The sequence below is a fragment of the Halobacterium litoreum genome, from assembly GCF_021233415.1.
Classification (GTDB): Archaea; Halobacteriota; Halobacteria; order Halobacteriales; family Halobacteriaceae; genus Halobacterium; species Halobacterium litoreum.
This window is the reverse complement of sequence record NZ_CP089466.1, coordinates 272,660-381,932: the sequence shown is the minus strand read 5'-3', so window position 1 is coordinate 381,932 and position 109,273 is coordinate 272,660. Positions and strand designations below refer to the sequence as shown.

General features: G+C 68.7%; 117 protein-coding genes and 3 tRNA genes (1 of these 120 only partly in view). 63 read left to right on the top strand and 57 right to left on the bottom strand.

Annotated elements, in window-relative coordinates; translation table 11 throughout:
• The first annotated feature begins 64 nt into the window (after positions 1-64).
• A complete protein-coding gene (locus LT972_RS02110) occupies positions 65-1,318 on the top strand; it encodes a tRNA (N(6)-L-threonylcarbamoyladenosine(37)-C(2))-methylthiotransferase (RefSeq protein ID WP_232571544.1) in 1,254 nt (417 codons plus the stop codon).
• A 7-nt stretch (positions 1,319-1,325) separates the two neighbouring features.
• Here LT972_RS02110 and LT972_RS02105 read toward each other — a convergent pair whose 3' ends face one another.
• Positions 1,326-2,225, bottom strand: a complete 900-nt coding sequence (locus LT972_RS02105; RefSeq protein WP_232571543.1) for a cation diffusion facilitator family transporter — start codon at positions 2,223-2,225, stop codon at positions 1,326-1,328.
• 40 nt (positions 2,226-2,265) lie between these two features.
• Positions 2,266-2,808 (bottom strand): HIT family protein, encoded by a 543-nt coding sequence (locus tag LT972_RS02100; protein WP_232571542.1) that lies wholly within the window; start codon positions 2,806-2,808, stop codon positions 2,266-2,268.
• A gap of 199 nt (positions 2,809-3,007) precedes the next feature.
• Here LT972_RS02100 and LT972_RS14945 point away from each other — a divergent pair, with 199 nt between their 5' ends.
• Positions 3,008-3,208 carry a DUF7835 family putative zinc beta-ribbon protein gene (locus LT972_RS14945; protein WP_232572636.1) on the top strand — a complete coding sequence of 67 codons (201 nt, stop codon included), beginning with the start codon at positions 3,008-3,010 and terminating at the stop codon, positions 3,206-3,208.
• Between the two features lie 51 nt (positions 3,209-3,259).
• Here LT972_RS14945 and map read toward each other — a convergent pair whose 3' ends face one another.
• From map to LT972_RS02075, 4 genes are all read right to left on the bottom strand, one after another.
• Complete coding sequence (map, locus tag LT972_RS02090) at positions 3,260-4,150, bottom strand: type II methionyl aminopeptidase (protein ID WP_232571541.1); 891 nt, start codon at positions 4,148-4,150, stop codon at positions 3,260-3,262.
• A gap of 56 nt (positions 4,151-4,206) precedes the next feature.
• Positions 4,207-4,611 (bottom strand): hypothetical protein, encoded by a 405-nt coding sequence (locus LT972_RS02085; protein WP_232571540.1) that lies wholly within the window; start codon positions 4,609-4,611, stop codon positions 4,207-4,209.
• Positions 4,608-4,874: a hypothetical protein gene (locus LT972_RS02080; RefSeq protein ID WP_232571539.1), complete on the bottom strand. Its 267-nt coding sequence runs from the start codon at positions 4,872-4,874 to the stop codon at positions 4,608-4,610. The genes LT972_RS02085 and LT972_RS02080 overlap by 4 nt, the downstream gene beginning before the upstream one ends.
• A 242-nt stretch (positions 4,875-5,116) precedes the next feature.
• Positions 5,117-6,022 carry an isoaspartyl peptidase/L-asparaginase gene (locus LT972_RS02075; RefSeq protein WP_232571538.1) on the bottom strand — a complete coding sequence of 302 codons (906 nt, stop codon included), beginning with the start codon at positions 6,020-6,022 and terminating at the stop codon, positions 5,117-5,119.
• Positions 6,023-6,184: 162 nt separating this feature from the next.
• Here LT972_RS02075 and icd point away from each other — a divergent pair, with 162 nt between their 5' ends.
• Positions 6,185-7,444, top strand: coding sequence for an isocitrate dehydrogenase (NADP(+)) (gene icd / locus LT972_RS02070; protein WP_232571537.1), 1,260 nt, complete (start codon positions 6,185-6,187; stop codon positions 7,442-7,444).
• Positions 7,445-7,564: 120 nt separating this feature from the next.
• Complete coding sequence (gene yciH / locus LT972_RS02065) at positions 7,565-7,852, top strand: stress response translation initiation inhibitor YciH (RefSeq protein WP_232571536.1); 288 nt, start codon at positions 7,565-7,567, stop codon at positions 7,850-7,852.
• Between the two features lie 16 nt (positions 7,853-7,868).
• Here the strand turns inward: yciH and LT972_RS02060 are convergent, their stop codons facing one another.
• From LT972_RS02060 to LT972_RS02050, 3 genes are read right to left on the bottom strand one after another with little or no spacing between them, the layout of a single operon-like run.
• The gene (locus LT972_RS02060) at positions 7,869-8,108 is read right to left on the bottom strand and encodes a lipoyl domain-containing protein (protein WP_232571535.1); all 240 of its coding nucleotides are present in this window, start codon (positions 8,106-8,108) and stop codon (positions 7,869-7,871) included.
• The gene (locus tag LT972_RS02055; protein WP_232571534.1) at positions 8,105-9,124 is read right to left on the bottom strand and encodes an alpha-ketoacid dehydrogenase subunit beta; all 1,020 of its coding nucleotides are present in this window, start codon (positions 9,122-9,124) and stop codon (positions 8,105-8,107) included. Before LT972_RS02055 ends, LT972_RS02060 begins: the two co-directional genes overlap by 4 nt.
• Complete coding sequence (locus LT972_RS02050) at positions 9,124-10,152, bottom strand: thiamine pyrophosphate-dependent dehydrogenase E1 component subunit alpha (RefSeq protein ID WP_232571533.1); 1,029 nt, start codon at positions 10,150-10,152, stop codon at positions 9,124-9,126. Before LT972_RS02050 ends, LT972_RS02055 begins: the two co-directional genes overlap by 1 nt.
• 151 nt (positions 10,153-10,303) lie before the next feature.
• On the opposite strand from LT972_RS02050, the gene LT972_RS02045 reads away from it, so the two are divergent.
• The 3 genes from LT972_RS02045 to LT972_RS02035 are packed head-to-tail and all read left to right on the top strand — an operon-like array spanning position 10,304 to position 13,544.
• The gene (locus LT972_RS02045; RefSeq protein ID WP_232571532.1) at positions 10,304-11,512 is read left to right on the top strand and encodes a CBS domain-containing protein; all 1,209 of its coding nucleotides are present in this window, start codon (positions 10,304-10,306) and stop codon (positions 11,510-11,512) included.
• Entirely contained in the window at positions 11,509-12,984 is a 1,476-nt protein-coding gene (locus tag LT972_RS02040) for an RtcB family protein (RefSeq protein WP_269780540.1), read from the top strand. Before LT972_RS02045 ends, LT972_RS02040 begins: the two co-directional genes overlap by 4 nt.
• Before the next feature lie 38 nt (positions 12,985-13,022).
• Entirely contained in the window at positions 13,023-13,544 is a 522-nt protein-coding gene (locus LT972_RS02035) for a DUF5817 domain-containing protein (RefSeq protein WP_232571531.1), read from the top strand.
• 29 nt (positions 13,545-13,573) lie between these two features.
• On the opposite strand, the gene LT972_RS14840 is transcribed toward LT972_RS02035, so the two are convergent.
• From LT972_RS14840 to LT972_RS02020, 4 genes are all read right to left on the bottom strand, one after another.
• Complete coding sequence (locus tag LT972_RS14840; RefSeq protein WP_269780539.1) at positions 13,574-13,708, bottom strand: hypothetical protein; 135 nt, start codon at positions 13,706-13,708, stop codon at positions 13,574-13,576.
• 76 nt (positions 13,709-13,784) lie between these two features.
• The gene (locus LT972_RS02030; protein WP_232571530.1) at positions 13,785-14,126 is read right to left on the bottom strand and encodes a hypothetical protein; all 342 of its coding nucleotides are present in this window, start codon (positions 14,124-14,126) and stop codon (positions 13,785-13,787) included.
• 40 nt (positions 14,127-14,166) lie between these two features.
• The gene (hmgA, locus tag LT972_RS02025) at positions 14,167-15,381 is read right to left on the bottom strand and encodes a hydroxymethylglutaryl-CoA reductase (NADPH) (protein ID WP_232571529.1); all 1,215 of its coding nucleotides are present in this window, start codon (positions 15,379-15,381) and stop codon (positions 14,167-14,169) included.
• A gap of 39 nt (positions 15,382-15,420) precedes the next feature.
• The gene (locus tag LT972_RS02020) at positions 15,421-15,951 is read right to left on the bottom strand and encodes a GbsR/MarR family transcriptional regulator (RefSeq protein ID WP_232571528.1); all 531 of its coding nucleotides are present in this window, start codon (positions 15,949-15,951) and stop codon (positions 15,421-15,423) included.
• A gap of 55 nt (positions 15,952-16,006) precedes the next feature.
• Between LT972_RS02020 and LT972_RS02015 the strand changes: the two genes are divergently transcribed.
• The 10 genes from LT972_RS02015 (at position 16,007) to nadC (ending at position 25,456) form a co-directional block, all read left to right on the top strand.
• Complete coding sequence (locus LT972_RS02015; protein ID WP_232571527.1) at positions 16,007-16,690, top strand: ABC transporter ATP-binding protein; 684 nt, start codon at positions 16,007-16,009, stop codon at positions 16,688-16,690.
• Positions 16,677-17,411 carry a hypothetical protein gene (locus LT972_RS02010; protein WP_232571526.1) on the top strand — a complete coding sequence of 245 codons (735 nt, stop codon included), beginning with the start codon at positions 16,677-16,679 and terminating at the stop codon, positions 17,409-17,411. The genes LT972_RS02015 and LT972_RS02010 overlap by 14 nt, the downstream gene beginning before the upstream one ends.
• Entirely contained in the window at positions 17,408-18,136 is a 729-nt protein-coding gene (locus LT972_RS02005) for a hypothetical protein (RefSeq protein ID WP_232571525.1), read from the top strand. The genes LT972_RS02010 and LT972_RS02005 overlap by 4 nt, the downstream gene beginning before the upstream one ends.
• Positions 18,137-18,187: 51 nt before the next feature.
• Positions 18,188-18,505: a thiamine-binding protein gene (locus LT972_RS02000; RefSeq protein ID WP_232571524.1), complete on the top strand. Its 318-nt coding sequence runs from the start codon at positions 18,188-18,190 to the stop codon at positions 18,503-18,505.
• A complete protein-coding gene (locus tag LT972_RS01995; protein ID WP_232571523.1) occupies positions 18,502-19,632 on the top strand; it encodes a thiamine ABC transporter substrate-binding protein in 1,131 nt (376 codons plus the stop codon). Before LT972_RS02000 ends, LT972_RS01995 begins: the two co-directional genes overlap by 4 nt.
• A 393-nt stretch (positions 19,633-20,025) precedes the next feature.
• Positions 20,026-21,543 (top strand): amidohydrolase, encoded by a 1,518-nt coding sequence (locus tag LT972_RS01990; protein ID WP_232571522.1) that lies wholly within the window; start codon positions 20,026-20,028, stop codon positions 21,541-21,543.
• A 61-nt stretch (positions 21,544-21,604) separates the two neighbouring features.
• Entirely contained in the window at positions 21,605-21,769 is a 165-nt protein-coding gene (locus LT972_RS01985) for a hypothetical protein (RefSeq protein ID WP_232571521.1), read from the top strand.
• 246 nt (positions 21,770-22,015) lie between these two features.
• A complete protein-coding gene (nadA, locus tag LT972_RS01980) occupies positions 22,016-23,140 on the top strand; it encodes a quinolinate synthase NadA (protein ID WP_232571520.1) in 1,125 nt (374 codons plus the stop codon).
• A gap of 2 nt (positions 23,141-23,142) precedes the next feature.
• Entirely contained in the window at positions 23,143-24,654 is a 1,512-nt protein-coding gene (locus LT972_RS01975) for an L-aspartate oxidase (protein WP_232571519.1), read from the top strand.
• Entirely contained in the window at positions 24,641-25,456 is an 816-nt protein-coding gene (nadC, locus tag LT972_RS01970) for a carboxylating nicotinate-nucleotide diphosphorylase (protein ID WP_232571518.1), read from the top strand. The genes LT972_RS01975 and nadC overlap by 14 nt, the downstream gene beginning before the upstream one ends.
• On the opposite strand, the gene LT972_RS01965 is transcribed toward nadC, so the two are convergent.
• Positions 25,448-26,239: a TrmB family transcriptional regulator gene (locus tag LT972_RS01965; RefSeq protein WP_232571517.1), complete on the bottom strand. Its 792-nt coding sequence runs from the start codon at positions 26,237-26,239 to the stop codon at positions 25,448-25,450. The two genes, nadC and LT972_RS01965, sit on opposite strands and share 9 nt — an antisense overlap.
• Positions 26,240-26,341: 102 nt before the next feature.
• Between LT972_RS01965 and LT972_RS01960 the strand changes: the two genes are divergently transcribed.
• Positions 26,342-26,680: a DMT family transporter gene (locus tag LT972_RS01960; protein ID WP_232571516.1), complete on the top strand. Its 339-nt coding sequence runs from the start codon at positions 26,342-26,344 to the stop codon at positions 26,678-26,680.
• Positions 26,681-26,696: 16 nt separating this feature from the next.
• Here the strand turns inward: LT972_RS01960 and gpmI are convergent, their stop codons facing one another.
• Together gpmI and LT972_RS01950 are read right to left on the bottom strand one after the other, a co-directional pair.
• Entirely contained in the window at positions 26,697-28,232 is a 1,536-nt protein-coding gene (gene gpmI, locus LT972_RS01955; protein WP_232571515.1) for a 2,3-bisphosphoglycerate-independent phosphoglycerate mutase, read from the bottom strand.
• 449 nt (positions 28,233-28,681) lie between these two features.
• Positions 28,682-28,918, bottom strand: coding sequence for a hypothetical protein (locus LT972_RS01950; RefSeq protein ID WP_232571514.1), 237 nt, complete (start codon positions 28,916-28,918; stop codon positions 28,682-28,684).
• A gap of 110 nt (positions 28,919-29,028) precedes the next feature.
• Here LT972_RS01950 and LT972_RS01945 point away from each other — a divergent pair, with 110 nt between their 5' ends.
• The 4 genes from LT972_RS01945 to LT972_RS01930 all read left to right on the top strand — a co-directional run bounded on the left by LT972_RS01945 (position 29,029) and on the right by LT972_RS01930 (position 33,875).
• On the top strand, positions 29,029-30,279 hold the full coding sequence (locus LT972_RS01945) for a DNA double-strand break repair nuclease NurA (RefSeq protein ID WP_232571513.1): 1,251 nt from the start codon (positions 29,029-29,031) through the stop codon (positions 30,277-30,279).
• Positions 30,280-30,325: 46 nt separating this feature from the next.
• The gene (locus LT972_RS01940) at positions 30,326-31,075 is read left to right on the top strand and encodes an ABC transporter ATP-binding protein (protein ID WP_232571512.1); all 750 of its coding nucleotides are present in this window, start codon (positions 30,326-30,328) and stop codon (positions 31,073-31,075) included.
• Positions 31,076-32,686 (top strand): hypothetical protein, encoded by a 1,611-nt coding sequence (locus LT972_RS01935; protein ID WP_232571511.1) that lies wholly within the window; start codon positions 31,076-31,078, stop codon positions 32,684-32,686.
• A gap of 124 nt (positions 32,687-32,810) precedes the next feature.
• A complete protein-coding gene (locus LT972_RS01930) occupies positions 32,811-33,875 on the top strand; it encodes a complex I subunit 1/NuoH family protein (RefSeq protein WP_390226282.1) in 1,065 nt (354 codons plus the stop codon).
• A 31-nt stretch (positions 33,876-33,906) separates the two neighbouring features.
• Here LT972_RS01930 and LT972_RS01925 read toward each other — a convergent pair whose 3' ends face one another.
• Both LT972_RS01925 and LT972_RS01920 read right to left on the bottom strand, forming a co-directional pair.
• Positions 33,907-34,245 carry a DUF7113 family protein gene (locus LT972_RS01925; RefSeq protein WP_232571509.1) on the bottom strand — a complete coding sequence of 113 codons (339 nt, stop codon included), beginning with the start codon at positions 34,243-34,245 and terminating at the stop codon, positions 33,907-33,909.
• A gap of 54 nt (positions 34,246-34,299) precedes the next feature.
• Positions 34,300-35,055, bottom strand: coding sequence for an inositol monophosphatase family protein (locus tag LT972_RS01920; RefSeq protein WP_232571508.1), 756 nt, complete (start codon positions 35,053-35,055; stop codon positions 34,300-34,302).
• Between the two features lie 83 nt (positions 35,056-35,138).
• Between LT972_RS01920 and LT972_RS01915 the strand changes: the two genes are divergently transcribed.
• The gene (locus tag LT972_RS01915) at positions 35,139-36,926 is read left to right on the top strand and encodes an ATP-binding protein (protein ID WP_232571507.1); all 1,788 of its coding nucleotides are present in this window, start codon (positions 35,139-35,141) and stop codon (positions 36,924-36,926) included.
• Positions 36,927-36,988: 62 nt separating this feature from the next.
• On the top strand, positions 36,989-37,414 hold the full coding sequence (locus tag LT972_RS01910; protein ID WP_232571506.1) for a universal stress protein: 426 nt from the start codon (positions 36,989-36,991) through the stop codon (positions 37,412-37,414).
• Between the two features lie 419 nt (positions 37,415-37,833).
• Here LT972_RS01910 and LT972_RS01905 read toward each other — a convergent pair whose 3' ends face one another.
• On the bottom strand, positions 37,834-39,048 hold the full coding sequence (locus tag LT972_RS01905; RefSeq protein WP_232571505.1) for a KaiC domain-containing protein: 1,215 nt from the start codon (positions 39,046-39,048) through the stop codon (positions 37,834-37,836).
• 121 nt (positions 39,049-39,169) lie between these two features.
• Here LT972_RS01905 and LT972_RS01900 point away from each other — a divergent pair, with 121 nt between their 5' ends.
• The 3 genes from LT972_RS01900 (at position 39,170) to LT972_RS01890 (ending at position 41,847) form a co-directional block, all read left to right on the top strand.
• On the top strand, positions 39,170-39,994 hold the full coding sequence (locus LT972_RS01900; protein ID WP_232571504.1) for an NAD(+)/NADH kinase: 825 nt from the start codon (positions 39,170-39,172) through the stop codon (positions 39,992-39,994).
• Between the two features lie 74 nt (positions 39,995-40,068).
• Positions 40,069-41,004, top strand: a complete 936-nt coding sequence (gene mptA, locus LT972_RS01895; RefSeq protein WP_232571503.1) for a GTP cyclohydrolase MptA — start codon at positions 40,069-40,071, stop codon at positions 41,002-41,004.
• A gap of 123 nt (positions 41,005-41,127) precedes the next feature.
• Positions 41,128-41,847, top strand: a complete 720-nt coding sequence (locus tag LT972_RS01890) for a type I restriction-modification system subunit M N-terminal domain-containing protein (protein ID WP_232571502.1) — start codon at positions 41,128-41,130, stop codon at positions 41,845-41,847.
• An 88-nt stretch (positions 41,848-41,935) separates the two neighbouring features.
• Here the strand turns inward: LT972_RS01890 and LT972_RS01885 are convergent, their stop codons facing one another.
• Positions 41,936-42,736, bottom strand: coding sequence for a TrmB family transcriptional regulator (locus LT972_RS01885; protein ID WP_232571501.1), 801 nt, complete (start codon positions 42,734-42,736; stop codon positions 41,936-41,938).
• Between the two features lie 65 nt (positions 42,737-42,801).
• Positions 42,802-44,394, bottom strand: a complete 1,593-nt coding sequence (locus tag LT972_RS01880) for a DUF255 domain-containing protein (protein WP_232571500.1) — start codon at positions 44,392-44,394, stop codon at positions 42,802-42,804.
• A gap of 187 nt (positions 44,395-44,581) precedes the next feature.
• On the opposite strand from LT972_RS01880, the gene LT972_RS01875 reads away from it, so the two are divergent.
• The 5 genes from LT972_RS01875 (at position 44,582) to LT972_RS01855 (ending at position 46,468) form a co-directional block, all read left to right on the top strand.
• The gene (locus LT972_RS01875; protein ID WP_232571499.1) at positions 44,582-45,148 is read left to right on the top strand and encodes an FxsA family protein; all 567 of its coding nucleotides are present in this window, start codon (positions 44,582-44,584) and stop codon (positions 45,146-45,148) included.
• A gap of 69 nt (positions 45,149-45,217) precedes the next feature.
• Positions 45,218-45,291: transfer RNA gene (locus LT972_RS01870), tRNA-Ile, on the top strand.
• 111 nt (positions 45,292-45,402) lie between these two features.
• Positions 45,403-45,717, top strand: a complete 315-nt coding sequence (locus tag LT972_RS01865; RefSeq protein WP_232571498.1) for a hypothetical protein — start codon at positions 45,403-45,405, stop codon at positions 45,715-45,717.
• A 250-nt stretch (positions 45,718-45,967) separates the two neighbouring features.
• Positions 45,968-46,171: a hypothetical protein gene (locus LT972_RS01860; RefSeq protein WP_232571497.1), complete on the top strand. Its 204-nt coding sequence runs from the start codon at positions 45,968-45,970 to the stop codon at positions 46,169-46,171.
• 30 nt (positions 46,172-46,201) lie between these two features.
• A complete protein-coding gene (locus LT972_RS01855; protein ID WP_232571496.1) occupies positions 46,202-46,468 on the top strand; it encodes a hypothetical protein in 267 nt (88 codons plus the stop codon).
• Positions 46,469-46,570: 102 nt separating this feature from the next.
• Here the strand turns inward: LT972_RS01855 and ahbB are convergent, their stop codons facing one another.
• A complete protein-coding gene (gene ahbB, locus LT972_RS01850; RefSeq protein WP_232571495.1) occupies positions 46,571-47,602 on the bottom strand; it encodes a siroheme decarboxylase subunit beta in 1,032 nt (343 codons plus the stop codon).
• A gap of 89 nt (positions 47,603-47,691) precedes the next feature.
• Between ahbB and LT972_RS01845 the strand changes: the two genes are divergently transcribed.
• From LT972_RS01845 to LT972_RS01820, 6 genes are all read left to right on the top strand, one after another.
• On the top strand, positions 47,692-48,750 hold the full coding sequence (locus LT972_RS01845) for an anthranilate phosphoribosyltransferase (RefSeq protein WP_232571494.1): 1,059 nt from the start codon (positions 47,692-47,694) through the stop codon (positions 48,748-48,750).
• 95 nt (positions 48,751-48,845) lie between these two features.
• Complete coding sequence (locus LT972_RS01840; protein ID WP_232571493.1) at positions 48,846-49,388, top strand: peptidylprolyl isomerase; 543 nt, start codon at positions 48,846-48,848, stop codon at positions 49,386-49,388.
• Positions 49,389-49,456: 68 nt separating this feature from the next.
• A complete protein-coding gene (locus tag LT972_RS01835) occupies positions 49,457-49,798 on the top strand; it encodes a ferredoxin (RefSeq protein ID WP_232571492.1) in 342 nt (113 codons plus the stop codon).
• A 2-nt stretch (positions 49,799-49,800) separates the two neighbouring features.
• Positions 49,801-49,977: a hypothetical protein gene (locus LT972_RS01830; RefSeq protein WP_232571491.1), complete on the top strand. Its 177-nt coding sequence runs from the start codon at positions 49,801-49,803 to the stop codon at positions 49,975-49,977.
• Positions 49,978-50,009: 32 nt separating this feature from the next.
• Positions 50,010-50,092: transfer RNA gene (locus tag LT972_RS01825), tRNA-Leu, on the top strand.
• 440 nt (positions 50,093-50,532) lie between these two features.
• Entirely contained in the window at positions 50,533-50,868 is a 336-nt protein-coding gene (locus LT972_RS01820) for a nuclear transport factor 2 family protein (protein WP_232571490.1), read from the top strand.
• A gap of 1 nt (position 50,869) precedes the next feature.
• On the opposite strand, the gene LT972_RS01815 is transcribed toward LT972_RS01820, so the two are convergent.
• The 3 genes from LT972_RS01815 to LT972_RS01805 are packed head-to-tail and all read right to left on the bottom strand — an operon-like array spanning position 50,870 to position 52,404.
• Positions 50,870-51,628: a geranylgeranylglyceryl/heptaprenylglyceryl phosphate synthase gene (locus tag LT972_RS01815; RefSeq protein ID WP_269780538.1), complete on the bottom strand. Its 759-nt coding sequence runs from the start codon at positions 51,626-51,628 to the stop codon at positions 50,870-50,872.
• A gap of 48 nt (positions 51,629-51,676) precedes the next feature.
• Positions 51,677-52,024 (bottom strand): fluoride efflux transporter CrcB, encoded by a 348-nt coding sequence (gene crcB, locus LT972_RS01810; protein ID WP_232571488.1) that lies wholly within the window; start codon positions 52,022-52,024, stop codon positions 51,677-51,679.
• On the bottom strand, positions 52,024-52,404 hold the full coding sequence (locus LT972_RS01805; protein WP_232571487.1) for a fluoride efflux transporter FluC: 381 nt from the start codon (positions 52,402-52,404) through the stop codon (positions 52,024-52,026). The genes crcB and LT972_RS01805 overlap by 1 nt, the downstream gene beginning before the upstream one ends.
• A 96-nt stretch (positions 52,405-52,500) precedes the next feature.
• Between LT972_RS01805 and LT972_RS01800 the strand changes: the two genes are divergently transcribed.
• Positions 52,501-52,965 (top strand): DUF5813 family protein, encoded by a 465-nt coding sequence (locus LT972_RS01800; protein WP_232571486.1) that lies wholly within the window; start codon positions 52,501-52,503, stop codon positions 52,963-52,965.
• Here LT972_RS01800 and LT972_RS01795 read toward each other — a convergent pair.
• Positions 52,962-53,195: an Lrp/AsnC family transcriptional regulator gene (locus LT972_RS01795; protein WP_232571485.1), complete on the bottom strand. Its 234-nt coding sequence runs from the start codon at positions 53,193-53,195 to the stop codon at positions 52,962-52,964. The two genes, LT972_RS01800 and LT972_RS01795, sit on opposite strands and share 4 nt — an antisense overlap.
• Positions 53,196-53,873 (bottom strand): potassium channel family protein, encoded by a 678-nt coding sequence (locus tag LT972_RS01790; RefSeq protein WP_232571484.1) that lies wholly within the window; start codon positions 53,871-53,873, stop codon positions 53,196-53,198. It lies immediately after the preceding gene.
• 88 nt (positions 53,874-53,961) lie between these two features.
• On the opposite strand from LT972_RS01790, the gene LT972_RS01785 reads away from it, so the two are divergent.
• Positions 53,962-54,198: an Lrp/AsnC family transcriptional regulator gene (locus LT972_RS01785; RefSeq protein WP_232571483.1), complete on the top strand. Its 237-nt coding sequence runs from the start codon at positions 53,962-53,964 to the stop codon at positions 54,196-54,198.
• 1 nt (position 54,199) lies between these two features.
• Here LT972_RS01785 and LT972_RS01780 read toward each other — a convergent pair whose 3' ends face one another.
• Together LT972_RS01780 and pdhA are read right to left on the bottom strand one after the other, a co-directional pair.
• Positions 54,200-54,622: a hypothetical protein gene (locus LT972_RS01780; RefSeq protein ID WP_232571482.1), complete on the bottom strand. Its 423-nt coding sequence runs from the start codon at positions 54,620-54,622 to the stop codon at positions 54,200-54,202.
• Positions 54,623-54,674: 52 nt separating this feature from the next.
• On the bottom strand, positions 54,675-55,721 hold the full coding sequence (gene pdhA / locus LT972_RS01775; RefSeq protein ID WP_232571481.1) for a pyruvate dehydrogenase (acetyl-transferring) E1 component subunit alpha: 1,047 nt from the start codon (positions 55,719-55,721) through the stop codon (positions 54,675-54,677).
• Between the two features lie 66 nt (positions 55,722-55,787).
• On the opposite strand from pdhA, the gene LT972_RS01770 reads away from it, so the two are divergent.
• Positions 55,788-56,114 (top strand): hypothetical protein, encoded by a 327-nt coding sequence (locus tag LT972_RS01770; RefSeq protein WP_232571480.1) that lies wholly within the window; start codon positions 55,788-55,790, stop codon positions 56,112-56,114.
• Here the strand turns inward: LT972_RS01770 and LT972_RS01765 are convergent.
• Complete coding sequence (locus LT972_RS01765; RefSeq protein WP_232571479.1) at positions 56,091-56,456, bottom strand: hypothetical protein; 366 nt, start codon at positions 56,454-56,456, stop codon at positions 56,091-56,093. The genes LT972_RS01770 and LT972_RS01765 overlap by 24 nt on opposite strands.
• Positions 56,449-57,039, bottom strand: a complete 591-nt coding sequence (tmk, locus tag LT972_RS01760) for a dTMP kinase (RefSeq protein WP_232571478.1) — start codon at positions 57,037-57,039, stop codon at positions 56,449-56,451. The genes LT972_RS01765 and tmk overlap by 8 nt, the downstream gene beginning before the upstream one ends.
• Positions 57,040-57,187: 148 nt before the next feature.
• Between tmk and LT972_RS01755 the strand changes: the two genes are divergently transcribed.
• The 7 genes from LT972_RS01755 to cofG all read left to right on the top strand — a co-directional run bounded on the left by LT972_RS01755 (position 57,188) and on the right by cofG (position 63,425).
• Positions 57,188-58,144 (top strand): ABC transporter permease, encoded by a 957-nt coding sequence (locus LT972_RS01755; RefSeq protein WP_232571477.1) that lies wholly within the window; start codon positions 57,188-57,190, stop codon positions 58,142-58,144.
• Positions 58,145-58,194: 50 nt separating this feature from the next.
• Complete coding sequence (locus tag LT972_RS01750) at positions 58,195-59,082, top strand: complex I NDUFA9 subunit family protein (RefSeq protein WP_232571476.1); 888 nt, start codon at positions 58,195-58,197, stop codon at positions 59,080-59,082.
• Between the two features lie 213 nt (positions 59,083-59,295).
• The gene (locus tag LT972_RS01745; RefSeq protein ID WP_232571475.1) at positions 59,296-60,477 is read left to right on the top strand and encodes a tubulin/FtsZ family protein; all 1,182 of its coding nucleotides are present in this window, start codon (positions 59,296-59,298) and stop codon (positions 60,475-60,477) included.
• Positions 60,455-61,246: a hypothetical protein gene (locus LT972_RS01740; RefSeq protein WP_232571474.1), complete on the top strand. Its 792-nt coding sequence runs from the start codon at positions 60,455-60,457 to the stop codon at positions 61,244-61,246. The genes LT972_RS01745 and LT972_RS01740 overlap by 23 nt, the downstream gene beginning before the upstream one ends.
• Positions 61,246-61,857 carry a 2-phospho-L-lactate guanylyltransferase gene (cofC, locus tag LT972_RS01735; protein WP_232571473.1) on the top strand — a complete coding sequence of 204 codons (612 nt, stop codon included), beginning with the start codon at positions 61,246-61,248 and terminating at the stop codon, positions 61,855-61,857. Before LT972_RS01740 ends, cofC begins: the two co-directional genes overlap by 1 nt.
• 24 nt (positions 61,858-61,881) lie before the next feature.
• On the top strand, positions 61,882-62,334 hold the full coding sequence (locus LT972_RS01730; protein WP_232571472.1) for a hypothetical protein: 453 nt from the start codon (positions 61,882-61,884) through the stop codon (positions 62,332-62,334).
• Positions 62,331-63,425, top strand: a complete 1,095-nt coding sequence (cofG, locus tag LT972_RS01725; RefSeq protein WP_232571471.1) for a 7,8-didemethyl-8-hydroxy-5-deazariboflavin synthase subunit CofG — start codon at positions 62,331-62,333, stop codon at positions 63,423-63,425. The genes LT972_RS01730 and cofG overlap by 4 nt, the downstream gene beginning before the upstream one ends.
• A 4-nt stretch (positions 63,426-63,429) precedes the next feature.
• Here cofG and LT972_RS01720 read toward each other — a convergent pair whose 3' ends face one another.
• Both LT972_RS01720 and cofH read right to left on the bottom strand, forming a co-directional pair.
• Positions 63,430-63,987 carry a metal-dependent hydrolase gene (locus tag LT972_RS01720; protein ID WP_232571470.1) on the bottom strand — a complete coding sequence of 186 codons (558 nt, stop codon included), beginning with the start codon at positions 63,985-63,987 and terminating at the stop codon, positions 63,430-63,432.
• Positions 63,988-63,991: 4 nt separating this feature from the next.
• Positions 63,992-65,362: a 7,8-didemethyl-8-hydroxy-5-deazariboflavin synthase subunit CofH gene (cofH, locus tag LT972_RS01715; RefSeq protein WP_232571469.1), complete on the bottom strand. Its 1,371-nt coding sequence runs from the start codon at positions 65,360-65,362 to the stop codon at positions 63,992-63,994.
• A 150-nt stretch (positions 65,363-65,512) separates the two neighbouring features.
• Between cofH and LT972_RS01710 the strand changes: the two genes are divergently transcribed.
• On the top strand, positions 65,513-66,580 hold the full coding sequence (locus LT972_RS01710) for a phosphoribosylaminoimidazolesuccinocarboxamide synthase (RefSeq protein WP_232571468.1): 1,068 nt from the start codon (positions 65,513-65,515) through the stop codon (positions 66,578-66,580).
• On the opposite strand, the gene LT972_RS01705 is transcribed toward LT972_RS01710, so the two are convergent.
• Positions 66,581-67,327, bottom strand: coding sequence for a mechanosensitive ion channel family protein (locus LT972_RS01705; protein ID WP_232571467.1), 747 nt, complete (start codon positions 67,325-67,327; stop codon positions 66,581-66,583).
• A gap of 134 nt (positions 67,328-67,461) precedes the next feature.
• On the opposite strand from LT972_RS01705, the gene LT972_RS01700 reads away from it, so the two are divergent.
• From LT972_RS01700 to LT972_RS01685, 4 genes are all read left to right on the top strand, one after another.
• Complete coding sequence (locus tag LT972_RS01700) at positions 67,462-67,830, top strand: VanZ family protein (RefSeq protein ID WP_232571466.1); 369 nt, start codon at positions 67,462-67,464, stop codon at positions 67,828-67,830.
• Between the two features lie 212 nt (positions 67,831-68,042).
• Complete coding sequence (locus tag LT972_RS01695; protein WP_232571465.1) at positions 68,043-69,122, top strand: archaeosine biosynthesis radical SAM protein RaSEA; 1,080 nt, start codon at positions 68,043-68,045, stop codon at positions 69,120-69,122.
• Positions 69,123-69,332: 210 nt separating this feature from the next.
• Positions 69,333-70,628, top strand: coding sequence for an acyl-CoA thioesterase/bile acid-CoA:amino acid N-acyltransferase family protein (locus LT972_RS01690; protein WP_232571464.1), 1,296 nt, complete (start codon positions 69,333-69,335; stop codon positions 70,626-70,628).
• Complete coding sequence (locus tag LT972_RS01685; RefSeq protein WP_232571463.1) at positions 70,625-71,317, top strand: class I SAM-dependent methyltransferase; 693 nt, start codon at positions 70,625-70,627, stop codon at positions 71,315-71,317. Before LT972_RS01690 ends, LT972_RS01685 begins: the two co-directional genes overlap by 4 nt.
• Positions 71,318-71,320: 3 nt before the next feature.
• On the opposite strand, the gene LT972_RS01680 is transcribed toward LT972_RS01685, so the two are convergent.
• Positions 71,321-71,647 (bottom strand): hypothetical protein, encoded by a 327-nt coding sequence (locus tag LT972_RS01680; protein WP_232571462.1) that lies wholly within the window; start codon positions 71,645-71,647, stop codon positions 71,321-71,323.
• 96 nt (positions 71,648-71,743) lie between these two features.
• On the opposite strand from LT972_RS01680, the gene LT972_RS01675 reads away from it, so the two are divergent.
• A complete protein-coding gene (locus LT972_RS01675; RefSeq protein ID WP_232571461.1) occupies positions 71,744-72,064 on the top strand; it encodes a 2Fe-2S iron-sulfur cluster-binding protein in 321 nt (106 codons plus the stop codon).
• Here LT972_RS01675 and purQ read toward each other — a convergent pair whose 3' ends face one another.
• Positions 72,065-72,739, bottom strand: coding sequence for a phosphoribosylformylglycinamidine synthase I (purQ, locus tag LT972_RS01670; RefSeq protein ID WP_232571460.1), 675 nt, complete (start codon positions 72,737-72,739; stop codon positions 72,065-72,067). It lies immediately after the preceding gene.
• 79 nt (positions 72,740-72,818) lie between these two features.
• On the bottom strand, positions 72,819-73,073 hold the full coding sequence (gene purS, locus LT972_RS01665; RefSeq protein WP_232571459.1) for a phosphoribosylformylglycinamidine synthase subunit PurS: 255 nt from the start codon (positions 73,071-73,073) through the stop codon (positions 72,819-72,821).
• A 123-nt stretch (positions 73,074-73,196) separates the two neighbouring features.
• Between purS and LT972_RS01660 the strand changes: the two genes are divergently transcribed.
• The 3 genes from LT972_RS01660 (at position 73,197) to LT972_RS01650 (ending at position 76,350) form a co-directional block, all read left to right on the top strand.
• On the top strand, positions 73,197-74,114 hold the full coding sequence (locus LT972_RS01660; protein WP_232571458.1) for a formyltetrahydrofolate deformylase: 918 nt from the start codon (positions 73,197-73,199) through the stop codon (positions 74,112-74,114).
• A gap of 86 nt (positions 74,115-74,200) precedes the next feature.
• On the top strand, positions 74,201-75,109 hold the full coding sequence (locus LT972_RS01655; RefSeq protein WP_232571457.1) for an alkaline phosphatase family protein: 909 nt from the start codon (positions 74,201-74,203) through the stop codon (positions 75,107-75,109).
• On the top strand, positions 75,106-76,350 hold the full coding sequence (locus LT972_RS01650) for a sulfatase-like hydrolase/transferase (protein ID WP_232571456.1): 1,245 nt from the start codon (positions 75,106-75,108) through the stop codon (positions 76,348-76,350). Before LT972_RS01655 ends, LT972_RS01650 begins: the two co-directional genes overlap by 4 nt.
• Here the strand turns inward: LT972_RS01650 and LT972_RS01645 are convergent.
• From LT972_RS01645 to LT972_RS01590, 12 genes are all read right to left on the bottom strand, one after another.
• Positions 76,347-76,769: a CBS domain-containing protein gene (locus tag LT972_RS01645; protein WP_232571455.1), complete on the bottom strand. Its 423-nt coding sequence runs from the start codon at positions 76,767-76,769 to the stop codon at positions 76,347-76,349. The two genes, LT972_RS01650 and LT972_RS01645, sit on opposite strands and share 4 nt — an antisense overlap.
• Positions 76,770-76,849: 80 nt before the next feature.
• Complete coding sequence (locus tag LT972_RS01640) at positions 76,850-78,568, bottom strand: S8 family serine peptidase (protein ID WP_232571454.1); 1,719 nt, start codon at positions 78,566-78,568, stop codon at positions 76,850-76,852.
• A 145-nt stretch (positions 78,569-78,713) separates the two neighbouring features.
• On the bottom strand, positions 78,714-79,580 hold the full coding sequence (locus tag LT972_RS01635) for a carboxypeptidase-like regulatory domain-containing protein (RefSeq protein ID WP_232571453.1): 867 nt from the start codon (positions 79,578-79,580) through the stop codon (positions 78,714-78,716).
• A 40-nt stretch (positions 79,581-79,620) separates the two neighbouring features.
• Positions 79,621-86,646 carry a beta strand repeat-containing protein gene (locus LT972_RS01630; protein ID WP_269780537.1) on the bottom strand — a complete coding sequence of 2,342 codons (7,026 nt, stop codon included), beginning with the start codon at positions 86,644-86,646 and terminating at the stop codon, positions 79,621-79,623.
• Positions 86,647-86,846: 200 nt separating this feature from the next.
• Positions 86,847-87,140 (bottom strand): ArsR family transcriptional regulator, encoded by a 294-nt coding sequence (locus LT972_RS01625; protein WP_232571451.1) that lies wholly within the window; start codon positions 87,138-87,140, stop codon positions 86,847-86,849.
• Positions 87,141-87,239: 99 nt separating this feature from the next.
• A complete protein-coding gene (locus LT972_RS01620) occupies positions 87,240-87,515 on the bottom strand; it encodes a hypothetical protein (protein ID WP_232571450.1) in 276 nt (91 codons plus the stop codon).
• Positions 87,516-87,721: 206 nt separating this feature from the next.
• Positions 87,722-89,476, bottom strand: a complete 1,755-nt coding sequence (gene arcS, locus LT972_RS01615) for an archaeosine synthase subunit alpha (RefSeq protein ID WP_232571449.1) — start codon at positions 89,474-89,476, stop codon at positions 87,722-87,724.
• 39 nt (positions 89,477-89,515) lie between these two features.
• Positions 89,516-90,988 carry a tRNA guanosine(15) transglycosylase TgtA gene (gene tgtA, locus LT972_RS01610; RefSeq protein ID WP_232571448.1) on the bottom strand — a complete coding sequence of 491 codons (1,473 nt, stop codon included), beginning with the start codon at positions 90,986-90,988 and terminating at the stop codon, positions 89,516-89,518.
• A gap of 44 nt (positions 90,989-91,032) precedes the next feature.
• Positions 91,033-91,203, bottom strand: coding sequence for a hypothetical protein (locus LT972_RS01605; protein WP_232571447.1), 171 nt, complete (start codon positions 91,201-91,203; stop codon positions 91,033-91,035).
• 265 nt (positions 91,204-91,468) lie between these two features.
• Positions 91,469-92,014: an NUDIX hydrolase gene (locus tag LT972_RS01600; protein WP_232571446.1), complete on the bottom strand. Its 546-nt coding sequence runs from the start codon at positions 92,012-92,014 to the stop codon at positions 91,469-91,471.
• Positions 92,015-92,055: 41 nt separating this feature from the next.
• Positions 92,056-92,592 (bottom strand): AAA family ATPase, encoded by a 537-nt coding sequence (locus LT972_RS01595; protein WP_232571445.1) that lies wholly within the window; start codon positions 92,590-92,592, stop codon positions 92,056-92,058.
• Positions 92,593-92,669: 77 nt separating this feature from the next.
• Positions 92,670-93,392, bottom strand: coding sequence for a hypothetical protein (locus tag LT972_RS01590; RefSeq protein ID WP_232571444.1), 723 nt, complete (start codon positions 93,390-93,392; stop codon positions 92,670-92,672).
• A gap of 72 nt (positions 93,393-93,464) precedes the next feature.
• Here LT972_RS01590 and LT972_RS01585 point away from each other — a divergent pair, with 72 nt between their 5' ends.
• Positions 93,465-93,893, top strand: a complete 429-nt coding sequence (locus LT972_RS01585; RefSeq protein ID WP_232571443.1) for a type IV pilin — start codon at positions 93,465-93,467, stop codon at positions 93,891-93,893.
• Between the two features lie 198 nt (positions 93,894-94,091).
• Here LT972_RS01585 and LT972_RS01580 read toward each other — a convergent pair whose 3' ends face one another.
• Both LT972_RS01580 and LT972_RS01575 read right to left on the bottom strand, forming a co-directional pair.
• Positions 94,092-94,478, bottom strand: coding sequence for a type IV pilin (locus LT972_RS01580; RefSeq protein ID WP_232571442.1), 387 nt, complete (start codon positions 94,476-94,478; stop codon positions 94,092-94,094).
• A 288-nt stretch (positions 94,479-94,766) separates the two neighbouring features.
• Positions 94,767-94,839 (bottom strand) — tRNA-Pro (locus tag LT972_RS01575).
• A 232-nt stretch (positions 94,840-95,071) separates the two neighbouring features.
• On the opposite strand from LT972_RS01575, the gene katG reads away from it, so the two are divergent.
• Complete coding sequence (katG, locus tag LT972_RS01570) at positions 95,072-97,210, top strand: catalase/peroxidase HPI (protein WP_232571441.1); 2,139 nt, start codon at positions 95,072-95,074, stop codon at positions 97,208-97,210.
• 76 nt (positions 97,211-97,286) lie between these two features.
• Here katG and LT972_RS01565 read toward each other — a convergent pair whose 3' ends face one another.
• Positions 97,287-97,730: a TIGR00725 family protein gene (locus tag LT972_RS01565; RefSeq protein WP_232571440.1), complete on the bottom strand. Its 444-nt coding sequence runs from the start codon at positions 97,728-97,730 to the stop codon at positions 97,287-97,289.
• A complete protein-coding gene (gene trmY / locus LT972_RS01560; protein ID WP_232571439.1) occupies positions 97,730-98,320 on the bottom strand; it encodes a tRNA (pseudouridine(54)-N(1))-methyltransferase TrmY in 591 nt (196 codons plus the stop codon). The genes LT972_RS01565 and trmY overlap by 1 nt, the downstream gene beginning before the upstream one ends.
• Positions 98,321-98,628: 308 nt before the next feature.
• Between trmY and LT972_RS01555 the strand changes: the two genes are divergently transcribed.
• The 3 genes from LT972_RS01555 (at position 98,629) to rnhB (ending at position 100,938) form a co-directional block, all read left to right on the top strand.
• Entirely contained in the window at positions 98,629-98,958 is a 330-nt protein-coding gene (locus LT972_RS01555) for a hypothetical protein (RefSeq protein WP_232571438.1), read from the top strand.
• A 67-nt stretch (positions 98,959-99,025) separates the two neighbouring features.
• Complete coding sequence (locus LT972_RS01550; protein WP_232571437.1) at positions 99,026-100,306, top strand: tRNA pseudouridine(54/55) synthase Pus10; 1,281 nt, start codon at positions 99,026-99,028, stop codon at positions 100,304-100,306.
• A complete protein-coding gene (rnhB, locus tag LT972_RS01545) occupies positions 100,303-100,938 on the top strand; it encodes a ribonuclease HII (protein WP_232572632.1) in 636 nt (211 codons plus the stop codon). The genes LT972_RS01550 and rnhB overlap by 4 nt, the downstream gene beginning before the upstream one ends.
• 3 nt (positions 100,939-100,941) lie before the next feature.
• On the opposite strand, the gene LT972_RS01540 is transcribed toward rnhB, so the two are convergent.
• Positions 100,942-101,406, bottom strand: a complete 465-nt coding sequence (locus LT972_RS01540; protein ID WP_232571436.1) for a DUF3592 domain-containing protein — start codon at positions 101,404-101,406, stop codon at positions 100,942-100,944.
• Between the two features lie 112 nt (positions 101,407-101,518).
• Between LT972_RS01540 and nucS the strand changes: the two genes are divergently transcribed.
• The gene (nucS, locus tag LT972_RS01535; protein WP_232571435.1) at positions 101,519-102,271 is read left to right on the top strand and encodes an endonuclease NucS; all 753 of its coding nucleotides are present in this window, start codon (positions 101,519-101,521) and stop codon (positions 102,269-102,271) included.
• On the opposite strand, the gene LT972_RS01530 is transcribed toward nucS, so the two are convergent.
• The 3 genes from LT972_RS01530 to LT972_RS01520 all read right to left on the bottom strand — a co-directional run.
• Complete coding sequence (locus tag LT972_RS01530; protein ID WP_232571434.1) at positions 102,268-104,709, bottom strand: efflux RND transporter permease subunit; 2,442 nt, start codon at positions 104,707-104,709, stop codon at positions 102,268-102,270. The genes nucS and LT972_RS01530 overlap by 4 nt on opposite strands.
• Complete coding sequence (locus LT972_RS01525) at positions 104,706-107,963, bottom strand: COG1361 S-layer family protein (protein WP_232571433.1); 3,258 nt, start codon at positions 107,961-107,963, stop codon at positions 104,706-104,708. The genes LT972_RS01530 and LT972_RS01525 overlap by 4 nt, the downstream gene beginning before the upstream one ends.
• A gap of 289 nt (positions 107,964-108,252) precedes the next feature.
• Positions 108,253-109,273 carry the 3' portion of a preprotein translocase subunit SecD gene (locus LT972_RS01520; RefSeq protein WP_232571432.1) on the bottom strand. It continues 500 nt past the right edge of the window, so the window shows 1,021 of its 1,521 coding nt (coding positions 501-1,521); its start codon lies off the right edge, out of view; the stop codon is at positions 108,253-108,255.

Genomic DNA, 109,273 nt, shown 5'->3' with positions numbered 1-109,273 from the left:
CGCACGTCGTTCCGGGCGGTATCGCATCGTTTTTCCTCGCCGACGCCCAAGCGGTGAGCGACGCATGGCCCGGTACCACATCGAGACGTACGGGTGTACCTCGAACCGCGGCGAGAGCCGCGAAATCGAGCAGCGGCTCCGCGACGCCGGCCACCACAAAGTCGAGGGGGCCGACGACGCGGACGTCGCCATCCTGAACACCTGTACGGTCGTCGAGAAGACGGAGCGAAACATGCTCCGGCGGGCCGAGGAACTCGCCGACGAGACGGCCGACCTCATCGTGACGGGGTGTATGGCGCTCGCGCAGGGCGAGGAGTTCGCCAGCGCGGACGTGGACGCCCAGGTCCTGCACTGGGACGAGGTGCCCGAGGCCGTCACGAACGGCGAGTGCCCGACGACGACGCCCGACGCCGAACCCATCCTCGACGGCGTCATCGGCATCCTCCCCATCGCGCGGGGCTGTATGAGCAACTGCTCGTACTGCATCACGAAGCAGGCGACCGGGCGCGTGGACTCCCCGCCCGTCGAGGAGAACGTCGAGAAGGCCCGCGCGCTCGTCCACGCCGGCGCGAAGGAAATCCGGATTACGGGACAGGACACGGGCGTCTACGGTTGGGACACCGGCGACCGCAAACTCCCCGAGTTGCTCGAACGCATCGCCACCGAAATCGAGGGCGACTTCCGCGTCCGCGTGGGGATGGCCAACCCCGGCGGCGTCCACGGCATCCGCGAGGAACTGGCCGAGGTGTTCGCCGAGCACGACGAAATCTACAACTTCCTGCACGCGCCCGTGCAGTCCGGCAGCGACGACGTGCTCGAAGACATGCGCCGCCAGCACGAGGTCACACAGTACGTCGACATCGTGGAGACGTTCGACGACTACCTCGACGAGTGGACGCTGTCGACGGACTTCATCGTCGGCTTCCCCACCGAGACCGAGCACGACCACGAGCAGTCGATGGCCCTCCTCCGAGAGACCCGTCCCGAGAAAATCAACGTCACGCGGTTCTCGAAGCGCCCCGGCACCGACGCCGCCGACATGAAGGGGCTGGGCGGCCAGACGAAGAAGGACCGCTCGAAGGCGATGTCCGAACTGAAGATGGACGTGGTCGCCGAGGCCTACGAGGAGATGGTCGGCACCGAACGCGACGTGCTCGTCGTCGAGGAGGGCACCGGCGACTCCGTGAAGTGCTACGACGACGCCTACCGCCAGATTATCGTCCAGAACGCCGACGAGTACGGCCTCGAACCCGGTGACTTCGCGACCGTCGAAGTGACCGGCCACCAGACCGTCTACGCGTTCGCGGAGCCGGTGTAGCGCCGGCCTACACCGCCTCTCGCTCGTCGTCTTTCCACTCGCCGAGTTCCTTCGGGTCGACGTGAACGAACACGTCGTCGACCTCCGGAATCGATTCGAGGTCGCGGATGAGTTCGGTCTCGATGTCGTGGGCGTCGTGGAGAGTCATCTCGCCCTCCACCTCGATGTGGAGGCTCACGTCCACCTCGGGGCCGACGTAGTGTGCGACCACGTCGTGGGCGCCCTCGACGTCGGGGTGGGCGAGCGCGCGCTCCAGAATCTCCTCGCGCAAGTCCTCGGGCGGCGCGGCGCCGACGAGGTAGTTCACGTTGTCCCGCACGATTTCGTAGCCCGTGTAGAGGATACCGACGGCGACGACGAGCGCCGCGGCGGGGTCGAGGACGGGGTAGCCGGCGGCAGAGCCGAGGACGCCAGCGAGCGCCGCGCCCGCCGTGAGGATGTCGTTGCGGTTGTCGAGGGCGGTGGCGCGCACCGCGGGCGAGTGGTGTTCCTCGGCGACGTCCAGGCAGTACCGGTAGAGCGCGAACTTCGCGACGGCGGTGCCGACGAGCACGACGACCGCGGCGACGTTCGCCGAGCGGCCGTACGTGCCCGCCTGCAGGGCGGTGGCGGCCTGCCAGATGACGCCCGCGCCCGCCGCGAGCACGCCGAGCGCGACGACCAGCGAGACGAACGGCTCGATGCGCTCGTGGCCGTGGGGGTGTTCGAAGTCCGGCGGCTGGGTGGTGAGGTAGATGCCGCCGAGCACGACCAGCGAGTACGCCACGTCGGCGAGGCTGTTGACGGCCTCGGAACCGACAGCGAGACTGCCGGTGAGCCACCACGCGCCGCCCTTCGCGGCGACGAGCGCGAGGTTCGCGGCGAGCACGACGAACCCGACGCGTCGGACTGCGCGCTTTCGCTCCATCACGTGGCCCTCGGGGCGCCCCCACTTTCGTCGTTTCGATTCAGTCGAAATCGAGGACGACCGCACCGCTCGCGCCCTCGCTGGCGCCCTCGCGGGAGAGAAACGCCTCGTGCAGGCGGTCGTACGTGTCGTCTAACGCCTCCACGATGACCTTCGTGTCGCCGACGACAGGCATGAAGTTCGTGTCGCCGCTCCACCGCGGCACGACGTGCGTGTGGAGGTGGTCGTCGATGCTCCCGCCCGCCGCGCCGCCGCCGAGATTCAGGCCGGCGTTGAAGCCGTCCGGGTTCAGCGCGGCATCGAGCGCGTCGAAGGTCGCCTGCTTCAGGCGCGCGTGGTCGAGCAGTTCGGCCTCCCCGAGGTCGGTGTACTCCCCGGTGTGGGCGTCCGGAATCACCATGCAGTGGCCCGGATTGTAGGGATAGTTGTTCAGCATCACCGTCGCGTGCTCGGAGCGCGCGACGACGAGGTGGTCGCGGGCGTCCTCGCGCTCGGGGTACTCGCAGAACACGCAGTCCACGTCCTCGTTTTGCTCCTCGCGTTCCACCCACTCGATGCGCCACGGCGCGAACACCTGCTCCATACCGACGCCTCGGCGCCGCGAGTCAGGAGTGTTTCGGTGGCGCGCGTGGCGAATCGGCTCGCCGGTGCGCAACCGAGAATCAGCGCGGAAACTCGCTCTATCGCCCGCTCTCCGATGCTCCGCTCCGCACCGTCGCCGCCGTGTCATACTGAACCTTTTTTATTTGTGGCGTGTGTCGAGAGATTCGAGGGTGGTTCCATTGGCGAGTAAGTCACCACAGTCTGACGGGATGACGGAGCAGTGTGAGAACTGCGGTCGAGAGACCCCTCACCAGGTCTCCGTCGAACTCAGAACTGAGAGTTCGAAGTCGGAGAACGCCGAATTCTCCCGCGAACCGTACCGAGTTGCGACGTGTCGCGCGTGTGGCGAGGAGACGAGCCAGCGCATGAACAACGCGTAACCGCTGCCGCCGGGACCTACCTCACTTTATCTTTCACCGACGGACGCCCGCTCAGTTCGTCACGACGTCACAGCCGTCCTCGGTGACGATTAGCGTGTGCTCGTCCTGACTGACGAGGTTGCCCTCTGCCTCCTTCAGCACCGGGTACGAGCGCACGATGTCCGCCATCTCCAGTCGCCGCAGGCTCATCTCCGCCCGAGAGGAGTCCAGCCAGCGCGCCGCGAACGGCAGGCCGTCGAACGCTTCGAGGTCGTCTAGGAGTTGGCGGGCGCGGCGGTCGCGGACGTTCCCCTCGCCGACGACCTCGTAGATTTCGGTGTCCGACCCCTCGGTGACTTTTCCGGTGCCGTCGGTCGCGAACGGCTCGATGGCGAGCACGTCCCCGACCTGCAGTTCGACGCCCGTATCGACCGCGCGGTTCGGCACGCTCGGCCCGGTGTGCGCGTCGTACACGTCCATCCCGTGCCCGGTGAGGTTCACGATGGGGTTGTAGCCGTAGGCCTCGATGACGTCCTGAATCTCCGCGCCGATTTCGCCCGTGTGGACGCCCGGCGCGACGGCGTCGATTGCGGCGTCGAGGGCTTCCTCGGCGGCCTCCACGAGTTCGGGGTTGCCCGAGAGGTCGACGGTGGTCGCGGCGTCCGCGATGTGGCCGTCGACGTGGACGCCGACGTCGAGACACACCATCTCCTCGCCGAACTCCGTCTCGTCGTCGCGGCCGGGCGCGGCGTGACTGGCCTCCTCGTCGACGCTGATGTTGACCGGGAACGCCGGCTTCCCGCCGAGTTCGCGGATGCGCTCCTCGGCGAACTCCGCGACCTCCAGTTGGGTGACGCCGACCTCGATGCGGTCGGCCGCCTCGTCCATCACCTGCGTGAGAATCTCGCCGGCCTCCACGTACTGCTCGTAGGCCTCCGAACCGACTTCGACGCTGTCTGTCATGCCCGAGGATTCGCCCGAGCGCGGCAAAGAGGTTGTGGGTCGCCCCCGACGGCGGACTACCGGACGAGCGAGACGACCCGGCGCGCCGCCGCGCCCGCGACGCCGCCGGCACCGCCGAACAGCGCGCCGAGCGCCGACGGCTCCGGGTCCGACGCGAAGTCCACGAGGGTTCCGACGACCGGTTCGCCGCCGTGAATCGCGTGGAAACCGAGGTCGGACCCGGCGAACGCGGCGACGCCAACGGCCACGCAGACGACGAGCGCGTCGTACCGGTACGCGTAGCCGAAGCCCCCGGCGAGGCCGACCGCGACGGCCCACAGCGGGAAGACGACGCCGCCGGACTGCCCGGACAGCGTCCACGCCATCAGGAGCGCGCAGCCCGCGGCCGACGCGAGCACGGCTGGAAGCCCGCGCGTGACCGGCGTCTCGTCGGGACCGAACAGGAGCGAGTGGAGAGTCACGCTTCTGCTATTTCGTTGCCGCGTGCCACCACGTACAACAGAACTACGCCCACCCCGACGGCGAGCACGAACTGGCTGGCGAACCCGAGCAACACCGAGAACACCGACAGGAACCCCATCGTCTCCACCAGCAGCCAGTTCAACGCGACCGGCACGAGCGCCGCCGCACCGAACGCCGCGACCAGCGCCGCCACCGGCAGCGCCTCGCGCCACACCGCGCCCACATCTAGTTCGTTACCGTCGAAGAACAACCGAGAGGCCATACCACGACCCACGCCCGCCCGAGTGAAGAAGCCAACGAGGACCAAAATCGGCGTCTCACTCATGCCCGGTTCGCTCGCTCCGTTCGAACGCTCGCGGCTCCCTCCGGTCGCCGTTCGTCGTCCCGTGCCCTCCCTGCGGTCGGGCACGCGCTCCCCGCTCGCCGTAACGAGGTCCCTCCCTACGGTCGAGACCGCGCTGCTCACGCCTCGCTTCGCTCAGCGTTCGCACATTCCGGTAGCCCTCACTCCGTTCGGGCTACCGCAGTCTGCATCTGCTCGGAGTTGAACGCCTCCCCCGCGTTCCCGTCGTCGTCGAGGACGATGACGCCCGACGACGACCCCGTGAGTTCGCCGAACTCCTCGATGGCGCGGTCGGCGGCCTGCTGGGCGTCCAGCCCGGATTCGAGGTGGCGGACGGCGCGCCGCGTGAGCGTCGTCTTCGCGATGTCCTCGCCCGCGCCGGTGGCGGACGCCGCGCCGGCGGGCGCGGCGTAGAACCCCGACCCGATTTGGGGCACGTCGCCGACGCGCCCGGCGAGCGCCAGCCAGCGACCGCCCGTGGAGGTGGCGGCGGCGAACCGGCCGCCGTCGAAGGCGACGGCGCCGACGGTGTCGTGGTCCTTCTCGTAGCCGTCCCCACCCTCGTCCCGTCCGTCCGGGTCCGTTTCTCCGAACTTGTCGCGAATCCACGCGAGGTGCTCGGTGGGCGTGCCCTCGGGGTGGTCGTCGAGGTCGTCCCAGCGCTCGCGGGTGTCCTTGGTCCAGAGGTCGCACTCCACGTCCACGCCCACGTCCGCCGCGAAGTCGACGGCGTGCACGCCGTTCAGCAGGACGTGGGGCGTCTCCTCCATCACGGCACGCGCGACCGAGACGGCGGCCTCGACGCCCGGCATCGACGCCGCCGCGCCGGCCTCCCGGTCGCTGGTCATCACGCCCGCGTCCGTCCGAATCACGCCGTCGGACTGCACCGCGCCGCCCGACCCGGCGTTGAACCGCGCGTCGCCTTCCAGCACGCGAATCGCCGATTCGACGGCGTCCACGGGGTCGGTCTCGCTCGCGCCCGCGTCGGCCGCCTCGTCGAGTGTCGCCTGCCGGGGTTCCGGTTCGTCGGGACTGCCGCCTGCGCCGCCGTGTACGATGACTCGCATTAGCGGTTCTCCCGCTCGCGGCGTCTTAGTCGGTGCGGGTTCGCGGTCCGCACCGCTCCCCACCGGACCGACCGCAGACCGCGATTCCGACCGCGGCAAGGTTTGACGCGGGCGTCCGAAACAGCAGTCCTTTTAGGCGCATCCTCCGAGTTGCAAACGACAATGACCTACGACAAGATCGACGCCCCGGAGAGCGGGGAGAAGATCACGTACGACGAGGACAACGACGTTCTTCACGTCCCCGACGAGCCCATCATCCCGGTTCTCCACGGCGACGGCATCGGGAAGGACGTCGGCCCGGCCGCCCAGAAGGTACTCGACGCCGCCGCCGAGGCGACAGGCCGAAGCATCCAGTGGATGGACGTGTACGCCGGCGAGGACGCCCGCGAGAAGTACGACGAGAACCTCCCCGAGGAGACCGTCGAGGCCATCCGCGAGCACCGCGTCGCCATCAAGGGCCCGCTCACGACGCCGGTCGGTGCCGGCTTCCGCAGCCTGAACGTCGCGCTCCGCAAGAAACTCGACCTCTACGCGAACGTCCGCCCGACGTACTACCTCGACGGCGTTCCGTCCCCCGTCAAGGAGCCGGAGAAGATGGACATGGTGAACTTCCGGGAGAACACCGAGGACGTCTACGCGGGCATCGAGTGGGAGGCCGGCACGGACGAAGTCGAGCAGGTCCGTGACTTCGTCGAGGACGACATGGGCTTCGACGCCACCATCCACGACGGCGACGTCGGCATCGGCGTCAAGCCGATTACGGAGTACGGCACGAAGCGTCTCGTTCGCCGCGCCATCCAGTACGCCATCGAGAACGACCGCGACTCGGTCACCCTCGTCCACAAGGGTAACATCATGAAGTTCACCGAGGGCGCGTTCCGCGACTGGGGCTACGAGGTCGCCGAAGAGGAGTTCCCCGAGGAAACCATCGACGAGGACACGCTCTGGGACGAGTACGACGGCGAGGCGCCCGACGACGTGGTCGTCGTCAAGGACCGCATCGCCGACAACATGCTCCAGCAACTCCTCACGCGCACGGAGAACTACGACGTGCTCGCGATGCCGAACCTCAACGGCGACTACCTCTCGGACGCCGCGGGCGCCCAAATCGGCGGCCTCGGCATCGCGCCGGGCGCGAACTTCGGCGACGGCCGCGTGCTCGCAGAGCCGGTCCACGGCTCCGCGCCGAAGCACGCCGGTAAGGACAAGGCGAACCCGACCGCGATGATTCTCTCCGGCAAGCTCATGCTGGAGTACATCGGCTGGGACGACGCCGCGGACCTCGTCCACGACGCCGTCGAAGCCCAGATCAGCGAGCACCGCGTCACGTACGACCTCGAACGGCAGGTCGAGGGCGGCGTCAAACTCGCCGCGAGCGAGTACGCCGAGGAAGTCGTCGAGCGCATCCACGACCTCGCGTAAGTTCTCGGAATTTCCGTTCCCCGATTTTTCTTGTGCCGTGCCGACAGCCACCGGCTCGAAAGTCCCGGCCGGCGACGCTCGCGCGACACGGCTTTGCGTCTCGCTACCGTACCCCTCGGTATGGCCGAGGACGACCCGTTCGAGGGGATTCCCGACGACCCGACCGCGGACCTCGACGCCGCCACCCAGCAGTTGACGGTGCGCGTCGAGAAACGGCGGTACGACAAGCCGGTCACCGTCGTGGAGGGGTTCGACACGAACAGCGTGGACGTGGACGCCGTCGCCAGCCGGCTGAAGAAGAAAGTCGCGGCAGGCGGCACCGTGAACGGCGACACCATCGAACTGCAGGGCGACCACAGCGACCGCGTCCCCGACCTCCTCCGCGAGGAGGGGTTCGAGGTCACGTGAGCGGGGCGACTCCCGGTCAGTCGATGCGCGCGATGGCGTCGCCGCGGCGGAACTCCCCGCTCTCCTCGACGAGGCGCGCTATCGTCCCCGAGGCGGGCGCGGGCACGTCCACGCTCACCTTCTCGATTTGAATCTCGGCGACCGTCTCGCCTTCCTCGACGCTCGCGCCGTCGCGCACGAACCAGTTCGCCACGACGGCCTCGTCGACGTCGTCGGCGTCCTCGGGCCAGACGCTCGCTGGGTCGACGTCGGTCATTCTGTGACGCGGTTGGCGGCGTCGGCGATATCTTCGCTATCGGCGAGGAACTCCTGTTCGAGCGGCCGCGAGTAGGGAATCGGCACGTCGGGGCTGGCGACGCGCTCGGGCGGCGCTTCGAGGTCGTCCCACGCGCGCTCCGTGGCGAGCGCGGAAATCTCGCCGGTGAGGCCAAAGGAGTGGTAGTCCTCGTCCACGACGACGAGGCGGCCCGTCTTCCGCACCGAGTCGAGAATCGCCTCGCGGTCCAGCGGGACGAGCGACCGCAGGTCGATAACCTCGGCGTCGACGCCGTCGTCGGCCAGCGTTTCGGCGGCCGCCAGCGCGCGGTGGACGTGCAGGCCGAGCGTGACGATGGACACGTCGGCCCCCTCGCGTTTCACCTCGGCCTCCCCGATTGGCACCTCGTAGTCCTCCTCGGGGACGGCGGTCTTCGGGCCCTCCGGGGCGGGCATCCACCCGAGTCCCATCAAGCGCTTGTGGAACATGTAGACGACCGGGTCGTCGTCCCGGATGGCGGCGTGCATCAGGCCCTTCGCGTCGCGGGCGTTCGACGGCACCACGACCTTCATTCCGGGGAGGTGGGCGAACGTCCCGTACAGCGTCTGGGAGTGCTGGGCGGCGTCGTTGTACGTCCCGCCGACCGCCGTGGTGAGGACCATCGGCACCGAGACCTGCCCGCCGCTCATGTACGTGTGCTTCGCCATCGCGTTGTATATCTGGTCGAAGCACACCCCCAGGAAGTCGGTGAACATCAGTTCCGCGATGGGGCGCATCCCCTCCATCGCGGCGCCCGTCGCGGCGCCGATGTACGCCGTCTCGCTGATGGGCACGTCCATCACGCGGTCGTGTCCGAACTCGTCTAGGAGGCCCTGCGTGGAGTCGAAGATGCCGCCGTAGTCGGCGACGTCCTCGCCCATGTAGAACACCTCGTCGTTCTCGCGCATCTCGGTCGCGATGGCGTCGACCATCGCGCGACTCATCGTCACCTCGCGCTCGCTGGCCTGCTGGCTCATCACTCGTCACCCCCCTGTTCGGCGGCCATCGGGCGGCCCTGGGGCGGGTTCGAGAACACGTCCTCGTAGGTCGCCTCGGGCGCCGGTTCGGGCTGGTCTTTCGCCCACTCGATGGCGTCGTCGACGCGCTGTTCGGCGGCCTCCCGAATCTCCATCAGTTCGTCGTCGCTCACGCCGGCCTGCCGCAGGTCGTCCTCGAGTCGCGGGATGCAGTCGAGGTTCTGCGCGCGCTCGACGTCCTCGTCGGGCCGGTACGCCTCGGCGTCGCCCATGAAGTGGCCCATGCGGCGGTGGACCTGCACCGACAGCAGCGTCGGGCCGTTGCCGCTCCTGGCGCGCCCGACGGCGTCCTCGGCGGCCTCGTACACCGCACAGACGTCGTCGAACTCGACGCGCTCGCCGGGCAGGTCGAAGCCGCCGGCGCGGTCGGCGGCGTTCTCCACGTCGGTGACGCGCTCCTGGGGCATCGAGATGGCCCAGTCGTTGTCCTCCACGACGAACACGACCGGGAGGTCGTGGACGGCCGCGAAGTTCAGCGACTCGAAGAAGCCGCCCTGGTCGATTGCGCCCTCGCCGAGGTAGGAGACGGCGACGGCGTCGGTGTTGCGCTTCTTCGCGGCGAGGCCGGCCCCGACGGCGGGCGGACAGCCCTGCGCGATGATGCCCGAGCACGCGAAGTTCACGTCCGGGTCGTAGAGGTGCATGTGGCCGCCCTTCCCCGAGCAGAGCCCGGTCTCGCGTCCGAAGATTTCGGCCGTCATCTTCTCTAAGTCGACGCCCTTCGCGATGGCGACGTGGTGGGGTCGGTGTGGCGCGGTGACGGTGTCGTCGTCCCGGAGGTGCGCGCAGACGCCCGCGCCGGCGGCCTCGTGGCCGGCGGCGAGGTGGAGTTCGCCCGGAATCGGGCCCGCGGAGATGTCGAACGCCGGCTGTTTCCCCTCCAGGTACTCCTCTTGGAGTCGCTCCTCGTAGTAGCGTGCGGTGACCACGTCGTCGTAGAGGTCCCGCATCGTGTCGGCTGTGAGCATACCACGGGACGTTTCGACCGCGCCGAGTGAATAGATAATTGACAGGTGTTGGCCAGTTGGTGGCCACGGCCCGTCGAGACACCGCGGCCGGTCGACAACGGGCAACCGTCTGGTAAAAGCGCTGAATCCCGTTTCCGCCGTCGTTCCCGACATGAACATCGAGGACGTGTACGCCACTGAGTTCGTGACCGTCTCCCCGGACGAACCGGCGTCGAAGCTCGCGGCGCGGTTCCGCGACACCGACGCGAAGGCCGTCGTCGTCGCGGGCGACGGCTACGAGGGCGTCGTCACCGAGCGCCAGTTCCTCCGGTCCCACGTCACCCCGAAGACGAAAGTCGGGTCGCTCGTCTGGAACGTCCCCACCGTCTCCCCGACGACGAACGTCCGGGCCGTGGCCCGACACCTCATCGGCGGACAGACCACCCTGCTCCCGGTGTTCGAGGGCGAGAACCTCGTCGGCGTCGTCACCGCCGACGGCGTGCTCGACGCTGTCGCGTCGAACCTGAACGTGCTGTCGGTCGCGGACGTGCTGACCGACGACCCCGTGACGCTGTCGCCGTCCTCGACCGTCGGCACCGCGCTGAATCGCCTGCGCGAACACCGCATCTCCCACCTCCCCGTCGTCGACGACCGAGGTGAGGCCGCGGGCGTCGTCAGCGTGAACGACCTGCTCGGCGTCACCACGCGCGCCGTCTCCCGGTCCTCGGGCGGCGACAGCGGCTTCCGCGAGGGGCGGAGTCACGGCGGGTTCGGGGCGCGCGAGGGCGACCGCGACTCGATGCTGGATGTACCCGTGCGGAACGTGATGACCGACGTGGTGGAGGCGACGACGCCGGAGACACCGCTCGGGGACGCCGTGGGGACGATGCTCGACCGCGGCGTCTCCTCGCTGGTGGTCACCGAGCGCGAACGCCCGACGGGCATCGTCACGAAAACGGACGCGCTCCGGTCGCTGACGTGGACCGACGAGCGGAAACCCGACGTGCAGGTCCACCACAAGGACCTGATGGACGACCTCTCGATGGACGAACTCCGGGACGGCATCGAGGCCATCGTCTCGAAGTACGACGCGATGCAACTGCTGGAGGCGAACGTCTACTTCCACGAACACGAGGAGCGCCTGCGCGGCACGCCGCTGATGCTCGCGCGCATCCGCCTGTTCACGGACAAGGGCCACTTCGTCGGCACGGGCGAGGGGTACGGCGCCGCCCACGCGTTCCGCCTCGCGGCGAACGTGGTAGAGCGCCAGATTCTGGAGGGGAAGACGCGGGGTCGCGCGAAGAAGGGCCGCGACCGCGAGGAGCGCACCGCGCACAAACTCTACGGCTGGTACCTCTCGGGGCCGGGTGAGCGCGGATGACCGACCCCGACGCCGGCGGCGACGGCGAACCCGACACGGACGCCGACGCCGGCCCGGAGTTCGAACCGGCGGCAGTCGAGGAGAACGTCTACGAACTCCCGCAGGAGGGCGACATGCGGGTGCCGGCGCGCGTCTACGCCAGCGACGCCCTGCTGGACGAGATGCAGTCGACCGGCGACCTCACCCTCGAACAGGTGCGGAACGTCGCGACGCTGCCGGGCATCCGGCGGTTCGCGCTCGTGTTGCCGGACGGCCACCAGGGGTACGGGTTCCCCATCGGCGGCGTCGCCGCGGTCGGCCGGGAGGACGGCGTGGTGTCGCCGGGCGGCATCGGGTTCGACATCAACTGCGGCGTACGCCTGCTCCGCACCGGCCTCGACCGCGAAGCCCTCCGCGGCCGCGAGGACGAACTCGCGGAGTCGCTGTCCCGCCGCGTGCCCGCTGGACTCGGGAAGGGCGGCTACGTCGACACCGACCGCGACGACGTGCTCGGCATCCTCGACGACGGCCTCGCGTGGATGCGCCGCGAGGGGTACGCGACCGACCACGACCTCGCGCACTGCGAGGAGGGCGGCCGCCTCGACGGCGACCCCGGCGCCGTTCCGCCGAAGGCAGTCGACCGCGGCCTGAATCAGGTGGGGTCGCTCGGGTCCGGTAACCACTTCCTCGAAGTCCAGCGCGTCGCCGACGTCTACGACGACGCGACCGCGGACGCGTTCGGCCTGCGCGAGGAGCAGGTCTGCGTCCTCGTCCACACGGGCTCTCGGGGGCTCGGCCACCAGACGTGTACGGAGTACGTGCGGCGCTTCGAGCGCGCGTACCCCGAGGCCGTCGACGCGCTCCCCGACCGACAACTGGTGTACGCGCCGCTCGGGGACGACCTCGCGGAGCGCTACCTCGACGCGATGCGCGCCGCCGCGAACTTCGCGTGGGCGAACCGACAGGGCGTCACGCAGGCCGTACGGGACGCCTTCACCCACGACCTCGGGCACGGCGACGTGGAACTGGTGTACGACGTCTGCCACAACGTCGCGAAGGTCGAGGAACACGGCGGCGAGCGCGTGCTCGTCCACCGGAAGGGCGCGACGCGCGCGTTCCCGCCCGGACACCCCGAAGTTCCGGAGGCGTACCGGGACGTGGGCCAGCCGGTCGTCATCCCGGGGAGTATGGGCACGCACTCGTACGTGCTCGCGGGCGGCGAGCGCTCGATGGAACTGACGTTCGGGTCGACGGCGCACGGGGCGGGCCGCCGACTCTCACGGACGCAAGCGAAGAAGGACTACCCGGTGGGGGAACTCCGGGAGTCGCTGCGGGAGCGCGGCGTGACGGTGGCGGCGCGGTCGGAAGCGACGCTCGCGGAGGAGGCGCCGGGCGCGTACAAGGACGTGGACGAGGTGGTGCGCGTCTCTGACGCGCTCGGCATCGGGACGACGGTGGCGCGACTCGAACCGCTCGTGACGGTGAAGGGGTGACCCGGTAGTTTATCCGATACGGCGACCGACTCCCCTGCATGTACGCGGTGGTCGGGTGTTCGGACTGTTCGGCGCTCTGGATAGTCGAGGGGCGTCCCGACACCACGGGGTGTCCGCGCTGCGAGACGCGCCACCAGTTCGGGAACCTCAAGCAGTTCGTCACCACCGAGGACGAGGACCACGCCCGCGAGGTGCGGGCGTCGATGCTCGCGAACCGGTCGGGGCACGGCGACGCGTTCGCGGAGGTCGAGTCGTTCGCGGAGCTCGACGACTACGTCGACGACGCGGGGATGACCGACGACGAGTACCTCGACCGGTCGGGCGTCGACACCGACGAGGTCGAGGGCGTCACAGAGCGCGTCTCCCGGTCGTCGCGCAGCCTCGGGAAGCGGGAGGCCGTTGAGACGGCGCTCCGCGAACTCGACGAGCCGAGCGAGCGCGAGGTGAAGGCGTTCGCCGCCGAGCACGACGTCGGCGAGGCGTACGTCGAGCGTACGCTCGAGAAGTTCGTCCGTGCGGGGAAACTGACGGCGACGGCGGACGGCTATCGGCTGCTGTAGTTCGTCGACGGTCGAGTGGCGGTGCGGCGTCAGAGCGGGCCGCCGGCGAGTGCGCGAGCGAGCGTGAGCGCGAGCACCAGCACGGTGAGCAGGAGTTTGAGGACTCGCAGAGCGCGCACCGCGCTCTCGGAGCGGCCGGCGTCGTCGTCGCTGTGGGCGCGCATGCTCTCACCCAAGCACTGTGAGAAAATAACCCTACGTCTGCCCCGGAGTGAAAGTGAAACTGGTCGGTCGCCGAACTCAGGCGGCCCACACGAGCAGGGCGAACCCGCCGACGCCGACCCCCGAGAGCCAGCACACCGCCTGTACTTTGCCCGGAATCGGGAGCACGTTCCCGGGGTCGTAGTCCTGCGGGTTGCCGATGTCGTCGCCGATGACCGCCGACGCCGACGCCGAGTCGATACCCGTGTCCGTGACGCCGACCGTCAAGGGCACGATCATCAGCGGCACGCCGAACAGAATCATCCCGAGCAACAACAGCGGGAAGTCGTTCAGGGCGGCGGCGCCCGTCGCGACGGCGGCCGTGAGAACGCCGACGCCGCCCCAGCGCACCGCCACCGCCTTCAGTTCGGAGGTCACCATACCGGGCGTTTCCCGACGGCCAGGTAAAAATTTTGTCGCGTCACCGACCGAGTTCTTCGTGGGCCGACGAGAGGTGGCGGGACGCGAGCGCCGCGAGCAGGCTGAGTTCGCCGGCGAGCGCGCCCGCCGCGATGATTTCCGCGAGCGCGTCGGCGTTCGACCCGGCCGGGTCGCCGCCGCCGCGCACGCCCAGCACGTCCAGGGCCTCGCGCTGGGTCGGGAGTTTCGTGCCGCCGCCGACGGTGCCGACTTCGAGGCTCGCGAGGTTGACCGAGGCGTAGAGGCCGTCTTCGCGCGCCTCGACGGTGGTGATGCAGTTCGACCCCTCGACGACCTGCGCGGCGTCCTGCCCGGTGGCGAGGAAGACGGCGGCGACGACGTTCGCGGCGTGCGCGTTGAACCCGAGGCTTCCGGCCTTCGCGGACCCAATCAGGTTCTTCCGGGTGTTGGCCTCCTCGACGGCCTCCGGCGTCGTGTTGAAGCGCTCCTCGACCACGTCGCGGGGAATCGTCACGTCCGCCGTGACGGTGCGCCCGCGGCCCTCCACGGCGTTGATGGCGGCGGGCTTCTTGTCCGTACAGAGGTTCCCGGAGAGCGCGACCAGTTCCGCGGGCGTCTCCGCCTCGATTACCTCGCAGGCGGCCTCGGTGGCGATGGTGGCCATGTTCATCCCCATCGCGTCCTTCGTGTCGTACCGGAACCGCAGGTAGACGTTGTCGCCGACGACGTACGGTGTCACGTCGGTCAGTTCGCCGTGACTCGTCGTCTCCTCGGCGGCCGTCTTCAGCGCGTCGTAGTTCTCCTTCGCCCACTCCGCGACTTCGGCGCCCTCGGTCACGTCCGCGACGCGGAACACGGGCGCTCGCGTCATCCCGGTCTTCGTGACGCGGGCGTTCGCGCCGCCCGCCGCCGTAATCGCGGAACAGCCGCGGTTCACGGACGCGACGAGCGCGCCCTCCGTGGTCGCCATCGGGAGGTAGAACTCGTCGTCGGCCGCGCCGCCGGAGACGGCGACCGGACCGGCGATACCGAGCGGGAGCTGGGCGCCGCCCGCGAGGTTCTCGACGGCCGTCTCGCTGGCGTGCTCGGCGTCGAAGGAGAACGACCCGAGCGCGTCGGTGTCGGCGCCGGTCTCGCGTTCGAGGAGTTCGCGGCGCGCCGCCGCGGCCGTCTCTGCGTCGGCCTCGTCTTCGAGTTCGTAGAGCCGGAGGTCGCCGGACTGCACGCGGTCGGCGAGGTCGCTGGCGTCGGTCATGTGCGGGTGTCGGCGGCCCGACGCCCTGAAGGTTCCCCTTCAGCGACGGACGAAGTCCGAGAACGACTCGAACGCCGACCGAAGTCGGCCGGTGGGCGCGCGCGTCACTAGATTCACGAACGCCTCGGACTGGTCGTAGACGCGCTGGAGGTCCCGAACGCGCTCCAAGTCCTTCGCGGCGCGGTCGCTGTCGGCGTCCTCGAAGGCGGCCTCCGCCTCGTCGAGGGCGCGGGTCATCGTCTCTATCTCGCGGCGCACCTCGCGGTTCAGGAACTCCTGGACGATGCGCCAGAAGTCGCGTTCGGCCTCGAAGAAGGCCTTCTTCCCCTCGCCCGAGATGGAGCGCCGGTGGACCATGTGGAACCGTTCGAGTTCCTTCATCGCGGTGCTGACGGTGGACTTCGCGAACCCGCTCTCGTCGGCGAGTTCGTCCAGCGACTGTGGCTCGTGGGCGAAGTAGAGGATGCCGTACAGGCGGCCGTAACTCCGGCTGAGACCGTAGATTTCGGCGGAGCGCTCGAACCCCTCGATGACGCGCTCGCGGGCGGCCTCGGCGTCGGCGTCGGTCATACTCGAAGCGAGGCACCCGAAACGTATAAATCGCTTTGTTCGGAATATTCGATATATGCCGAATATATCGAAACAGCGAGAGAGCGCCGATGCAGACGTGGTTCTCGACGCGAACGGACTGGAGAAGACGTACAGTTCGCTCCTGCCGTGGGAGCCCGACGTGGCGGTGTTGATGGGTGCGAGTCTCGAACTCCGGGCAGGTGAAGTCGTCGGCATCGTCGGCGAGAACGGCTCCGGGAAATCCACGCTGATGCAGTGTCTCGTCGGCGCGCTGGAACCGGACTCCGGGACGGTGTCGCGGCCCGGCGGCGTCGGCTGGTGTCCCCAGGACGACCGGCTCTACGACCGGCTCACGGTGGACGAGACGTTCCGCCTGTTCGGGGAAGCCCACGACATGACCGACGCCGAAATCGCGGACGCCGCCGACCGCCTCACCGACCGCCTCGACTTCGAGCGGTTCCGCGACCGGCGCGTCGACCGACTCTCCGGCGGGAACCGGCGGAAACTCACGCTCTCCGTCTCGCTGATGCACGACCCCGACGTCCTCCTGCTGGACGAACCGTACACTGGGTTCGACTGGGAGACGTACCTCGCGTTCTGGGACCTCGCCGACGACCTCTCCGAGCAGGGGACTGCGGTCGCCGTCATCTCCCACCTCGTCAGCGAGCAGGACCGCTTCGACCGCATCTACGAACTGAAAGACGGCGAACTGGCGGAGGCCGACGATGCGGGGGCGTAGCGCGGCGGTCGGCGCGAGTGCACACGCCAAGAGCGTGCTCCGCCAGCCGACGACGCTCGCGATGCTCGCCGTCCTCCCGCCGTTCGTCGTCGTGCTGTACGGCGCCGCGATGGCGTCGTTCCCGGACGTGGCGTTCCTGTCGGCGTCCGCCGCGTCCTACGGTCGAATCGGGGGCGCGCTGTTCGCCACCGCCTTCCTCTCCGGACTGGTGGGGTTGTTCGGGACAGTGAGCGCCGCACGCGCCGACCGCTACCTCTCGTTCTCGGGGTTCTCGCCCGCGCTGTTGTTCGCGACGCGCGTCGTCGTCGCCGTCGGCGTCGCCGGCCTCGCCGCCGGCGTTTCGCTCGCCGCGCTCGTCGGCGCCGGTACGAACGTGGCGTCGCTCCCGCGGGCGTACGCCGTGCTCGTGCTCGCCGGCGTCCTCTACAGTCTGCTCGGCGTCGTGGTCGGCGCACTCGTTCCGCGCGAACTGGAGGGATCGCTCGTGCTGGTGTTCCTCGCCGACCTCGACTCGTTCCTCTCGGGCGGCGTCCTCGACGTGAACACCGACCTCGTGGCGTTCCTGCCGCTCCACTACCCGCACGCGCTGTTCACGTCGGCCGTCAGGGACGGAACGCTCGCTAGCGAGACGGTCCTGCCCGCCGTCGCGTACCTCGCGGTGCTGGCAGTCGCGGCGGGCGTCGCGTACGCCGCGGCGACGGGACGGGGGTGGTCGCTGTGACGCGCACCCGAACCGCGCTCGCGGCGACGGTCAAGCAGTTCGCGCGCACGCCCGTCCTGCTCGCCCTGTTGGTGTTCCTGCCGGCGTACTTCGTCGGCCTGCTCGGAATCGTCCTCCCCGATTCGTCGGTGGTCGCCTCGGTGCCGAGCGCGACCGTCGAGACGACGCTCGGTGCCGCCGTCCTACCGATGCTCGCGACGCTCGCCGCCGTGATGGTGGCGGGCATCGCGGGCCTCTTCCTCACCGTGAACACGCTCGACGCGGACGGCTGGCTGGCGCTCGCCGGCCTGCCGTCGCGAACCCTGTTCGCGGCGCGCGCGACGGCGCTTTCGGCGGCCGCGGTGGTGGCGTCGCTCGCGTCGACGGCCGTCCTGTTCGTCCACGTCGCGCCCGACCAGCCAGCGGTGTTCTTCGCCGCGACGCTCGTGCTCGCCGTCACGTACGGCTTGCTCGGTGCGGTCGTCGGCGTCGTTCTCGACAAACTCGCGGGCGTCTACGTGATGCTGTTCGCGCCCGCCGTCGACCTGTTCTTGTTCCACTCGCCGCTCGCGAGCGACGCGGCCCCGTGGGCGGCCGCCTTCCCGGGACGGTGGGCGGGCGTCGCGGCGACGGACGCGGCGCTAACCGGCGACCCGAACTGGGGCGCGCTCGCCGTCGGTGTCGCCTACCTCGGCGGAGTCGCGGTGGTCGCGGCGCTCGCGGTCCGGCACGCCGTGACGACGTGACCGCCGACCGCGAATAGTGGCTTATATTACTGGGTAATCAAACGTAGTGGTATGACCGTCACTGCGATGCTGTCCGTCTCACCGGTGGACAGCCCGGAGGTCGAGTTCGACGCAGAGATAGCGAAGGCCGTCGACGCGCTCGACGACTTCGACGTGCGCTACCAGACCCACCCGATGGAGACCACCATCGAAGCCGACTCCATCGACGAACTGTTCGCCGCCGCAAAAGCCGCCCACGAGGCCGTCGACGCCTCCCGCGTCGGCACCACGCTCAAAATCGACGACTTCCGCGACGACGACCTCGCCGTCGAGGAGAAGGTCGACCGCGTCGAAGCACATCTCGGCCGCGACGCGGTGAGCGACGAATGACCTCCCGGCGTCGCTTCCTCGCCGGCGTCGGCTCCGCCGCCGCGCTCGGGTTGGCTGGCTGTGTCGAGACGTCCTCGACCGAGGACAGCACCACGTCGACCACCGAATCGACGACGGAGGGGACGACCAGCGGCACGACGAGTTCGGCGGCGAGCACGCAGACGCTGAAGGTCGGCACCACGCAGTCCTACGTCGACGCCGTCTCCACGAGCGCCGGCGACTGGGTGAAACGCGAGTTCGAAGCCGAGCACGACGCGAAACTGGAGTGGGTCGTCCGCGAGAACGAGATAAACGACTTCATCCAGCGCAGACAGCGGGGCGTCGACCTCGGCGCCGACATGTACGTCGGCGTCACCCCCACGGACCTCGTGCGCGCCGACGAGACGCTGGACGCCTCGCTGTTCGAATCCTTCGACACCGACCGCGTCCCGAACGCCGGCGACATCGAGGACGCCTACCGCTTCGACCCCGAACAGCGCATCCTCCCCACCGGGTCGTCGTACGTCTGCATCGTCTACGACGAGGGCGAAGTCGAGGAGCCGACGACGCTCGACGACCTCACGAAGGACGCGTGGTCGAACGGCCTCCTCCTCCCGAACCCCCAGAACACGGTGACGGGACTCAGTTTCTTGCTGTGGACCGTCGAGGCGTTCGGCGAGGACGGCTACCTCGACTACTGGGACCGCCTCGTCGACAACGGCCTCCGCACCACCGGGTCGTGGAACGCCGCCTACAGCGCGTACTCCAGTCAGGAAGCGCCGATGGTCATGTCCTACAGCACCGACCAAGTGTACGCCGCCCAGAGCGACGCCGACATGAGCCGCCACCAGATCGCGTTCCCCAACGACCAGGGCTACGCGTACGTCTCCGGCGTCGCGCGCTTCGCCGGCAGCGACAACCCCGACCTCGCGCACACCTTCGCGGACTTCCTCCTCGACGCCGAAACCCAGCAGACCACCGCCGTCAAGAACGTCGGCATCCCCGTCGTCTCCGACGCCAGCCTCCCCGAGGACATGCAGCAGTACGCCCACGTCCCCGAGGAGAAACTCCAGTTCGGCTACGAGACGCTCAAGAACAACGCCGGCGACTGGCGCGAGACGGTCGCCCGGAAAATCGCTAGTCAGTAGACGCACGTCCTTTCCTCGCGCCACCTCTGGATTTCTATCGTTTCCGACGCATCGAAAGCCCCGACTCGCTCGTGGCCTACGACTCGCTGCGCGCTTCACTCGCTTCGCTCGTTCCAGTGCTTGCGTCGTCTCGGCTCACGAGCGAGGCTGTGGACGAAGGCGGGGGACGGTGAGACGAGCGAAGCGAGGCGAACGTCGGGAGAGCTTGCTCTCCCGGAAACAAGCACCGTAGGAGCGAACGAAGTGAGCGACGAGGAGCACAGCGAGCGCACCGAGTCCACAACCTCGGGGCTTTCGAGGCGTCGTCGACAACCTCCGAAAGACAAAGACAGAACACGAATCTGACTAGCCGGTTCCCGAAACCCTTTGCGCGCTGGGGTCCGCGTTGGAGCCATGACAGCGGCCGCCGACGTGATTTTCCTGAACGGCGAGGTGCATTCGCTCGCGGGCGAGGACGAGGTGTTCGACGCCGTCGCGGTGCGGGACGGCCGGGTGGTGCAGGTGGGCAACGATTACGACGTGGAGTTCCTGGCGGGCGTGGGGACCGACGTGGTGGACTTGGACGGTGACGTCCTGATTCCGGGGTTCGTGGACGCGCACACGCACATGGAGACCGTCGGGAAGTACGGCGTCCACGCCGACTTGCGGGGGGCGAGCGGCCCCGAGGAGGTCACGGAGCGCCTGCAGGCGCGGGCAAGTGAGACCGACGACGAGTGGGTGCTGGGGTACGGGTACGACGAGTCGGCGTGGGACGCCGACGACCTCCACCAGTCCGACTTGGACACAGTGAGCGAGAAGCGGCCCGTCGCCGCGATTCGGGAGGACATGCACACGGCGACGGTGAACGGCGTCGCGCTCGCCGAGTACGGCGACGCGATGCCCGACGAGGACGTGCTGGGCGACGGGCGCATCGTGGAGGACGCCGTCGAAGTCGTCTACGACGCGACCGACCCCGGTCCCGAGGAGACGAAGGAGTTGGTCGAGGCGGCCCAGGAGGAGGCGAACGCGAGGGGCGTGACCGCGGTTCACGACATGGTCCGGCACTCGGACGCGCCGCGGGCGTTCCGCGAGTTGGACCTCGCCGGCGACCTGACGGTGCGGGTGCGACTGAACTACTGGAGCGACCACTTAGACGCCGTCCGAGAGGTCGGCCTGCGCACGAACCACGGGAGCGAGATGGTCGAAGTCGGCGGCATCAAGACGTTCACGGACGGGAGTCTCGGCGGCCACACGGCGAAGGTCTCGGAGCCGTACGCCGACGCGCCCGAGGAGACCGGGACGTGGGTGGTCGACCCCGAGGAACTCCGCGAACTCGTCGCCGAGGCCGACGACGCGGGCCTGCAGGTGACCGCGCACGCCATCGGCGACGCGGCCGTCGACGCCGTGCTCGACGCCTACGAGGCCTGCGAGGACGCAGGCGAGAGTCGGCACCGCATCGAGCACGCGGAGTTGGCGAGCGACGACGCCGTCGAGCGCATGGCCGAACTGGGCGTCGTGGCGTCGATGCAGCCGAACTTCCTGAAGTGGGCGGGCCCCGAGAGCCTCTACGAGGACCGCCTCGGCACCGAGCGCCGGGAGGCGAGCAACCGCTTTTCGGCGTACCTGGACGCCGACGTGCCGCTCGCGTTCGGGAGCGACTGCATGCCACTCGACCCCCTGCTCGGGGTTCACTACGCCGTGAATCCGCCCGCCGAGGCGCAGGCGGTGTCGGTCACTGAGGCGCTCCGCGCGTACACCTCGGGCGGCGCGTACGCGGGCTTCCGCGAGGACGAGCAGGGCGTCGTCGAGAAGGGCGCGCTCGCCGACTTCACCGTCCTCGACGGGTCGCCGTGGGAACGCGAGGACTCGATTCGGGACGTCGACGTGTCGATGACCGTCGTCGGCGGCGACGTGGTGTACCGCGCGGACTGACCGACGGGTCCGTCCCGAACCCACCCGAAAGCCTACCTGCGAGGGCGGCGAGGTGCCGGGTATGGCCGGAGAAGGTGCCGTCCTCGTGTTGTTCCTCCTGCTCGGCGTCGGCGGCGCGCTCGCGCTCTACTACTTCGTGCGCCGCGAGGCCGAGGACACCGACCGGATGAGCCGCGAGGAAGCCCGCGAGCGCGTCTCCCGCGAGCAGGACGACGCCCGGAAGTAGCGCTCGGGAAGCGCTCGCGGATGTCCGTCTGCGTGCCGGAGAGCTTCCGGGACGCTCCAGTCGAGACGCTTTACCGCTGGTCGTTTCGGACGCGACGACTGGCATCGGCAGTATCTGAACGAACTACCACCGGCGAATCGCACGTTCTCCGAACAGGAATTCGTCCGAACCAATATTGAAGACAAAATCTTTTCAAAGTACATCATCGAATCTGCTAGCCACTACGGTGACCTGAACGTGGCAAAAATGGATACCGCGTCGTTCGAGACCGACCTGAGTCTCTTCAAGTACGACAATCTGGAACAACTCCCGTCCGAGTACCGCGACTTGGGCGAGGACGAGCGGACGGCGCGCATCGAGGCCGCGCGCGAGGCACTCGGCGACAGCGTGGTCGTCCTCGGCCACAACTACCAGCGCCGGGAAATCGTGGAGCACGCCGACTTCGTCGGGGACTCCTATCAACTCTCGAAGGAGGCCGCGAACGCCGACGCCGACTACGTGATTTTCGGCGGCGTGACGTTCATGGCCGAGAGCGCGGACATCATCACCGACGACAGCCAGTCCGTGATTTTGCCGTCGATGGAGGCCTCGTGTCCGATGGCGGGAATGGCCGAAGCCCTCCAGGTCGACGCGGCGTGGGCCGAGATTACCGCGGCGGCGCCCGACGAGGAGATAATCCCCATCACGTACATGAACTCCTACGCCGACCTGAAGGCCTTCTGCGCCGAGCAGGGCGGCCTCGTCTGCACGTCCTCGAACGCCGCCGACGCGTTCGAGTGGGCGTTCGAGCGCGGCGACAAAGTCCTCTTCCTGCCGGACAAACACCTCGGCGAGAACACCGCCCACGAACTCGGTATCGAGGATTCGACGGCGGAGTGGGACCCGTGGGACCCCGACGGGAAGGACGCCGAGGAGGTCGCCGAGGCCGACATCGTCCTCTGGGACGGCTACTGTCAGGTCCACGAGCGCTTCAGTCCCGAGCACGTCGCGCAGATTCGCGACGAGCACCCGGACGCGAACGTCGTCGTCCACCCCGAGTGCCGGCGTGAAGTCGTCGAGGCGGCCGACGTGGTCGGGTCGACGGCCACCATCACGCAGACAATCGAGGACGCCGACCCCGGCGAGACGTGGGCCATCGGCACCGAGATTCACCTCACGAACCACCTCCAGCGCTGGCACCCCGACGTGGACGTCCTGCCGCTCTGCGGCGACGCCTGCATGGACTGCAACGCGATGCGGCAAATCGACCCGAACTACCTGACGTGGGTGCTCGAGGAACTGGTCGAGGGCCGCGAGCGCAACGTCGTGGCGGTCGCGCCCGACGAGAAGGAACTCGCGCGGGTCGCGCTCGACCGGATGCTGGAGGTGTGAGAATGACGGAGTACCCCACCGCGGACGTACTCGTCGTCGGGTCGGGCATCGCGGGGTGTGCAGCCGCGCTCGCCGCCGCCCGCGACGGCGCGGACGTGCTCGTCGCGACGAAGGCCGAGCGCCCCGAGCAGACAAGTTCGGACTGGGCGCAGGGCGGCATCGCCACGACGCGGGGCGACCCCGAGAGCCTGAAGGCCGACATTCTGGACGCGAGCGACGGCGAAGCCGACCCCGAGGCCGTGGACGTGCTCGTAGAGGACGCCGCGGACGCCGTCGAGGACGTGCTCGTGGACACCCTCGACGTGCCCTTCGACGAGGCCGGCGACGGCTTCGACTTCGCGCGGGAGGCCGCGCACTCCGAGGAGCGCATCCTCCACGTCGACGCGAGCACCGGCCAGCACGTGCTCCGACCGTTCCTGTCCTTCCTCGACGAGCGCGACGGCGTGCGCATCGCGGAGGACACCGCCGCGCTCGACCTGATTACCGACGAGGGCCGCGTCTGCGGCGCGCTCCTCGACCGCGACCCCGAGACGGGCGAGAGTTCGACGACCGGCGTCCCCGCGTTCGCCGGGTCGACGGTGCTCGCGACGGGCGGTATCGGGAGTCTCTACCGGCGCTCCACGAACCCCGCCGGGGCGACGGGGGACGGGGTGGCGATGGCGGCGCTCGCGGGCGCCGACGTCGAGGACGCCGAGTACGTCCAGTTCCACCCGACGGCCTACGACGACGCGGACCCGTTCTTGCTCTCGGAGGCCGTCCGGGGCGAGGGCGCGCTGTTGCGGAACGCGGACGGCGAGCGCTTCATGCCGGACTACCACGAGGCCGCCGAACTCGCGCCCCGCGACGTGGTGGCGCGCGCCGTCGCCCGCGAGCGAGCGGCGACGGGCGAAGTCACGCTGGACGTGAGTCCGCTCGATTTCGCGGGCGATTTCCCGGACCTCGCGGCGACCTGCGAATCTCGGGGCGTCGACTGGGAGTCTGGAATCCCGGTCGCGCCCTGCGAGCACTTCCTCTGTGGCGGCGTCGACGTGGACAGCGAGGGGCGCGCGAGCCTCGACCGCCTGTTCGCCGTCGGCGAGTGCGCTCGCACGGGCGTCCACGGCGCGAACCGCCTCGCGTCCACGAGCCTGCTCGAAGGGCTCGTCTGGGGCCTGCGAGCGGGCGAGGCCGCGACCGGCCGCGACCCCGCGGTCGTCGAACCCCCGGAACTGCTGGACCGGGACCCCGACCTCCCCGCCGGATTCGCCGAGGAGAAGTTCCACCGGCTGCGCCGCGTGATGGACGAGTACGTCGGCCTCCGGCGCTCCGAGTCCGACCTGAAGCGCGCGCAGAGCGTGCTCCGGCGACTCAAGGGCGAGGTCGACGCCTACGTCCGCACCCGGACCGCCCGCGACCTCTACGAACTCCGGAACGCGGCCGTGACCGGGCTGCTGGTGGCGCGCGCCGCCGGCGAGAACGAGCAGAGCGCGGGCTGTCACTACCGCGCGGAGGAGCCAGTCGATGCCGGTCACTGACGCCGACGTCGAGCGCTGGCTCCGAGAGGACCTCGGGCACCACGACGTGACCAACGACGTGCCCGGCGAGACGACCGGCCGCCTCGTCGCGAAGGAGGCGGGCGTCGTCGCGGCCGTCGACGCCGGCGTGCGGGTGTTCGACTACCTCGGCTGTGAGGTGAGCGCAACCGTGGAGTCCGGCGAGCGCGTCGAGTCGGGGGACACCGTCCTCGAAGTCGCGGGAGACGCCCAGTCCGTCCTCCGCGCCGAGCGCGCCGCCGTCAACGTCGTCGGGCACGCCTCGGGCATCGCGACGAAGACCCGCGAGGCAGTCGACGCCGCGCGCGAGGTGAGCGGCGACGTGGCAATCGCGGGCACCCGGAAGACGACGCCCGGCCTGCGCGGCGTCGAGAAGCGTGCAGTGGTCGCCGGCGGCGGCGACACCCACCGTCTCGACCTCTCGCACATGGTGATGGTGAAGGACAACCACGTCGCCGAGATGGGGTTAGCGGAGGCGGTCCGGCACTTCCGAGGACGCGCGTCGTTCGCCACTCGAATCGAAGTCGAGGTCGAATCGCCCGCCGACGCGCCGCGAGCAGCCGAAGCAGGCGCGGACATCGTCCTGCTGGACAACATGACGCCGGCGGAGACGCGAGAGGGAGTCGAGCGCCTGCCCGACGGCGTGCTCGCGGAGGCCAGCGGCGGCATCACCCTCGCCGACGTGCCCGACTACGCCGCGACGGGCGTGGACGTGATTTCGATGGGGGCGCTCACGCACTCCGCGCCCGCCCTCGATTTCTCCTTCCGAACCGGGTCAGCGTAGGTCGGCCAGCGGTTCGGCGGCCTCCCACGCGCGCTCGAAGCGCTCGTCCAAGCGGTCTATCAGGGCGTCGTCCCGGAGTTCCACGGCGCCGAGGCGCTCGCCGTCGTCGAGGGGATGGGGGACGTGGAAGTAGACGCGTTCGGCGTCCACGAGGTCGAACGTCACCGAGAGGTCGGTCGTGACGCGGAGCGAGATTCCCTCGCGGCCCCGGTACGCCTCGCGGATTTCGTCGGGAACCGAGTCAAGGACGCCCGCGGCGACGAGCACGCGCACCGACACGTCCGTCGGCAGGGTGTCCCGGAACGCCGTCATCTCCGCCTCGTAGCGCTCCCACGGCGCGCCGACGTAGGGGTGACTCATCGCCGACCGGACCTCGCCGTCGGCGTCGTCGAACACCTGCCGGGTGAGCGAGACGGCCGTCTCGCCGCCCAGCGGCGCGGTCCAGAAGCGGCTCTCGGTCGGCGGGACTGGCGCGAGTTCGTCGCCGAGTTCGGCGGCGAGGCGCTCGTAGCGGTCGGCCTGCTCGGCGAGTTCGCGCTCCCGTTCGGCGAGCAGGCGGTCGGCGGCGGTGTCCGGGTCGACGGCGGCGTACCGCGTCGGCTCGCCGGGTCGCGTCTCCGCGAGTTCGCGCGCCGCGAGGCCGTTGAGCACGTCGTATACGCGTCCCATCGGGACGCCGCTCGCGTCGGAGGCGCCGCGCGCGGTCGCCGGGCCGTGCGCGAGCAGGGCGCGGTAGCACTTCTCCTCGTAGGACGACAGGCCGAGTTCGGCGAGCCGCGACATACCCGCCCGCCCGCGAGCGCGGCCCAAGAAGGTGCCGGAAACGCACCCCAAGTGGCGCCGCGTTCGACAAGCCACTTTTCGGTGGTGGGCGTCGCTGTGGGCGTGACACCGTACGTCTACCTCGCGGCGGCCATCGCCGCGGAAGTGGCCGGAACGACCGCCCTGAAACTCTCCGAGGGGTTCTCGAACCCCGCGCCGAGCGCCGTCGTGGTCGCGGGCTACGCGAGTTCGTTTTACTTCCTCGGCCTCGTCTTGGAGGAACTACCCGTCGGCGTCGTGTACGCGACGTGGGCCGCCGTCGGCATCGCCGCGACGGCGCTGGTCGGCGTCGTCGTCTTCGAGGAGTCGATGGACGCCGCCGGCCTCGCGGGCATCGCGCTCGTCGTCGCGGGCGTCGGCCTCCTGACGCTGGTCTCCGACGCCCACGCCCCGGCGCACTGACTCGAAAGCGACGCTTCTACTCGAACAGCGACGACCCCGTCATCGCGGCGGGCTTCTCGATGCCCAGCAGGGAGAGGAGCGTGGGGGAGACGTCGCGGAGCGCGCCGCCCTCGCGAATCGAGTGTCCGCCCGAGAGGTCGTCGCCAGCGTCGGCGTCCAGCGCGACGAACGGGACGGGGTTGAACGTGTGCGCGGTGTGGGGCTCCTCGGGCGTGCCCATGTCGTCGGCGTTGCCGTGGTCGGCCGTGAGCAGGACGTGCGCGCCGGCCTCTCTGAGCGCGGGGACGAGTCGCCCGAGTTCCGCGTCGACGGCTTCGACGGCTTCGACGGCGGCGTCGAAGTCGCCCGTGTGCCCGACCATGTCGGGGTTCGCGTAGTTCAACACGAGCACGTCCGGGTCGTCTCCCGCCAGGGCGTCGAGGACGGTGTCGGTCACTTCGGGCGCGCTCATCTCGGGCTGGAGGTCGTACGTCGGCACGTCCGGGCTCTCCACGATTTCCCGGGTCTCGCCGTCGAACTCCACCTCACGCCCGCCGTTCAGGAAGTACGTGACGTGGGCGTACTTCTCGGACTCGGCGACGCGGAACTGCGTCAGCCCCTCGCGCGAGAGCACTTCGCCGAGCGTGTCCGCGGGTTCCTTCGACGGGAACGCGACGGGGAGGTCGAACGTCTCGTCGTACTCGGTCATCGTGGCGACCGGGACGTCCGGCGGACTCGTCTCGATTCCCTCGCCCTCCCAGTCCTCGGGCCGGATGTCCGCGAGCATCCGCGTGAGCTGGCGCGCGCGGTCGGCGCGGAAGTTCGCGAACACGACGGCGTCGCCCGCGGAGAGCCGGTCGCCGCCCCGGACGATGGTGGGTTCGACGAACTCGTCGGTGTCGCCGCGGTCGTAGGACTCGGTGACGGCGTCCACGGCGCTCTCGGCGCGGTGCTGGCCGTTCCGCTCGACGATGGCGTCGAACGCCTGCTTCGTGCGCTCCCAGTTTTGGTCGCGGTCCATCGCGTAGTAGCGCCCGGAGACGGTCGCGATGTCGCCCGTTCCGTACTCGTCGACAACTTCCTGGAGCGCAGCGAGGTAGTTCTCGCCCCCGGTCGGCGACGTGTCCCGGCCGTCCGTGAACGCGTGGACGGTCGCGTCGAGGTCGTAACTCGCGGCGCACTCCACGAGCGCGTGGATGTGTTCGTGGTCGCTGTGGACGCCGCCGTCAGAGACGAGTCCCATCACGTGGAGGCGCCCGCCCGTCTCCGCCACGTGGTCGAGCGCGCCCGAGATGGCGTCGTTCTCGCAGAGTTCGCCCTCGGCGACGGCGTCGTTGATGCGCGTGTACTCCTGGTTCACCACCCGCCCCGCGCCGATGGTGAGGTGGCCCACCTCGCTGTTCCCCATCTGCCCCCGCGGGAGCCCCACGTCCCGGCCCGACGTGGTGAGCGTGCCGTCGGCTCCGCGTTCGGCGTACTCGTCGAAGTTCGGCGTGTCGGCGGCCCGAATCGCATCGAGTCTGTCGTGGTCGCCGAGCCCCCAGCCGTCCAGAATCACGAGCGCGGCCTGCATTGGCTAACAGTGGGTGCTCGGTCGTCTTTTACGTGTTGTCTCTCGGGTTGGCTTTGGAACGAACGAGGTAGTCAGCGAGTGAGTGAGTTCGATGGGTATGACGCCACCTCGAAAGCCCCGGGCCGCTCGCGGTCGTTCGCTCGCTGCGCGCTTCATTCGCTTCGCTCGTTCCAGTGCTTGCGTCGCGAGCCGACCACGCGGACGCGAGCGGCCCGCTCCTTTCGGATTCCCACCCGCGCCGGTTGGGCAGCCGGTAGGCTGTGGGGAGGGCTCCGAAAGGGGCGAGGTTGTGGGCGAAGGCGCGTGACGCAAGCACCGCAGGAGCGAACGAAGTGAGCGACGAGGAGCACAGCGAGCGCACCGAGTCCACAACCTCGGGGCTTTCGAGGAGAGCGAAGCGACGCTAGCAGTCGAACAGGAACGGCCGTCGAAGACCAACCGAGAAGAGATTAGTCGTCGTTCTCGAATTCGGCGCCGCAGTCGTCACACACCATGTGGCCGGAGGGCATGGTGCGTTGGGCGGCGACGATGCCGCATTCGGGGCAGACGCTGTAGGGGCGTTCGTCGGCGGGGGCGCCGGGTTCGACGGCGATGCGAATCCACGCGTCGGGGTTGGCTTCGTCGTAGAGTTCGACGCCGTCGTCGGTGCGCCGCCAGTTCACCGTGTTCCCGCTGTACTCTTGCATCCGGTCGTGGGTTCGACGCCGAGTAAATTAAGATTGTTGACAAAAGTTTGCTCGGCGGCGAGTAAACGCCGGTCGGGGAGTATATGGGGCTCGCCGAACCAGACGCCGACATGACCCTCGACCCCGTCCACTTCGACGGTATCGCGGACCTCGCGCGCCGCATCAAACACGAGGTGGACGCGGAGGAACACCGCGACCTCGCCGAGGAGACGTGGGCGAACTACCTCGACCCCCTCTACGGCGACGACGAACCGGTGCTCGAACCGCTCGCCGACCTGCGCCGGTCGGCCGCCCCCATCGAGGAACTCGCGCTCCAACCCAATCCCTTCGACACCGCCCACGGCCTCGACTCCGGCACCATCAACCCCCGGACGTTCAAGAACGGTCTCGTCCTCGACCTCGCGCAGGCCGCGATGAGCGCCACGCCCAGCGACCTCGACACCCACCGCTCGCGCACCGTCATCACGAGCGTCCACTCCAACGACGCCGCCGTCCGCACCGACACTGACGGCTGGAACCGGTGGGACGAGGGGTACAGCAGGGGGCGCATCGTCCACACCGCGCCGCTCGCGCGCGACCAGGAGCGCGTCGTCCACGGCCTCGCGCTCTACCTCGCGGAGAGCCACCACGCGCTCGAACACGCCGACCGCGTCGACGACCTCCTCTTGCTCGACGGCCCCGTCTACCCGAAGCAGTTGGTGAACTGGGCGGACCGCCACGCCAGCCTCGCGGACCTCGTGACGGAGAACGAACTCGTCGCCGAGGTGCTGGAGAACTACGTCCGACTCGTCGAGCGCTTCGCCGAGAAGGACGTGCCGCTCGCGGGATTCGTGAAGAGTCCCGCGAGTCAGGCGCTCGTGCGCGCGCTCCGCGACCGCGGACGGCCGACTCCGTGGGCGAGCGACGCCGCGTTCTTCGGGCAAGTGCTGGAGCGCCGCGAGTTCGAGGGGGAAGACTACCGCCGGCAGACGGACGAACTCACGTGGACCGGGTGGTTCACGTCCACGCTCGGCGCCGACGGCGTGTTCGCCGAGGCGGACGAACTCGGCGTCGACCGCGAACTCGACGCCGAGTGCTACGAGGTCGCGTTCTTCGTCGTCTACGACCCCCGGACCGACCTCGTCCACAAGGTCGAACTCCCGCGTGCGTTCGCCGACAGCGAGGACTGCCGGACGGCCGTCGAGCGCTACGTCACGAGTCAGGTCGCCGCCGAGGCCGGCCCGCCCGAACCCGTCGGGAAAGCCGACGAACTCGCGCGCATCGGCGCCAGCGAGAAGAACGAACTCGTACGCAAACTCGAGGAGTCCTTCGACAGCGAGCGCGACAAGAACTACGACGACGAGCGCTGGCAGGACGCCTGAGAACGCCCATCCACTTTTAAGCGGCCCGGCGACCGACTGTCGGACAATGACCGACCGGGCCATCGAGGCGCAGAATCTGACGAAGCGGTACGGGAGTACCACGGCCGTCGAGCGCCTCAACCTCGCCATCCCCGAGGGGAGCGTCTACGGCTTCCTCGGCCCGAACGGCGCCGGGAAGACCACCACGATGCGGATGCTCACGACGCTCGTTGAACCCACCGACGGCACCGCCACCGTCGCCGGCGCGGACGTCACCGACCGCGAGGCCGTCGTCGGGAACATCGGCTTCCTGCCCGAGGAACCGCCGCTGCACGCCGAACTCACGGGCCGCGAGCAACTCCGGTACATCGCGGGCCTGCGTGACCTCCCGGAGGCCGACGCCGAAGCGCGCATAGAGGACTTGCTCGACCGGTTCTCGCTGTCCGGCGACGCCGACAAGCGCATCTCGGCGTACTCCAAGGGGATGAAACAGAAGGTCGGCATCATCCAGGCGATGCTCCACGACCCCGCCGTGCTCTTCCTCGACGAGCCCACGTCGGGGCTGGACCCGCGGGCCGCCCGCACCGTCCGCGACACCATCGCGGACCTCGCCGCCGGCGACGCGACGGTTTTCCTCTCCACGCACATCCTCCCGGTGGTCGACGAACTCGCGGACACCGTCGGCGTCCTCTACGACGGCAGTCTCGTCACCGAGGGCTCCCCCGACCACCTCAAATCGCGCGCCGAATCCGGCGAGGAACGCACCCTCGAAGACGTGTTCCTCGAAGTCACCGGCGGCATCAGCGAGGAAGCGTAGATGCCCGGCTTCCCGGACCCCCGCCACGCGTACGCCATCGCCCACAACGAGATTCGCATCGGCTGGCGGAAACTCGCCGACAAGGACGCCCTCCAGAAGAGCGCCGTCGGCGTCGCCGCCCTACTCGGGCTCGCGTTCACCGCCGCCGCCGCGTTCGGTGCGTACTTCGGCGGGCAGGCGCTCGTCCAGAACCCCGAGAGCGCCGCCGAACTCGTCGCGCTCGTCCCCGCCGGCATCGGGACGTTCACGCTGTTCATGTCCGCCTACCTCACCGCCATCCAACTCGGCGACATCGACGTGCGCGACGGCTACCTCACCACCGTCCCCGCTCGCGACGTGGTGGGCGGCCTGCTCGTCGCCGGGTTCCTGCGCGTCGCCGGCTTCTTCGCCGCGCCCCTGCTCGTCGCCACCGTCGCGTTCGCCGCCGGCGCCGGGTCGCCGCTCGCGTTCCCGCTCGCCGCCGTCGCCGTCCTCGCGCTCACCGTCACCGCGTTCCTCGTCGGCTTCCCGCTGGGCGCCGCGGCCGCCTACCTCCTCGGGCAGTCCGAGTTCGTCGCCCGGTACAAGGCCGTCCTCGGCGCGCTCGCGTTCGTCGCGTACTTCGCGCTCATCCTCACGAACACGCTCGGCGAACTGTTCGGGCCGGTCGTCGAAGCGTTCCGCGCGTCCCCCGTCGCGTGGTACAGCGACCTCGCGGCGCTCACCGTCCTCGGCGACGCGAGCCCGCTCAAGGCCGCCGCCGTCCTCGTCGGCTCCGTCGCCGTCTCCGCGCTCGGCGTCGCCGCGAGCGTCCGCGTCTCCGAGCGCCGCTGGTACGACGACGGCGTTCACGCCGAAACCGCGGAAGCCGACTCCGCGACGAGCGGCCGGCTCGACGCCCTGCTCGGCCGGCGAACGGCGTGGGTCGCGCGCAAGAGTTGGCTGCGCGCCCGGCGCGCCCCCATCAAACTCGTCTACGTCTCCTACCCTCTGTTCGTGTTGTTCACGCCGATTCAGTCGAGCGTCCAAGCCGGCCACGTCACCACGCTGCTCCCGCCCACCGTCGCGCTGTACGGCGCGTGGATGACAGGCGCGCTGTTCACGCTCAATCCGCTCGGCGACGAGGGCGCCGTCCTCCCCGTCTCCGTCACGACCGGCGTCTCCGGACGCGAGTTCGTCGGCGGCCTCGTCGCCGCGAGCACGCTGGTCGGCGGCGCCGTCACGCTCGTCGTCACCGCCGCGCTCGCCATCCTCAGTCCGCTGTCGCCGGTCGCCGTCGCGTGTACCGTCGCCGCAGCAATCGTCCTCCCGCCGCTCGCCGCCGCCGTCGCCGCCGGCGTCGGCACCAGTTTCCCGAAGTACGAGGCGACCACCATCACGCGCAGTCGCGAAGCCGTCGTCCCCTCGATGTGGGCGTTCGGCGTCTACACGCTCGCCTTCCTCGTGACCGCGGGCGTCGCCACCGGCTTCCAGACGCCCGTCGTCGCGGAAGCGCTCGCCGACGCGCTCGGCACCGGCGAGGCCGCCGTCCACGTCGGCAGTCTCCTCGTCGGCGTCGTCCTCGCCGGCGTCGCGGCCGCCGTCGCCGCCCGGCGCGCCGTCCGCGAGTTCGACACGTACACCGACGGCTGACGCGGAGCGCGCCGGTTCTCCGCCCGCCCCCTCACCCACCCCTACTTGAATGGCCTAGTGGCGACGGCAGTAGACCGAACTCCGGGAGGCGACTACGACGACACGAGATGGTACGTAGCAACCGGTGGTCGCCGTGACGGCCACCCGCCTCCCCGACGCCATCGCCGGCGTCCTGCCGTTCGGTCCGCTCGCCGACCCCCTCGGCGCGTTCATCGCGGCGTTCCTCGTCGCGAACTTCGTGCTCGCCACCACCGCCGTCGCCGGTCCGTGGGCGAAACGCAAGATTGCCGCCGACTTCTGGGGGAAGGTCGGCCCGAACCGCCACGGCCCCTACGGCGTCCTCATCATCGCCATCGACGCGCTGCGCCTGCTCTCCAAGGAGAACATCGTCCCCGAGGACGCCGACCGCCCCGCCTTCGACCTCGCGCCGCTCGTCATGGCGTCGACCGCGCTCCTCGGGTTCGCCGTCGTTCCGATGGGCACCATCTTCGGCGTGAACGTCCAACTCGCGGACCCCGAGGTCGGCCTGGCGTTCGTGTTCGCCGCGTCCTCCATGGCGAGTCTCGGCATCGTCATGGCGGGCTACGCCTCCAACAACAAGTTCAGCCTGCTCGGCGGCCTCCGAGCGGTCGCACTCACGATTGCCTACGAGATTCCGCTCGTCGTCACCGGCGCGAGCGTCGTCATGCTCGCCGGCACCCTCCAACTCGGTGGCATCGTCGACGCCCAAGCCCAACCCCTCTTCTCGATTGCGGGCGTCACGGTTCCGTCGTGGTACGCGTTCGTCAACCCCTTCGCGTTCGTGCTGTTCCTCGTCGCGAGCCTCGCGGAAGTCGGGCGCAACCCCTTCGACCTCGCGGAAGCCCCACAGGAGATCGTGGCCGGCATCATGACCGAGTACTCGTCGGTCTACTTCACGCTCATCTACCTCAGCGAGTTCGTCCACATCTTCCTCGGCGGCGCCGTCGTCACCACGCTGTTCCTCGGCGGGCCCGCCGGCCCCGTCCTCCCCGGGTTCGTCTGGTTCGTCCTGAAAATCTGGGGCGTGTTCCTGTTCACGCAGTGGATGCGCACCACCATGCCCCGCGTCCGCGTCGACCAACTCATCGAAATCGGGTGGAAGGGGATGCTCGTTCTGTCGTTCGTCAACTTCCTGCTCGTCGCAGTGGTCCTCGGTATCACCGCCTGAGAAGTCGACTCGCTGCCCGGTCCCCCTGACGCTACTCGGCCTCGTGCTCCTGTACGACCTCGATTTCCACGTCGTCCTCGTCGACGCCGATGCGCGCGAACTGCGTGCGGACGTGCTCGCGGGCCGCCTCCAGTGCCGTCTCCCGCGTCTCGAACCCGCGGGGCATCGGCGACTCGAACGCGACGTGGACCTCCTCGCCGTCCACCTCCTGGACGCTCCCGCCGCTGTCCACCGCGTAGAACTCGTCGCAGACCCAGACGTAGGGCGCCGCCTCGTCGGGCGCGCCCCTGAACGACGGGGCGTCCTCGCCGCGCTCGTAGAGCGTCCCCGTCAGCGTCGTCCCGCCTGCAGAACCGCGCACCAGCAACATGCGTAGATGTAGCGGCGTCACCGGATATAAGGTCGCGGAACGTCACACCCGAAACTACGATATCGACGTCACGAGGTCGTCGCGAACCGACTCGCTGGTCGCCGCGACGTACGTGCCGTCGGCGGGTCGCGCGACCGCGGCGCCCGCCTCCTCGGCGAGCAGTTCGCCGACGTGCTGTTCCTCGTCGTCCGGGTGGAAACACACCATACCGTCGAGTTTGCCGCGGGCGAGCGCGCCCCAGTGGACGCACGGGGACCAACTCTCGACGACGCGCTTCGTCGCGTCGCCGAGCGCCGCCTGCATCTCGTTCGCTTCGGCCATCCGACCGTCGAGTTTCACGTCGTGCCCGATGACGAACCCGACCGTCGCCTTCTCCGTAGGCACGTCGCTGGCCGCCGACACGGCCTCGCCGTCGTGGCGCGTCCCCTCGCCGCGGTGGGCGACGTAGAGGTCGTCGCTCACCGGGACGTACACCGACCCGACTACGGGGCCGTCGTCGTCCAGCACGGCGGCCGCCGTCGCGAACGACGGCAGGCCGGAGACGAAGTTGTTCGTGCCGTCCAGCGGGTCGACAATCCACCGGAGGTCGCCGTCGGTCGACACGTCGCCTGACTCCTCGGCGTACACCGCGTGGTCCGGGTGCGAGTCCCGAATCACCGAGAGCATCCGTTCCTCGCTCGCGCGGTCGGCCGCCGCCTTCACGTCGTGTCGCGTGAAGTCCGCGTCAGTCTCGCCGCCGAAGCGCTCGCGGAGGTGGCGGCCGCCGGCCACGCACGCCCGCACCGCCGTGTTCTCGACTGTGGAGAGCATTCGACGGACGGCGGCCGACCAACACCTAAGCCGTTTCGGTTCAGGGGGAAAGCGGTTAGTTCGTGGCCCGCAACCCGGCGAACATGAGCGACCTCGGGGACTTCGCAGACCACGGCCGAGACGACGCACCCGACGACCCACCGGGCGACGAGGACGACTTCGAGCGCGCCGACCTGGACGACGTCGGGAGCGACGACGGCCTCGGCACACTCACCGTCTCGGAAGGCCTCCGCATCCACGAGGACGGGCGCGAGACGTCGCTGAAGGCGTACGTCACCGCCTCGAACCGGTCGATGGTGCGCCTCGGCACGTACCTCGTCGCGCCCTACCCGGGCGGCGAGAAGCTGTTCTGTCGCATCACGGGACTGGAGTACGCGCAGGCGTTCCAGAGCGACGACGCCACCGAGATTCACGCGCGGCGCGCGATGCGCTCGGACGGCATCGACGAGCAGGACTACGAGTTCCTCGCCGAACTCGACCCCGTTGCGGTCCTCTACGACGATGGAGGCGACCTCAAACGCCGGATGCCCGACCGCGTGCCGAAACCGGAGACGGTCGTGCGCGCCGCGGACGACGCCACCGAAATCAAGACCGGGCTGAAGATTCCCGAGGACGGCGTCTTCCTCGGGCACCTCTCGGTCGGCGGCGAGAAAGTGCGAACGGCCGCCGAACCGCCGACCATCGACTACCGCGTGAAAGACGACTACGAGGCCGGCGACCCCCTCGTCTTCCGACACACGCTCGTCGCGGGCGGCACCGGCTCGGGGAAGACCCACTCCGCGAAGAACGTCCTCCGGCAGTACCTCCACGAGGACCGCCGGTACCCCGTGGACTCGGGCGGCGCGGAGCGCCGGATGGCGGTCGTGCAGTTCGACCCGCAGGACGAGTACGCGCAGATGCACGACGACAACCCTGCGGCCTCGCCGAGCGACGAGCGCGCGTGGGAGACCCAGGGCCTCGCGCACGGCGGCCACGACGACACCGTCGCGTTCGTCCCGAAAGTCGGGTCGGCGTCCTACGCCGCGGACCACCACGGCGCCGAACAGGTGGAGTTCACGATTCCGTTCTCGATGGTGCGCGCGAACCCGTGGCTCGTCGCGTCCAGCGGCCTGAACGACAACCAGTACGGCGCGCTCCACCTGCTCTTGGACCGCTTTTTCGACCAGTACGGCCAGTCGGGGACGTACCGCGAGTTCTGCACGTTCCTCGACGACCCGGCGCTCAAGGAGGAACTGGACGAGAGCGGGCGCGTCCACGAGGCCACCTACGAGGCGGTGATGCGGCGCGTCCACGGGATGCCGTCGGGGCTGTTCGACCAGGACGCCCGCCCCATCACGGACCTCGTGGAAGACCGCCAGTTCGTCCGACCGGGTCGCCTGTCGGTGGTGCCGACGTACCACATCAGCAACTCGCGGGCCGCCGAGACGGTGGTGCTCGCGGTCTCCAGTCTGCTCGTCGACCAGAAACTCTCGAACGACCCGCGCTACGAGACCATCAAGGAGACGCCGCTGCTCGTCGGGATGGACGAGGCGCACAACTTCCTCGCGGACGCCGACAGCGTACAGGCGAACAAGGTCGTCGGGAAGTTCACCGAGGCCGCCAAACAGGGCCGGAAAGAGCGCCTCGGCCTGTTCCTCATCACGCAGGACCCACAGGACATCGCCGACCCCGTGTTCAAGCAGGTGAACACGACGGTCGTCCTGAACCTCGGCGACGAGGACGCCATCAACGCGGTGAACATCCCGAACGAACTCCAGTCGAAGGTGCCGTACTTCGAGAAGGGACAGATGGCGGTCTACTCGCCGGACAACTCCGAGCCCGTCGAGATTCAGGGGCTGCCGACGTGCCTGACGCGACACGGCCGGGACTGACGACCAACCACGCGACGGGAACCGCCACATCGTTTTTTGTCGGGGGCGACGAATCGGTTCGTATGTCGAAGATTCTCGTTCCCATCGACGGCTCGAAGCAGGCAGACGACGCGCTCGAATACGCGCTCGAAGAGTTCGTCGACGCGGACATCACCGTCATCAACGTCATCGACCCCATCGAAGCCGGCTACACCGCCCAAGCGACCGTGCCGGGCTACTCCGAGGAGTGGTACGAGCAAGCCAAGAAGGGCGCCGACGAACTGTTCGAGGAAGCACAGGAAGTCGCCGACGAGTACGACCACCCCCTCGACACCGCCACGGAAGTCGGGCGCCCCAGCCGAACCATCGTCGACTACGCCGAAGAACACGGCATCGACCACATCGTGATGGGGAGCCACGGCCGCTCCGGCGTCTCCCGTATCCTCCTCGGCAGCGTCGCCGAGAACGTCGTCCGACGCTCCCCGATGCCAGTAACGATTGTCCGCTAAGCACGCACTTTTTGCGCTGCGGGGGTCGCCTGCGGCGACCCCCTCGGCAAAAACTTGCGGAAAAAGCCAGCGTCGCTCCCTGCGGTCACTCCTCGGCCGCTACTCGCTCCCCACGGTCGCTCGTAGCGTGAACCGCGTCACTCGGGTTCTTCGAACCGCTCGCTCGCGGATGCCTGTCAGTCGTTGTCCAGCCGGCACCAGCTAGCGTTCGCGCGCCGAGCGGCTCGAACGTGCCCGAGGCGCGGGATTCACCGAGCGCGAGCACCGCGAGCGCTCGGGCCGACGGAACCCCCGTAGGGGTTCTCGTGAGCGAAGCGAACGAGAGCACGTCAGAGCTTCGCTCTGACGGGGGTGACAGAGGCTTTTGGTGGAGGTTTTGCCGAGGGGCGCCGCAGGCGCCCCGCAGCGCAAAAGGTCCGTCAGAAGATATTCGCTTGCCGGTAGACGCTGATTCCCTGGTGGGTGATTTCGTAGGGTTTGGTTTCGCGGGAGTGGTTGGCGTCGCGTATCTTCTGGATTTCGACGGCGAGTCGGGTCTCCCGGAAGTCCTCGGGGCAGATGTACCGGAGGACGACGACGGCGTCGGTGAGGTACTCGATGATGCCGAAGCGAGAGGCGAACGCGGAGTCCTCGCTCGCTTCGCTGGTGAGCATGGTGGTGACGCCGGCGTCCTTCAGCGATTTGGTGAAGTCGTAGATTTCGGTGCGGCGCTTGGACTGGTCGTCGTACATCATCTCCAGGAGGGAGACGGAGTCGAGGACGAGCCTACTGGCGCCGAACTCCTCGACGAGCCGGGGGAGTTCGTTCCGGATGCTGGTGAGGGAGTTCGCCATCTCGATGGGGTCGATGTCGATGACGGCGAGGTTGCCTTCTTCGGCGTGGCGCTCGAACTCCCAGCCTTTGTCGGTGGCGCTCTGGACGACGCGCTCGCGTGACTCTTCGAGCGTGATGAAGACGGCGCGTTCGCCGTTCTCGATGGCTTCGTGGAGGAACTGGAGGCCGAACGTGGTCTTCCCGGTCCCGGCTTCGCCGATGGCGACCATCAGGGAGCGCTCGGGGAGGCCGCCCTGAATCATCTCGTCGAGGCCGTCGATGCCGACGTCGATGCGGGGGATGTCGGAGTCGTACTCCTCCTCTTCCTCGAAGCCGCCGGGCGCGCCGCCGCCGGTGTCGCCGTCGAGGTCGAAGCCGAAGTTCTCGCCGCCGCCTCCGCCACCGCCGGGTGCGGGCGCGCCACCGCTGCCGCCGGCGAACGCGTCGGCGAAGTCGTCCTCGAACAGGTCGCCGTCGTCGCCGTCGTTTGGCGCGGGGTCGCCGCCGCCGAAGGCGTCCGCGAAGGCGTCGGCGTCGTTCTCGTCGTCGCCGGTCGCCGGTTCGGGCGGGGCGTCGTCGCCGGTCGCCGGTTCGGGTGGCGAATCGCTTTCGGCGTCGAAGCTTGGCGACGAATCGCTTTCGGCGTCGCCGCTCCGCGAGTCGTCTGTCGGTTCGCCCGTCGATTCGTCGCTCGACGGGTCGTCCGCGTCGCTCTCGGCGTCGTCCGACTCGTCGGGCGGGGAGCCGTCTGTCGGTTCGTCGTCGGGCGTCTCGTCCTCGAACGCCTGCTCGAACCAGTCCTCGTCGTCTTCGTCAGCCACAGCGAGACCCCCGGACTGCGGCGCGGCGCGCCGTCCTCTCCATACCACGGGCGTCGTGACACAGCGAAAAGTAGTTTCCGCCGCCCGCGGGTTTTTCAAGGGCGCCCGCCCGAGTGAGAGTATGCGCGTCGGAATTGTGGCACAGCGGGGGAACTCGCGGGCGGCACGCGTCGCCGCGGACGTCCGGGAGATGCTCGTGGCGGCGGACGTGACGGTGTGGTTAGACACGGCGACGGCGACGGCGCTGGGTACGGACGGCCGGGACACGACCGAGTTCGACGCCTGCGACCTCGTGGTGAGCATCGGCGGCGACGGAACGTTCCTGTTCGCGGCGCGGGGTGCGGGGTCGACGCCCGTGCTCGGCGTGAACCTCGGGGAGGTCGGGTTCCTGAACGCGGTGGCTCCGGACGACGCCGTCGAAGCCACCCGCCGGGAGGTCGAGCGCTTCGAGGCGACCGGCGAGGTGCGCTACCGGGAGGCGCCCCGCGTGACCGCGTCGGGCGAGGACTGGTCGCTGACGCCGGCGTTGAACGAGGTCGCGGTGCAGGGCGAACAGCGCGGACACGGGCAGGGCGTGGACGTGGAGGTGCGCGTCGACGGGTCGCTGTACGAGACGACACACGCGGACGGCGTGCTGGTGGCGACGCCGACGGGGAGCACGGCGTACAACCTCAGCGAGGGCGGCCCGCTCGTGAAACAGGGCGTGAACGCGCTCGTCGTCACCGGGATGTGCGCGTCCGAACCGATGCCGCCGCTGGTCGTCGGGGCGGAAAGCGAGGTGTCGGTGCGGGTCCGCGGCGCCGAGACGGCCGTCGTGACCAGCGACGGTGCGAACTCGCGTCGCGTCGACCCGCCGTCGGTGGTGACCGTGGAGACGGCCGACGAACCGGCGAGGGTCGCGGGGCCGGACGCGGACTTCTTCCAGGCGCTGAACAAACTGGAGTGACGGCGCGTCCGAGACGCCGCGGCGTAGTGCCGGAAGGGAAAGCGTTAGTGAGGTTCCAGCCGAACTGTCGGGCAATGAGCAAGCAGCTTCCGGACGTGCAGGCGTCCGAGCCGGACGTCGCGGTCGGCTTGAGTCAAGTCGGCGTGACCGGCGTCGAGAAACTCGTGAAGATAGCCCGCGAGGACAAGCGCCCCATCGTGTTGATGGCGGAGTTCGAGGTGTACGTCGACCTCCCGCAGGGCCGGAAGGGCATCGACATGAGCCGGAACATGGAGGTCATCGACGAGACGCTGGAAGACGCCGTCTCCGAACCCGTCTACCGCGTCGAGGAGATGTGCGGAGAGACCGCCGAGCGCCTGCTGGAGAAACACGACTACACGACGACGGCGACAGTGCAGATGGAGGCGGAGTTGATGATTCAGGACGAGACGCCGGCGAGCGAACGCGCGACGCAGGGCACGGTGGACATCCTCGCGTCGGCGACGGCGCGCGAGGACGAACCGACGCGCGAGGAGGTCGGCGCGCGCGTCGTCGGGATGACGGTGTGTCCGTGCAGCCAGCAGATGATGAGCGCGTCCGCCCGCGAGAAACTCCGCGAGTTGGGCGTCGGCGAGGACGAGGTCGCGGAGTTCCTCCGTGAGGTTCCGCAGGCGGGTCACAGCCAGCGCGGGCACGCGACGCTCACCGTCGAGGCCGCGGGCGACCCTGACGTCGACCTGCTGGACGTCATCGACGTGGCACGGGACTCGATGAGCGCGCGCATCTACAACCTCGCGAAGCGCCCGGACGAGGACCACATGACGTACGCCGCACACGCCAACGCGAAGTTCGTGGAGGACTGCGTGCGGTCGATGGCACGGGGCGTCGTCGAGGAGTTCGCCCACCTGCCCGAGGACGCGGTGGTGACGATGAAACAGTCAAACGACGAGTCGATTCACCAGCACAACGCGCACGCCGAGCGCGTCGCGGAGTTCGGGACGCTGAAGGGCGAAGTGAACGGGAACAAGTAATTAATTTTCTTCCTCTGGTTTAGTGAGCCTTCAGTACTAGCGAAACTGGCAGATCCACTATTTGCATCTGCCAGTTGCCGTTTCACCCCTAAATTTATTCATTCTCGTTGGAAGTGTAGTAATATGCCTCCAAGTATTGATCCATATGTTGACCCGTCTGAGTTGCAGTCTCCCAAAAACCAGTACATCGCTTGGTTAGACATAATGGGGACTGCAAATGCAATGAGGCGATCTGTGAAGACTGGAGCAGTCAAAGTTCTAAAAATGCACAACGCAGTCCTTGATGTCCAGAATGACTACGATGTCGACATTTTCCCGATGATGGATGGGATGTACATCGTTTCAGATGAGAAGTTTGAGCTTATCGGCTTTCTACAGGATATATTCAGAGGATACGCGGAATATTTAGTTGGAGAATCTGAACAAGACCATTTCGAGGTTTATTACACCTCCATTATTAGAGCCGCAGTTGCGTTTGGACCGCTCTACCATGGTGGAGACACAACAGAATCGGTCTCCGAAACAATCGCTGGATCAGAGGGATACAAGAATAGCATCTTGGTAGGGGTTCCAATGGCTGACGCGTACGAGGCTGAAACCGAAGCCCCACCATTTGGCATTCGTATTCACAGATCTGCGCGGACACTCGCACCTGAAGGCGAGGAGCCAATTCCACAGTATTGGTGGAACTGGTGGGAGGGGACCGACTTGCCCGAGAATCTGCTTGATTTACTCAATAATTACTTTGAACATTTTGAAGAATCTCGCCATAGCGAGTATGATGAACAAAAGCTTGAAAGACATAAAGAGACGGCCAAAGTTTATTTGAAAGAAGAATACTAGTTGTTACTTCGTTATCTTGGGCTAAGCCCATCAATGAGCGATAATGCTCATGGTAAATTCAATATATCTTTGAGGAATTGAACTGGAACTAATTGAGGGCGGTGGCGTCGCTCCAGGAGTCAGCGAACGCCTCGGAGACGTCGGCGGCGAACTCGGGGTCCTGGAGGTCGATGGTGGCAAACGCCTCGTCCGGCTGGACGGGGTTCGACACTTCGAGACAGACCTCGGCGCCGTCGATGATGGTGACGTTGCCGTCGATGCCGTCGCCGTACCGCACTTCGTAGTCGGGGTTGTCGGCGAGGACCGAGGCGTAGCGCTCGTTGACTTCCGGCGGGAGCGAGCGCGCGAGGTCCGCGGAGAGGAGGACGGAGACGGAGACGCCGCGGTCGACGGCTGCTTCGAGTCGTTCGAAGACGCGCCCGCTCACGTCGTCGAGGTCGAAACTGGAGGAGGGGGTGCCGGTGACGAGGACGACGCGGTCGTCGGCCGCGTCGAGGCGTTCGAGCAGGAGGTCGATGGAGTCCTCGGGGCCGAGCGCGGCCGTCCAGAAGCCGTCCTCGGGCGCGGTGGGGTCCCGGAGGTCGCGCGTGAGTTCGTCGACGACGTCCTCGTACTGGCTGGCTTTCTCCTCGAGTTCGCGTTTCCGGTCGTCGAGCAGGCGGTCGAGGGCGGTGTCGGGTTCGACCGCGACGTACTTCTTCGGGCGACTCGCGGCCTGACTGCGCACGAGATGCTGTGATTCGATGCTGCCGAGCACGTCGTAGATGCGCCCCATCGGCACCCCGCTCTCGTCTGACAACTCTTTTGCAGTTGCCGGCCCGGTACTGAGGAGCGCGCGGTACGCGTTCGCCTCGTACTCCGAGAGCCCCAAATCCCTCAAGTCTGCCATGTCGTGCGTCGTTCGTCTCGGGGACAGAAAAACGCTCCGACGGTTTATCGTTCGGCGACCGGCACCTACCGCGAGTCCGCGACGAGGTCGGCGAGTGCCGCCGGCTCCGAGACCGTGTCGGTCGCGCCGTCGGGCGTCTCCACCCACGCCGTGCCCGCGTCGCCGTCGGCGTTCGGGACGACGACCTTCTCGTGGTCGGCCATCCGGAGCGCGGCGCGGTGGAGGTCGCTCCCCGCTTCGTCGGCGACCGCAATCACGAGCGGGTCGCCAGCGACGCGCGCCGCCGCCGTGCCGTAGGCCGCGACCTGCACGCCCATCCGGTCGGCCGCGCCCGCGAACGCGCCGACCGCGTTCCGCGCCGAATCGAGGTAGCGCGCCTCGCCGGTGAGATGGTGGAGGTCCACGAGCGCGTCCGCCAGCACCGCCGCGTCGTCGATGGGACGCAGGGGTTGGTCGAGCAGGCCGGCGCCCGACTCGGGGCCGTCGCGGAACGCGCCCGTCGCGTCCTGCAGGTCGTCGATGGCGGCGTCGGCGACCGTGCGGGCGGTGTCGAGGTAGTCGCCGCCCAGCACCTGCGCGGCCGTCGCGAACGCCCGCACGACCTGCGCGCGGTCCGCGAGCAAGCCCACGGGGGCGTCCTCGCCGGCGAAGTGCCGGACCTCGCCGTCGTCAACGAGAACGTCTGCGAGGTAGTCGAGCGTGCGCTCGGCGTACCGGCGCGCGCGCTCGTCGTCCGTGTACGCCGCGAGCGTCAGGAGCGCGTCCGCCGCGAGCGCGTTCACGTCCGCGTACGCCGTCTCGTCCACGCCGGGGTCGGCGGCGTCGCCCTCGCCCGGGCGCTCGCTCGCCGCGAACGCCTCGCCCGTCCACAGCGTCCCCGTCGCGTAGTCCACGACGTCCTCGGCGGCCGTCCGGTAGTCGTCCTCGCCCGAGTGCAGGTAGGCGTTCGCCAGCGCGCGCAGGACGCTCGCGTTCTCCGAGAGCACCGTCTCGCGCTGTGGGTCCGACCAGTTCCGCTCGTGGGCGAACCGGTAGACGCCGCCGTCCTCGGCCGCGAGGTTCCGGCGAATCGCGTCCAGCGTCCGGAGCGCCTGCTCGCGCTCGCGCTTCAACGCGAACTCCACGGTCGCCGGCAGCGGGAACTTCTCGCTCGTCCCCCAGCCGCCGTGCTCGGCGTCGAACTGGTCGCTGAGTTGCCCCGCGAGGAGTCGCTCGACTTCGCCGGAGACGGGCGCCGCGGGCGGCTCGCCGCCCTGCAGCGAGCGCGGCACGCGGCCCGCTTCCGCGCCCTTCTCGTTCCACGTCTCGCGGACGCGCTGGAGCACCTGCCGGAACCCCTCGGGTTCGAGGAACGTCGCGCCCGCGATGTGCTCGCCCTCGGGCGTCACGAACACCGTCGACGGGAACCCGCCCATGTTGTACCGCTCCCGGACTCGCGGCCGCTCGTCGGCGTCCACGCGCACCGGCACGAAGTCGTCGTTCACGTTCGCCGCGATGCGCGGCTCCGCGAACGTCCGCTCGTCCATCTGCCGGCACCAGTCGCTCCACGACGCCACCAGCGACACCAACACCGGCACGTCGCGCTCCGCGGCCTCCGCGAACGCCGCGTCGCCCCACTCCCGCCACTCCACGCGCGTCCCGTCCGCAGACTCGCTCATACCCGAATTCGGCGACGCGCCCGGGAAACCGTTTCGACACGAGCGAATCCCGCGGCAGGGTGAGGCGCCGAGCGGGAGCGAAGCCGCCGAGGGCTTTCGAGCGTCCACGAACGCACCGACGATACACAATCCACGAATCGGGGAAACGAACAGAAAGGCTATCAATCGCGCTCCGCTACCCCGGCACATGCCCCGACTCCGGTGGCTGTTCCTCGCGCTGTTGGTCGTCCCGCTGGCGGACGCCATCTTCCTCGTGTTCGTCGCGGGGGAGATCGGCTGGGAGCTGACGGTGGCGCTCGTGGTGCTCACCGCGCTCCTCGGGACGCTGTTCGTGCGCGCCGAGGGACGCGCCACCCTCAAGCGAATCCAGCGGTCGCTCGCGAAGGGCGAACCGCCGACGGACGAACTCGTAGACGGCGGTCTGCTCATCGCGGCGGGCGCGTTCCTGCTGACGCCCGGCCTCCTCACGGACGCGCTCGGGTTCCTGCTCGTGTTCCCGCTGACGCGCGTCCCGTTCCGGTACGCCGTCAAGAACTGGGTGGTGAAGCCGAAACTCGACGCGCAGACCGGTGGGTTCGCGTCCGGGAACGTCTACACGTTCGGCTTCCCCGGCGACAGCGACGACAGCCCGTTCGGGAACGCAAACATGGGCGGGAACGCCGGGCCGAACGCCGGCCAGCGCAGCGAGGACACGGTAGACCTCGACGAGGACGCCTACGACGTGGAGTTCGAGGACGACGACCGCGACCAGTAACGCAAGCAAGCGCCGCGGTGTCGAAAGGAAACCCTTAATTGTACCACCGGCAAACGTGTGGATGCGTTCGGGTCAGTAGCTCAACTAGGTAGAGCGCCACTCTGATAAGGTGGAAGTTTGCGGTTCAAATCCGCACTGACCCACTCCGTTTTCGCACGTTCCCGTCGCCGTCCGTTGACTGTTACTCGGGAGCGGTGGCTGTGTGCGGCGGTGCGGGGAGAACGGTTTTCTGCAGCGAGCGCGAGACTCCGCGTATGACTGGCGACGGGGGCGAGGGTGACGTGACGGCGATGGTGGACGAGATGCACGAGCGAGCGTCGTCGCTCGACGGCGACGCGGCGTTCGAGGAGGTGTTCACGCCGGGATTCATGCAGCGGTACACGGAAGTCGAGAGTTTCGAGGCGTTCCTCGCGGAGAGCGAGTGGGACGTGTCCTCGAAGGCGGATTTCGCGGACGTGTCCGAGAGCGAGTTCGACGAGTACGTCGCTGAGCGGACGCGGTTCGGGGACTGGGAGGAGATGATGGGGCGGGCGAGCGAGGAGTGGATGGCGCGCCAGATGGGGTTGTAGCGTTCGCACGCGCTGCGACTGCGCGACGGTTTGAGTACCGGTCCCCGTGTACGCCGAGCCGGGTTCCCGACACCCGGAACCCATGCTCCCCGCAGTCGCCGGGTTCGCCGGCTTCGGCCCCCACCCTGCCACGGCGAACCCCGGCAGTTCTCCACAGACGTACCGCCGACAGCAGGGCGTCTGTCTGGCCCGTGGTTCTGGACGCCGCGGAACCGAGTGATTCACCCCGGACGAGTGCGTAGCCGGGGGTATGGACTCGCGCGTGAAACTGGGGTTGGTGTTGGCGGCGGGCGTGGTGTTGCCGGGCGTCGCGAACCACTTGTTGTACCAGTCGGGTCGCCCGACGGCGGGCGCCGTCGTGTGGGCGACGGGGTACGCGGCGATGGTGCTGGTGGTGTGGTACAACTGGCTTCGACCGTTGGACCTCGGGCCGAGCGGTGGAACGGAACCTTAAAGGGGATTTCGCGGCGAAATTCGACTAACAATGGCGTTCACACCGCTGCCCCTCATCGACGACTTCCTCGTGAACTACCACGTTGGGCACGCGCTCCTGGTGTTGTTCGCGCTGTCCATCGTCGGCGTCATTCCCATCGGCTCGCGGAAGGTCGTCTCCATCAACGCCGTGACGTTCGGGTTGGTGTTCGTCGTGACGCCCGCCTCGATGTTGGGCGAAGACCCGTTCACGTACCGCTTCCTCGGCATCGCGCTGCTCGTCGTCGCGCCGCTGCTGTACATGACGGCGCGCGAGTAGTTCGGGGTCGCCGCTCGAACGCCGCTTTTCCGAGTCGTCGCACCGACCAGCGACGGGAGCGTCGTCTCTGCGAGTCGCGCCGTCCCTGCGAGTCGCGCCGTCCTACTCGCCGACCAGGTCGTCGTAGCGCGCGCCGGTCTGCTTCAGTGTTTCCTCGCTGTAGAGGCGCTCGTGGTCGAACGGGAGGTGGTCGGCCGCGAGTTCGTCGATTTTGGCGTCGACGGCGTCGCTCTCGCGGCCGTGAATCATCGTGAAGAGGTTGTACTCCCAGTCCTGTTCGGGGCGCCGCGGTCGGTGGTAGCAGAGCGTGACGTACGGGAGTTGCCCGACTTCGACGCCGCGCTCGTCGAGTTCGTCGTCGGGGACGTCCCAGACGACCATGCAGTTGGCGTCGAAGCCGGTGACGACGTGGTTGACGATGCAGCCGACGCGCTTGATGCAGCCGTCGTCGCGGAGGCGTTCGACGGCGTCGAGCACGTCCGCGACGTCCGCGCCGATTTCGTCGGCCACGTCCCGGTAGGGGGTGGCGGACAGCGGGAACCCGTCCTGTATCGCGAGCAGGAGGTCGGCGTCGAGTTCGGAGAGGTCGCCGGTCGCCGACTCGCTGATGTTCGTCGCCGACACCTCGGTGCTGTCGAGGCTCTCGCGGGCGAACCGGTCGGAGTTCACCACCGGGAATTCGAGGTCGATGTAGTAGTCCGTGAGCATCGGGAGGTTCAGCACCGCACAGCCCGTGCGTTCCTCGATGTCGGCGAGAATCTCGTCGCGCTTCTCGCGGCTCGCGGCGGTGACGACGAACCACTGATTCCACTCGTGGGCGCGCCGGTAGTTGTGGTTGACCTGCCGGTAGGAGTTGATTACGTCGGCCACCTCTTCGAAGCGGTCCTCGGGCGCCTTGACGGCGGCGAGCGTCGAGGAGCCGATGACGGGCGGATTCAGGACGGCGCCGAACCGCCTGAAGACGCCCTCGTCGCGGAGCCGCTGGACGCGTTCGAGGGCGTCCACGGGCGTCGTTCCGAGTTCGTCCGCAACCGCCTCGAACGGGCGCTCGCGGACGGGAAAGCCGCTCTGGTACTCGTCCACGAGGCGTGCGTCGATGTCGTCGATGCGTTCGCGCCAGTCACCCGCGACCATCACGCGACGGTAGGGCGTCGGCCGGTTACTGTCTACCGGTTCGCGCGCGAGTGGGTGGATTTACCGTGGTGTAATCCCAAGCCGATAGCATGAGCGACTCGTACGGCGAGTGGCCGCTGAAGCGCCTGAACACGGAAGTCGTCGCCTCGGGCCCGAAGTCCGCGGCGGACATGTCCCGCGAGCAGGCGCGAGAGGCGTTCCAGCGCATCCTCGACCTGAACCCGGACCCGACCACGCTCGGCGCATTCTGGCTGGCGAACCGCTGGAAGCGAAACGACGGCGAGGAACTCGGCGCGTTCGTCGACGTGATGCTCGAAGAGAGCGTCGTCAGTGCGGAACCGAGCGTCGACCCCGTTGACTGCGGCGCGAACTACGACGGGAAAGAACGCAGCGCGCTGCTCGGCGTCGCCTCCGGCGTCGTCGCGGCAGCGGCGGGCACGCCCGTCGTCGTCCACTCCGGAGACTACGTGCCGTCCCAGAAGGAGACGGCGTACAAGCACGTCCTCGACGAACTCGACGTCCGAACCGAACTCGACCCCGAGGAGAGCGCCGAGATGGTCGACGAGACCGGCTTCGGCTTCTACTACCAGCCGAACTTCAACCCCGTCGTGGACGCTTTGTGGGACCGCCGGGACAACATGGGCGTGCGGACGTTCGTGAACACCGTCGAGACGCTCGCGAACCCCGCGAACGCGGACGTCCACCTCGGCTCGTTCTACCACCTCGCGTTCGCGAAGAAAATCGTCGAGACCGTCCGCGAGAGCGAGCAGTCGACGTTCGACCGCGTGCTGATGTTCCAGGGGATGGAGGGGTACGACGACGTGCGCCCCGGTTCGACGGCGGTCGCAGAGTGGAACGACGGCAGCGACCTCGAGGACTTCACCGTCGAGACCGCGGACTACGGCATGGACTTCGAGAGCGAGGACCTCCACGTCGACGACGTGGCCGCCGACTCCGCGGATATCACCATCGACGTGCTTTCGGGCGAGCGCCGCGACGCGTTCCGCGACGCCGTCCTCCTGAACGCCGCGCTCCGCATGTACGCCCGCGAGGACGTCCCGTCCATCGAGGACGGCATCGAGGCCGCCCGCGAAGTTATCTCGGACGGCAGCGCCGAGGACGTGCTCGCCGACCTGCGGTCGTTCTGAGCGCAGACCGACCGCGGCAACTGCGTCACGGCCGCCGGACGCGGACGCCGCGAGTAGGTAGGGTTATCCGGCGTGCGTCCCTCCCTCCGGTAGAGATGACTGTCGAGGCGACACTCCACACCAGCGAAGGCGACATCGACATCGAACTGTACGACGAGAAGGCGCCGCGAACGGTCGAGAACTTCCTGAACCTCGCGGAACACGACCCCGCCGCGGACGCCGACCCCGCACCGGACACCGTCACGTGGGAGGACCCCGAGTCCGGCGAGATTCGCGGCGACTCGCTGTACAGCGGCGTGCTCTTCCACCGCGTCATCGAGGGCTTCATGATTCAGGGCGGCGACCCGACCGGCACCGGTCGCGGCGGCCCCGGCTACCAGTTCGACGACGAGTTCCACGACGACCTCGGCCACGACGGCCCGGGCGTCCTCTCGATGGCGAACTCCGGCCCGAACACGAACGGCAGCCAGTTCTTCATCACGCTGGACGCCCAGCCCCACCTCGACGGCCGCCACGCGGTCTTCGGGAAGGTCACTGACGGCATGGACGTCGTCGAAGCCATCGGGAACGTCGACACCGACGCCAACGACCGTCCGACCGAGGACGTCGAAATCGAGCGCGTCGAAATCCACGACTGACGAACGCCGCACCCGCGGCGCTCGCGGCGACCGAAAGCCGAAAGACCACTCGTTTCTAATCTCCGGCAATGAGCGACTCCGAGGGCGCCGTGAACCCGAGCGACATCGGCGAGTCGGACGCACCGCCGGTCGAGGAGAAACCCTACAAGCTCGTCTACGAGGCGAACAAGTGCTTCGGCGCGGGCAAGTGCGCGGAGGTCTCCGCGAACTGGGAGATGGACATCGCGTCCGGCCTCGGGAAGCCGAAGACGTACTTCTTCGACGAGGACGAACTCGACCACAACGTCGCCGCCGCCGACGCCTGCCCCGCGAAGAAAGGCGACGGCGCCATCCACGTCGTCGACCGACGTACCGACGAGGAAATCGCGCCCGACCCCCACGGCGACGGCACCCTCTCCGTCGACTGGTAGGCGTGCGCTCGGCCTACCGCGGCCTGCGCGCCGCCACCGGCGTCTTCGTCCTCGCCACCGTCGCCGCCACGCTCGCGTTCGGCGTCGACTGGACGCTCGACCACCGCTTTGCCATCCTCGGCGCCAGCGTCGGCTGGGGCGCCTCGGTCGCCGTCCGCGACCGCCGAAACACACCGTAACCGACTTCTCTCCCCCGACCCCACGTGGACACGCGAGGGTGGCCGAGCGGCCAAAGGCGGCGGGCTTAAGACCCGCTCCCGTAGGGGTTCGTGGGTTCGAATCCCACCCCTCGCACTCGTTCTGCGAGCGAACGCGAGTAGACGAGAAGAGGGTGGATTCGAAGCACAGCAGACGCAGCGCGAACGCAGTGAGCGACCGTCTGCGGGCGGTTCGAATCCCACCCCTCGCATCGCACTTTTTGCGCTGCGTGAGGCGCGGCGCTGCCTCGCCTCACTCGGCAAAAACTTGCGGAAAAAGCACTCCTCCCTCCAGCCGCTCGCTTCGCTCGCGTTAGTCGGTCGTCGGCCGCTGCTCGCGCTGACGGCACTCGCAGCGGAGCATCCGCGACCCTTCCGGGTCCTTCGGACCGCTCACGGGTCACTCCGCTCCCCGTTCGCGCATTCCGAGGCGGCTTCGCCGCCTCGCGCCCCTCGGGTCGCGGATGCTCCGCTGCGTGAGTCGAACCGAGCGACGCCGTCCGTACTTTCTTAAGCCATCGCGGGACCACGACGAGTATGGCGAGCGACCCGGAGAGTGTGGTGGACAGACAGGTCGAGGCGTACAACGACGGCGACGTGGCGGCGTTCGTGGCGCAGTTCGCCGAGGACGCCGTCGTCGCGGAAATCGACGGGGAGGAACCGATGGCGGTCGGCGAGGCGGAGATTCGAGAGCTGTACGGCGGGCTGTTCGAGTCCGTGGAGCCGACGGTGGAGATTCTGTCCCGGATGACACTCGGGGAGTACGTCGTGGACCACGAGCGACTCGAACAGGGCGGGGAGGAACGGGAAGCGGTCGGCGTCTACCGGGTTCGGGAGGGGGTCATCGACCGGCTGTGGCTGGTCAGCGAGTGAGTCAGGGAATCGTATCGAGGAACTGGGCGGGGTCGTCGTGGAAGCAGTCGCCGACGACGACGGCGTCCGCGCCGGCGTCCAGAATCTCCGTCGTCTGCTCGTGGGACTGGATGCCGCCGCCGTAGAGGAGCGCGGTGTCCTCTAAGTACTGCGCGGCGGCTTCGACGTCCTCGGGGCCGCCGTAGGTGCCCGAGTACTCGACGTAGAAGATGGGGAAGTCGTAGAAGGACTCGGTGGCGAGCGCGGCGCCCGCGACCTCGTCCGGGGAGTACGTGCGGTCGACGCCGGACTCGGCGGCGGCCTTCGAGTCGAGGTTCTGGACGACGTAGCCCTCCGCGAGGACGTTCTCGGTGAGGTCGGCGACGGCTTCGCGGCCCTTCGACGCGATGAGGTCGCCGACGACGGGGATGCTCGCGCCGAGCAGTTCCTCGGGTTTCTTCCCGGCTTCCGCGAAGAACTCGACGTGTTTCGCGACGAAGTTGGCTCGGTCGCCGTTGTAGACGGCGGGAATCGAGAGGAAGTCCGCGGCGTCGATGGTGTCCGAGGAGACGTGGCTCGCGCTGTACGGCTCCTGGAACACGGGCACGTCACAGGACTCGGCGATGCGCTCGATGGCGTCGAGGGAGTTCGCTTCCGTGACGCCGTCGGACCCGCCGACGATGACCAGGTCGGTGTGGCCGAGGACGCTCAGGTCCGCGGGCAGGTCCTCGGCGGGGTCGACTTTCGTCACGTGACTGACCCCACTCCAGTCGATGGACATGGTTGCGAGACGCGACGAACGCGTAATGAGTCCACCGGATTCGCGCACTTAGGCGAACAGGAGCCACGCGAGGCCGACGCCGGCGGCGGCGCCCGCGAGGTTGCCGAGCGCGTGGCCGGCGGCGACGGCGTAGCGTTCGTTCTCCACGAGACCGACCACGTCGACGCTGAACGAGGAGAACGTCGTGAACGACCCGCAGACGCCCGTGCCGAACAGCAGCATCGCGTCGTTCCCGGCGTTCGCGAACGTGAGCGCGGCGAGTACGAACGTCCCGAGGACGTTGACGGTGAGCGTGCTCGCGGGGTATCCCTCGACGGTGACGTACTGCTCGACGGCGTACCGGAGGACGGCACCGAGCGCGCCGCCGGTGCCGACGAGGTGGGCGGGCGGCAGCACTACCGCCCACCCCCGTAGGTGACCGCGAGCCAGCGCCCCACGACGACGCCGAGGAAGCCGAGCGCGTAGTTCCCGAGGACGTTCGCGACCATCCAGACGGGCGCAGACTGGGCGGTCTGGACGGCGAACGTGCTGTACGTCGTCAGCGAGGAGAGGAAGCCGGTGGCGAGGACGGTCCGGGACTCGTCGGCGAGCACACCGCGGCCGGCGGCCTCGTAGACGATGAACCCGAGCGCGAGGCTGCCGGCGGCGTTCACGGCGAGCGTGCCGGGGAGGCCGGGCCAGAGTAGGGCGGCGGCGTACCGGAGGTTCGCGCCCGCGAACCCACCGACGCCGACGAGCGCGACGGCCTCCAGTCGGCGGAGCGTCTGCGTGGACATCCTCGGACTGGTACGGTGTGGCCGCCCGACGTACGTATAGCCAGCGGAACGGCCGGGAGCGCAACGCCCAAGCGCTCGCGAGCCCTGTTGTCACTCATGACTGACGTGGCAGCCGAGTTCGCCGAGCACGCGCGCTTCGAGCGCACGAGCGAGGGGTTCGCGCCGACGACGAACGACTGGACGGCCGAAATCGCAGTCGACGGCGACGCAGTAGAAATCGAGGTGTGGGTGCCGACGCTGGACGCCGCGACGACCGAACCGGTCGCGGACGTGGTCGAGGACGGTTGGTACGACACGTTCGACCGCCGCGTGCAGGACGCCGACGGCGTGACCCTCGCGGACGATGTGACCGTCACGGACGTGTCGAAGCACGCCGACGACGTGCGCGTCGCGCTGGCTCTCGACCCCCGAGAGGGGAAGGCCGCAGACGACGCGCTGGCGCTCGTGAACTACGTCGAGGGGACGTGGTTCGAGGGCGTGATTCCCGGCTACGACTACACGGAGAAGGTCCAGTCGATGCGGAACCGCGCGGCGCAGAACGCCGAGGGAACCCCGCTCTAGGACATCGAGATGTACGTCTCGGTGTCCTCGACGCCGTCCGTCTGCTGAATCTGGTTCGCGGCGATGTCCTTCACGTCGGCGGGCGAGTCGACTTCGATTTTCGCGATGATGTCCACGTCGCCCGCGACGACGTGCGCGTCGACGACGCCGTCGATGCCGGCGATGTCCGAGAGCAGGCGGTCGGCGTCGCCGGTGTTCGCCTTCACCATGATGTAGGCGGTGACCGCCATCTACATCCCCTCCGCCGCGGCCTCGCTCCCGACGAGTATCTGGCGCACGTCGTCGAGCCGCCCGAACTCGGCGAGGACGGCGATTCGGTCGCCGACTTCGAGCGTGTCGTCCGGGAGCGGCAGGCCGAGCGCGCCGTCCCGTTTCCCGAACGCGAGCATCCGGGCGCGAGACGGTAGTTCGAGTTCGCTGAGCGTGTACCCGCGCATCGGCGCGTCCTGCGTGACGGTGAACTGGACGACCTGGAGGTTCTCCGCGAGGTCCGCGATGGCGGTGACGTTCCCGCCGAGTAAGGCGTTTTTCGCGCCGATGGCGCCGAGGCGCTCGGGGTAGACGATTTCGTCGACCTCGTCGGCGTACTTCCGGTAGATGTCCTCGCGGTAGTCCTCGTCGATGCGGAGGACGGTGCGACAGCCGTGGTGGTTCGCGACCATGCACGCGACGAAGTTGGTGTTGAGGTCGCCGGTGAGCGCGCCGCAGGCGTCCGCGCTGTCGAGGTCCGCTTCCATCAGTACGTCTTCGCTGGAGCCGTCGCCCTCGATGACGTCGAAGTCCTCCTTGCGTGCCCGTTCGGCCTTGTCGTAGTCGCGTTCCACGACCGTCACGTCGTGGCCCTCGTTGGCGATGACGCGCGCGGTCCGCAGACCGACGCGCCCAGCCCCGATGATGACGATGCGCATACGGCCCGTACGACGTGACACGCCAAATATGTTTGTGCCGCGTTACCACGTAGCAATACTTTTGCTGTCAGGGGTGTTTCGTGTTCGTATGGTTCACGCGTTCATCATGGTGAAGGCGGGAGCGGGTGCCGCCAACGACGTCCGCGACCACGTCGCCGAACTCGACGGCGTCACCGCCGCGCACGTCGTCGCCGGCCAGTACGACATCATCGCGGAGGTGGACGGCGACGAGGTCCACAACGTCCTCGAAACCGTCTCGAAGCGCATCGGCACGGCCGCCGGCGTCACCGACACGAAGACGTACGTCTCGCTGTCCGCGTCGTAAGTCAGCAGTTCTCGTAGGTCTGGGGCGCGACGCGGACGTCGCCGCGAGTCGTCCGCACGAACTTCGCCGTCACGCAGTTCTCGCCCGCCGACGCCCACTTCGTCGTGTCGACGGTCGCCGTCTCGTCGCAGACGGTCGCTTCCACAGTGTACGCGTCGGGGTCGTCGAGGGGCGGTTCGCGGCTCACGTTCGCCGGCGGGCCGTCGCCGCCCGCCGCCCCGAGTCGGAACGAAGTCTCGTACACAGTCTCGCCGTCGCCGTCGGTCACGGCGACCGAAACGTCGCAGGCCTCGTCGCTGTCGTTCACGAACCAGACGGCGTGGAGACGGGCGCGCGGCCGAGACGGCGAGTCGGAGGGCGTGAGACAGCCGGCCGTGCCGAGGGCGACGGCGGGCGCGGCGGCGAGGAACTGGCGTCTGCGCACGACCGAGTGGTCGGCGCGGGCGCTGAAAAAGTCGAGGGGGACTCGAATCGCGCTAGAACTCCATCTCCTGCGGGTCGTGATCTTCGAGCCACTCGTCCAGCCACGCCTTCTGCTCGGCGATGCGGGGCGTGTGCTCGGCGTACGCGTAGTCGAACAGTTCGTCGACGTCCGGTTCGCCGACCTCCTCGGCGGCGGCGATGGCGTCGTCGAGTTCGGCCTCGGCCTCGTCGAAGCAGTCCTCGACGAACGCCTCGTCGATGACGCCCTGTTCCTCGAGGTACTCGGCGAACCGGTCGACGGGGTCGGCGGTGCGCCACTCCGGCAGGTCCTCGTCCTCGGGCCGGTAGCGGTCCGGGTCGTCGCTCGTGGTGTGCGCGCCCTGCCGGTAGGTCAGGCTCTCCACGAGCACGGGGTCGCCGCCGCGCGCGTCCTCCAGCGCGTCGCTGACGGTCTCGTGGACGGCCAGCGGGTCGTTCCCGTCGACCTGCACGCCCTCGAAGCCGTAGGCCTCCGCTTTCACCGCGATGGAGTCGCTGGCGGTCTGGCGCTCTCGCGGGAGCGAGATGGCCCAGTTGTTGTTCTCACAGAGGAAGACCACGGGCGCGTCGAAGACGCCCGCGAAGTTCATCGCCTCGTGGAAGTCGCCCTCGCTGGTGGCGCCGTCCCCGAAGTACGCGATGACGGCATCCGGGTCGTCCGCGTAGTCCATCGCCATCCCCGCGCCGACGGCGTGGGGAATCTGGCTGGCGATGGGAATCGCCTGCGGGAACACCGGCACGTCGTGGTCGGAGTGGAACTCCGCGTGCCCCCGGCGGAAGAGCAGAATGTCGCTGGCGGGCACGCCGCGAGCGAGCTGCATGGCGTTCGAGCGGTACGTCGGGAACAGCCAGTCGTCGTCGGCCATCGCGTGCGCGGCGCCGACCTGCGACCCTTCCTGTCCCTTGAACGGTGGGTAGCCCGGCATCCACCCGCGGCGCTGGAGCGACAGCGCGCGCTCGTCGAAGTGCCGAGCCCGGACCATGTCCCGGAGGACCGCTCTCGCGGTCTCCTCGTCGACGGCTGCCTCCGAGAGGTCACGTTCCCCGATGACGCGGTGCATACGCGCCCCGACGAGACCCGGTCACTTACCGATAGCGAAAAGCCGCCCGAGCACGAACCCCCGACCATGGTCTCGGTCGTCACCGCCGTCGGCGTCGGCTTCATCGTGCTCGTGCACACCGCCATCGCCGCGTTCGGCGCGCGGTTCTTCCGCGTCACCCTGAAGACGCGCTGGGGGTCGGTCGTCTACACCGCGCTGTTGATTCCGGTCGTGTACGCGGCGACGACGCTCGTGTTGGGCGCCGCGGGACTGGGAGCCGGCGCGTTCGACGACGTCGGCCAACTCATCGTCGTGACGTGGGCGTTCCCGTTCTTCCTCGGGTGGTCCATCGACCTGTTCTGGGTGCCCGCGCCCGAGGAACTCGAAGACCTACCGGACTACCCGAGCGAGTAAGAGAACCGTCAGCGACGGGAACGCCGTCAGCGCGCCGAATCCGAGCAGCGCCGCGATTGGCTCGGCGACGTACGCGACGCCGAGCAGGCCGAACGTCACGCCGGCGACGAGCGCGCCGCCGACCGTCCGCACCGCGGTGACGGCGGGCGCGTCGACGGTGAGCGCGAGTAGCGCGTCTACGAGGTCGAAACAGACGAGGACGGCGGCGACGAGTCGCGGCGACGCGCGCTGCCGGGGCGGGCCGCCGCCCGGCCACAGCACGCGGAAGTCCTCGGGGAACAGCGCCGGCAGTCGAATCGGCGGGAGCGAGAGCGAGAAACCGGAATCGTCGTCGTCAGGCATCGTCGAGCGCGCGGTCGAGGACGTCCTCGACGGCGTCGAGGACTACCTCGGGAGAGCGGGAGGCGTCCACGCGAACGAACCGCTCGGGGTCGTACTCGATGAGTTGCTCGAAGTTCGCCTGCACGTCTCGGAGGAAGTCGGCCTGCTCGAACTTGTTCGTGGCGCCCGACCGGGCGGCGCCCGTCTCGGGGTCGACGTCGAAGTACAGCGTGAGGTCCGGCGGGCGCGTCCACGGCTGGTGGACGCCCCGGACGTACTCCATCGGGCGCGGAATCTCGCCCTCCAGGGCGACGCCCTGGTAGGCGTACCGGGAGTCGGAGTACCGGTCCGAAATCACGACGTCGCCGCGGTCGAGTGCGGGTTCGACGACGCGGGAGAGGTGGTCGGCGTGGTCGGCGGTGAACAGGAACAGTTCGGCGAGCGGGTCGGCGTCGGTCTCGGCCTCCGAGCGGCGCACGGCCTCGCCGAACCACGAGTCGGTGGGCTCGTGGGTGAACGTGTAGCCGTCGCCGCGGGCGTCGCGAAGCGCCTCCCAGACCGTGGTCTTCCCGCTGCCGTCGATGCCCTCCAGCGTGACGAGCATACGTCGAAGACGGCCAGCGACGTACAAACGGCTTCGGGTTCGTGACGCCGTTCGGCACGAAAAACGTTAACACGAAGCGTTCGGTACGTGGCGACGACATGTCGCCCGAGCCCTCCACGGAGAGCGACACGAACCGCCGGTGGTCGCCGTGAGTTACGCCGAGTACCTCGCGCGTCGCGTGGCGTTCGCGGCGTTGTCGGCGTATCTCGTGGTCACCGCGACGTTCGCGCTCGTCACGTTCACGCCGAACACCGCCCTCGGCGGCCGCCTCGGCGCCGCCGCGTACTACCAGCGCGCCACCGCCGAGGAACTCGAACAGATTCGCCGGACGTTCCTCGAAGCCCGCGGGCTCGACGAACCCGTCCTCCAGCGGTACCTCGACTGGCTGATAGACGTGTCGACGCTGGACTGGGGATACTCGTTCGCGTACCGCGAGCCGGTGTGGTCGGTACTGGAAACCCGCGTCCCCACCACCCTCGAGTACGTGATTCCCGGCGTAATTCTCGCCGTCGTCCTCGGCGTCCTCCTCGGATTGCTCGCCGCGACGCTCCGCGGGTCGGTGCCGGACTGGACGATTCGCGTCGGGTCGTACACGCTGTTGGGGGTGCCGGCGTTCGTCGGCCTCGTCTGGTACACCGCCGTCGGCGGCGCCACCCTGAAAACCGTCGGCGGGAGCGTCTACGTCGCTTCCCCGCACCCGCAGGTGCTGGCGGCGGCGGCCGTCGCGGCCACCCTCCTGGCGGGCCAGATTCGGTTCGCGCGCATCGCGAGCCTCGAACAGGCGGGCAAATCGTTCACCAAACTCCTCCGAGCGAAAGGCGCCAACCGCCTGCGGGTCGCCCGCCACGTACTGCGGAACGCCGCCATCCCCATCGTCTCGCTGTCGGTGACCGAAATCCTCGGCGTGCTCGTCCTCAACATCTACGTCATCGAGGAGATTCTGGAGATAGAGGGGTTGGCGGGGGCGAGTCTGTTCGCGGTGCGGGAACGCGACCTCCCGCTCATCATCGGCACCACGATGATTCTCGTCTTCGTCGGCATCCTCGGTAACCTCCTCCAGGACGTCCTCTACGGCTACCTCGACCCCAGAATCAGCGCCGAGTGACGGCTGCCGGCGGCCATACATTTAGGGTCGTTCCGTGCGTGTGTCGGCGCATGGACGTGTTGGTAACCGGCGGAACGGGGTTCATCGGGACGCACCTGTGTCGGGAACTCGACGAGAGGGGACACGACGTGACCGCGCTCTCCCGGCACCCCGAGGGCGCCGACCTGCCCGACAGCGTCGAGACGGCGGTCGGGGACGTGACGGCCTACGACGCCGTCGCGGAGGCGATGGAGGGCAAGGACGCCGTCGTGAACCTCGTCGCGCTGTCCCCGCTGTTCAAACCGAACGGCGGCGACCGGCGCCACTTCGAGGTCCACCTCGGCGGCACGGAGAACGTCGTGACGGCCGCCGAGGAGGCCGGCGCCGACTACGTCCTCCAGATGTCCGCGCTCGGCGCCGACCCCGACGGGTCGACGGCGTACCTCCGGTCGAAGGGGCAGGCCGAGACCGTCGTGCGCGAGTCCGAGTTGGAGTACACCATCTTCCGGCCGTCGGTCGTGTTCGGGGACGGCGGCGAGTTCGTCGGGTTCACGAAGCAACTCACGACGCCGTACGTCACCGGGTTGCCGGGCGGCGGGAAGTCGAAGTTCCAGCCGATCTGGGTGCAGGACCTCGTGCCGATGCTCGCGGACGCCGTCGGCGACGAGACCCACTGGGGGGAGACGTACGAAATCGGCGGTCCGGAGGTGTTGTCGCTCGCGGACGTGACGCATCTCGCGTACCGCGCCGAGGGGAAATCGGTGCGCGTCCTCCCGGTGCCGATGCCGCTTGCCGGCATCGGCCTGACGCTCGCCGACCCGCTGCCGTTCGTGCCGTTCGGCTCCGACCAGTACCGGTCGCTGAAGTTCGACAACACGGTCGCCGAGAACGACATCGCGGCGTTCGGCGTGGACGAGTCGGACCTGACGACGCTGTCCGAGTATCTGTCCCTGAAGTGAGGACAGTACGGGTCGCCTGACCGCGGTAAGCGCCGCTTACGGTCGTGACACCGATTTTAAAATAGTGGCGTGATACCACACCTCGGTAATCGAGTGTACGCTCCCGCTTCCGACGCTATCCCTCGAAAACCTGTACTGCCGCGGAACCGTCGGACGGGCGTCTGCAAAAGTCTTATACGCTCGTTGCTTCTCTAACTTGGCAAAGGGTTCCGTATGAAACTCGCAATGATCGGGTTCGGTCAAGCGGGCGGAAAAATACTCGACAAATTCCTCGAGTACGACGAGCGCCACGACTCCGGCATCGTGCGCGCCGCGGTCGCCGTCAACACCGCTAAGGCCGACCTAATGGGTCTCGACCACGTACCACAAGAAAACCGCGTCCTCATCGGTCAGTCCCGCGTCAAGGGACACGGCGTGGGCGCGGACAACGAACTCGGCGCGGAAATCGCCGAGGAAGACATCGACGAGGTGCAGGGTGCCATCGACAGCATCCCCGTCCACGAGGTGGACGCGTTCCTCGTCATTTCGGGGCTCGGCGGCGGCACCGGGTCGGGTGGCTCGCCCGTCATCGCCAAGCACCTGAAACGCATCTACACCGAACCCGTCTACGGTCTCGGCGTCCTCCCCGGCAGCGACGAGGGCGGCATCTACACGCTGAACGCGGCGCGCTCGTTCCAGACGTTCGTCCGCGAGGTCGACAACCTCCTCGTGTTCGACAACGACGCGTGGCGGAAGTCCGGCGAGTCGGTGCAGGGCGGCTACGACGAAATCAACGAGGAGATAGTCACGCGATTCGGCATCCTGTTCGGCGCCGGCGAAGTCGAGCAGGGCGGCGACGTCGCCGAGTCCGTCGTCGACTCCAGCGAAATTATCAACACGCTCGCTGGCGGCGGCGTCTCCACGGTCGGGTATGCCTCGGAGACCGTCGACAACGACACGAGCGGCGGGAGCGGACTGCTCTCGCGGTTCACCGGCGGCGACGAGCAGATGGAGGACTCCGCGTCTACGACCAACCGCATCACCTCCCTCGTCCGGAAGGCGGCCCTCGGTCGCCTCACCCTCCCCTGTGAAATCGAGGGGACCGAGCGCGCGCTGCTGGTCACTGCGGGTCCGGCGAAGTACCTGAACCGGAAAGGTATCGAGCGCGGCCGGAAGTGGCTCGAAGAGCAGACCGGTTCGATGGAGGTCCGCGGCGGCGACTACCCGGTGCCGAACTCCCAGCAGGTCGCGTCGGTCGTCCTGCTGTCGGGCGTGAACAACGTCCCGCGCATCAAGGAGTTACAGGAAGTCGCCATCGAGGCCCAGGACAACATCGACGACATCCGGGACGAAAGCGAAGAGAACTTGCAGGACCTAGTCGAAGACGACGAGGATGAACTCGAGCCGCTGTTCTAAGCTCGCAGTCGGCCTCGTCGTCTTGCTCGCGGTCGCAGCGGTCCCAGCGGCCGCCGTCTCCGTGAGCGGGAGCGCCCCGGACAGGGTCGAGGTCGGCGAGCAGCAGGAACCGACGACGTTCACGATTACGGAACCGTTCAGCGACTACGAGGAGTGGACCCTCCAGATGCAGACCCAACTGGAGGACGTCTCGTGGACCGTGACGACGTACGACAACGCGGACAACCAGGTCGACGAGAGTACGCTCACGGGCCAGTCCGCGAGTTACGACCTGCAGGCGTCCAGCGGCGTGGTGCGCGTCGAGGTCCAGGTGGTCGGCACGACGCCGAGCGCGTCGGCCTTCGACTGGAGTTACGACCCCGCCCAGCAGATCACGTTCGCGGAGTTCGTGGAAGCCCAGGAGGGCGGGTCGAGTAACACCCTCCAGACGTACGAGACGCGGCCGTACACGTCGGCGAGTCAGGAGGCCCGCACCGCCATCGACGACGCACAGTCCGCCATCGAGAGCGCGCAGAGCGCGGGCGCCGGCGTCGGCGGCGCGGAGGGCGACCTCGAGGACGCCATCGAGTTCTACAACAGCGGGAACTTCGAGCAGGCCGTGGAGAACGCCGAGGAGGCCGAGTCCACCGCCAACAGTTCGAAGTCCTCCGCCCAGCAGACGGACATGCTGTTGATGGCTGGCGGCGCAGTGGTCGTCTTGCTCGCGCTGGCGGGCGGCGTCTACTGGTTCCTCCAGCAGCGCGACGACGGGTACGACAAACTCGGGTGATGCGGGTCGTCGTTCCGTTCGACGCCGCGAACCCGAACTCGCGACTCTCCTCCGTTCTTTCGGCCGACCAGCGACGCGGCTTCGCGGCGGCGATGCTGGCGGACGTGCTGTCCGCGGTGCGTGACGCGGGCGGCGAGCCGACCGTGCTCGCGGCGGCGCCCGTCGACGGCGTGGACGCACCCGTAGCCGTCGACGACCGCCCGCTGTCCGTCGCGGTGAACGCCGCGCTCGGCGACCTACCGACGGCGGTGGTGATGGCGGACCTCGCGCTCGCGACGCCCGCGGCCGTCGGCGGACTGTTCGACGCCGACGGGGACGTGGTGTTAGCGCCCGGACTCGCCGGCGGCACGAACGCCGTCGTCGCCCGACACTCCGAGTTCCGCGTCGACTACCACGGCGCGTCCTTCCGCGACCACGTCGCGGCCGCCGAGTCGGTCGGTGCGAGCGTCGCGACCGTCGACTCGTTCCGGCTGGCGGTGGACGTCGACGAGCCGTCGGACCTCGTGGACGTGTTCGTCCACGGCGACGGCGCGGCCGCCGACTGGCTCCGGGACGCGGGGTTCGAACTCGCGGTGCGTGACGGCGACCCCGTGGTCGAACCCAACGCCTAAACGCGCGTGAACCAACCCCACGGTATGGACTTGAAGCCACTCGCCCGAGCGGCGGGCGCGCTCGCGGCGCTCGCGGTCGTCGCCGCGGTGTCGTTCGTGGTGCTCGCGACGGTGTTGGCGCGCGCCGGCGTGCCGCGGTGGACGGCCGCACCGACGGCAGTGGGTGCGGTGGTGTCGGCGGTGCTGGCGGCGGCGGACGCGTACACACCCCTGGGGAACACCCAACGGACGGAACTGCTCCGAGCGAAGCCGCTGGGGTCGCTCGCCGTCGACTTCGGTGTGGCGGCGGCAGTCGGAGCGGTCGCGGGGTACGCCGGGTCGCTCCTCTTGCTGTCGGGACAGACGGCGGGGCTGGCGCGCACGGCGGTCGTCGCCGTGGCGGTCGTGCTGGGGTACGGGACGTTCGTGGCGCGGAACTTCGAAGTGTACCGGCCGGGCGGCGCGGCGGCCGCCGGGGAGTTCGACCCGAACGCATGAGTTCGATTCCGGGCGCCGACGAGTACGGCGTGGACGTGGCCATCGAGGACGCGGACCGGGAGCGCGCGCTCTCGGTGCGGCCCGAAGACGTGGAACCGGCCGACGAACTGACGTTCGCTCGCAACGTCTTCTTGCCGTTGACGACGGCGTGCCGGTATACGTGTACGTACTGCACGTACTACGACGTGCCGGGCGAGGCGTCGCTGATGAGTCCCGAGGCGATTCGGGAGACGTGCCGGACGGGCGCCGACGCCGGCTGTACGGAGGCGCTGTTCACGTTCGGCGACGACCCCGACGACCGCTACACCGAGGTTCACGACCAACTCCGCGAGTGGGGTCACGACTCGATTCACGAGTACCTCCGGGAGGCCTGCGAGATAGCCTTGGAGGAGGGACTGCTCCCGCACGCGAACCCGGGCGACCAGACCCGCGAGCAGATGGCGCACGTGGCGGACGTGAACGCGTCGATGGGCGTAATGTTGGAGACGACGGCGGACGTGCGGGCGCACTCCGGGTCGCGGGCGAAGAGTCCGGGCCAGCGTCTCAACACCATCGCGACGGCGGGCGAGCTCGGCGTGCCGTTCACGACCGGCATCCTCGTCGGCGTCGGCGAGGACTGGTCGGACCGCGCGGACAGCCTGCTCGCGATTCGCGAGTTACACGAGCGCTACGGGCACGTCCAGGAGGTCATCGTCCAGCCGGTGAGTCCGAACGAGCGCTGGGACGGCGACCCGCCGAGCGAAGCGACGATGCGGCGCACGGTCGCGATGGCGCACGCCGTGCTCCCCGAGGCGGTGGCGGTGCAGGTGCCGCCGAACCTCGCCGACGCGCGCGCCCTGCTGGACTGCGGCGTCGAGGACTTGGGCGGCGTCTCTCCGGTGACCGAGGACTACATCAACCCGGACTACGCGTGGCCGGCGGTCCGCGAACTCGAAGACGTCGCCGAGCACGGCGGCGTCCCGCTCCGGGAGCGCCTGCCGGTCTACGAGCGGTTCCTCCCCGAGGACGGCGTCGAAAACGAGTGGGTCAGCGAGCGCGTCGGGCGCGAAATCGCGGACGGGGAGCGCTACCGGACGGTGCTCGCCGACTAGCCGACTACAGGTCGTAGCGGTGGGTGAGCTCGCCGAGCGGTTTTCTGAGGACGGTGTAGACGACGGAGACGGCGAGCATCGCGAGCGTGAGGTCTCGGACGAGACCGTCGAACAGTAGGAGGCCCGGAAGCGAGAGGACGGCGGCGGCGAGCAAGTCCTCGGGCGCGCCGTCGTAGCGAATCCAGCGCCGGGGCGGAATCCACTCGCCGCGGCGGTGGGAGTAGACGCCGCGCTGGTCGTCGTTGCGCCACGGGCGGGCGCCGAGACCGCCGCCGAACGCGTCGCTGACGGAGTGGACGGCCGCCGACAGCGCGAAGAACGCGGCGCCGACGGTGACGGCCGACGGCGCGACCGCGGCGACGGGGGCGGCGAGCGCGACCGGGAGCCAGTAGTGTTCGGGGAAGTGGAGGGTGCGGCGGTGCGCGACGACGGCGACGTCGAGGTCGGGGAAGATGCCGCCGGCCATCGCGCCGAGCGCCGCCGGGACCGCGAGTTCGGGTGCGATCCAGACGGTGACGGCGGCGATGGAGACGCCCATGGCCGCGTGGGTGGTGCTCATCATGGCGTCAGTCGTCCGCGCTCGCGGCGTCCCGGGGACGGTCGCCGGCGCGCTCGGGGACGAGGGGCGTGCCGTCCGCCTGCGGGCCGAGTTCGGGGCCGTGGGTGTCGGCGTCCGGGTCGACGACGCGGCGCGTCTCGTAGTCCGTGGAGCGCTCGACGGGCGTGCGACCGATGGCCGAAACCATCTCGGCGTAGTCGGCGACCGACCGGAACTCGCCGTGCTGGCCGCCCGCGCGCTTCGTGATTTCCTCCGAGAGGATGGTGCCCATGAAGTCGTCGGCGCCGCAGTTCAGGAGTTTCAGGCCCTTCGCGTTCCCGAATTTCACCCACGACGACTGGACGTGGTCGACGTTGTCGAGGAAGAGTCGGGAGACGGCGACCATCAGTTCGTCCTCGGCGTCGCTGGCGCCGCCGGTGACGACGCCGCGGTCGTACAGCGGCGTCTGCTGGTGGATGAAGGACAGCGGGACGAACTCCGTGATGTTGTCCGTGCGGTCCTGTAGGTCCCGAATCACGTCGAGGTGGTGGACGCGGTGGGCGGCGTTCTCGACGTGGCCGTACATGATGGTCGCGGTCATCGGGAGGCCGACGTCGGCGGCGGCCTCCATCGCGGTCACCCACTCGCCGGTGTCGATTTTGCCGGGGCAGATGACCTCGCGCACCTCGTCGACGAGAATCTCGGCAGCGGTGCCGGGGACGGTGTCGAGGCCGGCGTCCTTCAGTTCGCGGTAGACGTCGCGGTAGCCCCACTCGACGCCGCGCTGGGCGTGTTCGGCTTCCTCCGGGGTCATCGAGTGGACGTGCGCGCCCGCCTCGCTCATGGCGCGAATCTGTTCGACGTACGTGTGAGGGTCGGTGGTGTAGCGCTCGGGCGGCTTGTAGTTGTGTTCGGGGTCGTCGGCGTCCAATGCCTCGCGGTGTTCGGGGTTCAGCCCGAACGCGGGGTGGAGGCCGGACACCGACGTGACCTCGTAGACGCCCCGCTCGACGGCGTCCTCGACGACCGCCTTCGACTCCTCGGGGGTCTTGGTGAACCCAGCGTGGTCGTCGTGGTGGTCGACCTCGAACTGGTGGGCGGTGTCCTTGAAGTTGCAGAACAGACACCCCGTGTTGCAGGCCGTGGTCACGTTGTTGTTTACGTTGGCGACGAACGTCACTTCGTCGCCCACCACGTCGGCGCGCCGGCGGTCGGCGGCTTCGAGGACGAGTTCCTTCCGCCGGGGGTCGATTCCGTCGGTGTCGGTGCCGGTGGTGATGAGTTCGATGCCGTCCGCGACAGTGAGCCGGTGGCCGTCGCGGGCCTTCGCCAGCGCGTTCTCGAAGGACTGGTCGGTGTCGGGGACCACGTCGAAGTCCACGTCGCTGGCGTCCGTCATTGTCGGTGAGACTGCTCGCACGGACAAAAACCCTGCCACAGCGGAGAAACCCCGGATACACACCACGAATTTGTACATCTCCAGTCGAAGCGGTGGGGTTGTGGGCACGGGAGTGAAAGATTCATGGTGGTCGGTCCCGCCGGTACCCACATGCAGAGCGTCAAGGACCTGCGGGTGGAGTCGGGCGCCACGCGCGCCGACCTCGGTCGCGGCGTCTTCGAGTTCAGCGACCGGTACTCCGTCTTCGACTGGGGCGAGATGCCCGACCTGATTCCGCGGAAGGGCGCGAGCCTCTGTACGATGGGCGCGTACAACTTCGAACTCCTCGAAGCCGAGGGCGTGCCCACGCATTATCTCGGGGTCCGGGCGGAGCCACGCTCCGCCAGACGCGCGAGCGGGGAGGAAACCGACCCGCGAGCGGAGAACGGAGAGACGGTCTCGCTCGCGGACGCCCAGGAGGCGCCGACCGAGATGGTCGTCGCGCTCACGCAGGTTCCCGACCTCCCGTTCGCGGACGGCTCGTACGACTACGACGCGTTCCACGAGGCGGGCGGCGAGAACTACCTCGTCCCCCTCGAAGTCGTGTTCCGGAACAGCGTCCCCGTCGGGTCGAGTCTGCGCTCCCGCCGCGACCCCGCGGAGTTCGGCCTCGACTTCGACTCGTGGCCCGACGAACCAATCGACCTCCCGGAGCCGGTCGTCGAGTTCTCCACGAAGTACGAGGAACAGGACCGCTATCTCACCCGCGAGGAGGCCGACCGCATCGCCGGGACGGCGAGCATCGACGCCCTCGAAACGCTCGCCCGGGACGTGAACCGCGTCGTCACCGAGCGCGCCGAGCGCGCCGGGTTCGTCCACGAGGACGGCAAAATCGAGTGCCTCTACGCCGACGGCGACCTGCGCGTCGCGGACGTGCTCGGAACGTTCGACGAGAACCGCTTCGCGTTCGAGGGCCGCGAGGTCTCCAAGGAGGTCGTCCGGCAGTACTACAAGCGCACCGACCCCGAGTGGGTCGAGGCCGTGAGCGCGGCGAAGCGCGAGGCCGACGAGCGCGGCGTCGCGGACTGGCGCGCGCTCTGCGAGGCGTCACCGGACCCGCTCTCCGACGAACTCGTGCAGGCCGCGTCCGACGTGTACGCCGCGGGCGCGAACCGGTACACCGACCACGAGTGGTTCGACGCGCCCGCGCTCGACGAGGCACTCGACGCGTTCGAGTAGTCAGTCGTCGTCGGCGTCGTCGGCCTGCGCGCCGGCCGCGCCCCCGGACGGCCCGGTGACGCTCCCGGTCCAGTCGGCGATGTTGTTCTGGACGTAGTCCTTCCCGCCCCAGCCGAACGCGATGCCGGCGGCGAGCGCGATGGCAGCGGCGACGCCCCACGCCGCGGCCTGCGCGAACACGTAGAGGATGGCGACGTCGACGCCCATCGTGTCGAGGCCGATGACGAGCGCGACGAAGTAGAGGAACACCCGCAGGCCGTCCGCGAACACGTCGGTGTAGCCGGTGCCGGTGACGGTCTCGGTGCGCGCGACGACGTCCGCGACGAAGTCCGCGAGCACGAACCCGACGACGATGAGCACGATGCCGGCGAGGAACGCGGGCAGGTAGGACACCGCCGTCGACAGCCACTCGGAGAGCGTGTCGATGGCGAGGACGTTCGCCGCGGCGAGCACGGTGACGAGGTAGACGTACCACGCCGCGAGTCTGCCCAGCGTCTTCGCGCCGGCGCGCTCCTCGCGCCCGAGGAAGCGGTCGACGCTGCTGCCCTCGATGCGTTCGTCGAGGCCCGCTGCGTTCGCGACGCGACGCACCGCCCGCCCGACGACGCGGCCGACCAGCCACCCGACGACGAGCACGACGACGGCGCCGAGGAGGTTCGGGAGGAACGCGATGGCCTCGTTGACCGCCTCCCGGAGCGCGCTCTGGACGCTCTGTTGTGCCACGACGAACTGTTGTACGGACGACATAGTGTGACGGACGGCGACGCGACGGTTTGTTATGCCGAGATTAGGTAACGTCCACCACGGAACCGCCGAAACACGGGCTGACTAACCCGAGCGCGACCGCAGCGCGTTTCACGCCGGCGCGCGCAGACGGCGACGTGAAGGCCCATCGCGTCGCCGCGGCCGTCGCGCTCGCCGCAGTCGTCGGTGCCTCGCTCCTCCCGGCGTCGGGGGCGGGCGGCGCGGCGAGCAGTCTGCCAGCGGGCGCGGACAAACTCCTGCACGCCGCCGGCTACGCCGTCGTCGCGTATGCCGCCGCGAGCAGCGTGGACGGCAGCGCACCGCGGACGCTCGTCCTCGTCGCGCTCGGCGTCGCCGCCGTCGGTGCGGGCGTCGAACTCGTCCAGCCAGCCGTGGGCCGCCACGCCAGCGCGCTGGACGCGCTCGCCAATCTCGCAGGAGCGGTGGCAGGTGTCGCTTTGAACGCGCTCGTCGCCGACTGGACGAACGGCGGCCTGGCGGATTGAAAGGGCGAGGCGCGCGTGGCGGCGAAGCCGCCCACTCGGCGAACCCCCGGGAAGCTAGCACCGCAGGAGTGAGGAAGCGAACGACGAGGAGCGCAGCGACCGGCGGGAGCCGAGCGCGCCGAGGGCTTTCAGGAGGCAGAAGCGGCGGCGCCGACAGGAGCACGACGCCCTAGACGAAGCGGCTTTACGCGCACGACGGTTTCACTCGGGCAATGAGCGAGCCGAGCGCGGAGGTCTACGAGCGGGGGCGCGGGATGGACGCCCACAATCAGGTGATGCGGGAACTGCGGGCGGAGAAGGGGTCGAAGGATTACGACCCGCGGGAGCCGACGCGGGTGTGGATAGACGAGGACAACACGCCGGACGGCGTCTACCAGAGCCTCACTATCATTCTGAACACGGGCGGGTGTCGGTGGGCGCGGGCGGGCGGCTGTACGATGTGCGGGTACGTCGCGGAGTCCGTCGAGGGCGGGTCCGTGGCCCACGAGGACCTGATGGCGCAAGTCGACGAGTGCCTGGAACACGAACGCGAGGAGGCCGACGAGCAGTCCGGCCTCGTGAAGATTTACACGAGCGGGTCGTTCCTCGACGAGCGCGAGGTGCCGGCGGAGACGCGACAGGCCATCGCGGAGGCGTTCGCGGACCGCGAGCGCATCGTCGTGGAGAGCCTGCCGGACTTCGTGGACCGCGAGAAACTCGGGGACTTCACGGGCGTGGGACTGGAGACGGACGTGGCCGTCGGCCTCGAAACGGCGACCGACCGCGTGCGCCACGACTGCGTGAACAAGTACTTCGACTTCAGCGACTTCGAGGCCGCGTGCGCGGAGGCACGCGAAGCGGACGCGGGCGTGAAGGCGTACCTGCTGATGAAGCCGCCGTTCCTCTCGGAGTCCGAGGCCATCTCGGACATGGAGTCCTCGATTCGCCGGTGTGCCGACGTCGAGGGCTGTCACACGGTGTCGATGAATCCGACGAACGTCCAGCGGTACACGATGGTCGACCAACTCCACTTCCGGGGCGGCTACCGGCCGCCGTGGCTCTGGTCGGTCGCCGAGGTGCTTGAGTCGACGGCGGACGTGGACTGCATCGTCGTCTCGGACCCCGTCGGGCACGGGAGCGACCGCGGCCCGCACAACTGCGGGGACTGTGACGACCTCGTGCAGGAGGCCATCAAGGACTTCGACCTGCGGCAGGACCCGTCGGTGTTCGGCGAAGTGACCTGCGAGTGCGAGGCGACCCACGAGGCGGTCGTCGAACGGGAGACCGGCTACAATCTGCCGCTCGCCGAGTGACCTGTCAGTTCGCTCGGGAAAACGCCTAAGTCCCCAGAGCGAGAATAATTAAGCAAGGAGTTAGACGAAATTAAATCGTCGTTCTTTTCTATCAGTTCCCCGTAGACACTTCTCCGCGCCCGAACCCCCAGAATTCGGTCGCGGGCCGCAATCCACCCAGACGCCGGGCGCACCGCCATCGACCGCACCGCGAGCAGTCACGACGCCATCATGACAGACACGCCTCCAGCCGACGGCACCGCCAGCGAACCCACCCTGAACGTCACCCCCACCGACCCCCGCATCGACGACCGGCTCTCCATCACCGCGTCGGGGTTCGCGCCCGACCAGCGCATCACAATCAACGCGCGCTTCGCCGACCTCGGCACCCAGTGGGCGAGCGACGCTACCTTCGAAGCCGACACCGACGGCCGAATCGACCTCACCTCGGATGCCCCCGTCGCCGGCGCCTACGACGACGTGCGCCCGATGGGCCTCGTGCAGTTCGCCGAGCGCGTCGGCGACGCGCCCGTCGACACGCGCACCGGCACCGACACCACCCAACTCGAACTGACCGCGCGCGTCGACGGCGAAGCCGTCGCGGAAATCGCGGTCGCGCGCCGCGTCGCCCCCGGCGTCGAGCGCGTCCCTCTCGACCCCGAGACCGAGGGCCTCGCGGGCGACTGCTACGTCCCCGCGGGCGACGGCCCGCACCCGGGCGTCCTCGCGCTCCACGGCTCCGGCGGCGAACCCGCCGGTCGGAAAGCCCGCGCACTCGCCGCCCGCGGCTTCGTCGTGCTCGCGCTCCGGTACTTCGGCGGCCCCGACCCCGTCCCAGAGCCGTTCGCCGAAGTGCCGGTCTCGTACGTCGGCGGCGCCATCGACTTCCTCCACGCCCGCGACGACGTGGCGGCGGGCGACGTGGGCGTGATTGGCGCGTCGCGTGGCACCGAACTCGCGTTTCTGACGGCCGCCGAGCGCGACGGCGTGGGCGTCGTCGTGGCGTACGCCCCGAGCGCGTACGCGTGGTTCGGCGAGCAGGACGGCGAGGGCCCGCCGCCGTCGGCGTGGCGCGTGGACGGCGACGCGCTCCCGGTGCTCCCGCATCCGGGTCCGGACGGCCGACCCGAGGAGACAGACCGCGGCCTCCGTCACCGACCGCTGTTCGAGGCGTTCGTCGAACACGCGCCCGACGGCGCGCTCGAAAGCGTCCGTCTCCCGGTCGAGGAAATCGCGGCCGACGTAGTGCTCGTCTCGGGCGGCGACGACGGCGTCTGGCACGCCGGCGAGATGGCGGAAGAAGTCGCGAACGCGATGACCGACGCTCCCGGGAACGCGACCCACCACCACTTCCCCGACGCCGGGCACTCGTTTTTCGTCCCGTACCACCCGACAACCGAGCGCGCCGTCGCAGAGACCGAAGACGGCCCGGACGTCGTCCACGGCGGCACGCCCGCCGGCACCGCCGACGCCGACCGCGACTCGTGGACCGCCGCGCTGGACGCCCTCGACGCCCTTCGAGCATGACTGACGCCACCCACCCCGACACCATCGACTGGAACGCATTCTGGCGAGACGCCGACGCGGACGAACGCGACGGCGCGACGCCCGCGACGGCACACGTCGTCGACCTGCTGCCCGCGTTCTTGAGCGAGCGCGGCGCCCCCGACTCCGTCGCCGACGTGGGCTGTGGCCCCGGCCCGGTCGCGTTCGCGCTCGCCGAGCGCCACCCCGAGACCGAGGTGTTCGGATACGACGCCGCCGGCTCCGTCGTCGCAGAGAACCGCGAGCGCGCCGCCAGCGAGGGCGTCGCGAACGCCGCGTTCGAGCGCGGCGTCCTCCCGGAGTTCGACCCGGGCAGGCAGTTCGACCTCGTCGTCTGCTGTCACACGCTCTGTTACGTCGCCGACTCCGAGCGCGCGCTCCGGTCGCTGTACGACGCCGTCGCGCCCGGCGGCACGCTCGTGCTCGCGTACACGAACGACCTCGCGCGCTCGCACTACCGCGCCGCCATCCAGAACCCGCCAGACGACGACTTCGACCCGGAGCGCCACGAAGAGCGCTTCAGCCTCCTCTTGGACGGCGAGAGCACGCTGTCCTACGACGCCATCCACGACGCGCTCGGGACGTGGCCGCGGAGCTTCTGGTCGGTCGTCGACGAGCCGGAGGAGCCGTGGATGTGGCGGAACCACCCGCTCGTCTGGGTGCCGAAGTAGGACTCAGAAGCCCGCCGACTCGCCGGCGAGCACGCGATAGGATTCGAGGGTGCCCGCCATCGACGGTGCGTCCTCGTCGTCTCGCCGCTGGGTTCCGTAGTTCATCCACCGGCCGCCCGTGTAGCTGTACATCTCGAAGGCGTCCTCGGTCTCGAGCACGACGTCGACGACCGCGTCGTCCGGTGCGTCGTCGGGGAGGACCGCCGACCGGACGCTCTCCTCGTGGTCCATCACCCAGACCGCGCGCACGTCGCCCTCGCGGAGGTCGCGTGCCTCGGCCTCGGAGAGCGGGCGGTCGGGCCACTCCTCGGCTGGCTGTGGTTCGTCCACGTGGCCGAGTAGGAGCGCCGGCCGTATCGTGGTTTCCCCGGCGGCGAGTCGTCGCGCGGGGAAATCGGTAGGGCACTGGCGCCCCTACCGTGCGGTATGCCGACGATACACTACGAGGGCCGCGACATCGAGTGCGAGACGGGTGCGACGCTGCGGGACGCCCTGAAGGAGGCGGGCGAGACGCCCCACAACGGGCTCTCGGACACCCTGAACTGCCACGGGATGGCGACCTGCGGGACGTGTGCCGTCGAAGTCGAGGGCGACGTGAGCGAACCGACGAGCGGAGAGCGGCGGCGACTCTCCTTCCCGCCCCACGACGCCGACAGCGGCCTGCGACTGGCGTGTCAGGTTCGCGTGCGGGGGGACGTGACCGTCACCAAGCACGGCGGCTTCTGGGGGCAGAGAATCGAGGAGTAGCTACGCGAACGCGCCGAGGACGCCGCGGCCGTCGGTCAGGCCGAGTTCCGGGAGCGTCGCGCGCTCGGGGTGGGGCATCATCACGGCGACCGTCTCGCGCTCGCCGAGGACGCCCGCGACCGCGCCACGGGAGCCGTTCGGGTTCGCGTCGTCGGTGACGTCGCCGTCGGCGTCGCAGTACCGGAACAGGACGCGGTCGGACTCGACGAGGTCGTCGTAGGCGGGCTCGGCGACCTCGAAGCGCCCCTCGCCGTGCGCGATTGGGAGTTCGATGACGTCGCCCTCGTCGTAGGCCGCGGTCCACGGCGTGTCGGCGTTCTCGACGCGCAGGTGGACGCGCTCGCACTGGAAGCGAGCGCTCGCGTTCGTCGTGAACGCGCCCGGCGTCAGGCCGGCCTCGCAGCCGATTTGCGCGCCGTTGCAGACGCCGAGCACGGGCACGCCGTCGCCGGCGGCCTCGCGCACGTCGTCGAGAATCGGGGACTGGGCGGCCATCGCGCCGGCGCGCAGGTAGTCGCCGTACGAGAAGCCCCCGGGCAGGACGACGCCCGTGGTGTCCTCGGGGAGGCCGTCCTCGTGCCAGACGAGTTGGGCGTCCGCGCCGACGGATTCGAGCGCGCGGACGGCGTCCCGGTCGCAGTTCGACCCGCCGAAGCGGACGACCGATACCGTCACGCGAGCCACCCCCGGTGGCGAGTGTGACGTCGAAAGTCACAGCCCGCGGAGCGCAGCGAGCAGGACTGTCTTTCGGAAGTCATTCTCGCTGTTCGACCGCGACGTCGTAGTCGTGGACGGTCGGGTTCGCGAGCAGTCGGTCGGCCATCTCGCCGGCGCGGTCGGCGGCGGCGTCGGCGTCGTCGGCGTCGAGGTCTATCTCGAAGCGGTCCGCGGAGCGGAGGTCCGCGAGTTCGAACCCGAGGCGTTCGAGCGCGCGCTGGGTGGTCTCGGCTTCGGGGTCGAGGACGCCCCGCTTGAGTCGGACCGTCACCGTCGCGGTGTACGCGGTCATCGCGTAGTTGTGGGCGACCGTGGTCAAAGACTCTTTTGGAAACGTGCGAAGATACACGAACGTGCATCGGCAGACGTTGCGCGAGGGGCGCGGCTTATCCGCGCTCGCGCCGTCTCCGGTGGTATGCCCAGCGAACGGCAGCCCACGGGCGCAGCGACGCGCGACGACCACACCGAAATCACGGTGGTCGGAGCCGACCGCACCGGCATCGTCGCGGGCGTCACGGGACTGCTGTTCGAGCGCGACGCGAACGTCGAGGACATCGAGCAGACCGTCCGCGACGGCGTCTTCCGGATGACCCTTCATGCTGACGTCGCTCCTGACAGCGACGGCCCGGCCACGGACGCGGAGCGCGAGGAACTGCGCGCCGCGCTCGCCGTCCTCGGCGACGACCTCGGCGTGGACGTGCGCGTGCGCTTCCCCGACGAGCGCGACGAGGGCGTCGCCGTCCTCGTGACGAAAGAGGACCACTGCCTGCGCGCGCTCCTCGACGCGGACCTCTCGGCGGAGATTCGCGTCGTCGTCGGGAACCACGACGACCTCGAAGCCATCGCCGACGAGCACGGCGTCCCGTTCTACGACGTGGGCGACGACTCCGGCAAGCCCGACGAGGACCGCCTGCTCGACCTCCTAGACGAGTACGACGTGGACCTCGTGTTGCTCGCGCGCTACATGCGCATCCTCAGCCCGGACGTGGTGTTCCGGTACGCGGGCCGCATCGTCAACGTCCACCCGAGCCTGCTGCCGGCGTTCCCCGGCGCCCAGGCCTACCGGCAGGCCGTCGAGGCGGGCGTCCGGGTCGCCGGCGTCACCGCCCACTACGTCACCACCGACCTCGACCAGGGCCCGATTCTCACCCAGCGCGCCTTCGAGGTGCCGCCGGAGGCCACCGTCGAGGACGTGCGAGCGCGCGGCCAGCCACTCGAAGCCGACGCGCTCGTCGCGGCGGCGCGAGCCCACCTCGCCGGCGACACCGCCGTCCGTCGGGGGAACGTCGCCGTCTCGGGCGACCACGAGTTCGGCGCGCTCGCCGGCGACTGACGCGGCGGTTCCGTAGCAGTCTTGTAGCCGCCGACCGATTCCGGTGGCGTGAACGACCGCTACGCGCCGCGCCGGGGGGACGCGTGATGTCCGACCTCGCGGCGGCCGTCCGCAGTCTCCGGTACGCCGGATTGGACGCGGTCCGCGAGTTCGTCTCCCGCACCTACTACGCGGTGGGTTCGCGGACGGACCCTGACCCGGTGCTGGACGCCGACTGGGACCTCCTCGTCGTGCTCGACGCGTGTCGCGCCGACGTGTTCGCGGACGTCGTCGGCGACGGCGACTACTCCTTCGACGTCGGCGACACCGCCACGTCGCCCGCGAGCACGTCCACGGAGTGGCTCGAATCCGTCTTCGGGGCGGCGACCGACGACGAACTCGCGGACGTCGCGTACGTCACCGGGAACCCCTACACCACTCGGACCATCGACACCGACCGGTTCGGGTACGTAGACGAGGTCTGGAAGCACGCGTGGGACGACGACACCGGCACGATTCCGCCCCGTCCGCTGACCGACGCCGCGATTCGCGCGGGCCGCGAGGCCGACACCGAGCGCCTCGTCGTCCACTACATGCAGCCGCACTTCCCGACCGTGTTCGGGGACGACGACGGCATCGCGCTCGACGACTGGGGCGACCAGCCGATGTCCGTCTGGGAGGAACTCCGGTTCGGCAAGCGCAGTGAGGCCGACGTGTGGGCGGACTACGAGCGCAACCTCGAAGCCGTCCTCGAAGACGTGGAACTACTCCTCTCGAACGTCGACGCCGACACCGCCGTGCTCACGGCCGACCACGGCAACGCGTTCGGCGAGCACCACATCTACGGCCACCCCGGCGGCGTCGACATCCCCGCGCTCCGCGAGGTGCCGTGGTGCGTGACCTCGGCGACCGACGAACAGACCCGCGACCCCGGCGACGGCGCGGCGCCCGCGACCGACGAGACCGACGCGGACGTCGTGGACGAGCGACTGGAGAGTCTCGGCTACAAGACATGACCGACACGCCGAATCTACTCGTCGTCTGCGTGGACTGCCTGCGCGACGACTTCGTGCGAAGCGACCGCACCGACACCCCGTTCCTCGACGGCCTCCGGGAGCGCGGCATGGACTGCTCGAACCTCTACTCGACGACGACCACCACCACGCCCGCGATGGCGAGCCTGCTCACGGGCACCTACAACGAGCGCAACGGCGTGCAGTCCCTGCGCCACGGCACGCTCTCGCCGGACGTCGACCCACTCGCCGAAGTGCTCGGCGACGCGGGCTACCACACCGAAGCGATGGTGACGGGGCCGCTCCTCCCGGAAACGGGTCTCGACCGCGGCTTCGACGAGTACGACCACCGGGCCGAGAACGCCGATATGTTCGGCGACTGGCGCTCCGAAGGGCTCAGCAGGGTCGAGAGTCTGCCCGAACCGTTCGCCGCGTTCGTCCACCTCTGGGAGATTCACGAGGACGTCCGCGTCCCCAGCGAGTTCGACAGCCCTGAGTACGGCGAGACCCCGTACGGCCGCGCGCTCTCCGCGCTCGACCGCGAAATCGAGGCGCTCGTCGACGCCGCGCCCGACGACACCGTCGTCGCGTTCCTCGGCGACCACGGCGAGAGCGTCACCTTCCGGAACAGCCCCGTCCGCCTCCTCCTGAAGTCCGCCCGCGACGCCCTCCGGTACTACGGCGGCGTCGACACCCGCAACTGGGCCGGCAAACTCAACCGCCGGTGGGCCGACCGCGGCCCCGACATCGCCGACCACTACCTCGAGAACGGCCACGGCGAGAACGTCTACGACTTCACCACGAACGTCCCGTTCGTCCTCGCCGGCCCCGGCATCGAATCCGCGCGCGTCGACGCCCAACTCCGACAGGTCGACGTGTTCCCCACCCTCTTAGACGCGCTCGGCGTCGACGCCCGCCCCGAGAACGACGTGGACGGCGACCCGATTCGTCCCGGCGTCGCCGACCGCCCCGCCTACATGCGCGCCTGCGGCGCCTCCCTCCACGGCGACAAGAACTGGGCGCGCGCCATCCGATACGACGGCGCGAAGTACGTCGAATACCCCGACCGCGACTGGGATTCCGAACTCTACGACCTCGAAGCCGACCCCCGCGAACTCCAGCGCATCGAGGACAGCGCGCTCGAAGCGAAACTCCAGCGGCTCATGCCCGAACGCGGCCGCCCCCTCGACGAAGTCGAACAGCTCGACATCGACGACCACCTCGAAGACCTCGGCTACCTCTAGGACAGCCAGTCCTCCCGCTCCTGCACGTACCGCTTGGCCGCCGAATCCAGTGACTCCCCCACCCCCACCAGGTCCGACGCCGTCAAGATTCCCACGAGGTCGATGCCGTCGGCCACCGGCAGGCGCTTCACGCCCGCCTCGCTCATCTCGCGGGCCGCCTTCCGCAGCGACGCGTCCGGCCGCACCGTCACCAGCGGCCCTGACGCCGCCGCGTACACCGGAATCTCGCCGAACGCCCGGTCGTACTCCCTGCCCGCCGCCACGAAATCCCGCTCCGTGAGGATGCCCGCCGGATTCCCGTCACGCGTCACGACGACGCTCCCGATATCCTCCTCGCAGATTCGGTCCGCCGCCTTCCGCAGCGACGCGTCCGCCGGCACCGTCACCACCGGCGACGTCATCGCGTCCGCAACTCGCATGCGACGTCGTAGGGAGCCCCGTGACTTGTGCGTTCTCCAAGAGCAGAGAGAAAGAAGTAGAACGACGGCGTCGCGTTACGTCACTCGACCTGCCGGACGAGCGCCTGCACGTCGTACATGTCGAACGTACCGTCGCCGTTGAAGTCGAACGCGGCCGTGTCGGCGGGCACGACGTTCCGGAGTGCCATCTGGTAGAGGAGTTCCACGTCGTCCATGTCGACGACGCCGTCGCCGTTCACGTCCTCGTACTTGCCGTCTCCGTCCGGGTCAGCCGGATAGTACGTCTCCCCCATCACGTCGACGCCGCCCTCGATGGCGTCGGGGATGCCCGTCGAGACGGCGGCGACCGTGTCGAGGTGGCCGGAACCGCGGTAGGTCTTCGACGAGTAGGGGTCTTCGAGTTCGAAGTCGCCGAACAGCGTGTCGTTCGTCGACTCGAAGTAGCCGATGCCGGGGATGCCAGCCGCCTCGAAGATGTCCGGTGGCGCCTCATCGATTGTTCGTGCCGTCGATTCGAGCGTCTGCTTGAGTTGCGTGGGCGTCGCGTCGGGGTTCTCCGCCGCGAGGAGCGCGGCGACGCCGGTGACGTTCGGCGCGGCCATGCTCGTGCCGTGGAGCGTGCCGTAGGCGCCGTACTCGCCGTCGCCGATGCGGGCGAAGCCGCCGGGGTTCTCGGGCGGCATCGTGCTGAGGACGCCGTCGAAGTCGGTGAACAGGACGTTCCCGCCGGGCGAACTCAGGTCGACGCTCTCCGGGCCGTAGCTCGTGTAGTACGCTGGCGCCGTGGTCGGCGCTACGCTCCCGAAGTCCGGAATCGTACTCGGCACCGTCGCCGGGCCGGTCGCGCTAATCGAGAGGTAGCCGGGCTGGCTCCCCTTTCCGGTGTTCGTGGAGAGTTCCGGTGTGGCGTCGATGTTCACGTCGGCGTTCCCCGCGGACTCCACGAGGAGCGTGCCGTTGTCGCGGGCGTACTTCCCGACGCGCGTGTACGCCTCGGCGTTCAGGTGGGACTCGACGCTCGGACCGTACGGCGACCCCGGACCGAAGCTCATGTTCACCACGTCACAGCCGTCGTCGACGGCGGACCGGATCGCGTTCAGGAACGACGAACTGGATTTGAACGGGAACACCTTCTTGTCGACGAGTTCCGCCTCGGGCGCCATCCCGACGACGTACGGGCCGCCGTCTGCCGCGCTGTCCCCCGTCGCCGCCGCGATGCCGGCGACGTGCGTCCCGTGGTAGCCTCCCTCCGGCACGCCCGTCGAGGGCGCCGCCGAGTAGTTCTCGGAGAGGTCCTCCCGGAGGTTCCCCGAGAGGTCAGGGTGGTCGGGGTCGATGCCGCCGTCCACGATGCCGATGCGGGCGCCCTCTCCGGTGATGCCCTGCTCGTGGAGTTCCGCGACGCCCTGTGCCTTCTTGTCCCACTGAAGCGGATGTGGCCCGGGGATATCGGCGTCGCCCGCGTCTACGTCCTGTGCGGCGAGGTCGGTGGCGTCCCCGTTCTCGGTCGCGGGCGCCTCTTCCGGGCGGCCCGGCGGCGCGACCTCGTACTCGATTTCCGCGGCGTAGTCGAGGCCAGCGAGCGCGCTCTCGCTCCCTCGTACGGACGCGAATCCGAGTTCGGGCGCTTCCTCCACGATTTCGACGTCCTCACGCCACGCGTCCGAGTTCGCCGAGCGCGTGTCTACCAGATACTGGTCTTCGACTGTACCGTTCGCGACGACAGAGTGCGTGCCGACTGCGAGTCCCCCCGCGGCAGCCGCCGCCGTCTTGATGAAGTTTCGACGAGTCTGCTCCATGCGATACGGTATATACCGTCGGTATACAAATAATTAATCCTGTCCTAACCACTCCAGCACCGTCGATTGTCCGCGGTACGACCTGCGCGTCGCCGCGGCTACTCGCGCGATAAAAGAAGGAGAATTCGTCGGAGTGGTTCGCGTGCTATTCGGTGCGGAGTGCCAACAGTGCGGCAGCCAGCAGCGCGACGAGTGCGACACCGACGCCGAAGCCGGGCACGCCGCCGCCCGAACCGTCGTCGGCGCTGTCACCGGACGGGTTCTCGTCGCCGTCCTCGGACGTGGTCGCGTCGTCGGTCGTGTCGTCGACCGTCGACTGCGTGCCGTCCGTCGTCGTCGTGTCGTCCGACGTGGTGGGCGCGTCCGTCGTCTGCTCGGTGGACTGGGTGGTCGGCTGAGCGGTCGTGGTCGGCGTCTGCGTGGTCGTGTCTTCCTGACCACCAGCACCGCCACCGCCGCCACCGCCACCAGCGCCACCGCCGCCGCCGGCGTTGTTCTGACCGTCGTCGGAACCGTCGTCACTACCAGACCCACCGGTGTCACCGTCACCACCGCCGCCAGTGTTACCGTCACTGCCGCCGGTGTCGCCGTCACCACCGCTTCCGGAGTCGCCGTCGTCACCGCCGGTGTCGCCGCCACCGCCAGCCGAGCCGAGACTGAAGTTCGCCTCGGTCGACCCGGCGGACTCCCACTCGAACGTCGTCGAGCGGTCACCCACGGTGACAGTCACGGTTCGCTCCTCGGTCTGATCGACGTCCTCCTCGGAGACGCGCACGTCGTAGTACCCGTCCGAGTCGGTCGTGTCGGTAGCGACGACGTCGCCGTCGTAGACGACCTCGACGACCGCCCCGTCGACAGCGTCGCCGTTCGCGTCCTCGACCGTCCCGAAGAATCGGTGCGGTGGCGAGGGCGGCGTCGACGACGCAGCCGCCGCGGCCGCGGGGCCGGCGACGAACAGCGTCGCGACTACCGCGACGACGACCAACTTCCGCCAGTTCGTAGTTCGTGTCATGTTGTTGAATTACCCCCAAAGATGGCGAGAGTTGGTGTGGTTAGACCGCGACCGTGTGGCCAGACGACTCGGTGTACACCTCGTCGTCCTGCACGAACAGCCAGTAGGCCTCGCCGCGCTCCATCGTCTCGAAGTCTCCCGCGCCGTAGGACTCGTACGCGATGCCGTCTGCGGACTCGTCCTGCGAGAGCACGCTGTAGACGGAGTCGTTGCCCAGCGACGACAGCGCCGTCGTCACCGACTGGTCGTACTCCTGGAACTGACCGACGAGGTTCCACCCTTCGGTCAGTTCCTGCTGGTTCGGTGCGGGCGCCGCGGCACCGGCCTCGGCGCCAGCGACGTTGTACACGTTCACTTCGAGGGTTGCGGCTTCGTCCATCACGAAGACGTACCCTTCACCGCCCTCGAGCGCGGAGAAGTCGTTCTCCTTCGCGTCGGGGTCGTACGCCTCCCACTCGTTCGACGCTGCGTCGTACGCGTAGATGGCGTCGACCTCGGACGTGTCGAGTTCGTCGAGGTCGAGTTCGCCGCTCGCTGCGGGCACGGACACGAAGTTCTGGCCCTTCGAGAGGTCGAGCGTGTCGGTGTGGACCACCGTGTCGCCGCCCTCCTCGCCGGCCGTCCCGGCGAGGTCCGTGTAACTGTCACCGTCGATGGTCACGTCGGGGTACGCACCCGTCTGGACCTTGCCCTCGACGACGACCGTCACCGAGCCGAGCGGACCGGCCGGCTGGACTGCCACGACCTCTCCGTCGAACCCTTCGATGGAGACGTCGCTCGGCAGGATTTCGCTCGCGTCGATCGGTTCGTTGAACAGCACGCGAACGCGCGTGGTGTCCCGCGTGTCGTCAAGTTGCGCTTCGCTGGTGACGTCCGTGATGACCGCGTCGGTCGGGTGCGGCGCTTCCGCGTCGACCATACCCTCGGCGGACATCATCATCGAGTCGACCGTACCGGACGCCACGTAGACGCCGTCCTCGTCGACCGAGACCGTCGCCTCGTAGACGCCGGCCTCGACCTTCTCGAAGTCGGACGCCTTCAGCGTCTTCGTGTACCGCTCGTTCAGCTCGAAGCCTTCGAGCGAACCGAGCTCGCGGTACTTCTTCTCGACCGTAATCGGCGAGTCGATGGCCGTGGACACGTTGTTCGGCGACACCACAGTCACCGTGACCGAGTCCTCGGTCGTCGACACGCTGACGTCCGAAGTGATACCGATACTGCTGCTGTGTGCAGCGACCGGGTGACCGACCGAGTCGAACACGCTGTCCGCCTCGATGCCGACGGTGTCCTCGGCCATGTCGCTCGGCGTGAGCGACCCGTTCAGCGTGAGGACGACCGTCTGCGGGCCGGTCTGGGTCACCGACTCGATGCCGGACGCGCCGGCATCGTTCGCGTCGGTGTACGCGAAGTCAGAGGCGTTCAGCGCCCCCTCTTCGCCCGCGTCCACGTTCTCGGAGAACGTGATGGTCACGTTCTCGTCGCCGCGGTCCGCGGTGACGCTCATGACGCTCGGCGCGTCCACGTCAGTCAGCTTCTGCTGGGACGCGACCGGGTTGCCGGCCACGTCAGTGACGCCGGCGGCCGTAATCTGGGCGACACTGCTGTCGTTGATTGCGGCCGCGGGCACCGACTCGTTCAGCACCACCAGCACGGTGGCGTCGGACGAGCCGTCGTCCACGACGTCGATGACTTCGTGGCTCGAACTCGTGATGCCGAGCGCGGACGCGGAGACGCCAGTGACGTCCTCGGAGAACGTCACCGTAACCGTGTTCGTCCCCGCGTTCGTCGTCGCGGATTCGATGGTCGGCGCGTCGGTGTCCTTCGTGACCGTGCGCGAGGCCGAGGCCTCGTTACCGGCCGCGTCGGTCACCGTCACGTCGACAGTGACGCTACCGTCTTCGAGCGCGCTAGCGTTGACGGTGAGGGTCGCCTCGCCCGTGACTGCCGTCGCGCTGTCGGAGACGGACGTGCCGTTCGACCCGGTGACGGTCACCGAGACGTCGGTCACTTCCGACCCCGTGTCGACGGTCACGTCGTAGCTGTCGGCGTTGTTCGCGTTGATTGCGCCCGCGTCGACCGAGCCGACCGTCGGCTGGGTCGAGTCGGACAGCGCGACCGCGTCGGTGCCGACGACGCGCGCGTTGTCGCCGTCGGTGTCCACGATCTGCCCACCGCGGGCGTTCACGTGGTCGCTGCCGAGGTCACCGCTCGTGACCTCGGCGTCGAGCTCGAGCGTCACCGTGTCGCCGTCGTGGACGGCGACGGACTCAATGGCGCTCGCTCCCGCGCCGTTCACGTTCTGGTACGCGAAGTCGGCGCGCGTGATGTTCGCGTCATCGTCGCCGGGGACGACGGCCTCGGTGAACTGCACCGTGACCGTGTCGCTGCCGGCGTTCGCTTCGACGGATTCGATGCTCGGCTTCTCGGCGTTCACGTCGAGCGTGCTCGACGCCTGCGCCGCGTCGCTCTGCATCTCGTCGGCGTCCGTCGCGGTCACGAAGACCGTGTAGTCGTCGTTGTCCGCAATCTCGCCGCCGAGGTCGACGGAGAGTTTGCGGTCGTCGACGACGCCGTGGTCGACGGACTTCTCGTAGGTCGTGTACGACGCGTTCGCGAGGTCACCGGACGTGAAGTTCCCGGCGTCCTCGCTGTCGACAACCCACACCGTGACGCTCGTCGCGTTCGGTGCCGGGTCGTAGTCGTACGTGACGTTCAGCGTCGAGTCGGACGCGATGTCCGACGTGTCGCTCGCGATGGACACGTCACTGACCGTCGGCGCCTCGTCGTTCACCACGACGACGGCGTCCTCGGTCTGGACGGTGTCCTCGTTACTGTCTGCGTCGGTGACCGTAATCTCGACGTGGTAAGCACCGTCTTCGAGGGTGCCCTTGTTACCCAAGTCGAGCGTGACGGTCTTGTTCACGCCCGCGACGTACTGCGTGTCGTCAACCGTGAAGGTGTACGACGTGCCGTCGTTGTCGGTGAGCGTGATTTCGGTCGTCTCCGCGTTGTCCGGGACGTTCTCGACGTAGCCGTACGTCACGTCGAGGAGGTCGTCGGACTTCACGGTGGTCTGCTGGGTCGGCTGGACAATCTGGAGGTCGGACGGCTTCGTGCCGTCGGTGACCGCCGTGCTGTCCGTGAGGGAGTTGCCGAAGCGGTCGTACACGTCGCTGACCGCGATTTCGGCGCTGCCGATTTCTCCGGAGGTGACGGACGCGTCGAGGGTGACGACGACCGTGTCGTCGGCCGTCTGGCTCACACTCGTCACGTTCGCGCTACCGGAGTAACTGAAGTTCGCGGCGGTGAGGTCGCTACCGTTCGCGGCCTGCACCTGCTCGTCGAAGGTCACGGTGACCGTCGACGCGTCGTCGCCGACCGTCGCGTCCGTCAGCACGGGCGCGGTGGTCTCCGCGAACGTGTCGCTCGTCGCGGACACGTTCTTGTTCGGCGATTCGGTGTTCTCCAGCACGTCGGGCTGGATGCTGACGATGTCGGAGCCGACGTCGCCGGCTTCGACAGCACCGTTCAGCGTGACCGTGACTTGGGTGTCGCCGTCACCGACGCCACTGACTGCGGTCACGTAGTTGTCGACGTTGCCGTTCTCGTTGATGTAGGCGAAGTCGTCGGCAGTGATGCCGGCGGCCGTCGCCTGCACCGGACGGTCGAACGTGAGCACGAGTTCGTCGCTCGTCGCGCTCACGTCACCGTCGACTTCGATGCTGTCGAGGGTCGGCGCGACCGTCTCGTTGTCGACGAAGGTCGTCGTCCCCGTGTCGACAGCGTCGGTGTTCGAGGCGGTCCCGTAGGACGCCTCGACGTCGACGCCGACGTTGCCGGAGAGCGACGCCGTCCGCTTGAGCACGCGGTCACCGTCGTCGAGCGACGGGCCGACGTCACTGATGTCGACCGTCACGCTCTCGGTGATGGTCGCGTTCGCGGTCGCGTTCTCACCGGAGAAGTCGACAGCGACTTCCTCGGTGTACGTGAGGTACTTGCCCTCACTCGCGTCGTAGTAGTCCACGACGACGGTCGCGTTGGGTGCGGTGACGTCGACGTTCTCGAGGGAGTTCTGCGGGTCCTCGATGGCGCCCGCGTCAGTGACCTCGGGCACGGAGACGTTGTAGGTCGCTTCGACCGTCACGTTCTCCGGGTCCTCGCCGATGGACGCCGTCGCGGTCGGCGTGGTGCCCTGGAAGGACGGCGTGCCGTCCGACGGCGACTCGGCGTTGATCGCGACCGGCGCGTTCGTCGTGTTGTCGACGAGCTTGTTGCCGGCGAGGTCGGTCACCGTCACGGAGACGTTGTACCGACCGTCGGCCAGCGAACCGGTGTCGAAGGAGTCGACGAGGTCGAGCTCGAAGCTCTTGATGACGCCGTCGTCCGTGTACTGGGACTCGTCGACTGTGACGTTCGCGACTGCGCCGCTCTCGTTCGTGAGCGACACGGTCACGGTGTCGACGTTGTCCTCGGTGTAGCCGTAGGAAACGACGAGTTCGTCTTCACCCTCGACCGTCGGGTCGTACTCGGTCGCCTCGCTCGGCGCGACGAGGCTGAAGTTCGCCGGCGCCGTGTCGTCGAGGAACAGCGCGTCCGTCTGCGTCGCGGTCGTGGACTTGCCCGTGGAGTCGTCGACCGTCACGGACAGGTCGTAGACCGTCTGCGTGTCGAACGTGGTGTTCGTCGCGGACAGGTTCGGCTCGATGGCCGACGCATCCGAGGCGTTCTCGGACGTGTTCAGCAGGAGGTCGACCTCGTTCGAACCGTCGCTCAGCGACGCGTTGTACTGGATGGTCTTGTTGCCATCCGAAAGCACGAGCGTCGCGTTGTCGGCTGCGAGGTTCTGCTCGGTGACGTCGACGGTCACGTCGAGTACGCCACCGCTCTGGCGAGCCGTCGTCTCGGACGGGCTCTGAATGGTGACCTGCGGTGCCGTGTTGTCGACGTTGATGTCGGCCGTCGTCGCGTTGTCGCTGTTGCCGACGTTGTCCGTGTCGACGGCGCGCACGGTCAGGTGCGCGGTGTCGTCGATGGAGTTCGTGTCGAACTGCTCGTTGACCTCGGAGTAGTTCGAGCCGCCGGCGGTCGTGTTGATCAGGTACGTCGTCTCGCCCCCGTCGTCCTCCGAGATGTCGAAGAACGTCGAGAGGTCGAGTTCACCGCTGACGATTTCGCCCTCGGGCGCTTCCGAGTTGTTCACGGTGACACTCGGGGCGAGCGTGTCGACGGTGAGGTCGCTCTGGTTCCACGTCTCGACAGCGTTCCCGCTGCTGTCGTCGCCATCGGAGACGTTGACGTAGACCGAGACGTCCTCGTCGTTATCTGCAATCTGACTGACAGTCGTCGCGGACAGGTTCGCGTCGCCGTCGTCAGCGCTCGCGGGCGACGCCGTGATGTCGCCTTGACTGAGACCGACGAGCGTGACCGACGGGTCAGTGCCCATCTTCTCGCTGAACGAGACGTTGACTTCGACGTCGGCAGGCACGTCGGACTCGTTCAGTTCAGTGACGTTCAGCGTCACGTCGGTGACGACGGGCTTCGCGCCGTCACTGACCGGCTTGAACGTACCAGTCGTCGGACCGGGGTTACCCGCGGTGTCCTCAATGGAGTTCGAGAACAGCGAGAGTTCGTCCGTCGCCGCCGTGTTCCCGAGTCCGGAGACTTCGAGCGAGACCGTCGCGTCGTTCGCTTCGCCACCGTTGAGGTCTTCGACGGTAGCGGACTTGAGGTTGAAGTCGTCGTTCTCGATTGCGGTGAGAACGGTGCTGTCGTCGACAGCGTCACTGAACGTGACGTTGATCGTCTCGACGGTTCCGTCGTCGTTCAGGTCGGCCGTCTCAGCGGAATTGATGCTGATGTCCTCTTGCGTGTCGATGGTCAGCGCCTGCTGGCTGTACGCTTCCTGAGTGTTGCCGTTCTCGCCGCTGAATCCAGTGACGCTCAGGTTCGCTTCGACGTCGTCGTTGTTGTCGTTGATCGTGACCGTTCCGCTGAACGTGTCGTTGTCGACGGAGCCAGTCACGTCGAGCGGACTGGTGGCCAGACCGCTGTCGACAATCTGGACGGTACCAGCGGTGACGTTCTCGCTGAACGTGACGTTGACCTCGACCGTGGCGGGTGCGTCCGCGTCGTTGACGAGCGTCTTGTTCAGGTTCTTGTCCGTCACGGCAGGGTTCGCGTTGTCAGTCGCAGTGACCTGCTCCTCAGCCGCCGGGCCAGCGTTGCCGGCGACGTCGGTGACGCTACCTGCGGAGAGGTTGACGTTCGGCGTCGCCGCCGTGTCGCCGACATCGCTCACCGTCAGGTGGACTGTGCTGTTGTCGGACGGGCTCGTGTCGACGCTGTCGACGCTACCGTCACTCAGCGAGAAGTCCGAAGCCTCGACGGACGAGTCCTGTACGTCCTCGCTGAACATGACGGTAATCGTGTCGACGGAGCCGTCGTTGTCGTTGTCAGCCGTCGACGCGCTGCTGAGACCCGGCTCGACGGTGTCGAGCGTCTCGGCGACACCGTCAGTCACGTAGGCGGTCTGGCCGGAGTTCGGTCCCTCCGTCCAGTTCGCCTTCGTGGCCAGTTCCAGCGTGTTGCCGTCTTCCGTGGCGTCCGGGGCAATCGTCACTTCGACTTGGAGCGTCGTACTCCCGTTGTCCGGGATAGTGACGTTCGTGATGTCGAAAGTCTGTCCGGTACTCAGCGCTCCGGACGGGGCGGCCGACGCGAGCTCGTTGCCGCTCGCGTCGAGAATCCGCACCTCGGAGACGTTCGACGCGGAGACGGTGGTGCCACCTGCATTGGACACGTTGACCTTGGTCACGTTGACCGGGTTCGTGTCACCGGTTCCGTCGTCCGCGTCGGTGTCGTTCACTTCTATTGTCTGTACGACTGCCGTCTCACCGGCCGCGAGCGTCCCCGCATCTGTCCCCAGATCGGAGAACTCCTCGGGTCCGGCGTTTGAGGCGGCTGCAGCACTCCCGGCGAACGCGATGGAGCCCACCATGACGGAGAGCACCATCAGCGCCGCGAGTAGTACCGCGCGCGCCTGTTCAGTCTTCGAAGTCCGTGTCATGTTGTGGTTGAGTCACAGCGAATGCCGGACAGCAATCCCCGCCAGTCCCCCGACGTGTCATCGCTACCCACCATTCGCATGTACTGTCGGTATATAGCAAAAGAGGTTAAAATAGTTTCGGAGAGAATAGGTTGGGCGTTAAGCAGGAACTACCGGGTGGGAGAAGCGAGCCGCGGCGGACGGACCCGAGATGAGAAGCGTTACTCGCCGTTCAGTTCGTCGTCGACGAACTGGTCGAAGTCGTCGACGTCGCCGTCCTCGTAGACGCTGCGGTGTTCGAGGACGACCTGTCCTTTCTCGGTGATCGCGTAGAGCCCGCTGTTCGGCGCGGGGCCGACGCGCTCGACGAGCGAGTAGTCGGCGAGCACGGGGAGGCGCGTGTTGATGTACGCGCGGTTCTTATCGATGATGTGAGAGATGTTGACGGCGTTGTTTCGTTTGCCGTCGGAAAGCGCGTCTAATATCTCGAAGTCCGTCGGAACGGCGAGTTTCATCGTGCCAAGACTCGCGCCTCGCGGACATATATTCCGGGGTTCCTATCCGGTTTCGAACTATTCGTAGATACTGTTAGCGAGTACTAACAGTATTAAGGGTTATTCGGGACCGTCTATCGCTTCTCTGGCCAGTTCGAGTTCTGCGACGAGTCGCTCGTGTCGCCGAATCATGTCGTCTATTTGTTGTTTGAGTTGGTCGGACCGGTCGTCGGCGTCCGGTCGCGTCGCGTGGAAGACCAGGTCCTCGAGTGTGCGCGTACACGCGTCGTTGACTTCGAGCAGCGACTTCGCGACGATCCACTGTCGGTTCTCGAACTGCGGGCCGTTCACGTCGAGTACCCCCCTCGACTGTTGAACTGTGTTTCTGTCCCCCATTATTGGAGCGCATGTAGGCATAGTTGATAAGCCACTTGAAAGTAACGCTAAACAATAATGTACCGGCTAAGTACAATTCAGGCGGGGCGTAAATATACCCTCGATTCGCGGGACACCGAGGTGTTACGGCGATAATAACACCGGACGAGGAGTTCGACGAGGCCACGTAAAGCGGGGTCGTGTCAGCGACGACGACCGCCCGCCTGTCACTTCTCCTCGCAGTGGCGGACCTGCACCGCGACGCCGCGAGTGGCGTCGGCCATCGCCGGGCCGGGCATCTGCGCGCGCCCGACCGCGAAGGCCTTCGGCCCCTCGACGACCACTTCGTCGCCGACCCGGATGTCGTCGCTCGCGTCCAGGATACCCGGTGCGAGCACGCTCCCCTGCGGGACGAAGCCGTCTATCTCCACGCGCTTGGTGGGCGCGTCGCTGTCCACCCAGCGGCGCGCGCCGGCGAGCGTGAACGACAGCGACCCGTACTCGGGGACGAGCGCCGCCAACTGCTCGCCGTCCGCGTCGAGCGCCTGCAGTTTCGGGTAGCGGCCCTGCACTTCGAGGTCCGGGAACAGGTCGTCGCCCGCGCCGTCGCCGATGAAGTAGTCGGCCACCGAGCGAAGCGTGGCCTCCTCGCGTTCCTGCACCCAAATCTTGTCCTCGCCCGCGAGCGCGGCGTTCAGTTCGCCGAGCGCCTCGCTCGTCGTCGGGTGCTCCTCGACGGTGAACTCGAAGGGGACGTCGACCTCGCCGGCGACGCGCTCGCAGATGTCGCGGTAGCCCTCCGGCGGAACGTGCGCGATGACTCGGGAGTAGTCGGTGCGCTCGAGATAGCGCTTCAGGACGCGCGCGACGAAGTCCTTCTCCTCCTCGCTCCACCGCCCCGTCACCACGGAGTCGTAGTGCTGGGCGGGGTACGTGAGTTCGAGTTCCTGGGGCACGACCCCGATGGGCGACGTGATGGAGACCATGTGCGCGCGGTAGTCGGCGGCGTCCTGGAACTGCCGGTGGCTCTGAGAGTCGCTGTACGGCTTCCGCGCGGAACACGGCACGAGGAGGAGGGGATGGCCGTCCAGTCGTTTCTTGTACCGCGAGGTGACGCGGTCGGCGAAGCGCTGAATCTCCACGCGGCGGAGCGCGTCCTCCGTCGACGCCAATAGCAGGGAGTCGCGGAGCGCGGGCGTGCGCTCCTCGAGGTAGCCGTACTGCTGGTCGAACTCGCGGAACGCCGCGGTCACCCACGCCTCGTGGCGCGCCTGCCCCTCGACGTAGTCCCGGAGGCGACCGTCACGGATGCGGCGACGCACGCGCGCCAACTCGGCCTCCAGCAGGGCGACGTTGTGGTCGACGCAGTCCTCCCGGTCGAATTCACTGATTGGCTGGCGGCACGCCGAACAGGCACACGGCAGTTCGTCCAGTTCGTCGAGGTCGTACTCGCCGTCGGTCGTGAGGTAGGTGCCCTGCGTCCCGCGAATCACGGCGCGGTCGGCGTCCACGAGGTCGACGCCCGCGTACACGAGCACGGCGACGTTCTGGGGCGTCGCGACGCCCGGGAGGTAGAGCGCAGTGTCGTCCGGGACGGCCTCTCGAACCTCGACGACGGCGTCGCGGAACGCCGACCCGTGGCCGACGGTCCCGGGCGCGCCCGACAGCACGTACGCGTCGGCGCCGAAGTCATCGGCCGTCTCCGGAGAGACGACTGCGGCGCTCGGGTAGTCGACGTCCGGGTAGTCCGGCGCGAACGACTCCTGCACCTCGTCGGCGGTCCCCGACGGGAACGCGCGGTGGGGAAGCACGGTCAGCACGAAGTCGTCGCCCTCGGGGAGTGATTGGGGTTCCGCCCACCGGCTCCCGGCGTCCTCGACGACGTCGTCGGCGAGCGCCGGCGTCGTCACGGACTCCGCGAGGCGGAGTTCGCCCACGCGCGCCGCGGCGTCGCGCTCGTGGACCTCGAAGTAGTCGGTCATGCCCTCTGTTCGGGGGCGCGCGCCCAATTGCCTTGCCTTTCAGTCGCCGCCCGACGTGTCCACCGTCTCCACGCGCTCGGGCACCGCGTCGAGCGCCGTGGCGGGCCAGTCGTGGTGCGCGAGCGTGAACTGCGTCTCCGGGTTTGCGTCGGCGAGGCGCCGGATTCCCTCGGCGGCCGCCTCGTAGCCCGCGGCGTCCATTCGCTCAGGCGTCTCCGCTGTTAGGGGGTAGGTCGTGGAGAGCGCGGACGGGAAGGGGCCGAACGGCGCGACGACGTTCCAGCACTCGTCGAACCGGCGGTTGTCGTCGCCCTCGGTGAGGAGCACGTCGTCGCCCGCCACGTCGAGGCGCGCGAGGCGCCGGTGGTGCCGGAGGACTTCGGGACGGCGCGCGCTGTCGGCGGACGTGTACCGGAACGCGTCCTTGCTCGCGGGGTCGCTCGCTTCGAGTTGGTCGGCGTGGTCGAGGAGCGCGCGGTAGCCGTCCAGCGTCCGGGGGTGGGCGTGGGCGCGCGCCTCCACGAGTTCCATCAGGTTCCCGGCCTTGATGGCCTGCTTGACGCGCCGGAGTTCGCCGAAGGAGACGTGGAGGTTGTGCTCGGCGAGCAGTTCCTCCCGGGCGGCGTCGCCCATGCGCTCGACCTCGCGGGGCGTGTGCTCGGCGCAGACCGGGCAGTCACAGGGGAAGTAGTGGAGGCTGTCGAGGTGTTTCGTCCCGGAGACCGTGAGGTAGCGGTCGTCGCGGGCGTAGATGGCGTACGCGGCGGAGTCGAAGAGGTCACAGCCGAGCGCCGCGGCGAGCGCGAACATCATCGGGTGGCCCGCGCCGAACAGGTGGACGGGGGCGTCCCGCCCGAGGCCGCGTTTCGCCGCGAGCACGGCCTCCGTCATGTCGTCGTAGCGGTACTGGTTCATCAGCGGGACGACCGCGCCCACCGGGAACAAATCGAGGCTCGTGCCGTAGGCGTGCTCGCCCGCTCGCTCGCGGAGGTCGGGGTACGTCGACCCCTGCACGGGCGCGTTCACGAGCATATCGCCGACGTCGACGGTCTCCGCGAGTTCGAGGCGCTCTTGGGTGGTCGCGAGTTCCTCTTCGGCCTGCTCGCGGGACGAATCAGGCGGCGTCGGGATGTCCACGGGCGTCCCGATGTCGCTCCCGATGTCGCGCTGGAACTGCAGAATCTCCTCGGTGTCGGTGTCGATTTCGCCGTACTCCGCGAGTTGGAAACTCCCCGAGTCGGTCATGATGGCGCCGTCGAAGCCGAGCATCTCGTGGAGCCCCTCGTCGAGCGCGCGCTCGTTCAGGTCGGGGTCGTTCTTGATGATGTAGGAGTTCGTGATGAGCATCTCCGCGCCGAACTCCGGGAAGCGCGCGGGGTCGACCGTAATCAGGTTCGGGTTCACGACCGGCATCAGGGTCGGCGTCTCGACGGTGACGCCCGCCCGCGGCACGTCGAGTTCGCCGATGCGCGCCGCGCCGTCCTGCGCGGCGATTTCGAAGACCTCTCTCATTAGCCCCCGGTAGCCGCCTCGCTCGCATAGGGCTTGCCGTTCGGCTACACCGACGTCTCCACGTAACAGACGCGCTCGCGGGGAATCCGCCGGACGGTGCCGTCCTCAGTCCGCACCAGCCAGTGGCCGGTGTCCTCGTCGTAGTGGAGGTTCTCGTCGTCGGTCGGCCACTCGGTCACGCCCTTCTGGGGGTCCTCGTAGACGATGGTTCCCATGCAGGGGCGTCGCGTCGGACCGAAATAAGCCCCGCCCCCGCTGACAGGGATTTATCTGTTCGTCTGCCGAAACGCGCGTATGGAACTCCTGATGCTGGGTGTGGCTGTCGCCCTGGTCACCGCGTATCTGTTCCTGTTCTTCCGGTCGTACTGGACCGGTACCACCGGCCTCAACGGCGAACTGTTCGATTAAACGCCCGCTCTCGCGCCGCTCGAACTGGCTGACCGCTTCGACCGGCGGTCGAGACCGCGGCCTCCGGTCGCGCTACGCGTCGCCGAGTTCGTACTGCAACACGCCGAGCGCGGTGCGGCCGTCGCGCACGTCGTCCCGACGGACCGAATCGAGGAGTTCGTCGTAGGCCTCGGTCGTCACGCGAATCGACTCGTTGAAGTCCAGGTTCTGCTCGCCCGTCGGCTCGCAGCCCTCCGCGACGAAGTAGTGGTGGACGGCGTCGCTGATGCCGTTGGCGGGCTCGTAGGTCGCGAACCGCTCGACCGACTCGGCCTCGTAGCCCGTCTCCTCCGTGAGTTCCCGGCGCGCCGCCACCGCGAGGTCCTCGTCGCCCTCTACGCTCCCCGCCGGGAGCGCGCGGTTCACGCGCTTGACGGTCTGGCGCCACTCCTCGATGAGCACCACGTCGCCGTCGGGCGTGAACGGCAGGACGACGACGGCGGGGTCGTCGACGAGGTAGTCGAAGTCCGTCTCCGTGCCGTCGGGCAACACTACGTCCTCGTGGACGACGTCGAACCCCGGGCACGTGTACGCCGTCTTGCGGTTCGTCGTCTCCCACGCCATGGGGTCGTCGCTCATCGACGGCGATTCGCAGAGCGCGGAGAAAAGCGTGGCGAGACCTAGAACAGGCGGTCGACCTGCGCGAGCGTCTCCTCCAGCGTCCCCGAGTTGTCCACGCGCGCGTGCTCCCCGGCGAGCGACTCGAACTCCTCGCGGTACTGCTGGTGAATCTCGAAGTCGGCGTCGCTCGCGTCCCCGGAGCGCGCGCGAATCCGCTCCCGAACCACGTCCTCCTCGCAGGCGACGCGAACGAGCGTGAACGGCACGCCGAGTTCTTCGGCCGCCCGACGCGCCCGCCCGCGGTACTCGCGGCGCTTGAACGTCCCGTCGAGCACCACGGCGTCACCGTCGGCCACGGCGTCCTCGGCCCGCGAGAACAGTTCGTCGTAGACGGCGCGCATCTCCTCGCGCGTGTACTCGGGGTCCGGGAACAAGTCCTTGCGCACGACGTCCGTCCGGAACAGCGTCGCGTCGAGCGCGTCGACGGCGTGCTCCGCGACGGTCGTCTTCCCCGCGCCCGGCAGCCCGCACACCACCACGAGTCGCGTCTGTTTCCCGGCCTCCGATGCGTTCTCGACGACGCGCTCCCCACTCACGGTAATCGGGTGGGAAACGGAGCGCCCGCGTAATGAAGGTGTGGAATCCCGGCGGCACGCCGTCGCGCCTGCGGGACCTACAGCGACACCGAATCGAGGTCGTCGCTCAGCGACGCCACGTCCTCGTTGAACGCCGCGACGAACGACGCCACGTCCGGCGCGTACTCACGGAGGTCGCGGGCCGACGGCGGCCCGTACTGGGAGACCAGATAGACGCCCTGCGCGCCGCCGACGCGCACGTACGACGCGCGGTCGAGTTCGCGTTTCAACTCCCAGCGCGTCCCCTCGACCGTCGCCGCGAACGTCCCGTACTCGGTGTTCTCCACGCGGTGTAACGCGCCCGCCATCTCGTCGGCGACGCCGCGAATCCGCGAGACGACGCGGTCGCGCTCGTCGGCCACCGACGCCGCCGACGCCACCTCGGGGAACTCCTCGGGCACGCCGTCGAGCACGCCGTCGAGTCCCCGGACGTACGCCTCGAACGAATCCACGAGGCCCGCGTAATGCTCCATCGCCCGCGCCAGCGGCTCGGGCTCCGGGGGCTGGTGGGTCGACACGACGTACACGTCCAGCCCGGCCTGCCCCTCGAAGCGCAGGAACTCCAGTTCGCCGGCCTCGTGTTTCACCGTCCACTCCCCGCCATCCACGCGAAACGACCGGCGTCCGTACTCGCCGCCCTCCAAGCGCGCGAGTTCCCACGCCATCTGCCCGGCGTGCTCGCGCACCCGCGCCACCACGTCGTCCCGGCGCTCCCGCACCGCCGACGCGTCCGCCACGTCCTCGTCCAACCCCTCTATCATCGGCGTGGACCACGGCCGCCGCCGGCATAACGTCGTCGCCCACGCCGGCGAGAAGCCACGAGCCTTTATTCCGTGACGCCGCCATACCCAGACGAACGAGCGCCCGCCACCGACCACACCATGCAGGACACCACCATCGACGCGCCCGAACTGGACGACCGCGGCGTGAGCCCGGTCATCGGCGTCGTGTTGATGGTCGCGCTCACCGTCATCCTCGCGTCCGTCGTCGCCGCCGCGGTCCTCGATTTCGGCGGCAGCGTGGACGACGGCCCGCGAGCCACCGTCTCCGTCGACGACGGCAACGTCACCGTCACGTCGCTCGGCGACGACACCGCGGGCGTCTACTGCACCGGCGCGGACACGCTCAACAGCCCCAGCGGCCCCGACACCGACGCCGGAACGCTCGCCGACATCGGCGACCGCATCCTCGACTGCGCCGGCGACAGCGTCGTCGCGGTGACCGACGGCGGCGACGAAGCCGTCGTCAGAACCCGAGTGTAATCGACGCCCATCGACCGGGCAGGACTGACGCGGAGAACGCGAAGAGAGCGTAGCGGCTGCTGTCGAATTAGCGCGAGGAGGGAGATTCAGTGGAACACCACACGGCGATTCCCGTGTGCGTCTCGGCGCGTCGCGCCGAGCGGAGAGGTGGCGGGGGACCGAATTCCCTAAAGGGAGCGAACCGGGCGAGTTCGCGGTTTAGATGTCGGTCCGGATGGTCGCGTTGTTGGCGTTGTCGTTGCCGACAGCGACGACGTTAGAGCCCTCAGCACAGGACATCGAACCACCGACACTCGAAGTGCTGTTCAATTCGCTGCCACCGCTGTCAACACAGGAGACCCGGAGGGTATCGTCTCCCTTTGAAACGACAGAGACGGTAACATTACCGGTATTACTTTCATCTGGGCTGATATCCACACCGGCAGACGCGTTACTGGAGACGCTACCGCCGAAGCCGAGCACGAAACTCGCGATGACGGCGGCGAGGATGACCGTAATCGCCACCATCAGGATGACGCCGATGACCGGGCTCACGCCACGGTCGTCGTCGTCCGGCAGGTCGAAGAGACTGATTTTGTCTTTCATGGTTTCTGATACGCGTACCGAAGTGCGAGTTTGGGTGCGGCGGCTGAGCCGCGGTGAAGGATGTTATCCACATCCTAACCACCTCCCCTCCACTTGAGTACGCGCTTACCACCGCTTATCGCGATTGTGACTTATACTCTTTCCCTATTCAGGGTACAATAACGCGTTCGCGTCGGGCGAGCGCAAGACGGCTGGCACCCGCAGAGCGCATTAACGACCGACTAAAACCGCGACGAAGCAGAACAGTCTCGCGAACGCCGCCGCTGTCCGAGCAGAATGCGGGAGAAGTGGGCCGGCGCGAATTCGAATCGCGGTTACGGCCACCCGAAGGCCGAAGGATACCAAGCTACCCCACCGGCCCGCACTCGAACAGACGCACGTGGGCGGTTTAACGGTTCCGACTCCGCGAAGGTGCGTCACTGGATGGCGCACGAACGGGAGTCGAGAGCGCAGCGAGCGTCGCGGTGTTCGACACCGGCGAAGGGGCGACTCGGCGCCAACCGACCTACGGGTTCGGTAGATTGCTTCGGCTGTCGCGAAGAATCCTTTCCGAATCAGACAATATTAATACGCCAAAGCACAATCCATCGACGATGACTGGGTCTAATCAGGACTGGTGGCCGAACCAGTTGAACGTGGACATTCTCGACGAGAACGCCCGCGACGTCGGGCCGCACGGCGAGGACTTCGACTACGCGGAGGCGTTCGAGTCGCTGGACCTCGACGAAGTGAAAGCCGACATCGAGGACGTGATGACGACGTCCCAGGACTGGTGGCCGGCAGACTACGACCACTACGGCCCGCTGTTCATCCGGATGGCGTGGCACAGCGCGGGCACGTACCGCACCACTGACGGGCGCGGCGGCGCCAGCGAGGGCGCCCAGCGCCTCCCGCCGCTGAACAGTTGGCCGGACAACGCGAACCTCGACAAGGCGCGACGCCTGCTCTGGCCGGTCAAGGAGAAGTACGGCCGGAACCTCTCGTGGGGCGACCTGATGATTCTCGCGGGGAACGTCGCCATCGAGTCGATGGGCGCGAAGACGTTCGGCTTCGCCGGCGGGCGCGAGGACGCGTTCAAGCCCGACCAGGCGGTCGACTGGGGCCCCGAAGAGGAGTGGGAGGCCTCCGAGCGGTGGGACGAGGACGGCAGCCTGCAGGGCGACCTCGGCGCCACCGTGATGGGGCTCATCTACGTGAATCCCGAGGGCCCGGACGGCAACCCGGACCCGGAAGCGTCCGCGGAGAACATCCGCGAGTCCTTCAGCCGGATGGCGATGAACGACGAGGAGACGGTCGCGCTCATCGCCGGCGGGCACACGTTCGGGAAGGTCCACGGCGCCGACGACCCCGACGAGCACGTCGGCCCGGAGCCCGAAGCCGCGCCGCTGGAGAAACAGGGCCTCGGCTGGGAGAGCGACCACGGCTCCGGCAAGGGCGGGGACACCATCACGTCCGGCATCGAGGGGCCGTGGACGCAGTCGCCGACCGAGTGGGACACCGGCTACGTCGACAGCCTCCTCGACTACGAGTGGGCGGCCCAGAAGGGGCCCGGCGGCGCGTGGCAGTGGCTCCCGGTCGACGAGGAACTCCGCGACTCGGCGGAGCCCGCACACGGCGACGACGAAGTGACGCCGATGATGCTCACGACGGACATCGCGCTGAAACGCGACCCGGACTACCGCGAGATTCTGGAGCGCTTCCAGGACAACCCGATGGAGTTCGGCATCAACTTCGCGAAGGCGTGGTACAAACTCACGCACCGCGACATGGGCCCGCCCGAGCGGTTCCTCGGTCCCGAGGTCCCCGACGAGGAGATGCTCTGGCAGGACCCGCTGCCGGACCGCGACTACGACCTCGTCGACGACGAGGACGTCGCGGAACTCAAGGACGAACTCCTCGACTCGGACCTCTCCACGTCCCAGTTGGTCAAGACCGCGTGGGCGTCGGCGTCCACGTACCGCGACAGCGACAAGCGCGGCGGCGCGAACGGTGCGCGCCTCCGCCTCGAACCCCAGCAGAGTTGGGAGGTCAACGAGCCCGAGGAGCTGACGGCCGCGCTCCAGACCCTCGAGGAGATTCAAGAGGAGTTCAACGCCTCGCAGTCCGACGACACCCGCGTCTCGCTCGCGGACCTCGTCGTCCTCGGCGGCAACGCGGCAGTCGAGCAGGCGGCGGCTGACGCCGGCTACGACGTCGAAGTTCCGTTCGAACCGGGTCGCGTCGACGCCACGCCCGAGCAGACGGACGTCGAGTCCTTCGAGGCGCTCGAACCGGAGGCCGACGGCTTCCGGAACTACCTCGGCGACGACGCCGAGCGCCGGGCCGAGGACCTGCTCGTCGACAAGGCCGAACTGCTGAACCTGACCGCGCCCGAGATGACGGTGCTGGTCGGCGGGATGCGCGCGCTCGGCGCGAACTACGACGACACCGAGTACGGCGTCTTCACGGACGAACCGGGGACGCTGACCAACGACTTCTTCGAGACCCTGCTCGCCATGGACACGAAGTGGGAGCCGGTCTCCGAGGACGGCTACGTCTTCGAGGGGCGCGACCGCGACACGGGCGAAATCGAGCGGGAGGCGACCCGCTTCGACCTCGTGTTCGGTTCGAACTCCCGGCTCCGCGCCATCGCAGAGGTCTACGGCGCCGACGACGCCGAGGAGAAGTTCGTGCAGGACTTCGCCGACGCGTGGCACAAAGTGATGACCAACGACCGCTTCGACCTCGAATAGCCGTCGAAGCCGGCGCGTAGCGCGCCGAAACCTCGTTTTCTCTCTCGGTTCTCGCCTTCTCTCGCGATTCCGGGAGTCAGCTCGTCGCGTCCTCGACGTAGTCGACGGCGCCGTCGGGCGTCTCGACGGCTTCGACGTGCGGCGCGTCGGGCGCGTCGAGGCCCGCAATCGGCCGGTCGTACACGGACGCGAACCCGACCTCCGAGAGCGTGCCGCCGCTCCCCTCGACGGCGATTGCGGCGTCCCCGTTCATCACGACGAGCGCGTTCCGCGCGTGGCCCATCCCGGTCGCGATAGCGGTCTCGACGTACTCGTTGGCGGCGTCGCGGTCCTCGCCCGGGAGGATGCCGATGGTGTGGCCGTCGGCGTCTCGCGCGCCCTCGCAGACGGCTTCCATCACGCCGCCGAGGCCGCCGCAGACGACGGTGTGGCCGCGTCGGCCGAGCACGCGCCCGAGTTCGCGGGCGGTGTCGATACCGGATTCCGTGGGCGTGCTCGCGCCGATGACACTCACCCGCATCAGTAGTCGGTGAAGCCGTCGGTGTCGAGGTAGTTGTGTGCGACGGTGACCGTGTGGTCGGCGTGCAGAATCTGGGGGCCGACGCGCACCCGGCGGTCGCTGCGCTCGGCGAGCAGCGCGGCCTCCTCGTCGGTGAAGTCGCCGTGGTCCGAGAGCACGAACACGGGGTTCTCGGGCGGCTCCGCGTCGGCGAGTGGCGTGCCGTCCTCGTGGAGTTCAACGACCGTCCCGTCGAGCGAGTCGAGCACGGCCTCGAACCCGCGCTTCGAGACGTGGATGCCGGGCGTCGACTCGGCCTCCCGGTGCCCGATGGCGCCGTCCTTCGCCTCGATGGCTTGCTTCAGCAGGCTCGCGACGTTGCGCTCGTCCGGACTCATGTACTGCAACTCGGAACTATCGATGCGGACGGTGAGTTCGTCCCGGAGCACGAGATAGACCTCGACGTCCTCGCGGATGCCGTGCGAGAGGAACACCGCGGCGCTCACGCACCGACACAGCACGTCGAGGCGGCCGGCCGCACCCGGCAGGTCGTCGAGCGGGAAATCGGGGTCCGTCGGGGCGTCGTGCCCGAGGACGACGAATGTTCGCATGCGTGGTGTGTCGGGGCTGGGTGGCTTCTGTCTGTCGGGTTCGGGTAGTCGGCTTCACAGCGACGACGAGCGGTGGCACTCACTGAAAGCCCTCGGCTGGGTACGCTCCCGCCGCTCGCTGCGCGCTTCGCTCACTCCGTTCGCTCCAGTGCTTGCCTCGCGGGGGTTCGCGTACCCAGCCTCGCCCTTTCAATCCACCAGGACTACCGGCTGAACGACAAGCGAAACGACCAACGACTCGTCTATCCGAACAGCGTCGGTTCGAGTGGCGCGACAAAACCTATCTGTCCTCCGAACGAGCCCCCGGAATGGGAATGGGCCGAAGCCTCGAACTCTCGGGGTCGGCGTTGCTGTTCGTCTTCGAAGCGGTGACGCTGGTCGCCCTCGTGGTGCTCGTCGGCCCGGTGCTGTGGCCCATCGACGACCCGAGGAGCGCCGCGCTCGCCGGCGCGTTCGCGCTGGCGCTGGTCGCGCTGGCGGCCGCGATGTGGCGCGCCCGGACCGTCGACGTGACGTACAGTCCGGGGTACGACATCGCGTGGAACCCGAGCGCGTTCCCCGGGCAGGCGGCGAAAGAGCGATGGGTGAAAGCGGTGCGGCGGTTGCCGCGTGGAGAGGACGAGGACGGGGAGGAGTGATTGTCGCTGTCACGGGGCGCATCGGCGGACCGAAGCATACGTACCACCGGCGCGCGACGACACGCCCATGACTGTCTTGGAGGACGCGCGGCGCGTCGCGGCGGAGGACCCCGTCTGTGACGCGTGTCTCGGGCGGTGTTTCGCGGACCGGAGTTTCGGGTTGTCGAACGCGGAGCGCGGGCGGGCGCTCCGGACGACGATGGCGCTCGAAGACGACGAGCCCTACGAGTCGCCGGACACCGCGGACTGCTGGGTCTGCGAGGGGCTGTCCGGGCGCTTCGAGGAGTTCGCGGAGATGGTCCGCGACGCAATCGAGGACGTGGCGTTCGACACGTACCAAGTGGGGACGCGGGCGCCGCCGCTGGTGGAGGAAAACGAGACGATGCTCCGCGACCTCGCGGGGCTGGACGCGGACGCGGGCGAACTGTTCAAGTCCGAGTGCAACCGCGAGGTCGGGAAGCGCGTGGGGCAGGCGACGGGCACGGACGTGGACTTCGAGCGCCCGGACGTGCTCGCCGTGCTGAACGTCGAGGAAGAGACCGTCGACGTGACAGTGAACTCGGCGTTCGTGTACGGGCGCTACCGCAAGCTCGAACGCGGGATTCCGCAGACGAAGTGGCCGTGTTCGGACTGCAACGGGACGGGGACGCTCGTTGACTCGCCGTGCCCGCACTGCGACGGCACGGGATTCCGGTACCCCGAGAGCGTGGAGCAGTTGACCGCGCCGCCGGTCGTGGAGGCGATGGACGGGGGCGCCGAGTCGTTCCACGGCGCGGGCCGCGAGGACATCGACGCGCTGATGCTCGGGACGGGGCGGCCGTTCGTCGTGGAGGTCGAACACCCGACGAACCGCCACCCGGACGCCGACGCGCTCGAAGCGGCCATCAACGAGTACGCCGAGGGGAAGGTGGAAGTCGAGGGCGTGCGCGTCGCCGACTACGGGATGGTCGAGCGCGTGAAGGAACTGGACGCCCGCAAGCGCTACCGCGCGAACGTGGAGTTCGGGAGCGCCGTGAGCGACGACGACCTGCAGGCCGCCATCGCGGAGTTAGACGGCGCGACCATCCAGCAGGAGACGCCCCACCGCGTGGACCACCGGCGCGCGGAACTCACGCGCGAACGCGAGGTCTACGACATCTCCGCGGAACTGGAGGACGACGAGCACGCCGTCGTGGAGGTCGAGGGCGAGGGCGGCCTCTACATCAAGGAACTCGTCTCCGGCGACGAGGGGCGCACGAACCCGAGTCTCGCCGGCCTGCTCGGCGTGGACGCGACGGTCACGGCGCTGGACGTGGTCGCCGTCGAGGGCGAAGAGGAGTCCTTCGAGGACACGGAGTTCCTGCACTGATGGCCTTCGGCGTCGACGAGGCCGGCAAGGGGCCGGTACTCGGGTCGATGTTCGCGGCGGCCGTCGCGGGCGACGCCGACGACCTGCCCGACGGCGTCGCGGACTCGAAGCGCCTCACCGCCGACAGGCGCGAGACGCTGGACGCCGAGATTCGGGACCGGATGACCGTGGGCGTCGCGGAGATTCCCGTCGCGCGCATCGACGACCCGGCGACGGACATGAACGCGCTGACGGTCGCGGCACAAGCCGACGCGCTCTCACAGGTCGCCGAGGGCGGCGACTCGGGCCACGTGGACGCCGGGGACGTGAACGAGGACCGGTTCGGGCGCCGGGTCGCCGAGGGCGTCGACGCCGAAATCGACGTGACCGCCGAGCACGGCGCGGACGACGAGTACGCGCTGGTCGCGGCGGCAAGCGTCGTCGCGAAAGTCGCCCGCGACGACCACGTCGCGGCGCTGGCCGCCGAGTACGGCGACGTGGGCTCGGGCTACCCGAGCGACCCGACGACCCGCGAGTTCCTGCGCGAGTACGTCCGCGAGCAGGGTGGTCTGCCCGACTGCGCGCGAGCGTCGTGGCAGACCAGCGCGGACGCGCTCGCGGCCGCCGAGCAGTCCGGCCTCGACGACTTCTGAGCGTCAGTACCGCCCCTTCACTATCGAGTACGCGGCGCCGAGGACGAACAGGAAGCCGAAGCCGACGACGAGCAGGGGTTTGTCGCTCGTTTTGTGCTTCAGGAACGCGTTTCCGGGGTCGTCGGTCGGCACGTGCGCGGTGATGGTGTCGCCGGGACCGCCGTCGATTTGGGAGCGCGCCTTCTCCCTGCTTCCGAACTCTCGCGGGAGTTTCCCCGGATAGACGTTCGCGGAGGTGTACGTCTCGCCCTCGTAGGTGTACTCGTAGGTCGCCTTCGGGCTGTACGTGTCGCCCTTCCCGGCGTGTTCTTCCACGGAGACGTCCGTGAGCGTGGCGTCGACCTCTACCGTGGAGTCGAGGGCCGCGGTCTGCGCGTCGTAACTGTACGCGCCGTAGCCGACGGTGGCGACGCCGACGAGGAGCGTCAGGGCTATCTGGAGTTTGCCGGAGGGCCCGCTGATTTCCATGCCGAGACACGCCGACGGGGCCACAAGAAACTGCCCCCGAGTCGCGGGCGGTGCGACGGCGGCGCGCAATCCGCATCCTTTTCGTCGCCGCCGCTCGTCGCCTCCGAGAGACATGGCCGCACAGCGAGTGGAGGCGCCGGACCCCGAGGCGTTCGTCGAGGCGGCGAAGGCAGCGTTCCGGGACGGCGCGGTGTTGAGCGTGCAGGCGCGCTGCGAGGTGGAGTACGAGGGCCGGACGAACGGCTACCTCGACGAGGGCGACCGACTGCTGGTGGCGAAACCCGACGGGACGTTCCTCGTCCACCAGCCGACGGGCCACAAGCCCGTGAACTGGATGCCGGGCGGCGGCACCGTCGAGGCCCGGGAGAGCGAGGGCGACGCCGTGTTGCTCGCGCGCCGCACGAACCCGAGCGAGCGCGTGGAGACGCGCCTCCACGAGGTGTACGGCGTGACCAGATTCGACGCCGAGGACGGCGCGACCTACGAGGAGTCCGGAACGGAGGCCGAGATGCACGAGTACATCGAGGCGAACCCCGAGGAACTGGAAGCCGGCCTGCGCATCGTGGAACACGAGCGCGAGACGAAGTACGGCTTCGTGGACTTCTACGCGGTGGACGACGACGGCACGCCGGTCGTCGTGGAGGTCAAGCGAATTCAGGCGACGCTGAACCACTTCGACCAACTCAAGCGCTACGTGGAGTTGTACGCCGAGAGCAACGACGAGGTCAGGGGAATGCTCGTCGCGCCGTCGGCGTCCGAGCGCGTGAAGCGCGCGCTCCGGGACAACGACCTGGATTTCGTGGAACTCGCGGAGTTCGGGCTGGACGCGAAGGGCGCGACGGAGGCGAAACTCACTGACTTCTAGGCGACGCGCCCCCAGAGCACGAGCACCGACGGCGTGAGGAACACTGCGGTCAGGTAGGAGTAGAAGATTGAGAGCGCGGTGAGCACGCCGAACTGCCCGAGGACGGGCGTGATGGCGAATACGAGCACGCCGATGCCGGAGGTAGTGGTGAGCATGCTCCCGGCGAGCGCGCTCCCGGTTCCGCGAACGGCGTCGTCGAGCGCGTCGTACACCGTCTCGTCGGGGCCGTACTCGTCGGCGAACCGGTGGACGACGTGCGCGGAGTAGTCGGTGCCGAGGCCGATGGTGATAGAGAGGATGGTGGCGGTGAGCGCGTTAAACGGCAGGCCGAACGCGCGCATCGACCCGGCGAGGTAGGCGATGGTGAGGACGATGGGGACGAGGTTGACGACGCCGAGTGACGGCCGGCCCTCCAAGGCGGCGTAGACGGCGACGAGGAAGACGGCGGTGGCGGCGAGCGCGACGGCGAGGCTGGTGACGGCCGACGCGAGAATCACGTCCGAGACGGCCTGAAACACGACCGTCTCGCCGGTGGCGGTCGCCTCGAACCGGTGACGGTCGGCGAGTTCGCGGCCCGCCCGCGACACCTCGGCCTGCGTGGCGTCGGCTTCCAGCGTGTAGACGACGCGGGCGGCCCGGCGGTCGTCGGTGACGAAGCGGAGCGCGCGGTCGCGGGCGGGCGAGTCCAGCAACGCCGAATAGATGGTGTCGAGGTTGTCGTCGGGAACACCGTCGTCGTTCGCGTCGTTGCGCTCGACGAGGCGGCGAAACGACGCCGATTGGGCGGCCCGGTCCCGAATCACGTCGAGGATGCTCTGCGTGGTCGCCGTGCGGTTCGCGGACACGACGACGGCTGGCGGGTCGCTGGCGGCGCGCTCGAAGGATTCGAGGGCGTAGTCCCGGCGCAGTATCCCCTCGACGTAGACGGTGACGGAGTCGCCCTGCGAGCGCTCGAAGTTCGCCTCTAAGAAGTTCAGGGTGCCCGTGACGGTGTACTCGCTCGGGCGGAACGGCTCCGGCAGGTCGTCGAGGTAATCGGGCGTCTCCTCGGGCGGGAGGAAGTCGTTCTGGGAGAACTCCGTGTCGACGCCGAGCCCGTAGAACCCGGAGAGCGCGGCGAGCAGGACGGCGAACGCGACGAAGAGACGCGGCGCCTTCCGCGCGGCGACGAGACCGCCCGCCGAAACGGACCCCAGAAGCGACCCCTCCGCGCCGAGCGGTCGCTCGCCGAACGTCGGGAGGTTCCGGCGCTCGCGGAAGCGGTCGGCGAGCACCTTCGACGCGGGCAGGAAGACGCCGAAGATGAGGAACGTGAACGTGATGCCGACGGCGGCGACGAGGCCGAACTCCCGAATCGGGGCGAGGCCGCTGGTGAGGTTCGCGGCGAACCCGAGCGCGGTGGTGGCCGTGACGATGAAAAAGGCGACGAGCAGTTGCCGGCTGGCGACCGCCATCGACGGTTCGATTGCGTTGCCCTCGACGCGCTCCTCGCGGTAGCGGTTGACGCTGTGGATGCCGAAGTCGATGCCGACGGCGAGCAACAGCGGCGGGACGGCGATGAGCAGTTGGGAGAACGGGATGCCCACGAGCCCCAGGAAGCCGAACGTCCAGACGAGCGCGACGGCGAGCGCGACGAGCCCCAACACCAAATCGACGGGGTCGCGGTACGCCACCAGCAGGAACGCGAAGATGAGCGTGATAGAGGCTGGCAACACGAGAATCAGGGAGTCGAAGACGACGTTCGCGAACTCCGCGGCGACGAGGCCGGCGCCGAAGACGGTGATGTCGCCGCCGGCCGAAGCGACGACGCGCTGGGCGCGCACCTGAATCGACGTGAGCGGGCTGTCGGTGCCGGCGCCCGCCGTCGCCGAGAGGCCGGCGGGGAGTTCGTGTTCGACGACGGCGACAGTGGCGCTGGCGCGCGCGCCGGGGCGGTTGAAGTCGTCGCTGAGTTGGTTCGCGAACCCCTCGCTCGCGGCGGCGTCGCGGACCGCAGCGTCGATTTCGCCGGGCGTCGCGCGCTCGACGGCGCGAATCTGGGCGTCGAGGTCCTCGGCGGTCGGGTCGAGCGTGGTCGCGACGACAGAGGCCGCGCTCGTCGTGGAGACGACACGCAGACTCGGGCGCTCTGCGAGGCGCTTTTGGGCCTCCAGCAGCCGCAACAGCGACGGTTTCGAGAGGACGTTCCGGCTGGACTGCACCAGTTGGGTGCTCCCGGTGTCGGGCGCGAACGTCGGCGTGAACTTCTCGTTGACCGCCTCGAAGGCGCGCTGTGCGGGGAGGTCTTCGGTGAACTGGCTGGTGCCGGCCTCGGTCGAGACGTTCCCGAGCCCGACCGCGAACACGCCCGTCAGGAGGAGGAAGCCGACGACCACCGCGCCGGGTCGGTCGACCGTGGCTCGCGCGACCGCCCGGACGAGACGACGGTCCGCCCTCATCCGTTCTCGTCGTCGCCGAACCACGACGACCCGTCGTCGGTGCCGCCGTCCGTCTCGCCGTCGTCCGCACCGCCGTCCGTCTCGTCGTTCTCGCCGTCACTCGCCGCGTCGTCCTCGCCGGCGCGCTGGCTGCGCCGGTGTCGAATCACGAGCGCGACGGCGACGAGGACGACGAGCAGCGCGACGGCGGGGAGCACCCACGCCGGCAGCGCGCTCGGCGGCGGTCGGTCGACGTCCACGCCGACGTTCACGGGTTCGGAGAGTTCGGTGTCGCCGTCCGGCGTCGTGTAGAGGAAGTCGACGGACAGCGGGTAGGCCTTCTCGCCGGCGCTCCCGGCGGGCGAGACGGTGAACCGAATCGTCGCCGACTCGTTCGGTTCGAGGGCGGCGACGAACGCCTGGTCGTCGCTCACCGAGAGCGGGTCGTCGGCGAACGCCTTCGCCTGAATCTCGGTGACGGTGACGCCGCGGTTGTTCGTCACCGTGAGTTCGACCACGGTGCTCTGTCCGGCCGTCGCGCTGACCGTCTCGCGCTCGACGACGAACGCCTCGCGCTCGGGCGCGACCCGCACGTCCGTGGTGAGGCGGTCGCTCGTCCGCCGGTCGCCGTCGTCGTCGGTGTACTGGACGCGGTACGCGAACTGACGGACGCCCGGCCCGGCGTTCTCGGTGATTTCGACGGGGAGTTCGAACGCCACCACGTCGCCCGCCGCGAGGTCGCCGACCGCGGCCTCCGTCTCGACGGGCGCGACGTTCGGCGCGTCGGTGACGAGCGTGACGCCCGCGGCAGTGACGTTCGCCGGCCCGGTGTTCGTGAGCGCGACGCGAACGCGACCCTCCTCGCCGACGCGCAGCGTGCTCTCGACGGTCTCGGCGGCGAACGCCTGCTCGTCGGCGGGCGTCGCGCCGAACGCGAGCGCGTCCGAGCGCTGGGGCTGTCCCTCCTCGTCCTCGAAGGCCACCGACGCCTCGAAGGCGTACGTCTGGTTCCCGGTCTCGTTGCCGGCGCGCACTCGGTACCGGACGATTCGGCGCTCGCCCGTCGGCCACCGCCCGACGAACCGCGTGTCGTTGACGCCGTCGCCGACGAGCAGACTCGTGCTGCGGGAGGTCAGCGAGACGGTGGCGTCGGTCAGCGTCTCGTTCCCGCGGTTCACCACCTCGAGGGCGAGCGTGCCGTCGTCGGCGGCCTGCAGGTCGGCGTCGACGGTCGCGAGTTCGAAGCGCGCCGTCTCGCTGGACGCCGCGGCGACGACCGAGATGGGGTCGCTCTCCCGGCGGTCGCCCGCGGGCGTGACGTACTCCACGACGACCGTGAGGCGTCGCTGGCCGGGCTGTGCGGTGTCGAGGACCGACGCCGGAACGGAGAAGTCGGCCTCGTCGCCGACGAGCAGGTCGCCGAGCACGACGGTTCGCTCGCGGGGCCGGAGGTTGTCGTCGGTGCCGGTGACGCGGAGGACGGCCGTCTCGACGTGGCTCGGCCCGAGGTTCCGGACGGTGCCGTTCACGCGGCCCTCCTCGCCGACCCGGAGGGTGCTCGTCACGTCCTCCACGGCGAAGCCCTGCTCGCCGTCTGGCGTCACCGACACGACCAGCACGTCCGAGGTCTGGTCGTCGCCGTCCTCGTCGGTGTAGGAGACGGTTACCTCCAGCGGATAGCGCTGCGTGCCCGCGCCGTCGGCGACGGTCGCCTCCACCGCGACGGTCTCGAGGTCGGCCTCGTCCCAGTCGCCGACGTACCGCGTCGCCTCGCCGTCGCCGCCGAGTCGCAGGTCGGCGTTCGGCGACCGCACCGTCACCGTCGCGTCCGTGACGTCCTCGTCGAGGAGGTTCGCGAGCGTCAGTTCGACGGTACCCGTCTCCCCGACCTGCAGGGACTCCTCGACGTCCGAGACGGCGAAGTCGTCGCGCTCGTCGAGCACCGTGGCGGTGTCGAACAGCGGGTCGCTCCGGCGCGCGTCCCCGTCCCGGTTCACGTAGTCCACGACGAACGACAGCCTGCGCTCCCCGGGTTCCGCGTCGGCCGGCACGCGAACGGGAATCCGGAAGTCCTCGCTCTCGCCGTCGTCCAGGTCGCCCACGACGGCGGCACGCCGCGCCACCACGTCCCCGTCGCCGTCCACGAGTCGCACCACCGCGTCGGCGACCGGCTGTGGCCCGTCGTTGGTCACGGTCCCCACGACGGCCCCGTCCTCGCCGACCCGCAGGTCGCCCTCCACGTCGTCCACGTCGAAGGCCTGCTCGTCGTCGATGCGCACGCCGAAGGGGCGCGGCACGGCCCGCTGTGGGTCGCCGTCCTCGTCGGTGTACTCGACGACCGCGGACAGCGCGTACCGCTGGGGCGCCGAGGTGTTCAGCGCCGTCGCCTCGATCTCCACCGTCTCCTCGTCGCCGTCGTCCCAGTCCCCGATGTACCGCGTCGCGTTGAACCCCGAGTCGACCGTGAGGTCGCGGTTCCGGGAGCGAATCGTCACCGTCGCGTCCCGCAGGTCCTCCTCGCCGACGTTCTCCAGGGTCACCTCGACGGTTCCGGTCTCGCCGACCTGCAGGTCCTCGTCCACGTCCACCACCTCGAAGCGCGCGTCCTCGGTCACCACGAGGTCGAGTTCGAACGTCTCCGTCTCGGACTCCTCGTCCCGGTCGTCGTTCGAAATCTCCTCGGTGTAGTCGTAGTCGACGGTCACGTCCAGTTCGTAGACGCCGGGGTCGGCGTCCTCGTCGACCACCACGTCGAAGCCCGCCTCGCCGATGGCGCCCGCCGGCAGGTCGCCCAGCGGCGTCGTCCCGGTCTGGATCGTCACCGGCGCGTCGCCGTCCTCCAGTTCCACCTCGACGTTCCGCGCCGTCGTCACGGCGTCCTCACCCTCGGGCGGCGTGTCGAGGCCGCCGTCGTCGACGGTGCCGCCGTTCGACAACTGGACGACGAGGCGCGTCTCCTCGCCCGGCGACACCGTGTTCTCCGGGAGGAACGCCGACAGGTCGGGTTCCCCCTCGACGGTCACGTCCTCGGGCTCCTCGGTCGTCTTCGGCGGTCGCTTCGTCGTGGTGCGTTTGGTCGTCTTCCTCGTGGTCGTGGTCGGGTCGTCGTCGCAGTCCTCGGTCGTGGTCGTCGTGGTCGTGGTCGTGTCGTCGTGGTCGTCGTCGCAGTCGCCGCCGCCCGCCAGCGTCGGCGCGTCTCCGGCGACGACGCCGAACGCGCCGACGACGAACATGCACGCGACGGCGACGGCGAGGACGCGGCGGTCGCGGCTCATGCGCTCGTCGAGCGCGGCGAACCAGTCTGTCGGCGCGGCACGGCGCCCGATTCCCCGTGTTGCACGACACCGAGTATCGCCTACCGGTCCGTTTGTAGTACACACCTTACTCGACGCCGCCCGACTGCACCACAGAATAGTGTTCAGGTAACTCGCGGAAACGGGCACGTCGCGGGTCGGAAGCCCGCCGGACTGTCGACGGTTTGCTCGCCGAAACCGACGCGTACGTCGGCGTAACCGGTCGCTTCACGGCCACGAAAACGACGAAAACGAGACGGCAGGCAGTCAGTCAGTGGTCCTGGGTCAGGAGGCGCCGGAGGATGTCACCGTACGCCGGGCGCGTGATGAGCACACCGACGAGCACGCCGAGGATGGTGACGACGGCGAAGCCCCAGAGGTCGCTGAGGCTGAGCACCGCCAGCGGCGACATCGCGATGATGGTCGTCGCGGCGGCCGCGCCAATGGTCCACAACGCCTTCCGGAAGCGACTCTGGAAGACGCGACTGGAGGACACCTCCTCGGTCATCACCTCGTCGGCGATGATGACGAGGTCGTCCACCCCCGTCCCGATGACCGCGATGAACCCGGCGATGTGCGAGAGGTCGAGTGCCAGCCCGGACACCGCCGCGAATCCGAGCAGGATGACCACCTCCGAGAGCGCCGTGAACACCATCGGCACCGCGACCTTCGCGTCGCCGTACCGCAGGAACACGACGAGCGAGACGGCGAGCGCGGCGGCGATGCCCGTCACGAGCGAGAGCGGCTTGTACCGCTCGGCGAAACTCGGGGAGACGTAGTAGGAGTTCTCGAAGGACAACTCGGCGGGGAGCGCGCCGGCGCGGAGGTTGACCTGCAGTTCGCGGGCCTCCTCCATCGTACTCGCCTCGATGACGAACGTCCCGGAGCGCGCGAAGTCGCCGTTCTCCATGTCCCGCGCGAGGCCGTCACCGAGACTGGAGTCGTAGACGACCTCGCCGTCCACGGTCGTCAGCAGGCAGTAGCCGCCGTTGGGCCACTGGCAGTTCCCGACGCCCTCCTGCGTGAAGCCGTACTGGCGCATGTCGGCCGCGAACTGCTCGGCGCCCTCGTCGGTCAGTTCGACCGGAACGATGGGGACGCCGCGGGAGTCAGTCTGGGCCTGACTGATGGTGTCGAGGTCCTGTTTCGTGATGACCGTCGTGTTCGTCTGGCTGCCGTTCTCGGGGTAGTACGCCCACATCTCGACCTCGCCGCGGCCCTCGATGAGGTCTTTGACCTGCGAGGCGTTCCGGCCCGGCACCTCGATGACGACGTAGCGGTCACTCGTCCCG

Bases quoted from the DNA above. Each gene is read 5' to 3' on its own strand.
- mptA (WP_232571503.1), top strand. From the start codon at position 40,069: ATGAGCAAGCAGCTTCCGGACGTGCAGGCGTCCGAGCCGGACGTCGCG.
- LT972_RS01620 (WP_232571450.1), bottom strand. From the start codon at position 87,515: ATGGGGGACAGAAACACAGTTCAACAGTCGAGGGGGGTACTCGACGTG.
- LT972_RS01770 (WP_232571480.1), top strand. From the start codon at position 55,788: ATGGTCTCGGTCGTCACCGCCGTCGGCGTCGGCTTCATCGTGCTCGTG.
- LT972_RS01580 (WP_232571442.1), bottom strand. From the start codon at position 94,478: ATGAAAGACAAAATCAGTCTCTTCGACCTGCCGGACGACGACGACCGT.
- nadA (WP_232571520.1), top strand. From the start codon at position 22,016: ATGGATACCGCGTCGTTCGAGACCGACCTGAGTCTCTTCAAGTACGAC.
- LT972_RS01890 (WP_232571502.1), top strand. From the start codon at position 41,128: ATGCCTCCAAGTATTGATCCATATGTTGACCCGTCTGAGTTGCAGTCT.
- LT972_RS01660 (WP_232571458.1), top strand. From the start codon at position 73,197: ATGCCCAGCGAACGGCAGCCCACGGGCGCAGCGACGCGCGACGACCAC.
- nadC (WP_232571518.1), top strand. From the start codon at position 24,641: ATGCCGGTCACTGACGCCGACGTCGAGCGCTGGCTCCGAGAGGACCTC.
- LT972_RS01525 (WP_232571433.1), bottom strand. From the start codon at position 107,963: ATGAGCCGCGACCGCCGCGTCCTCGCCGTCGCCGTCGCGTGCATGTTC.
- LT972_RS01995 (WP_232571523.1), top strand. From the start codon at position 18,502: ATGACCTCCCGGCGTCGCTTCCTCGCCGGCGTCGGCTCCGCCGCCGCG.
- LT972_RS01940 (WP_232571512.1), top strand. From the start codon at position 30,326: ATGACCGACCGGGCCATCGAGGCGCAGAATCTGACGAAGCGGTACGGG.
- LT972_RS01630 (WP_269780537.1), bottom strand. From the start codon at position 86,646: ATGACACGGACTTCGAAGACTGAACAGGCGCGCGCGGTACTACTCGCG.
- LT972_RS01720 (WP_232571470.1), bottom strand. From the start codon at position 63,987: ATGATGAGCACCACCCACGCGGCCATGGGCGTCTCCATCGCCGCCGTC.
- LT972_RS01925 (WP_232571509.1), bottom strand. From the start codon at position 34,245: ATGTTGCTGGTGCGCGGTTCTGCAGGCGGGACGACGCTGACGGGGACG.
- LT972_RS02000 (WP_232571524.1), top strand. From the start codon at position 18,188: ATGACCGTCACTGCGATGCTGTCCGTCTCACCGGTGGACAGCCCGGAG.
- LT972_RS01965 (WP_232571517.1), bottom strand. From the start codon at position 26,239: ATGTCGCGGCTCGCCGAACTCGGCCTGTCGTCCTACGAGGAGAAGTGC.
- LT972_RS02040 (WP_269780540.1), top strand. From the start codon at position 11,509: ATGACCGACCCCGACGCCGGCGGCGACGGCGAACCCGACACGGACGCC.
- LT972_RS01875 (WP_232571499.1), top strand. From the start codon at position 44,582: ATGCCCCGACTCCGGTGGCTGTTCCTCGCGCTGTTGGTCGTCCCGCTG.
- LT972_RS01835 (WP_232571492.1), top strand. From the start codon at position 49,457: ATGAGCGACTCCGAGGGCGCCGTGAACCCGAGCGACATCGGCGAGTCG.
- LT972_RS01740 (WP_232571474.1), top strand. From the start codon at position 60,455: ATGAACTCGAGCCGCTGTTCTAAGCTCGCAGTCGGCCTCGTCGTCTTG.
- LT972_RS02080 (WP_232571539.1), bottom strand. From the start codon at position 4,874: ATGGCCTCTCGGTTGTTCTTCGACGGTAACGAACTAGATGTGGGCGCG.
- LT972_RS01785 (WP_232571483.1), top strand. From the start codon at position 53,962: ATGGTTCACGCGTTCATCATGGTGAAGGCGGGAGCGGGTGCCGCCAAC.
- LT972_RS01920 (WP_232571508.1), bottom strand. From the start codon at position 35,055: ATGCTCTCCACAGTCGAGAACACGGCGGTGCGGGCGTGCGTGGCCGGC.
- LT972_RS01650 (WP_232571456.1), top strand. From the start codon at position 75,106: ATGACCGACACGCCGAATCTACTCGTCGTCTGCGTGGACTGCCTGCGC.
- LT972_RS01600 (WP_232571446.1), bottom strand. From the start codon at position 92,014: ATGAGCGACGACCCCATGGCGTGGGAGACGACGAACCGCAAGACGGCG.
- tmk (WP_232571478.1), bottom strand. From the start codon at position 57,039: ATGCTCGTCACGCTGGAGGGCATCGACGGCAGCGGGAAGACCACGGTC.
- LT972_RS01675 (WP_232571461.1), top strand. From the start codon at position 71,744: ATGCCGACGATACACTACGAGGGCCGCGACATCGAGTGCGAGACGGGT.
- LT972_RS01855 (WP_232571496.1), top strand. From the start codon at position 46,202: ATGGCGTTCACACCGCTGCCCCTCATCGACGACTTCCTCGTGAACTAC.
- LT972_RS01730 (WP_232571472.1), top strand. From the start codon at position 61,882: ATGGACTTGAAGCCACTCGCCCGAGCGGCGGGCGCGCTCGCGGCGCTC.
- LT972_RS01975 (WP_232571519.1), top strand. From the start codon at position 23,143: ATGACGGAGTACCCCACCGCGGACGTACTCGTCGTCGGGTCGGGCATC.
- LT972_RS02075 (WP_232571538.1), bottom strand. From the start codon at position 6,022: ATGCGAGTCATCGTACACGGCGGCGCAGGCGGCAGTCCCGACGAACCG.
- cofG (WP_232571471.1), top strand. From the start codon at position 62,331: ATGAGTTCGATTCCGGGCGCCGACGAGTACGGCGTGGACGTGGCCATC.
- map (WP_232571541.1), bottom strand. From the start codon at position 4,150: ATGACAGACAGCGTCGAAGTCGGTTCGGAGGCCTACGAGCAGTACGTG.
- LT972_RS01950 (WP_232571514.1), bottom strand. From the start codon at position 28,918: ATGCAAGAGTACAGCGGGAACACGGTGAACTGGCGGCGCACCGACGAC.
- LT972_RS01635 (WP_232571453.1), bottom strand. From the start codon at position 79,580: ATGACACGAACTACGAACTGGCGGAAGTTGGTCGTCGTCGCGGTAGTC.
- LT972_RS01745 (WP_232571475.1), top strand. From the start codon at position 59,296: ATGAAACTCGCAATGATCGGGTTCGGTCAAGCGGGCGGAAAAATACTC.
- LT972_RS02045 (WP_232571532.1), top strand. From the start codon at position 10,304: ATGAACATCGAGGACGTGTACGCCACTGAGTTCGTGACCGTCTCCCCG.
- LT972_RS01800 (WP_232571486.1), top strand. From the start codon at position 52,501: ATGACTGACGTGGCAGCCGAGTTCGCCGAGCACGCGCGCTTCGAGCGC.
- LT972_RS01605 (WP_232571447.1), bottom strand. From the start codon at position 91,203: ATGGGAACCATCGTCTACGAGGACCCCCAGAAGGGCGTGACCGAGTGG.
- LT972_RS02050 (WP_232571533.1), bottom strand. From the start codon at position 10,152: ATGCTCACAGCCGACACGATGCGGGACCTCTACGACGACGTGGTCACC.
- LT972_RS01840 (WP_232571493.1), top strand. From the start codon at position 48,846: ATGACTGTCGAGGCGACACTCCACACCAGCGAAGGCGACATCGACATC.
- LT972_RS01540 (WP_232571436.1), bottom strand. From the start codon at position 101,406: ATGGAAATCAGCGGGCCCTCCGGCAAACTCCAGATAGCCCTGACGCTC.
- LT972_RS01900 (WP_232571504.1), top strand. From the start codon at position 39,170: ATGCGCGTCGGAATTGTGGCACAGCGGGGGAACTCGCGGGCGGCACGC.
- LT972_RS02010 (WP_232571526.1), top strand. From the start codon at position 16,677: ATGCGGGGGCGTAGCGCGGCGGTCGGCGCGAGTGCACACGCCAAGAGC.
- ahbB (WP_232571495.1), bottom strand. From the start codon at position 47,602: ATGGTCGCGGGTGACTGGCGCGAACGCATCGACGACATCGACGCACGC.
- gpmI (WP_232571515.1), bottom strand. From the start codon at position 28,232: ATGCAGGCCGCGCTCGTGATTCTGGACGGCTGGGGGCTCGGCGACCAC.
- katG (WP_232571441.1), top strand. From the start codon at position 95,072: ATGACTGGGTCTAATCAGGACTGGTGGCCGAACCAGTTGAACGTGGAC.
- hmgA (WP_232571529.1), bottom strand. From the start codon at position 15,381: ATGACCGACGCCAGCGACCTCGCCGACCGCGTGCAGTCCGGCGACCTC.
- LT972_RS01645 (WP_232571455.1), bottom strand. From the start codon at position 76,769: ATGCGAGTTGCGGACGCGATGACGTCGCCGGTGGTGACGGTGCCGGCG.
- LT972_RS02055 (WP_232571534.1), bottom strand. From the start codon at position 9,124: ATGAGCCAGCAGGCCAGCGAGCGCGAGGTGACGATGAGTCGCGCGATG.
- cofH (WP_232571469.1), bottom strand. From the start codon at position 65,362: ATGACGGACGCCAGCGACGTGGACTTCGACGTGGTCCCCGACACCGAC.
- LT972_RS01945 (WP_232571513.1), top strand. From the start codon at position 29,029: ATGACCCTCGACCCCGTCCACTTCGACGGTATCGCGGACCTCGCGCGC.
- LT972_RS01820 (WP_232571490.1), top strand. From the start codon at position 50,533: ATGGCGAGCGACCCGGAGAGTGTGGTGGACAGACAGGTCGAGGCGTAC.
- LT972_RS02100 (WP_232571542.1), bottom strand. From the start codon at position 2,808: ATGGAGCAGGTGTTCGCGCCGTGGCGCATCGAGTGGGTGGAACGCGAG.
- LT972_RS01640 (WP_232571454.1), bottom strand. From the start codon at position 78,568: ATGGAGCAGACTCGTCGAAACTTCATCAAGACGGCGGCGGCTGCCGCG.
- LT972_RS01625 (WP_232571451.1), bottom strand. From the start codon at position 87,140: ATGAAACTCGCCGTTCCGACGGACTTCGAGATATTAGACGCGCTTTCC.
- LT972_RS01690 (WP_232571464.1), top strand. From the start codon at position 69,333: ATGACAGACACGCCTCCAGCCGACGGCACCGCCAGCGAACCCACCCTG.
- LT972_RS01805 (WP_232571487.1), bottom strand. From the start codon at position 52,404: ATGTCCACGCAGACGCTCCGCCGACTGGAGGCCGTCGCGCTCGTCGGC.
- LT972_RS01815 (WP_269780538.1), bottom strand. From the start codon at position 51,628: ATGTCCATCGACTGGAGTGGGGTCAGTCACGTGACGAAAGTCGACCCC.
- LT972_RS02015 (WP_232571527.1), top strand. From the start codon at position 16,007: ATGCCGAATATATCGAAACAGCGAGAGAGCGCCGATGCAGACGTGGTT.
- arcS (WP_232571449.1), bottom strand. From the start codon at position 89,476: ATGACCGACTACTTCGAGGTCCACGAGCGCGACGCCGCGGCGCGCGTG.
- LT972_RS01655 (WP_232571457.1), top strand. From the start codon at position 74,201: ATGTCCGACCTCGCGGCGGCCGTCCGCAGTCTCCGGTACGCCGGATTG.
- LT972_RS01865 (WP_232571498.1), top strand. From the start codon at position 45,403: ATGACTGGCGACGGGGGCGAGGGTGACGTGACGGCGATGGTGGACGAG.
- trmY (WP_232571439.1), bottom strand. From the start codon at position 98,320: ATGCGAACATTCGTCGTCCTCGGGCACGACGCCCCGACGGACCCCGAT.
- LT972_RS01990 (WP_232571522.1), top strand. From the start codon at position 20,026: ATGACAGCGGCCGCCGACGTGATTTTCCTGAACGGCGAGGTGCATTCG.
- LT972_RS02110 (WP_232571544.1), top strand. From the start codon at position 65: ATGGCCCGGTACCACATCGAGACGTACGGGTGTACCTCGAACCGCGGC.
- LT972_RS01530 (WP_232571434.1), bottom strand. From the start codon at position 104,709: ATGAGGGCGGACCGTCGTCTCGTCCGGGCGGTCGCGCGAGCCACGGTC.
- LT972_RS02030 (WP_232571530.1), bottom strand. From the start codon at position 14,126: ATGGTGACCTCCGAACTGAAGGCGGTGGCGGTGCGCTGGGGCGGCGTC.
- icd (WP_232571537.1), top strand. From the start codon at position 6,185: ATGACCTACGACAAGATCGACGCCCCGGAGAGCGGGGAGAAGATCACG.
- LT972_RS01590 (WP_232571444.1), bottom strand. From the start codon at position 93,392: ATGATAGAGGGGTTGGACGAGGACGTGGCGGACGCGTCGGCGGTGCGG.
- tgtA (WP_232571448.1), bottom strand. From the start codon at position 90,988: ATGAGAGAGGTCTTCGAAATCGCCGCGCAGGACGGCGCGGCGCGCATC.
- LT972_RS01555 (WP_232571438.1), top strand. From the start codon at position 98,629: ATGGGAATGGGCCGAAGCCTCGAACTCTCGGGGTCGGCGTTGCTGTTC.
- LT972_RS02035 (WP_232571531.1), top strand. From the start codon at position 13,023: ATGTACGCGGTGGTCGGGTGTTCGGACTGTTCGGCGCTCTGGATAGTC.
- LT972_RS01765 (WP_232571479.1), bottom strand. From the start codon at position 56,456: ATGCCTGACGACGACGATTCCGGTTTCTCGCTCTCGCTCCCGCCGATT.
- LT972_RS01790 (WP_232571484.1), bottom strand. From the start codon at position 53,873: ATGCGCATCGTCATCATCGGGGCTGGGCGCGTCGGTCTGCGGACCGCG.
- LT972_RS01915 (WP_232571507.1), top strand. From the start codon at position 35,139: ATGAGCGACCTCGGGGACTTCGCAGACCACGGCCGAGACGACGCACCC.
- LT972_RS01710 (WP_232571468.1), top strand. From the start codon at position 65,513: ATGCAGAGCGTCAAGGACCTGCGGGTGGAGTCGGGCGCCACGCGCGCC.
- LT972_RS01550 (WP_232571437.1), top strand. From the start codon at position 99,026: ATGACTGTCTTGGAGGACGCGCGGCGCGTCGCGGCGGAGGACCCCGTC.
- yciH (WP_232571536.1), top strand. From the start codon at position 7,565: ATGGCCGAGGACGACCCGTTCGAGGGGATTCCCGACGACCCGACCGCG.
- LT972_RS01685 (WP_232571463.1), top strand. From the start codon at position 70,625: ATGACTGACGCCACCCACCCCGACACCATCGACTGGAACGCATTCTGG.
- LT972_RS01845 (WP_232571494.1), top strand. From the start codon at position 47,692: ATGAGCGACTCGTACGGCGAGTGGCCGCTGAAGCGCCTGAACACGGAA.
- LT972_RS01795 (WP_232571485.1), bottom strand. From the start codon at position 53,195: ATGGCGGTCACCGCCTACATCATGGTGAAGGCGAACACCGGCGACGCC.
- LT972_RS01910 (WP_232571506.1), top strand. From the start codon at position 36,989: ATGTCGAAGATTCTCGTTCCCATCGACGGCTCGAAGCAGGCAGACGAC.
- cofC (WP_232571473.1), top strand. From the start codon at position 61,246: ATGCGGGTCGTCGTTCCGTTCGACGCCGCGAACCCGAACTCGCGACTC.
- LT972_RS02105 (WP_232571543.1), bottom strand. From the start codon at position 2,225: ATGGAGCGAAAGCGCGCAGTCCGACGCGTCGGGTTCGTCGTGCTCGCC.
- nucS (WP_232571435.1), top strand. From the start codon at position 101,519: ATGGCCGCACAGCGAGTGGAGGCGCCGGACCCCGAGGCGTTCGTCGAG.
- LT972_RS01885 (WP_232571501.1), bottom strand. From the start codon at position 42,736: ATGGCAGACTTGAGGGATTTGGGGCTCTCGGAGTACGAGGCGAACGCG.
- pdhA (WP_232571481.1), bottom strand. From the start codon at position 55,721: ATGCACCGCGTCATCGGGGAACGTGACCTCTCGGAGGCAGCCGTCGAC.
- LT972_RS01935 (WP_232571511.1), top strand. From the start codon at position 31,076: ATGCCCGGCTTCCCGGACCCCCGCCACGCGTACGCCATCGCCCACAAC.
- purS (WP_232571459.1), bottom strand. From the start codon at position 73,073: ATGACCGCGTACACCGCGACGGTGACGGTCCGACTCAAGCGGGGCGTC.
- LT972_RS01880 (WP_232571500.1), bottom strand. From the start codon at position 44,394: ATGAGCGAGTCTGCGGACGGGACGCGCGTGGAGTGGCGGGAGTGGGGC.
- LT972_RS01860 (WP_232571497.1), top strand. From the start codon at position 45,968: ATGGACTCGCGCGTGAAACTGGGGTTGGTGTTGGCGGCGGGCGTGGTG.
- LT972_RS02060 (WP_232571535.1), bottom strand. From the start codon at position 8,108: ATGACCGACGTCGACCCAGCGAGCGTCTGGCCCGAGGACGCCGACGAC.
- LT972_RS01565 (WP_232571440.1), bottom strand. From the start codon at position 97,730: ATGCGGGTGAGTGTCATCGGCGCGAGCACGCCCACGGAATCCGGTATC.
- LT972_RS01750 (WP_232571476.1), top strand. From the start codon at position 58,195: ATGGACGTGTTGGTAACCGGCGGAACGGGGTTCATCGGGACGCACCTG.
- LT972_RS01695 (WP_232571465.1), top strand. From the start codon at position 68,043: ATGAGCGAGCCGAGCGCGGAGGTCTACGAGCGGGGGCGCGGGATGGAC.
- LT972_RS14840 (WP_269780539.1), bottom strand. From the start codon at position 13,708: ATGCGCGCCCACAGCGACGACGACGCCGGCCGCTCCGAGAGCGCGGTG.
- LT972_RS02020 (WP_232571528.1), bottom strand. From the start codon at position 15,951: ATGACCGACGCCGACGCCGAGGCCGCCCGCGAGCGCGTCATCGAGGGG.
- LT972_RS01705 (WP_232571467.1), bottom strand. From the start codon at position 67,327: ATGTCGTCCGTACAACAGTTCGTCGTGGCACAACAGAGCGTCCAGAGC.
- LT972_RS01985 (WP_232571521.1), top strand. From the start codon at position 21,605: ATGGCCGGAGAAGGTGCCGTCCTCGTGTTGTTCCTCCTGCTCGGCGTC.